Raw genomic sequence first — 113,102 nt, 5'->3', positions numbered from 1 at the left:
ATGAAACTCCTGGTAAACGGGTTCACGACCAAGATCGCCCGTGCTGCCAAAAGCTTCGTGTGCTTGTCTACCCGTCTGCCCTCGACCTGTCCACCCCGCATCTGCGGTTCCTGACCGCCCAGCTGGCTGCGCATCGGTCGGAGCGCAGGGCTCGGTGGCGCCGGTTTTCCGCCGACCGCCAGGCGCTGCTGGTGCTGGCGCACCTGCGTCTGGGGCACACCAACGCGCAGGTCGCGGCTGGATTCGAGGTGAGCGTGAGCACGGTGTAGCGATACATCACGGAAGCCGTCGGACTGCTCGCGGCGCGAGCGCCTGACCTCGCCACGGCGGTGACGGCTGCCTCGGCCAAGGCGTTCCTGATCTGGACGCGACGCTGCTGCCGATCGACCGGACCGCCGCCGACCGGCCGTACTACTCCGGCAAGCACAAGAAGCACGGGATGAACGTGCAGGTCATCGCCGATCCGCACGGGAAGCTGCTGTGAGCCTCGTCGGCCCTACCCGGTGCAGTGCACGACATCAAGGCCGCCTGCACCCACGGCGTCATCGACGCCCTCACCGAGGCGGGCCTGGCCTGCTGGGCGGACAAGGGCTACCAAGGGGCAGGCGGCGCCATTTGGGTGCCCTTCCGCGGCCGGTGGGATCGCCTCTCGACAGGTCAACGCGCGGTCAACACCGCGCACGCCGGCACCCGGGCCCTCGGCGAGCCAGCCATGGCGACCCTGAAGACCTGGCGCCTGCTGCGGGAACTCCGCGGCAGCACGACCCGGATCACCAGCCCCGTCCAAGCCGTCCTCACCCTCCAACTGACCTGCTCGCACTGAGGTTGGGAAAGGCTCACTGAGCTTCTTCAGTCTGGCCGATCGAGTGACGGCCGAGAGCGCGTAACAGACGAGGCCCCCGAGTTGTTGATGGAGATGTCTGACGTCTCAACCAAGCAGCTCAGGTGCCTCGTTGGTCATCTATCCTGCCGCACTCGACCTGCCGCACGCGCTCGTTGAGTGGGTCACCATGCTCATCGTCACCCGTGAGGGCGACCGGCGCTGCAAACCCGCCTGTCCCAGCGCGCGATGTTGGCACTGGTACCTGCGCGAACACGTCACTCTGGCGAAGATTGCTGCCGGGTTCGAGATCAGCGAGTCCACCGCCCACGCCTACACCAGCGCGGTCATCCACCTGCTGACCGAACGAGCGCCGGGTCTGCTGAAGGTCCTGCGCGAGGCCGATCCCGACTTCGTCCTGCTGGACGGCACCCTCGCCGAGTGCGACCGGGTCGGCGACTCACGCGCGGACTACTCCCACAAACATCGCCGGCACGGAGTGAACGTGCAGCTGGTCACCGATCCGAACGGCCGACTGCTATGGCTCTCACCCGCGCTACCGGGCCGTGCCCGCGACCTGACCGCCGCCCGCACCCACCGGATCATCCGCATCTGCGAGCGCCAGGGCGTCCCCATCCTGGCCGATCTCGCCTATCAGGGCGGCGGCCCTTGGCTGACCACGGGCATCAAACGACGGCCCCTGCAGGACCTCACCCCACTGAGAAGACCGTCAACCGGGCCCTGGCCTCCGCAGATCCCGCTGCAGCCCCAACCGCATGACGTCAATCGCCAAAGCTGTCCTCACCCTGGAGCGGCAACGCTGAAGAAGCTCACTGAGCCTTTTCAACCTAGCGTTGAGGGTGCGCGGTGGAGAAGACCGCGGTGCTTACGCGCGTATGTTCGCCCGACTGCGCTGTGGCGTCGGCCCGGCACCGGTGATCAGCTGCGGTCTTCGATGTTGCTGTCGGTGATTGCTCGGAACAGCACGCGAGACCGCTCGCAGCATTGCTCGACATCCGTGATGTCCGGCTGGTCCCCGTCCGCCAGCATCCGGGGCTGGAGCTGCTCGGAGCGCAGCCCGCCGTAGCGGGCCCGCACCTCCGCAGTCATCGGCTGGACCGCGATGTGAAGATGCCTGCGCACGTCGAGCGGCCATGCGACCACATGCAGACGTAGGTCTGCTCAGGCCGGCACAACGTCTCCATGACATGAGCGGTACCCCCCAGCAAAGCCCGAGCTCCGGAGAACCCACGGGATGTCGTACTGAGACGCTTGAGTCTCCACCGGGTGGAGGGTTCATGATCTCGTCCATGGACGACGAACACTCCGACGTACTCACCATCGGTCAGCTCGCGCACCGCACCGGACTTCCGGTGCGTACCCTTCGCTTCTGGTCGGACAAGGGCGCGGTGCCGCCCGTGGCCCGCTCCGCGAGCGGCTACCGGCTGTACAACGCCGAGTCCGTGGCCCGCGTTGAGCTGGTCCGCACCCTGCGGGAGTTGGGCCTCGGGCTCGACGACGTGTGCCGCGTCCTGTGCGGTCGCATCACGGTCGCCGAGGTCGCCGACGCGCACGTGGCCGCACTCGACGCGCAGATCCGCTCGCTCGAAGTGAGCCGGGCCGTCCTGTCCACCATGGCGAAACGGGGTTCGACTGCTGAGGAGACAGCACTGATGAACCGGTTGGCGCGACTTTCCGACGCCGAACGCAAGCAAATTGTCGACGAGTTCAAGGAGGAGGGCTTCGGCGGTCTCAGAGTCGACCGTCGCCTGCGTGACCACATGCGCGCCTTCAGCATCGAACTGCCCCACGATCCCACACCCGATCAGGTCGACGCCTGGATCGAACTGGCCGAGCTGATGCGAGACTCCGGGTTTTGCGCCCGGTTGCGCACATGGATGGAGCTCAACACGCCCGCACCGGGGCAGGCTCTTCCCCCGGGGCGTCCATCTGGTGCACCAGGCAGATAGTGCAGACCGTCGCGGAAGTCAGAAAACGCGGGATCGCCCATGAGGGGCCGGCAGCGGCCGAAGTGCTGTCCGAGCTGTTCGGCGACGCCGATCGCGCCGCCGTGCTGCGCAGCCTGGAGGCCGGGATCGAGGTAGGGGCGGAGCGCTACCTCAGGCTCGTCGCCCGCGTGAGCGGGCAGGCTTCGTCTCCCGACGCGACCGAGGAGCTGAAGTGGTTGGCGCGGGCCCTGAGTGCTGCAGACCAAACCTGACCAGGCGCATTGTGCTTGCGCGTCCCTCAACATCGAGGCAACACGCCGACGGGTTCATGCTGAAGAACCTTCAGCTACGCGAGCTCGCGGGACTCCAGGAGCGTGACCGAGCTGATACTGCAGCAGCGGTCCGCTATCTGGCTTGTTCAGAGGCATCGTCGGGAGTGTAGTGGCCTGATGACCTGTCAGGGGCGTTCTTGCCGGACGGCCGCTCCAACGAGTGGCATCGAGAACTGTCCGCGTTGTGATGGCAGCCTCGCCGGTGATCGATATGCCGACACAACCTGGGACCGTGAACTCGACGACCTCTTCCTGTCGGCCGACGGGCGCCGGGCTGCGCATATCCACGACCGATGGTTCCGCCGAGACCTGGCAGCTTCGGGTTACCGCAGCACCCGCCGATGGCGATCAGGTCTTGAGCATCGAGGGAACTCGGCTCTTCCTGGCCGACCAGGCCGCGACCTTGCTGAACGACAAGATCCTGGACACCGGAATGGACGCCGGCGGCGAAAGCGCCTTCGTTATCGCTGAACAGGAGCAGGGCATCTCCGGTATGTGATCGAGCGGACCTTTGCCTGGCCCCACGGCTTCCGACGCCTGCGTACTTGCTGGGAACGTCGGGCCGACATCCATGCAGCGTTCCTCAAACTCGCCTGCTGTCTCATCTCCCATCGGCAGCTCGGCTCATTGTGTTAGCCGTTGTCAGCGGGTAGGGCCACATGGGGGCATATTCCTCTATTTCGCTCGAAATAGCAAATGTTTCTCATACTGCTGGCCGTTCACTGCGATACACCCTGTACCCGAGGGCCCCAACGGAGTCATCTAGTAATGTCAGAGGCATGAGTCTGCGTCTAAGCACAGTAATTCTTCCGCATCGTCGCTGGCACGAGGGGGGTAAGATCCTCTGGGAACGGGCAGAAGAACTTGGGTTCAATGCTGGCTATACTTACGATCATTTGTCATGGCGCTCCTTCCGAAACCGATCATGGTTCGGCGCACTACCTACGCTTACAGCGGCTTCGACTGTCACCCAGAGAATGCGACTCGGGACACTCGTAACCACTCCAAACTTCAGGCATCCTGTAAGCCTTGCAAAGGAACTAATCTCCCTGGATGATGTCTCCCAAGGACGATTCACATTAGGTGTAGGATCTGGCGGAACAGGATTCGACGCTACCGCTCTCGGTCAAGAACCATGGTCGCCCCGCGAACGAGCCGACCGCTACGCTGAATTCGTCCTCCTTCTAGACCTTCTGCTGCGTCAAGATACCGCAACCGGTACATCTTATGATGGATCATTCTATTCAGCCAGCGAGGTGCGAAATATCCCCGGCTGCGTGCAGCGGCCGCGCCTTCCCTTTGCAGTGGCAGCCGCTGGCCCAAGGGGAATAGAACTTGCTGCACGATATGGTCAGGCATGGGTAACAACAGGAGATATGAAACTATACGAGAATGGGACACCAGAGCAGTCGATCCAGGCCCTGCGTAAGCAAATCGAAACCTTAAGTGCATCCTGCAAGAATCTTGGCCGCAATCCCGACGGAATAGAAAGGATTCTCCTAACCGGATTCACACCCGACCGTAGTATTCCCCTGCAATCTCTCGACGCTTTTGTCGACTTCGCCGGAAGGCACGCACAGCTCGGCTTCACTGAGATTGTCATACATTGGCCAATTCCTGACTCCTACTTTGCTGCGGATGAGAGGGTCTTCGAACGCATTGCCACGGAAAGCCTCGCTCAACTCGACTGCGACCTCCGAAGCGTGGTGCCGTAGGGCTGACGTCTCGTGATCCCTGCGGTATGCCGACTGCATGAGGTGTGCGCAAGGGGGCGGGCTAACCGACGAACGGCGGGCCTGCCGCGAGAAGTCGCGGTTACAGGCGGCCGAGCGGTACAGGCAGGGCGGCGAAGACGCGGTCATCGCTCACGACCCGCGGGTCAGCATCCGGTCGGTACAGCGTTGACCAAGGCTTGGTCGCTGGACCGGCCGGGAGCCCTGTCCTCGAAAGGCCCGGCATCACTGCCGCTGCTCAGCGACGAACTGTTCGCCGTGCTGGCCCGGGAGCTGGCCAAGGGCCCGGTGGCGCATGGGCCGGACCAGACCCTGTCGCGGATCACGACGCTGATCGGGCGCCCTCGGCGTCGGGTCCGGCAACCCCGCCGCACTGCCGGCGTGATTACCGTACTCGTCGAGGAGATCGGCCCGTTGCGGCAGGAGCGTTACCAAGCGAGGCTTGCCGCTCGACCGCGGAAGCGGGATGTGGGGGCCGGCGCGAAGCACCGGCTGGTGTTCGTCGACCGGCTCCCGCCACGCTCGTCCATCTTCGTCACGGGGCCACCCATGACGTGCTGGCCTGCTGGTTCGGAGTGGACCGCTCTACCATCACCCGGGCCGTCGGCGAGGTGCGGCCCCTGCTCGCCGAGCGAGGATGCACCGTCAGCCCCGACGTGCGGCTGCGGTCTCTGGCCGAGGTCGTCGACCATCTCGGGTCGAGCGGAATGACCGGCATCGTCGACGGCACCGAGATCCGGGTTCGCCGCCCGGCCGCCGGACGCAAGGACCGGGACACCTTCATCTCCGGCAAGAACAGCAGAACGCCGTCAAGTCCGTGGTCGTCACAGACGGCGAAGGTCGCGTGCTGTGGTGCAGCCCAGCACGGCCCGCAAGCTGCGCGGATATCACCCAAGCCCGCCAGTTAGGGCTGGCCAGGTTCCTGGCCGACGGGCCCGCAGTCGAGATCCTCGCCGATGCCCGCTACCAGGGCCTGGGCGCCCAGACCGGCGGCCGGGTGATGACACCACCGCACCGCAAGTTCAAGAAGAACGCCGCCGACTGGTACGAGGAGATGTACGAGCGCCAGCGCAAGGCACACTCCTCACGCCGTATCCGGGTCGAGCACGGCATCGCCCATCTGCAGAACTGGCGGGCCCTGACCCGCCACCCCGGCCGCCGCGAGCAACACCATCCAAGCAATCGCCGGCTTGCTGTCCCACCAGCAGACCGTGGACCTGAAGCCAACACGGCAGAAGTGAACCCGGGCCGCACCGAAGCTCGCGACGTCTCACCGCCTACCGTGCACGAGCTCGTTAGGGCTCGCAGAGAATCAACTTGTGGGTTCTGAGACTTGACTGCGCAGGCCGACGCACCGATCGCCTGCACGTTGTTCTTCTGCGACCCCTTAGGGAAAAGCGATTGACAGCGCCCATGTTGCTCACAACCTATCCCCTCTAGGGGCGCTCCTTCGTGCCGCCGTAGCGTCTTCTTCTCCGATGTCGGAGACGCTCACAATGAGCCGTTGCCTGGCTTATAAGATACTTGACGCAAGCGGGAAAGACATCTTAGACTTCAGGGTGTATACACTGGCGGTCGAGGTGACTGCAATCTACTTAATTCATTGGTCAGTACTGTCTCCTCGGCGCGGATTGCATTATGCTCTAAGCTTGCAACATTCTCACGATGACATATCCTGAGAGCTGAGAGGTTGGTGCGCAGTCTAGTGCCCTATTACATCGCCACTAGCAGGACCCAGGTCCTCGAGATCCACGGCCTATAGTAAGTTGGGCCGAGGCGGCAAAGTGCGTCCGCCCTTGATCCGTACCACCTGTTCCTGGCGGGGGAACTGGGCCGGATGCAGCTCGGCGAACCCCGATGAGCACGGTCGTTGAGCACAGAGCACCTGCGCGACCAGCTCGAGGCTGAACCAGCTCGCCAACTTTCGAGACATTGCTTAGAAAGCGTGTTGCAGTGCTGGAAGATCGCGTAGCGCCTTGCGGCGAGATCAATAGGCACTGCGGATCGCCAAAATCCAGGCACGCAGTGCTCGTCAAACGAGATTACGGCGTGAAGCAAGCGCTGCCCTCGCTCTGCAACAGGCTTTAGCGGACTGATGAACGGTCGCCATGTTCCCGTGGCGGAGCCGTGTGTCCTATTTCATTTCGACGCGACCCAACGAGAAGGAATGTGCTATGACTCGTTCGATACGGAAAGCTGTGCCCTGCGCGATTCTGGTCGGCATGCTCGCCCTGAGCGTCCCGCAGGCTTTTGCCGCCTCGGATGGCAATCCTGTCAGCGCCGCACACCAGCCTGCGGCTTCCTCCGCGAAGCCATGGACGCCTCCTGAGGGTTTCGTTCGCGAAGCCTCGTTCTATGGCATGGCTGCTTCCTGCGAGTCGGCGGGTAGCAACGGCATCGCGGAGGGCAAGTGGAGCGCATACCTTTGCGTCTCGGTCGGCCCCTTCTCACCCTTCTACTACCTCTACGTCAAGAGGTAATGCCCGTCTGTTCCTGTCTCGAATAACGCACGCCGGTGGCCGCTGAAGAGCGATGCTGCCGACGTACCTACTGATCAAGGGAAGGGGTCGGCTCTGCAACGCACGAGGCTCCTGCGCCGGTGGGTTGAGACTTCGAACGCCTCCCCCAACGGAACGGGAGTCTCGTGCGTTGCGCACACTACCGGCGTCACCCGATCAGTGGCCGTACTGAAAAGGCGTCCTTGCTCCGCGTGCTCAAGCGGAGAGCCGGAGTGCAACGGTGCCCACACCAGCCGCTGCACTCCGTCGTAACCCCTGCGCACAGAAGCCCCGCCGAGGGCGGGTTCTATTGATCCCCGCAACACCCTGGAGTTCAGGGAGTTGCGGGGATCGTGGATTTCGAGGTACTGAAGGCGAGGTTCTTCGAGGCGCTGGACAGGGAGAACGGCAGCATCACTGCTGCGGCTCGTGCAGTCGGAGTGAACCGCAACACGGCGTTCGGAGGGGCACGCCAGGCCGGAATCCGCGGTCGCGGCAAGCCTCGCAGGCCCGCCCACCCCGGTCGGGCGGAGTACGAGCGGCTGCGTGCTGCGGGAGTCCGGCGCCGCGAGGCCGCCGCGCAGGCCGGCGTCCATGAACGCACCGCTGAGGACTGGGACCGCGGTATCCGGCAGATCGGCCACTCGCGCCTGCATCCCGACGGGCGCCGCATCGACTACAAGACCGGTGTGACCACCATCGTCGCCACCGCTTCGGAGTCATCCGTCGCAACGGTCGAGGCCGAACTGCACCGACGACGAGAGCATGCACGTGAGTCCGGAAACGATCTACCAGGCGATCTACGTCCAGGCCCGTGGCGGACTGCGCCGCGAAGTCGCGGCCGCGCTGCGCAGCGGGCGCACCCGCCGCAAACCCCACCGCAGCCCCGAGCAGCGCACCCGCCGGTTCGTCGACGAGATGGTGATGATCTCGAGCGTCCTGCCGAGGTCGAGGACCGGGCGGTGCCCGGCCACTGGGAAGGCGATCTGATCGTCGGCCCCCGCAGCGAGAGCGCGATCGTGATCCTGGTCGAGCGCTCCACCCGCTACTCATGCTCGGGCATCTGCCCGGCGGACACACCGCCGAGGAGGTCCGCGACATGCTGGTTCCCCTGATCCAGACCTTGCCCGCGCACCTGCGCGGCTCGCTGACCTGGGACCAGGGCTGCGAGATGGCCGCACACAAACAGTTCACCGTCGCCACGGGAGTACCGGTCTACTTCTGCGACCCGCACTCACCCTGGCAGCGCGGCTCGAACGAGAACACCTATTGGTGCAGCCTTGGCGGGCCGGGCTTCTTCGACGGGAGAGGTTCGGCGGGATCGTCGGGTGACTCGGAGAACACGTGCCGTCAACGGCCTGCTGAGGCAGTACTTCCCCAAGAGCACCGACCCGTCCGTGCACAGCCCCGAAGACCTCGAACACGTCGCCCAGCAACTCAACGGCCGACCCCCGTTCCTCGCCCGTCAGGACCACCCCGACCGTCGGCCGACTGTGCTGCGGTACTCGTCGGGCTGAGCCAGCCGAGCCGTTCCTGGATCCGCCGGCTGATGTGGGAGCAGTCGATGTACTGGAAGAGCGCGAGGTTCGCCTCAGCCCTGGTCGCGAAGACGCGACCGCGCACGCACTCCGTCTTGATCAGCATCCACAGGTTCTCGGCGAGAGCATTGTTGTACGAGTCCCCGACGGAACCTATTGATGCCCGAACTCCCGCTCCCATGAGGCGAGTTGTCAGATTGATGGACGTGTACTGACGGCCGTGGTCGGCGGGATGGATGAGCCAGCCGGACTCGACCTCGCGGGACGCGAGGGCGTACTCCAGCGTGGCCGGCACCAGGTCGGCGTCGGGTCGTACTCCGATCCGCGATCGGAATGCGCGATGCAGCCGGGCTTGAGCCGACCGCGGCCGACAGCCATGCCCAGGGCGTCGACGACCAGGAACGCGCGGTGGCGGCCGGCCATCAGGCCGCCAGAGGTGCCTCACGTGTCACGCCCGTGTCACCAACCCCGTAGATGCTCCCGGACCTCAGGGAATCTGCCTACGCAAACGGTGTCGTTCCGGACCGTGTGGACGCCCAAAGACGGCTTCTACGACATGTGCCATGTGGTACCGAGGGACGGTCCCAAGATCAAGACAGGCTTCTGGCCCGTCAAAGCGGTATTGCAGCGTTTCGATCTTGGCTTCGCTCACGGGTTCACACCTTCATCTGTCACGATCTGTCACACGCCCCCTGCGAGACCTCCCCATGCCTCCGCTGCTGGAAGCAGGTCCGCCACGTCCGGCTTCACGTACCACTTCTTCGTCGTCTTCACGTTCGTGTGCCCGGCCCACATGGCAAGCAGGTGATCCGGCACCCCGTTATTGGCGAGGTACGTGAGGCAAGACGCCCGAGCATCGTACAGACGGACCCTGCGAAGGCCGTTTTCATCCATGATCTTGTAGGCCCGCACCCGCAACTGCCGAGCGTTCAACGCGGCGCCAAGTTCATCCACGAGTACGTAACCGGCGCCCTCATAGCCGTCACCCGCCGCCAGACGTTCCACTGCCTGCGTGGCACGGAACGCCTTCAGCGCCTCCCTTACCAAACTCGGAAGCGGCAAAACGCGCTCCCCCGCCATGCTCTTCGTGTCCTTCTCCACCACTGTGCGGTTCCCCATCATGGTCCGCGTGTCAGCGATGCTGAGCGTGCCCGCGTGCAGGTCGATGTCCGACCACCTCAAGCCGCAGACCTCCGCCGGACGGAGCCCCATCAAGGACAGCAGCAGCGGCGCGTACAGACGGTCCACCTTCATCACAGCGACAAGGCACCCACCTCCGAGGCGTTCCACGGCTGGACGACCGCCTTCGTCTTCCGCTCCGCCTTGCGGGCCTTCAGCGGGATGTGCACTTCGCTGGCTACGTTCACGGTCACCAGGCCGCGCGTGACAGCGCGGTTCAGGGCATCCTTCAGCCGGGCCAGGCTCATGTCCACCGACGTGACCCCGAGACCCATTCCGGTGTTCACGCCGCGGACATGGCCTCCTTGGAGTGCCCACCGCATCCACTCCACCACATGGTCCTCCGTTACTGAGTTCGGCACTTCAGGGTGACGATGGTGGGCCGGGGGAGACGCCCCTGGCGCTGCGTTCAGTCCGCCTCGGCCGGGCCGAGGTGCGCCTTGCGATGGTTGCTGGAGCAGCCTGGGCGCGTGCGGTGGGCAACCTTGCCGCCGCCGAGCTGCTCACCCCCTGCTGGAGGGCGCGGCAGGACGCAGGTGGACCACCGCGTCAGGTTTGACACCCTGGGACTTCAGGCAGCGGCCCTCAACTCGCGCGGTTCGGGTGATGGGGATGTCTCCGTCCCGCGTGCCGATGGTCAGCCTCTGCATTTCGGCAGTGATGCCGCCGTGCAGCGCCTCGGTTCTGACGATTCGTTCGCCGACCTCCAGGTGCCGGCTCACCCAAGCCAGCGTCAACGGTCGGACAGCCGCCGCTTCATCTTGGATGCTCACCGTGCCACCTCATCATTCGGACGGCGGTACGGCCAGAGTGCAGGTGGGGGCGAGCAGGTCTGTCCGCACCCATAGCGAGGGGTTTGGGCATTTCAAAGAGCCCTATCACAGGCACGCAGCCGGTCGATCTCAGCAAGCACGCGGTCCACATGGGGACGCACCTGCGCCTGCAATTCATCACTCCAGCTCTCTTCAGAGTAGGGGCAGTTGAGATAGAGCTGCCTGGCGTACCCGAGGGCGGCGCGGTGCTCGGGCGGGAGCTGGGCAAGGGCCCAGTCGGCGGCGGCGTCCTTCGACTTGATCTGGCCAGTGGCGAGCGTGGTCCAGATACGGGCGAAGGTCAGCAGGACGTTGCGGGTGTCGCTGTGAAGGTCGTCGAGCAGGCCGGGGATACCCGCCACACTCGCCCGGATCAGGTCGGCCTGCGGAACGGGGTCGAGGACCTGCGCCGGGCGCGGGCCGGTGAAGGGGTGGTCGCCGGTCAGCGTCATAGTGATCAGCAGGGCCAGATCGGGCATCGGCTCCGGCTGGGGGACATTCCCGGCCTCGTACTCCGCACGCAGCCACTCGCCGTAAAGGAAATCGCCGGTCGGCGGGTACCGCCACGGCTGGACCTCGGACTGGACGACCACGGTGAGCTCGACCGGGCGGACCTTGTTTCGGGAGCCGGAGATCCGGAGCAGTCCACCGCAGAGGGTCCGTCGATCCTGCTCATCCATTCGCCGCCGGGAGACGACCAACACGTCCACGTCGCTGGCCGGCCTAAGTCCACCGAGCACGGCGGAGCCGTGGAGGTAGGTGCCGATGACATCTTGGCCCAGCACACCGCCGACCAGCCCCACGATCTCCTGAACCTGATTCACTGCACCAGGGTCTCCTGTCATCCAGCCGACTGCACGGCAGTATTGACTTCGGCTCGTCAAGGGGACGTGGGTTCGTTGAAGGTCAGGCCGGTGCCGGCTATGAAGCCGTTGAGGGTGTCGGGCCGGTACTGAAGGCGCTTTTAGCCGGTTACGGACGAGGGCTTCGAGCCGGTCGAGCGCGACCACGGCGAGGTTGGCCAAGCTCCGCTTGACGTGTGCCCATACCCACTCGACGGGGTTGAGATCGGGCGAGTAGGCGGGCAGCAGGAACACCGTCAACCACTCCCGCTCGGCGGTCAGCTCGCGCATAGCGTGGGAGACGTGGGTGTTCAGACGGTCCCAGACCAGCACGATCGGTGCCTTGACGAGCTGGTGGACGCCGTCGATGAGCGCGATGAAGTCCCGCTCGCCCATGCTGCGGCGTGCGCTGCTGCCCGCTCGGGGGGTGCGCAGCCGGTGACACAGCCGGGTGCGCGAGCCCGGCCGTATCGCGATCAGCCCGGCCACCGACAGGCGCCCTGAGCGGCGCCCGCTGACGGTCACGACCGGGGTGCGCCCTCGCCGGCCCCAGGTTCGTCCCCGTGGCGGCTTCCGGGTGAACCCTGCTTCGTCCTCGAAGCAGATGTAACCCCCGCAGGCCGCCCGGGCCCTTTTACCTCCGCCCAGGTCGCCTCCTTCCACGCGGTCACGGCCCGCTCGTCGCGCTCGGCGACCCTGCGTGCGGGGACCTGCGGGCTGAAGCCGAGCCGGTGCATCAGCCGCGTGGCGCCGGAGACGCTGTAGGAGACGTAGGAGACGTGGAACTTCCTGCCGATCAGTGTGGCCACCCTCGATGCGGTCCACACCTGGTCCTCCACCCAGCCGTGGGCGGCCGGGCCCTCATCGAGGTACGCGGCCAGTTTCTCCAGACAGCGCGGGGACAGCCGGCAACGGGATCCACTCGGGCCGCGGGAAGCCAGAGCCTCACGACCGCCGTCCCGCCACAACTGGTGCCAGTGGCACGCCGACTTCACGCTCACCCGCAGGCGCCGTGCGACCTCCGACGGCTTGGTCTCCTGCTCGTACAACTCGGCCGCCTGTACCCGTACCGACTCCCGGCGGCGACGTCCCGCAGGGGTCAACCCGCCCCCATCCGCATATCTCACACCACACGGATACAGCCGCCCACCCACACCCATCAGGGTCTTCGCAAAGATTCACCCCGACGAGCTGAAGTCAGTAACGACCTGGTGCTGGACGGTGGGCAAGTGGGTGCTACCTCCGAGGGCATGAAGAAACCCCCGGCCGGTCAGCGCGGGGGTGAGTAATAGGTGTCTGGGCCCCATCGCAGGGGCAGTGTGGCCGTTGCGTCAGGGCTTGAAGACATCGGCTGCGGCTGACACGACGGTTCCCACCATGGCTAGCCCAGTCAGTACAGCAACGACAGTTGCAACCTTGTCCGCGAAGGAGAGGCGCTGCCAGGCGGGGCCGGAAGGAAGATCGGACGCCACGACCAAAGTCGGTCTGGTGGCGCGCACCCCGACGAAGTGTCTTACTGCGTTGCCGATACACCACAGGAGAAGTGTGCCCAACACCACCAGCGAACTAGTTGGAAGCTGGCCGCCCGCCCGCGTGAGCGCGTGCTTGCCGTTCGCGAGAACGACCTCCTCTTGAGAGGTCGGGTACACGGTGATGCTGTACCAAAGGACGAAGGCCCAGAGCCCGACCCCCGCCAGGGAACTGCGCAAGCGCTTGGCCGCTGGCGAGCGGGTCTGGTCATGGCGGCCCGCGGCTTGGTCTGTCAGGAGTTCGCCGATGCGGGCTTCGAGGCCGCGAGCCCAAGTGTTGTGGGTGTCAGTTTTGACCTCCACGGCCGTGCGATCTGGGTCGATTGTGATGCTGCATTCAGAGCCAGGAGCGGGCCCTTGTGCGGTGATCGTAAGGTTGTCCCAGGGCTTGTTGGTGCCGATGTCTGGGGACGCTTCCACCTCGGCAACGAGGGCAGCCAGGGTGTCCGCCTGAAAGTGGTAAGTGCCAAAGTTCGTACGGAAGGACACTGATCCCGGCGCCATGTCCTCGCCAACCATGGCCGCCAGGTTGCGCAGTTGAGCCTGTCCGAAGCGACAGCCGTAGTACCGCTTGGTGTTCTTGTAGAGCGATGGCATGTCGGCATGTTGCCAGTGCGCCTTGGATCATCGCCACGCCTTTGCCTCAACGGGCGCGAACCTCCGCCAAGGGCTGTCCCGTAATCGATCTTGAGGTGGAGAGCGGTCCGACCGCGAGGCGACCTGCCCCGAATGGCTGCTTCGATGTGCCCGGCCGGCCTGACCTGCTTAGCGTCGTACTGCCGTGCCGCACAGGCTGCGGCGCACCGAGGCGATGGAGAGGAACTCCCATGGCAGTCGTGATGACCTTTGTGTGGCCCGAGCTCACGCCAGAGGCGTACGACGCGGCGCGTGGCCGGGTGGGCTGGGAAGACGACGCTCCGGACGGGTTCGTGATGCACGTGGGCTGGTTCGCCGACGACGGCTTCCACGCGGCCGACGTCTGGGAGACGGAGGATCACTTCACACGGTTCATCGCCGACAGGGTCGCACCCGTGGTCAAGGGGGAACTGGGCATTACGACCGAGCCCCAGGTGACGTTCGCCCCCCTCTACCGGCGCTTCATCGCCCCGGACGCCAGCGGCGCCGCATGAACTGACCTCGAACTTGTCCGGGCGATCACGTTCGGAGCCAGATGACGAGGGTTGCGGCGGTTGCGGTGCCGAGGTAGACGTAACGACGCTTGTCGTAACGGGTGGCCACGGCCCGGTGCTGTTGCTCCACAACCTCACCCTCGCTGGATGAGGCACAGCGCCGATACTCGATCGACATGCCGTAGATCATTTACGGGACAGCCCTTACTGATCATTTCAGAATGAGGTTCGGAGTCGTCTCAAGCAGATGATGCTGCAAGCGAGTTGGAGCAGTCCGAGGTGGAGGTCGGCTCGTATCTCGTAGCGGGTCCGCAGGCGCTTGAACTGGTGGAGCCAGGCGAAGGTTCGCTCGACGACCCACCTGGTCCTGCCCAGGCCGGAGCCGTGGGCGGTGCCCTTGCGGGCGATCTTCGGCGTGATGCCACGAGCGCGGAGGACCCGTCGGTACTTGTCGTAGTCGTATCCGCGGTCGGCGAACAGCCGCCGTGGCCGGTGACAGGGCCGGCCCACCAGTCCGCGGATGCGGGGTATCGCGTCCAGCAGGGGCATGAGCTGGGTGACGTCGTGACGGTTTCCGCTGGTCAACGACACCGCAAGGGGTGTTCCGTGCCGGTCGGTGATCACATGGTGCTTGCTGCCCCGGCGGCCGCGGTCGACCGGCGAAGGTCCGGTGTGAGCCCCCCTTTCAGGGCCCGGGCATGCGAGCCGTCGACTGCGGCGTCCTCCATGTCCAACAGTCCGGCCTTTCGAAGTTCCGCGAGGAGGATCTCGTGCAGCCGGGGCCAGACACCGGCCTCGGTCCAGTCCCGCAGCCGCCGCCGGCATGTCACCCCGCTGCAGCCGATCGTCTCAGTCGGCACGTCCGCCCAGGCCACACCCGTGCGCAGCACGTGCACGATTACGCGCAGAGCCGCACGGTCATCCGCCGGCAGCCGGCCCGGATACCGCTGACGCCGCGGCGGGCGAGGCGGGAGGAGCGGGGCGACACGATCCCACACATCATAGAGATCGGCACCTACCAGCCGGAAGGGGTCAAGACTGTCGGCGCGGAACAGCAGGCTCACCGCGATGCCCGAGCCCGTTCGGCCTGCTCGTTCGCCCACATCCACAGCGCCTCCCCGGCCAGGGGGTGGGCGTCGGCGGGAAGATCCAGAAGAGGAGCCACGACGGACTGCCCGTAGGGCACCGCGTGGCCGGGCAGCGGACCCATGCAGACGAACTGCCCTGCACCGGTTTACAGACTGGTCCCGCAGTCCACGGGCGCGGCCTTCCCGTCCGGCGGTGTCCAGGCTGTCGCAGACGGCCAGCGTCATCGGAGGCCGATGGACAGGCAGGCGGCAACGCCGGTTCAACCACCAGGCCGCCGAGCCCTGTCCACATCGAGCCGTACGTCCCCTACGCCCCCCTACGCCGGCTTCTGACCTGCGCTCACCGCACGACCCGCCGTCCGGAGCGCGCTCAGGGTCGCGGCGAACCTCTCCAGTTCCCGCTCGGGGAGCACGGAGCCGATGCGTGCCTCGAGTTCTGCCTCGAAGACCTTCATGGCGTTGTCCACCACTCGTCGGCCGGCGGGTGTGAGCTCGACGAGCGAGGAGCGACGGTCGTTCGGATTGGCGCGCCGCGCGCAGTAACCGGCAGCCTCGATACGGTCGACCACCTTGCTCGTCCCGCCGACCGTGATCCCGAACTCCTCCGCAACGTCCTGGATCCGGCATCCCGAGCGCCCGGCGAGCAGCTGCATCACCTCGAACCACGTGAGCTGGAGGTCGTATTCGGCGCGCAGCCTCGCATCGACGGCATTCCAGAGCTCGATCTCGAACTGGACCAGGTCGTGGAACACCAGCTTCAGATCAACCACAATTCATCTTCCACAGAATCTTCTTCCATTGATTACTTCATGGTAGCTCTGACCGCCCGGAGCACGGAACGGCCGTGAGGATCCCCCGTGACCACCATCAGCGCCACGACATGTTCCGTCACCCGGACGCTCCGCCGCTGAAGGGGTCACCACCATTCCAAGCCGCTCTCTTCGCACAGGGCTCGGCTCACCTTCGAGGATGAGGGCCACTGGCTGGCGTAATGCTCGCCCGCCGAACCTGGCTCCTACGGCGCCGGAGGACGGCGACAAACGCTCCTGGCTTGAGCACGAAGCCGGTCGGGCCGACGCGGTGCTCACGCTGGTCGTGGACGGCAGTCCGCGGAGAAGATCGTCGCGGGGCGGTCGGTCGCCGATCCCTGCTCCCTGCGGCCGGACGGCCTCCTGCGGCAACGGCATCAGCGCGAAAGTCCTCACCGAAACGCTCCGGGACCTGGAACGCCACGGACTTGTCGCCCGGCACGTGTACGCCGAGGTCCCACCCAGGGTCGAATACGAACTGGCCCCGCGGGGACACACTCCGCATGCCTCACTCCAAGCGCTGGGCCATGGGGCCGAAAGGCATTTCACCGAGGTACTCGCAGCACGCGAGAGTTGCGACGCCCGCCAGCGAGGCCGAGCCCTGTGCCGGGTCATGCAGAGGTGATGGGTGCGTTGAGGTGCCTGGTTACCAGAGGTGAGAACAGGACTCCGCAGTCGGAACGCACGCCGCGCCGACCCCGAGGAGTCCTGACGACGAACCGCTTGCGAGTGACCGCCGCAGTCCCCCTCTCAAGGCGCTTCGTTCGCGCCTCGCCGAGCAGCCGGGGCGCGACTCTGCTCGGGTTACCTCTTCGGGTGCAGAAGATGGCGGTTGAGATAGCGGGCCGTGACACTGTGCGGATCAGATGAGAGGTCATCGGGTGTTCCGGTGGCGACGATGGTGCCGCCGGCGATGCCCCCTCCGGGGCCCATGTCGATGACGTAGTCGGCGTTGGCGATCATGTCCAGGTCGTGTTCGATGACGATGACGGTGGCGCCGTTGTCGCCCAGTCGCTGGAGGACGTCCAGGAGCGTGCGGATGTCGAGAGGATGGAGGCCGACGCTGGGTTCGTCCAGGACGAAGAGGGTGTCGGACTGGTTCCGGGTCAGCTCGGTGGCGAGCTTCAACCGCTGTGCCTCGCCGCCGGACAGGGCCGGGGTGTCTTCGCCGAGGGTGAGGTATCCGAGTCCGAGGTCGATGAGGGCTTGCAGCCGGGTTCTCACGCGGCGGATGTCGCCGACCTGCTCGATCGCATGCCTGACGGTGAGGGCAAGCAGCTCGGGCAAGGACATTCCGTCGTCCGGGTTTCCGGAGGCCGGACGGCGGATGTCGGCGGCTGCGGGGGGCGTACCGGGTGCCGTCACATGCGGGGCAGGCGATGTCGACATCCGGCAGGAACTGAACGTCGAGGGAGACCTGGCCGGTCCCTTCGCAACGGGGGCAGCGCAGGGAGCCGGTGTTGTAGGAGAAGTCCGCGGCGGTGAGCCCCCGCTGCTTGGCCGCATCGGTGGCGGCGTAGGCGCGGCGCAGGTCGTCGAGGATGCCGCTGTAGGTGGCGACGGTGGAGCGGACGTTGACGCCGATGGGGGTGGCGTCGACCGTGTTCACCCGGGTGATCGCCTGAACGTCCACCGCGGCCACATGGTCAGGCAGCGCTCTGCCCGCAGCTTTCGCCTGGAGCGCGGGGATCAGGCTTTCGAGGATCAGCGTGGTCTTGCCCGATCCGGACACGCCGGTCACAGCGGTCAGGCGGCCCCGGGGGATGTCGACGTCCAAGGCGTGCACGGTGTGCAGGGGTCGGGTGGAGAGGTGGATGCGGCCTTGGTCGAACATCTTGTCGCGGCCGGCCCGTTGGCGGACGAGGACGGGTACGCGGCCGGTGAGGAATCCACCGATCAGGGAGTCGGGGTCCTTGCCGAGGGTGGTGACGTCGCCGGTGGCCAGGACGGTGCCGCCTTCGGTGCCGGAGCCGGGGCCGATCTCGATGAGCCAGTCGGCTTCGCGCAGGACCTGGACGTCGTGGTCGACGAGGACCACGGAGTTGCCGTCGCGGAGCAGGTCGCGCATGACGCCGAGCAGACCGTCCACGTTCGAAGGGTGCAGGCCGATGGAGGGTTCGTCGAGGACGTAGAGCACGCCGGTCGTCTGGTTGCGTACGGCGCGGGCCAGTTGGACGCGTTGGCGCTCGCCGGTCGACAGGGTGGAGCTCGCCCGGTCCAGGGCGAGGTAGCCGAGGCCGAGTTCGACGAGGCGGCGGGCGGTCTCCAACAGGGTGGCGACGATGTTCCGTGCCATCGGGCGCATCTCGGGCGGCAGGGCGTCCGCGAGGGTGGGGGTCCAGGCGATGAGTTCGTCGAGCGTCTTCGCGGCGGCTTCGGCGAGGTTGATGCCGTCGACGAGGGTGGCGCGGGCCTGCTCGCTGAGCCGGGTGCCGTGGCAGGCCGGACACACCTGGGCGCTGATGAACCTGTTCACACGGTTCAGCCCGCGTTCGGTGGTGGCCTTGCGCAGGGCCTCCTCGACGGCCCGGCGCGCGTTGCGGTAAGTGAAGTCCAGCTCGAAGAACTTGCCGTTCTTGGACCGGACACTGATGTGCCGCTGCTCCGCGGGACCGTGCATGACGATTTCCCGCTCGCGTGCGGTCAGTTCCGTGTACGGCACGTCGGTGCGCACCCCGAACTCGGCGACGACCTGCGGCATCACCGTCAACCCGAACATGGACCACGGAGCTACTGCCCCCTCGGCGATGGTGCGTTGTGGATCGGGGACGAGAGCCGCTTCGTCGACCTCCCGCACCGTGCCGGTACCGGTGCACTGCGGGCATGCGCCGTCCGAGTTGAAGGCCAGCGACTCCGCGCCCGGCGGGTAGAACGTCACCTCGCATACAGGGCAGGTCAGGTCCAGTCCCGCCGCCACGTCGATGGTGGGGTCCAGCCGGTGGCCGTTGGGGCACAGGTGTGATCCCAGCCGGGAGAACAGCAGGCGCAGCACGTTGAGCAGCTCGGTCGACGTGCCGAAAGTGCTGCGCACGCCGGGCACCCCGGGCCGCTGCCGCAGGGCGAGGGCGGCGGGCACGTGCTCGACGCTGTCCACCGACGCACGCGGTGCCTGCGCCATACGCCGGCGGGTGTACGTGGACAGCGCCTCTATGTAGCGCCGTGAGCCCTCCGCGTACAGCACCCCCATCGCCAGCGACGACTTCCCGGAGCCGGACACCCCTGCCACTGCCACCAGTTGGCGCAGCGGCACCGTCACGTCGACGTTCTTCAGGTTGTGGACCTTCGCCCCGTGCACCTGGATGGACAGCGGCGAATCCGTCGCGTCCGTACTTTGTGCGCCCTGGGCCTCGACCCACCGACCGCCGCCTGTTACCTCGTCGTGCGCCATCGCTTCTCCTCCTGAGCGCGTCACCCGAGGGTCTTCGGCCTCCGGAACAGACGACTGCTCGCAGCGTCCGACGAATCAGCATACCCGGAACATGATTCCTCAGATATTTCTTCCATGGAAGTAGAAGATAGAGGGAGCTCCGAGAAGGTCGGGGAAGTGAGCAGGTCGGCGGCGTCGGCGGCGATGACCGCCAGGGCGTGCTCGACGATCGCGGTGGTGGGGTGGGGGAGACGCGGTAGGGCCCGGTCTTCTCGTCCCACAGCAGCAGGGATGCGGTCGGGACGCGGGTCATCGCGTCGTTGACCGCCGTGACGGCGGCGGGCAGGGCGGGCTGCCCGGCGGCACGGGAGGCCAGCAGCGACCTGACCTGCTCGCGCAGCGAGCGCAACCGTGTCGCGCACACCTCCGCCAAGCCGGCGCCGGCCAGGGCGAGGTCGCGCCGCGCCAGCCACTGTTCGGCCCGGGCGGGGGTGCCCAGGAGGTCGGCCATGTGCCCGCCGGGCAGCGCCATGGCGCTGTTGGCCAGGCCCAGGGCGGGATGCTCCGCCTCGCCCGGCGCCGACGGCAGGGCGGCTCCTTCGGTTGCGGACTCTTCCACGCGTTCCGCACGGCACCCCTGAGCAGGTCACCGCCCACCTCGAAAGCGTCCAGCACCGTATCCGCGTACGGCCGGAGGTCCTCGACGCTCCACTGGCCCCAGTCGGCCTCGGTCACCATGCCGGAGAGCTTGGAGCCGGTGTTGGGCAGCGAGGCCAGCAGGCGCACCGAGTCCGCCCATGGCCGCAGCTCGCCCGAGGCGATGGGGGGCTTGCCCGCGTGTTCGAGTACGAAGGTCAGGCCGGGAAGCAGCCGGGCGGCCGCATGCGCGGCCGCGAGCTGGTGAGGCTTGACAACCAGGTCGTACACGAGCCCTGCCTCGGCCACTGCGGCGAGCCCACGCAGCACGTCCGGCCGCACCAGCCAGTGAGGATCGGATTCGCCCTGCACCTGATGGCGGATGCCCACCAGGTGCTCGCCACCCGGCCCCTCCCGCAGCGCCGCGAGCGCGCGGGCGACTTCCGGGGAGGCCAGGTCGGTCCAGCCCACGACGCCGGCCACCAGGTCGCTGTCCTGGGCCAAGGCCAGGAACTCCCGCGTTTCCGCCGGTACATCGATCGTCTGGACCAGGACCGTCGCGGTGACCCCGGCGGCCCGGGCCTCCGGCTGCAGGTCGACGAGCGTGAAGTCGCGGCGCAGCGAGGCGAGTTCCCGTCCGGTGATCCAGTCCTGGTCACGGACGGAGAGGTCCCGCACGTGGTGGTGTGCGTCGATGACGCCCTCACCGGTGCTCGCCTCCATGGCGGTCACCCCCACGACTCCCCCTTCGGCCGATCGGCTTCTTCGACCGGTGTGGCAGGGACGGGGACGTGCGGGGGCCGCAGCCCCTCGGCGCGCAGTCCGTCCCAGACCGCGGCCGGCATGGTTCGCCGCAGCTGATCCACTGTGTCGCGGACCTCCTTGGCGGAACGCGCGCCGGACAGTACGCTCGCGACCGCCGGATGGCCGAACGGGAAGCGCAGAGCGGCTGCGCGCAGCGGTACGCCGTGGCGTTCGGTGACCGCCTTCATGCGCAACGCCCGGTCCAGCACGTGTCGTGGGGCCGGCGCGTAGTCGTACGTGGCCCCGGGTTTCGGGTCGGTGAGCAGACCCGAGTTGAACACCCCGCCGACGATGACACTCCTGCCGCGGGCGGCGGCCTCCGGCAGCACCTCAGCAAGTCCCTCCTGCTCCAGCAGGGTGTAGCGGCCGGCCAGCAGCACGACGTCGATGTCCGTTTCGCGCAGGAAGCGGGCGGGGAGCGCGCACTGGTTCACTCCGATGCCGATCGCCTTGACGACACCTTCACCGCGCAGCCGTTCCAACGCAGGGTATGCCTCGGTAAGAGCCTGCTCGGCGTGGCGGTCCGGGTCGTGCAGCAAGGCGATGTCCACACGGTCGAGGCCGAGGCGGTCCAGGCTCGCTTCCAGGGAGCGCAGGACTCCGTCGCAGCTGAAGTCCCAGACCCGCCGGTGGGTGTCGCGCACGGCGAAGCCGTGGGCGAGATCATCGCCGCGACCGCCTTCAGAGTTGGGTTCGAGCAGTCGTCCGACCTTGGTGGAGACGGTGTACGTGTCGCGGTCGCGTCCGCGCAGCGCGGCGCCCAGGCGTCGCTCGGACAGCCCGAGTCCGTAGTGCGGGGCGGTGTCGAAGGTGCGTACGCCCGCGTCCCAGGCGGCCTCCACCGTGGCGGACGCGGCTTCGTCGGTGACCGGGCGGAAGAGGTTGCCGATGCCGGCGGCCCCGAACGACAGCTCGGTGACCCTGACACCAGTGCCGCCCAGCGTCGTCTCTCTCATGCGCCGACCGCCGGGCGCAGTCGGAGCCCCTGCATGCCACCGTCGACGGCGAGGGCTGTGCCGGTGACGGACGCCGCAGCGGGGCTCGCCAGGTAGACCACGGCTGCCGCCACCTCGTCCGCGGCGACCAGGCGGCCCAGGGGCTGGCGTCCGTCGAGGGCGACTCGTTCCGCCTCCGGGTCGACTGCGGCGTCCAGGAGCCGGGTCACCCAGGGTGTGTCGGCGGTGCCGGGGTTGACGCAGTTGACGCGGATGCCCTCACGGACATGGTCCGCGGCCATCGCCAAGGTCAGTGAAAGCACCGCACCCTTGCTCGCGGAGTACAGGGCGCGCTGAGGGAGGCCCGCGGTGGCCGCGATGGAGCATGTGTTGACGACCGCCGCGTGCGACGAGCGCCGCAGATACGGCAGGGCTGCCCGGGTGGTGCGCACCGTCCCCAGGACGTTGACATCGAGGATGCGGTGCCACTCCTCGTCCGGGTTGTCCTCGACGGTACCGACGGCGCCGATGCCCGCGTTGTTGACCAGGATGTCCAGGCCACCGAGCCGCTCGGCAGCGGCGTCCACGGCGACTCGTACCGAGGCGTCGTCGCCGAGGTCGGCCTTGAGGGCGATCAGCGGCTCGGGGGCGCCGGAGGGGTCGAGGTCGAGAACGGCCACCGTGGCGCCGTGCTCGGCCAGCATCCGGGACGTGGCCAGCCCGATGCCGGAGCCGCCGCCGGTGACGACGGCCTTGAGCCCTGACAGGCCGCTCATACTGCTCAAAGGGGTGCCCTTCACGCTTGGCCGAAGGTCTGGCGCTGGCCGCCGAGGCCGTCGACGGAGAGCTCGACGGTGTCGCCGGAGCGGAGGTAGGGGGTGCCGGGGAGGCCGAGGGCCACGCCTGCGGGAGTACCGGTGTTGATCACGTCGCCCGGCTCCAGGACCATGTACTGGCTCACGTACGACACGAGGTGGTCGACCGGGAAGATCATGTCGCCGGTGTGGCCGTTCTGCCGCTTCACGCCGTTGACGCTCAGGTGCAGGCCGAGGTTCTGTGGGTCACCGACCTCGTCGGCGGTGACCAGCCAGGGGCCGAGTGGGTTGAAGGTCTCGCAGGACTTGCCCAGGTCCCACTGCGACGAGAACTCCAGCTGGAACTCGCGCTCGGAGACGTCATGGCTGACCGCAGTCCAGTTCGGGCAGACTGCCCGTCGCGACCGCCGCCCGAGCCCGGTCGACACCGTCCGAGGCGAGGAAGGCGCCGTCGATGTCGGAGGTCACGGAGGACAGGTCGAGCAGCCGGCCTTCCTCGGTGCGGACTGCGGGACTCTCCTCGCCGGGCGCGCCGACTCGTAGAAGTTTCACTGGGCGTTTCCTTGCCATGGGTGGTTGTCAGGTGGCTCGGGCGAGGGATGGGGGATCGCGGGTGAGCGTCACGGTGTGCCGGGATCGCTCAGATGCAGATCTCGGTCAGGTCCGACCAGTTGCCTCCGGTGCCGGTATCGGCCCAGGGCTCCTGGCAGGGGTCGGTGAGCTTCCACCAGGCCTGGGTGGTCGGGTCGGCGCCGATCGCGGCCATGTCGGCCTCGAAGTCGTCGCCGTGGTACTCGAAGTAGCCGAACAGCGTGTCCTCGCGCAGAAAGATGCTGTAGTTACGGATGTTCGCGGCCCGCAGCGCGGCCTCGACGCCCGGCCAGACCGCGGAGTGCAGGCGCAGATACGGCTCACGGTGCTCGGGCCGCAGGCGGATCGTCTGGGCAACCCGTTTCATCGGGGTCCTTCCGGCGAGTGTGGGAGGCGTCGCCCATACGGCGGCGTAGCCACTACGACGCGGCGCCAATGGTGCGGCTGCCGCCTCACTCTTTTGTCGCGCCGGCGAGCATGCCGGACACGAGAGCGCGTTGGGAGAAGAGGAACACGATCAGAACAGGGACGATGGTCACCAGGGTGGCCAGGGCCAGTTCGGGCCGCAGGATCTGGTTTCCCGCGCCGCCGGCGGTGTTGAACAGCGGCGAGGCGGCGAGCAGGTTGTTCAAGCCCACCTGCGCCGGGTATTGGGAGCTGTCGGGCAGCATCACGAACGGCAGGAAGAAGTTGTTCCAGTTGCCGACGAAGTTGAAGAAGCCGACCAGGGCGATCACGGGCTTGGCCAGTGGCATCGCGATGAGACGGAAGACCTGCCACTCCGAGCAGCCGTCGATGCGCGCTGCGGCCAGCAGGTCGGAGGGGACGTTGGAGGAGAAGTAGATGTAGGTGAGGTAGACGCCGAACGGGAAGAAGGAGAAGGGCAGGATCACCGACCAGATCGTGCCGTCCAGGTGCACGGCGTTCATCCCCAGGTACAGGGGCAGCACCATCGCGGCCGTCGGCATGAGCATCACGAGCATGGTGATGGTCAGCAGCAGCCGTCGCCCGATGAACTGGGTGAGAGCCAGCGCGTACCCGGCGGGGATCGACGTCACCAGGGTCACGGCCAGCGCGCCGAACGTGTAGAGCGCCGAGTTCAGCAGCCAGGTGAGGATGGCGCCGTCCTGGAACGCGTAGAGGTGGTGCCAGGCGTCGGCGACCGCGCCGAGCGAGCCGAAGGAGAACGGGTTGTCCCGCACGATCTGGCCGTCGGTCTTGGTCGGGGCCAGCAGGAGCCACACCACCGGCACGCAGAAGAACAGCGCGGACAGGCCCATGACGATGAGCCAGGCCAGCCGGGCGGCCAGTGACCTCGGGCGGCGCTTTCGGCGCATGGGCTTCCTCGGGCTGGTGCCGGCGCCGGCGGTACGGGGCGGCGGGGTTCGGCGGGCTGTGGTCGTGGGAGCTGTGCGCATCTTCAGTCCCTGTCGAACATGCCGGTACGGAAGACGACGAGCGCCGCGCAGGCGAGGCCCAGGATGAGGAGGTCGACGGAGAGCGCCGCCGCGCCGTTGAAGTCGCCTGCCTGGAAGGCGTACTGGTAGGAGAGCTGGTTCGGTGACCAGCTGTCGGGGATCATGCCCCAGCTGGCGAGGGAGACCAGTTGCGGCTCGACGAAGAGCTGGGTGCCGGCCGCGAAGGCCAGGATCAGCATGTACGCGATCCACTTGGTGATCATCGGGATCTGGATGCGCAGGGCGACCTGGAGCGTGCTGGCGCCGTCGATGCGAGCGGCCTCCAGGATTTCGTCGGGGATGCTGTTGAGCGCGCCGTACATGACCACGATCCAGCCGCCGGCCCCGGTCCAGAACGCGATGACGGTGAAGAGCACCGGCAGGTGTCCGGGGGCGTTGACCTGGGCGAGGGTGTTCCAGCCGAAGCCCTTCAGCAGCCAGCCGACGGGGCTGGCGGCCGGATCGAGGAGGATCAGGAAGAGCAGTACGCTCGCCACTCCGGCGAGGGCTCCCGGCAGGTAGAACAGGAACCGCAAGGTGGTGGAGGCCCTGCGCATGCGGCCGTGCAGCATCAGGGAGAGCAGCACCACCAGGATCATCAGGCTGGCCAGCCAGACCACCAGGTACAGGCCGATGTGGAGGAAGGCCGGTCCGAAGCGGTAGTCGGCGAACGTCCGGGTGAAGTTGCCGAGTCCGACGAGCTGGTTGCGGGAGTTGGACAGCGCCAGCCACACCGCGTAACAGGTGGGCAGGACGCCGAAGGCGAGCAGGAGGAGGACGTAGCCGGAGACGAAGACGTAGCCGGCGCGTCCGGCGGGGTTGCGGGCGGAGCGGCCGCGTCGGCGGCCGCTGCGCTCCGTCGCCAGATGGGTGGTCATGGGTCCGCTTCGCTAGTCGACGGTGTAGCCGAGGGACTTGGCCTTGTCGGTGATGGCCGTCTGCCAGGTGTCCAGGGTGTCGGTGAGGGTCTTGCCGGAGTTCAGGGCGGGGACCACGGTGGAGGAGTAGATGGCTTCCTGGCTGTACTGGGTGGCGGCCCAGCCGGGCCAGATCAGTTCCGCGGATTCCTTGAAGACGGGGCCGACGTCCTCGGCGAAGTAGCCGGTCTTCTTCTGGTTGGCGAGCCAGGTGACCGCGGCCTTCTTGGACGCGGGGTAGGTGCCCGCGGTGCCCTGGTAGGCGTCGGAGGTCGTCATCCAGGTGACCAGGTCGGCGGACGCCTTGAGGTTCTTGCTGTGGGAGGAGACGAACCACAGTCCGCCGCCGACGTTGCCGGTGTAGTTCTTGGCGTCGCCCTCGAACTTCGGCGGGGAGGCGGCGGCGATCTGCCCCTTGGGGGTCTTGAAGGTGGAGTTGAAGAGCACCTGGCCGAACCAGGAGGGGCCGGGGAGCATCAGGACCTTGCTCGCCTGGTTCTTGATGAAGCCGGCGCTGAAGACGGTGTCCTTGGAGACCGAGCCCTTGGCTATCAGGGTGTCGAGCAGCTTGGCCATCCGGGTGCACTTGGCATCTCGCAGGTCGACCTTGACTTTCTTGGCGCCGGTCGCCGTGCTGGCCGGGCACTGGCTCGCCCAGAAGTACACCTCGGGGCTCCAGGCGTCCCCGGCGGTGCCGACCAGGTAGCCGGGGTGCTCCTCGGCGACCTTCTCGCCGAGTGCCTGGTACTCCTCCCAGGTGGTCGGGACGGAGTAGCCGAACTTGTCCATGAGGGCCTTGTTGTACCAGAGGACGTTCTGGGCCAGGTCGTTCCGGAGGCAGTAGGTGTTGCCGTTGAAGGTGCAGGGGTTCAGCGCGCCGTCCGCGAAGCCCTTCAGCGTGGACGGGGAGATCACGCCCTGGTTGACGGGCGCGGCGTAGGGGGTCTTGCCCTGGGATGCCCAGCTGGCGTCGTTGACGTTGGCGCTGAAGGCGACGTCGGGCCACCCGCTGCCGGTCCGGTCGAACAGCTGGACCTTGGTCTGCAGGTCGTTGGCGCCGTTGGCGTCCCCGCTGTACGTGACGATCTTGATCTTCACGTTCGGGTGCGCCTTCTGGTATGCCTGCACACCGGGCACCCGGGCGGCGTCCGCCCAGACCGTGATCTCGCTGCCCTGCTGCTGAGCCACGGGCTTGAAGGCCGCCGGGGAGGACGTCGCCGTGGGTGTGGGATCCGCGCTGCCGCAGGCAGCGAGCACGAGCAGGGAGACGGCGCCCAGGACAGCGACGGCCGTGCGCCTGAGCCGGCGGCGGGAGGAAACCGGAACGTCGTCGTTCATGACTGACCTCAGATCTTGGGAAAGGACGCACAGCGGTGAGCGGCGCCGCGCTCGGGGTGTTCGAGACAGGCCGTCGGGCCTGGGGCTCCCGTCATCAGGCCCGAGGCGGGGTGACGGTCTCCTTGTCGACGAATGCCTGAAGGGCGGGAGGGTAGTCCAGGCCCGCCGGAAGGGCGACGCCCGGACCGGTGGGGGCATGAACGAGGCCGTGGGCGTCGATGCCGCTCTCACGGCTGATGGGATTGCCCATGACCAGCGACTCGTAGTAGGTGGTGTTGGAGATGGCCATGCACAGGTGCCGGTTGGGGATCTCCGGCCCGTGCACCTCGGCGCGCAGCCGGTAGGCGTCGGCGAGGTGGGCGGTGCGCATCGCGCCGGTGAAGCCGCCGCGCAGTTGGGTGGAGGCGCGGACTCCGAAGGTGGCGGCGCCGGCCTGGATGAAGTCGGCCGAGTTCATGTGCGCCCCGTCGGAGGTCTCGGCCACGAGGAGGGGAACGGCCACCGCGTCGGCGAGGCGCTTGTACGCGGTGACGCTGAACTCCCTCATCGGCTCCTCGTACCAGAGGTAGCCGGCGTCCGAGAGAGCGTGCCCGAGACGGATCGCGTCGGGGAGGTCGAAGCCCGCCGACCCGTCGAACATCAGCGGGACGTCATCCCCCACGTGCTCGCGCAGTGCCACCGACAGGCGGGCGTCGCGGCGGGCGTCACCCCAGGCGTGGAGCTTGATGGCGGGGTAGCCGAGCTCCAGGGCCTGGTCGGCGATGTCCAGGTACTCCTCGACCGAGGAGTAGGTGACGGTGGAGGCGTAGGCGGGTATCGAGGTGCGGTAACCGCCGAGCATCTGCCAGGTGGGCCGGTCGGCGAGTCGTCCGGCCAGGTCCCACAGCGCGGTGTCGACCAGCCCCAGCAGGTAGAGCGGTAGCTCCTCCGTGCGGTCCAGCTCCCACATGCGATGCCAGAGCCATTCCCGCTGCAGGGGATCCTGCCCCACCAACTCCTTGCGCAGTATGCGGTCCAGCAGGTCCGCCAGGATGACACCGCTGCCCCGCCGAGGGGACATCGCCACCCCCTCGACACCTTCGTCCGTGCGGATGCGCAGCACCGCGGCCTGGCCCTCGGACGGGCTGCCCAGGAGCCCGTCCCGCCAGACGAAGGGCGGACTGACTCCCGGCACCCGCACCGGATGGCACTCGACTTCGGCAATGCGCACGGCTTGCACCCCTTGCACGGGAAAGTACTGCTGCTCAATTTTCGTGTAACGTAAGTCGTCATACGAATGCTGTCAAGAAGTCGCGCGCAGTAGACTCGCCGCCATCCGCATCAGCAAAGGGGACCCGCATGGCCAAGGACAGCACCGGCAGGACAGGAGAGCCTCCCGTTCTCAAGCCCTGGCCCAAGCGTCCGGCCCGGCTGGCACAGGCCGTCATGGAGAGCCTCACCGACACGATCGTGTCGGGCGCCATCCCTCCAGGATCGACCCTGCCGGTCGAACCCGAGCTCTGCGAGACGTTCGGCGTCAGCCGCATCACCGTCCGCGAGGCGGTCAAGTCCCTGGAGGCCAAGGGGCTGGTCCTCGCCCGGCAGGGCTACGGCACCACCGTCACCCCGCCCGAGGAATGGAACCTCCTCGACCCCGTCGTGCTCGCCGCCACCGTCCAGCACGACGACGCGCTCGTCGTCCTCGACCAGTTGGTCGACATCCGGTCGACGCTGGAAGCACAGATGACAGCCCAGGCCGCGGAGCTGGCCACCGACGACGACCTGCGAGACATCGAGCGGCTGCTCGCCCGGCTCGACGAGGAGACCGCCTTCCCGGCACGCTTCATCGAGACCGATGTGGCCTACCACGACCGGATCATGCAGGCATCCCACAACAGGCTCGGGCGTTCCATCATCCGGATCCTCCACGCCCAGGCGCGCACGACGTTCCTGTACAACGGCACTCCGGACGCGACCGCGTGCGAGCGGGCCAACGCGGAGCACCGCGCGGTCGCCGAGCGGCTACTGGCCCGGGACTCCGAGGGGGCCGCGCAAGCCATGGCGGCACACATCACGACCGCTTGGAGCCGCCGCCGCGTGCCGAACGTCGGCTCGCCCGCCTCCTGAGAGCACCCCCACCGACTCGCCCCCGAGCCAAGCAGGCCGGGGGCGTTCGCATGTCCAGGTCCGGCCGAGTCGGCAGCGCGCGACCTATTGACGAAATTCATATGACGTCTAATGTTACATCGCTCTTACCCCTTCCCCCTCTTACCGCTGGGCTCTCCCCTGCCCGCCCACGCACACCACGGGCCCCCTGAACCTCCCGGAAGGTGTCACATGCGAACAATCCGCATACGTCCCACGGTTCCTGGCCGTCTCAGGTCATGGCTGGCCACGGCCGCCGTCCTCACTGCCTCGACCGCGGCAGTCCTCACCCAGGCCGGCCCCGCCTTCGCGGCCGGAACGACGCTCTACGCCGCGCCGAACGGCTCCGGCACCGCCTGCTCCATGAGCCGGCCGTGCTCCGTCGCCCAGGCCAAGACCAAGGTGCGGGCGGCCAACAACTCCATGACACGCGATATCACCGTCGAGCTCGCCGACGGCACCTACCGGCTCTCCGCACCGCTCGCCTTCACCTCGGCGGACTCCGGCACGGGCGGCCACACGGTGAACTGGAAGGCCGCGCCGGGCGCCCGCCCCGTCATCACCGGAGCGCGGAAGGCCACCGGCTGGACCGTGCAGGACTCGGCCAAGAACATCTGGAAGAGCAACGTCGGCACCGGCTTCGACACGCGCCACCTGTCCGTCGACGGCATCATGGCCACCAGGGCCCGCACCGAGGTCAACCGCTCGCACCTGACCGCGACGACCAGCGGCTACACGTTCACCAACAGCTCGCTGAGCTACCTCAACAGCCTCGCGCAGCCCGGCCGGACCGAGATTCACGGCATCGGATCCTTCACCGACCGCTATGCCCCGGTGGCCGGCATCAGCAGCGGCACCATCACCATGGCCCAGCCCTCGTGGAACAACAACACGTTCGGCTACGACACCCTGACGAGCCCCTTCCGGGCCGGCCCCCTCTACATCGAGAACGCCTACGAGTTCCTCGACACGGCCGGCGAGTGGTACCTCGACACCGCTACCGGCACCCTGTACTACAAGCCGCTCACCGGGCAGGACATGAGTGAGGCCGACGTCGAGGTGCCGAAGCTGGAGTCGCTGCTCAGCGTCGGGGGGACGTACTCCTCCCCCGCCACTCACATCGCCTTCTCAGGGCTGCAGTTCTCGGGCACCAGTTGGCTGGACCCCACCGACCACGGCTACGCCAGCCAGCAGACCGGCGCGTACCTCTCCGGTACCTGGGACCGCCCGTCGGACGCGCTGACCTCGTGTCAGAGCGGCTGCCGGCTCTTCGAGGCGGCACGCCCGCACTGGAAGCAGATGCCCTCCGCCGTCCAGGTCTCGGCCGCCGACCACATCACGTTCACCGGTAACCGGTTCACCCAGCTCGGACAGAACAGCCTCGGCATCGGCAACGACGCCAACGCCCACACCACCGGCGTCGGACTCGGCGCCCGCAGCATCACAGTGACCGGCAACGTCTTCACCCAGGACGCGGGCGGCGGCATCGCCGTCGGCGGCGTTCGGGCGGACGCGCACCACCCCAGTGACCGGCGGATGACCAACCGGGACTTCACGCTGACCAACAACCTCATCCATGACGTGGCGCTGGAATACCGAGACATGTCGGCCATCCTCGTCACTTACGTGAACGGCGCGACCATCTCGCACAACGAGGTGTACAACCTGCCCTACTCCGGCCTCACCATCGGGTACGGCTGGGGCGCCAACGACATCGGCGGCAGCCAGGATTACGTCAACCGGGGCCTGTACAACTACCAGCCCATCTACACGACCGCGACCACCGCCGCGAACAACCACGTCACCGACAACTACATCCACGACCTCATGCAGCAGATGACCGACGGCGGCTGCCTGTACACCCTGTCGGCGTCACCGGGCAGCACCTTCGAACGCAACTACTGCCACAGCAACAACGGTTGGTTCGGCTTCTACCACGACGAGGGCTCCCGGGACTTCACGGACACCAACAACGTCTTCCGGAACACCGGCGAATGGGGCCATGAGAACAGCAACGCGACCAACAACACCGGCGGCCTGACCCTGATCGACAACTGGACGAACAACAGTCACGCGAACATCACCAACACCAACGGCCGCGGTGACGTGGTCAGCGGCACCCTCGTCGTCAGCGACGGCAACTGGCCGTCAGCGGCCAAGAAGGTCATGGACGACGCCGGTATCCAACCCCGGTACCGTCCGCTGACCACCCACCCTGTCAGCTCCCCCTACAGTGCCTACTCATCCGTCCCCGCCAACACCGGCCAGCACGGCGGCCACTTCACGATCACCGACGCGGGCAAGGACATCTGGGGTGCCGGCGGACAGCACGACGACGAGTACGGCACCGTCTTCCGAAACGGGGCAGCTGTCGACGGCACGTCGGTGACCGCCCGGGTCGACAGCCTGGACAAGACCAGCGGCTGGGCCAAGGCCGGCGTCGTCCTGCGCAACGACCTCACGGACGACGGCTCCTCCGCCGGATACGCGGCTGTGGTGGTGACCCCGAACAACGGCGTCAGCTTCCAGCGGGACTCCAACGCCGACGGCTACCTCGACAAGCTCACGTCCACCGCTGCCACCGTCAAGGCACCGGTCTGGTTGCGGCTCACCCGCACCGCCACCCAGGTGTCCGCCCACTACTCCACCGACGGATCCACCTTCACCCAGGTCGGCTCGAAGGTGACCCTGCCGTCCATGGCGACCACCCAGGACGCCGGTGTCATCCACAGCGCCCACAGCACCACCGCCGGCAGCGCGACATTCAGCAACCTGCGCGTCGTCACCTCTCCCTACGAGGCTTACAGTTCGATTCCGGCCGCCGTCAGCCAGAGCGGCGGAGTGACCTCCCTGACCGGCGCGGGCATCGACGTATGGCGCTCCGGCACGGCATACGACGACGAGTATTCCGCCGCATACCGGACGGGGGCCGCTGGAACGTCCTCGACCGTCACCGTCCGCGTCGCCAGTCAGGACAAGACCAACAGCTGGGCCAAAGCCGGCCTGATGCTGCGAAACGACATCGCCTCCGCCGGCTCGTCCACCGGGTATCTCGTCCTCGCCACCACCCCCGGCAACGGAATCGCCCTGTCGTCGGACTCCAACGGTGACGGCTACCTCGACACCAACGCCCTCAAGACCGGAAGCGCCACCGTCGCCCCGGTCTGGCTCCGCCTGGTCAGGAGCGGCACGTCGGTCACCGGCTCCTACTCCGCCGACGGCACCACCTGGAACACCGTCGGCACCGCGACACTGACCGGGGCGAGCAGCACCCTGGACGCGGGCATGTTCTCCACGGCCCACGCCGGAAGTATCGGCACCGCGGCATTCAGCCAGTTCTCTGTCAGCTGACGAAGCGGTTCGGGTCACAATCTCCGAAATGAGCTGCGCGTGCCGGTGCGACCTCCGCACCGGCACGCGGAGCGCCGTCATGTCCGGGCCGACCTGACGCTGGCAGGTGTACCACCGCTGTGGAACCAGTTCCTCAACGGCACGATCATCATCGTCGCCCTGATCATCTCCCGCTTCGCCTCCGGCGAGAAGCAGGAATAGACACGACCCGCGAGCGGCCCCGCCGGCCGGGAGCCGGGCCCGGCGGAGTTCCTTGGGCCGGCGCATCCCCGAGTCAGAGAGGCACCCTCGTGGCACTGACGGACGAGGCGATCGACAAGATCAAAGCGATGATAGTCGCCGGCGAACTCGAGCCCGGCTCCCGGCTGCCCAAGGAGGAAGTCCTCGCCGGACAGCTCGGCCTGTCCCGGAACTCCCTGCGCGAGGCCGTCCGGGCGCTGACCGCCATGCGCATCCTGATCACCCGGCAGGGCGACGGCACGTACGTCTCCAGCCTTGAGCCCCATCTCCTGATGGAAAGCCTCTCCTTCGCCGCCGACGTCTCCCAGGGTCACACCGCTCTGCAGTTGCTCCAGGTACGACGACTGCTCGAACCGCAGGCGACCGGACTGGCCACCGCCCTGCTGAAGCAGGAGGACCTCCAGGAACTGCGCAACATCCTCGACCGGTCCCGGACCGTCACCACCGCGGAGGAGTTCGTCGCCCACGACATCGCCTTCCACCTCAGGATCGTCGAAGCCGTCGGCAACCCCGTGCTGTCGATGCTGCTGCGGGTGCTCTCCACCCGCACACAGCGAGTCCGCATCGTCCGCGGCAGCCAGACCAGTCACGCCCTGAACAACGCCCACCAGGACCACGAGCAGATCCTCAGCGCACTTCAGTCACGCGACGCCCTACTCGCCACCTCCGCGGCGACCGTCCACATCGCGGCCGTGGAGCAGTGGCTGGCCACCAGCCTGACCGATGACCCGATACGACGATCCACGACTGACAGCGAGGATTGGCCATGGCACCGCTCGGGAGTATGACTCTGCGACTGACTGACGCTTCGGCTGTCCTTTCCGAAATCGCCGGCCGGCGGAGCGGTGCCGCCGGAAGAGCCCGTGCGGCACCGCGCGAGCCACGCCGAGCCGTTGCGGTGGCGGGGCGATCGAGTCGCGCACCACGAGCCGGGATCTCGGCCCGCTCGTCGCCTGGAACGTCCTGGCCCTGCCCTGCTCATTCACCGCTCAGCGCGGAGCCGATTGCGCCTCCCACGACAGCCCGGCCACCAACCTTGGGCGGTCACCTTCCGCTTGGCACCCGCTTGGCCGGCAGGTTCCGGCGGAGCACCGTTTCACAGCCACTTTGACCATCCGTGCGTGCCCCCGGCGCCCAGGCCTTCGACTGCCATCTGGGACGTCGTCACTGCAATCAACGCCACCGATCCACAGGAGTGAGCCATGTCCTCATCAAGAATGTCTCGCCGTACGTTTCTCGGCGCGGCGGGTGCGGCGACCGCCGCGACCGCCCTGCCGGTCGTCCCCGGCTTCTCCGGCCTTCTGTCGCAGGCGGCCGCCGCTGACACGCAGACCAACCTGAGCAAGATGGTCGACATGCGGTTCGGCATGTTCAACCACTTCAGCCTGGGCACGTTCACGAACCAGGAGTGGGCCGAACCCAACCAGAGCCCCACCCTCTTCGCTCCCCCGAGCGTCAACTGCGCACAGTGGGCCGACGCGGCGGCCGCCGCGAAGATGAGTTACGGCATCCTGACCACCAAGCACCATGACGGCTTCGCCCTGTGGCCGAGCGCCTATGGCACCCAGAACGTCGCGAACAGCTCCTACAAGCAGGACGTGGTGCGGGCGTACTGCGACGCGTTCCGGGCGAAGGGGCTGAAGGTCGGGTTCTACTACTCGATCTGGGACCGTACCTTCGGCGTCGAGGCATGGGAGAGCCGGCACAAGGTGAGCGGGCTGGAAGTCACCGATGCCATCCAGCCCGGCGACATGACCTTCATGCTCGGTCAGATTCGCGAGCTGCTCACCAACTACGGCACCATCGACATGTTCATGACCGATGGTTACGCATGGCAGATGGGGCAGCAGGCCGTCTCCTACCAGCGGATCCGTTCACTGGTGAAGGAGCTGCAGCCGGACTGCGTCATGATCGACATCGGTGGGCTGGTGGAGCCCTTCCTCAGCGACGCGATCTTCTTCGAGGAGCCGCTGGGCATCACGGCGCCGACGGGCAACACCTACGCCGGAATGCAGGGACAGACCATCAGCAACGGCTGGTTCTGGCACCCCTCCACCCCGACCGAGGGCCTCATGAGCAGGTCCGCGATCCTGTCGCACCTGGCCGACCTGGAGCCGAAGTACACCTCCTTCATCCTCAACTGCCCGCCCAACCGCAACGGCCTGCTCGACACCAACGTCGTCAACCGGCTCGCCGAAGTGGGTGCCGCCTGGAGCCCGAACACCTCCCGGCCACCGCTGCCCACCCAGCCACTGCGCGCCGAGCACCCCGTCACACCGGTCAACGCGTATGCGACCGCCTTCCGCACCGGCGAGGGACCGCTCCACGCCATCGACGGACTCAGCGACGTCCGCTACGAAACCTGCTGGTCCACCTGGAGCCTGCCGCTTCCACAGTCCATCACCATCGACCTGGGCGGCGTGTGGAGCAACGTCTCCACCCTGGAGTACCTGCCCAAGCAGTGGAACCGCACCAACTCCACCGACGGCGACATCACCTCGTACACCATCCTGACCAGCACCGACGGCGTCACCTTCACCCAGATCGCCACCGGCACCTGGGCCGGCAACGGCAAGTACAAGCTGGTGGAGTGGCCCAACCGGAACGTGGGCTTCATGCGGATCCAGGTCAACGCGGCCACCGGCGACTACGCCAACATCAGCGGCCTCAGGATCGGCGGCCGCTCGGTCAAGCCCACGCTGCTGTCCACCACACTGCCCGGCGACGGCACCGTCTACCGACTGGTCGCCCGGCACAGCGGCAAGGTCGCCGACGTGGAGGGTGCGCGCACCGCCAACGGCTCCAACGTCGATCAGTGGCCATGGCTCAACCAGGCGAACCAGAAGTGGACCTTCACCAGCACCGGCGACGGCTACTACAAGATCAAGGGTGTGGGCAGCGGCAAGCTTCTGGAGGTCGCTGGACTCTCTCGCGCGGACGGCGGCAACGTAGGCATCTGGGCAGACGCCAACGCCCCCCAGCAGCACTGGGCCGTCACACCCACCGGTGACGGGAACTACTTCCTCATCAACCGCTACAGCGGGCTTGCCCTCGGCGTCGACGAGGGCAGCACCGCCGACGGCGCCAACATCGAGCAGCAGCCGTATGCGTCACAAGCGCGGCAGCAATGGCAGATCATTCCGTCCTGACCTGCCCTCCCCCCTCCCCTCCACTGCCTGTTGTTGAGGAGGAGGGGGCGGAGGGTCGTCTGTGGCTGAACGGAACCCTGCGGCTGGAGAAAGGCGCAGGACTTCGCCCACGCCCGAGCCGTCCGGGTGCCTGACCCGGCCCTCCTGCTCGTGGCCCCGGCACCCGTGGCCCCCGGGCCACGGCAGTGGGTGCCCGACCTCGGGGTCGGCCGCATCAGCGCCCTTCTAATGTCGCCCTGCCCACTCAAGCCGCCCTTGTACGACACGATCAGCGGCAGCTCCCCCGTGGAGCGGCCGGAGAGAGTGGCCACGTTTGGGACGGCGGCGGGCGGCGAGGGTTGCGGCGGACCGGCCGAAAACATAGCTTGACCCGGCGAAATGAAAGCCCTTGCCCTTCGTAAGGCATCGAAGCGGGACGCCGCAGCGCCGTGACAGCTCACGCACCGCATACCCCGACCCACGCCCCAGCACCTCAGGCACCGTGCATCACGTCGAGCTGTGGGTGCCGGACCTCCACCGCGCGCTCGCCTCGCTCGGCTGGCTGCTGGAGGCGCTGGGCTACACCCTCTTCCAATGCTGGGACGGCGGCCGCAGTTGGCGGCTCGGGCCGACCTACCTGGTCATCGAGCAGTCCCCGGACCTGAGCGCCGAACAGCACGACCGCCGCCCGGGACTGAACCACCTGGCCCCAGCAGGTCCGCAGGTCTCGACGATTTCTCTGACCCGCGGCTGCGACTGTCTCTTCCCCTCGTTCACACCAACGATGCGGCAGGCCGACAGTCACATGGTCAACAGCTGTCGTTAGGCCGGTTATTCCCGCATTGGGCACCGAATAGGCCAGTCAGCGCACTAAGTTACGCATCACGGGTCGTGCGCAGGCGAGGGGACGTAGGTGCCTGACAATCAAGATGGTTCCGATTCGGCTCCGTTCACCGAGGCGTTACTGACGTTGTACGGGCTGGCCGGTAAGCCCGCGGTGGTCAGGGTGGCGAGCAGGACAGAGGTTCCCGTCACCACGATCGACGGGTGGCTCAAGGAAGGACTGACTCCACGTAATCGCGACCAGGTCCTGACCGTGGTCGCGCACCTCCACGACGTGGCCAAGCGTCACAATGTGGCCGTACCGGGCGAGATGGGACATCCCCACTTCTGGACGAATGTACTGAAGGAACAGGCAGCCCATCGGACCTCCAAACCCGTAGTGGCTGTCCCCCGCGTAGAGGGGGCGGGGGCGGCGACGACTGCTGGTTCGGCTGATTCGAGGACGGGTCAGCCCGCGCCGCACCGCCCGAGGATCGCTGGGAAGTGGATCACCACGGGTCTCGCTGTTGTCCTGCTATCGGCGGGCGTGAGCGCCTACTGGCTCGTCCAGCGATGGGAAGGCGACAACAAGTCTGCTGATGCCGGTGCCGCTCCCAAGAAGGACCAGCCCGTGCCGCTGGTGTTTGTCAACGATGGAAAGAGCTGGCAGTGCGGGGACGCGGTGGTGGTTCCGCGTACCGTCGGCGCGGCCGGCATAGCACCCGGCTCGCGGCCCTCGGACGGGGTAGCAGCATCGAGTACTCGTCTGGGGTTCACCGTGCAGGGCATGGACGGCCAGACCGTAACTCTGCTGGATATAAAAGTGGACGTCCTCAAGAAGGAGGCTCCGCTGCGCGGTACTCGTGTCCCGGTGGTCTGCCAAGGGGATCCACCCAATCGGAACTTGACCGCCGACCTCGACCTGAAGTCCCCATACGCCCACAAGGCCCCGGCGCGCGAGGGCGATGGAGGAAGCTCCTCCGACACAGGATGGCCGTACACCGTCAGCGGCAGCGATCCGGAGCACTTTGTCGTCTCACCCACGACACGCCGACACGATGTGACCTTCACGCTGCTCCTTCAGTGGGCCTGGAACGGGCGGCGCGGGCAGATACGCATCGACGACCAGGGCAAGCCCTTCCGCGTCACTTCCGACCGCAACGCCATCCAGCTCTGCTTGGACCGGACGACGACACGCCTTCTGCCCCAGCCGAAAGGCAAGACATGCGCATCCTGAGCCGAAGGCCCGCCGCGACGAGGCGAGTGGGTCTCGTCCTGATCGCGGCGTGTGTGATGAGCGCCTGCTCCCCGTCGGGTCGTGAGGAGCAGCTTCCCCCGCTGTCGAAGGCCCCGGTATGGGAGAGAGTTCCGGCCGCCGACCTGCCGTCGGACTTCGTCGATTTCGAGCCCTCGTCGATGTCGTCGTCCACCCGCGGATTCTTCGCCGCCAGCAGTTACTCGCCCAGCGCGTCCTCCGATGTCACCCAGAAGGTGTTCGCCAGCCTCGACGGCCGCAACTGGCGGGACCGGACGCCGAGCAACATGAGTACCGCCGCCATGAGGCAGTCGCTGGCCTCCCACGGGTCCACTACCTGGCTGCTCGGTGGCCAAGGCTTCGAGATCCCGCGCGTCGCGGTATGGAAGACCACTGACAACGGGTCGTCGTGGAAGCCCGCTGCCCTGATGCCCGTCAGTCCTGACGTGGAGATCCCGGTAGCCATCGCGGTCGGCGCCTCCGGAGTCGTGGTGGTCACCAAGGTGACTCCCGGGATGGGGAAACCTGAGGAGGAGATGGCGCGACTGCGGGTGAGGTCCGCCGATACATCGGGCAAGTTCACAAGATCTTGGGAGACCCCTTGTCCCGGTCATGAGGGCAGTGAGGCAGGGGCCGAAGCCCTCGTCACCGACGACGGCTTCTACCTGTTGACCGACTGCACGACCACCGATTTCGAGCCCGCAGACAAGCTGTTCAAGTCCGCCGACGGACGGAAGTGGACACCAGATTCACTGCCCTCGAACGGCAACGAGTTCGACCACATGGCTCGCAACGGCAGCGTCACCGTATTGACGGGCGGCCTCGCCTCGGACAATGTCGAGCACACCACGCAGCCCCGCATCTGGTACCGGAAGGACAACGGCCGGTGGCGCACCACCGGGCCGCTGGACCCGGGACGTCTCCCCGACGCGGGCGTCGTCGCTCGACACGGCCAGAAGGTTGTCGCCCTCACCGCAGCCGGCACAGGCTTCGTCGCCGTAGGGTTCGCTCGCGCGCCCGACGACTCCTCCGTCGGCGCCATGTGGTTCTCGCCCGACGGAAAGAAGTGGGCCAAGCAACGCACTCGGGCCAATGGCTTCACCAGTCCGCGTTCACTCACCACTCTGACCGCACGCGGCAACACCATTGCGGTGCTGGCTTCCCACCGTTACTGGGAGACCGGCGACCCCGCGCATGCCCGGATCTGGATAGGAGACCTGGCTCCCAGGACCAGACGATCCCAAGCCCCCTCTCCGGCGCCCCTCGCGCCGTTTGTCGGTACGTGGATCTGGTCGGGGGCCAGCATTACCATCGCCCGCAACGGTGACTTCACCTACCGGTACACGACTCTCGTTCAGTGTTCCGACCACGCCCCTCCTTGCGATGAGGGCGAGAAGATGGGCGGCCGCGCCACCGGAACCCTGCGACCGGGCCACACTTCCAAGACAGCTGTAGGAACCTTCAACGAACCAGTCTCGGACGAGCCGGCAGGTTCCACGATCAAAATCACCCGGAAGTCCTACAAGACCATTGAAATCGCAGTGAACGGCAACTCGTACGGACTGTTCTGCGAGCCGCACTCCAGCCGCTGCGCCGGTCATGTCGGAGCCGGATAGAAAAGAACGTGTCAATTGCCGTTACTGTTCAGTTGATCAACCGCTGTGCGTGAAACCGTAGACGGCCAGGAAGGCGAAACCCAGGACTGAAAGGGAAACGAAGGCAGTGGATCCTCGCCAGATCGCTGCAGGAACTCCCGATCCGTCCATACGATCGAGGATGCCGAATACGGTCCCACCAAGGGCAGCAAGAAGGAGAACGACCACCACGGGCAGGCACTGAGGAGCGAACAGCACACTAAGCGCCAGAGCAGCTGTTCCGGTGAACGCGACACCTGCGCGCTTCACCGCTCCAGGAAGGCTCGCACCGTCTTTACGGTGCAAGACCCCCGCTCCGACAGCCGACAATGCGCCGACCAAGACAGCGATGACGATGCGCAAGTGGTCTGACGGTGCCGCATCCGCAGCTGCGGCGGCGATGACGTAGGCGGAATCCTTCATGACGGTCCCTCCATCTGGTCGCCCCCGGAACGACCTCGGGCGGCGTGTGAAGGAAGAGCAACAGCCTGCGGCAACCCGATCGGACCGAATTCGCCGGTATCTCGGCGAACGCGCTGGTCACGGGGCTAAAGCGAGTCGGCCCGAGTCGGACGACTCGGGCCGACTCGGGACTTCGCCAGCGCAGGGGGCAGGATGACCCACCCAGGTGACGACGAAAAAGACGCCTTCACAGAAGCGTTCTTGCAGCTGCACCGGCTCGCTGGCGCACCCCGCGCCCATGAGATCTTGGAGCGCGCAACGGCCCTCCGCGCAACGGACGAGAAGGTTCGCGAATACGGCAAACCGCCGGCAGACAGCACGATCGACGGCTGGCTGAAGAGCGGACGGGTTCCGCGCAGCGAGAACCAGCTGCTGCTCGTTGTAAGAGTCCTGACGCGAATGGCCCACCAACGGGACAAGCCGCGCCCCGTACCGGCACACCTCAAGGAACCAGATGCCTGGCGGCGCCGAATGCGGGCCTCCGGCCCTCCGCCGCTCTTTTCGAATATGTAAAATGGTTCACCACTAGAGATGCGGTACCTGCCGAGAGACGGAGATACCTCATCACCGTGGAGGGGAATTCCGCGCAACCCGTTGAAATTAACGGATTGCAGGTCGACAAAAAATGCAGTCCTCCACTGTCCGGTACCTTACTCACAAATCCGAATGCGGGTCAGGCCAACAACATCAGCCTCCTGCTCGACCTGGACGAAGAAATTCCCACACCCCGGGGAATCGAGGGTGACGGTTCGACCTCACCCAACTACTTTGCACGCCACACCGTTTCACTCAAACCGGGGGAACGAGTGAAAATCCTCGTCGACGCCTCCTCTACGAAGTACTTCTGCGAGTACACTCTCAACCTGAAAATAACTGCGGAAGACGCCCAGTTCACGCAGAAAGTCATGGACAACGGGACACCCTTCAAAGTGTCGGCGATGCTCGAAGGCAAGGGCGACAAAATACTGTCGGGTTACCAGAGCGCCTACGTAGGAGGCGTACTCAACACGTGCGGGGGGGCACCTTCCAAAAAGTTGACGCCCCTACCTGGACCTCTCTGGCGGGGGACTGCTAGAACATCTGCGGTGCTCCCGCGGGCTACTCGTCCCGCTCCGCGACGAAGATGCAGAACGGGTGGCCCGCGGGGTCCCGGTGGACACGGAAGCGCTCCTCGTCGTCGGGATCCGGCCGGTCCCGGTTGTCGAGCAGGCTGCCGCCGAGGGTGAGCACGCGCTCGTGCTGGTTCCGCAGTTCCCCCAACGAGGCGACGCTCAGATCGAGGTGCATCTGCTGGGGCACCGGGCCGTCGGGCCAATCCGGTGCTTCTCGCCGCTTCCCTTGCGCACCTCGCAGTCACCGACCCGGCCCCGCCCAGCAGCGCGATGAACTCGGCGGCCGTGCGGTGCCGCCCGGCCGTCTCGATGTGCGTCACCGGGTTCATGGCGGCGGTGGCCAGCGGACCGCTGCGGTCGTCGGTGAAGAGGCGGTCCATGATGAGACCCCGGCATCGGTAAGTCCTGTGCCCTGGAACTCGCCCGGGCGTTCCCTCAGAGGTCGCTCGGCAGGCCGAGGCCCGTGAGGGCACCGACCGGGTCCAGGTCGGGAGTGCCTCTGGGCCACCAGTCGTCGCGGCCCGGTTCGGACTCGTAGGCGTACCAGAGGCCGTCGCGGCCGAGACGGAGCTGGACGTGGCCCTGAGGGTGGGTGAGGTGGTTGCGCCAGGGGCGGAAGGCGGGCAGGTCGGCGGCGAGCAGGAGAGGGCGGGCCCGGTCGAACCGCCCGGCCGGCGGGTCCCACGGCTCCTCCAGTACGGCGAGGCCCTCCAGTCCGCCCTGACGCCAGGCGGCGACGGCGCGGGCCAGTTCGGGCGGGGTACGGCCCGCCGCGGAGGCGAGGGACGAGTAGAGCGCCCGGGTGCCGGCGGTAAGTCCCGCCCCGGGGCGGGCGGCGGCCAGGCGGACCGCGTCCTGCCAGAAGGTCAGCTGCCCGACCGGGTCACGACCGGTGCTGAGCAGGGCGTGGGCGCGGGCGGCGGCGTCCGTGGCCAACTGGTCGAGCGCGAAGGGGTCCGGGCCGCCGGGGGCCGCCGGGTAGGCCGGGGGCTGCTCGGGGTGCGCGGGCGGCGGGAGAGGTGCGGGGAGGGACGGGAGGGTGCGCGACGCGAGAACCTCCGATGCCCGCACGCCCGGCAGGGGTGCCGGGCCCCTGTCCTGCGCGGCGCGCGCCGCGCGGGTAGCGCTCAGCCGGGACAGCGCATCGAGCAGGTCCCGCTCGCCCCGGCCGCGCAGCAGGAGCAGGACGAAGGGGTCGGCGTCGAGCAGCCGGGCGGTCTGGTAGCAGAGGGCGGCCGCGTGCTTGCAGGGGTGACCTCGGTCGGGGCAGCTGCACCGGGGCTCCAGGTCACCGGGGCCGGGCAGCAGCGGCACACCGCACTCCGCGAGGGACCGCGGCATCTCCTTGTCGAGCAGCGCGGCGATATGCCCGGGGCGGTCGGCGGCCGCGTCGAGGAAACGGTCCCAGTCGGTGTCGTCGAGCGTGCGCAGGCTTACCTGGACGCGATACGGGCGGGGGCGGCTGCCCTGGACGTAGGCCAGCACGAGTCCGGGTGTGACGGTGATGGCGTCGACATGCCCCTGCCCCGCGTAGCCCCGCCCGCGCTCCAGCCGCTTCACGTCCAGCGCGCCCTGCTCCAGCGCGCCGACCCAGGCGTTTCCCCACCAGCTCTCGGCGAAGCGGTCGCCGTCCCGGGGTGGGAAGGGCGGGAAGGTGCGGCGCAGTTCGTGGTCACGGGTGGGGGCGGCCATGGAGCGGGGCGAGCGGGAGGACCGGAGGCGGTGCGACGCCGCGGTCTCGGCCGGCGTGTGGCCGACGGCCGCGGGGCTCGGCGGCGCGGTGTGGCGGGGCGCGGCGTAGTCCGAAGCCGGCGTCACAACCGAGGCCGGGACCACCGTCGCCGGGGCGTCCGCGTGCGCGAAAGAGTCCGGGTCACGGGGTGTCGGGGCGCCCGCCTGCGCGACAGGGTCCGGATCCCGACGAGCCGGGTCGTCCGCGTGCGCGACAGAGTCCGGATCCCGACGTCCCGGATTGCCCGCCTGCGCGACGAGGTCCGGGCCCCGACGTCCCGGGTCGCCCGCCCGCGCGACGAACTCCGGAGCCCCACCTGCCGGGGCGTTTGTCGCAGTCGTGGCGTCCGAGGGCTCGGACCGGGACCCCGGGGGGATTCCGGCTGCGTCCTGCGTTTCCGGGCCCGGCGCGGCTGGGCTGTGGCCGCTGTCCGGAGTCTCCTGGCCCGGCGCGGCCAGGCCGTGTCCGCTGTGTGGTCTGGCCGGGCTTCGGTCGGCGGCGCCGTGCAGCAGGTCGGTCATGCGAGAGGTTTCGCCACCCTGCCCGGTCGTCCGCACGCCGTCGGAGGTCTCGTCCGGCGGGCCCGGCATCCGGAAGGCGTCGGAGAGCAACCGCCGTACATCACGCGTGCCCCCGCCGGGGGCATCCGCGCCGGCCCGTCGCGCAGCCGCCGCTCTGGCGTCCACGGCGCTCTGCCGGGCCCGGCGCCTACGGCGGGCACCTTCCCGCTCGGTCTCCTCGCGGGCCCGCCGCGCCTCGTCCCGCGCCGCGCGCAGCGCCTCGCGCGCGACGTCCGCCGCACGCGGCCCGGTACCCGCCTGGGCGGCGGACCGCGCGGGGGCCGCGCCGGCAGGCGTGACCCCCGGCGGGCTCGTCTGCGGGTCGCCGGATGCCTGCGGCTCGCGTGTCGCAGCCACCGGGGTGTCCTCAGGCGCACTGACCGTCTCGGCCGCACCAGCGACCTCACCCGCACTGACCGTCTCGGCCGCACCAGCGACCTCACCCGCACTGACCGTCTCGGGCGCACCAGCGACCCTGGAGGCACCAGCCTCGGGAGCACCCGTGCCCGTTCTCCGCAGGGCCTCGCGCACCGCGTCTGCCGGTCCGCGTGTTTCCTGGTCGGCGGCTTCTGCGGCCGGGGGCGGTCCCGGTCGGGGAGCCGGTGCCGGGGCGGGGTCCTGGGCTGTCCGCTCACGGGCCTCCCGCAGGGCCCGGCGGGCCTCGTCGGCGGGGCGGGGGGTCATGACGCCCTCCGCAGGGACACAAGGTCGGACAGCTCCCGGTCCGTCAGTTCCGTGAGGGAGGACTCGCCGGAGCCGAGGATCGCGTCGGCCAGGGCGCGCTTGGACTGGAGCATCTCGGCGATGCGGTCCTCGATGGTGCCCTCGGTGATGAGGCGGTGGACCTGCACCGGCTGGGTCTGGCCGATGCGGTAGGCACGGTCGGTGGCCTGTTCCTCGACGGCCGGGTTCCACCAGCGGTCGAAGTGCACGACGTGGCCCGCGCGGGTGAGGTTCAGGCCGGTGCCGGCCGCCTTGAGCGACAGCACCAGGACCGGCGTCGAACCGGCCTGGAAGCGGTCCACCATCCGCTCCCGCTCGGGAACCGGCGTCCCGCCGTGGAGGAGGTCGACCGGGACGGCGCGGGTGGCCAGATGGGAGGTGATCAGGCGGGCCATCCCGACGTACTGGGTGAAGACGAGGGCGGACCCGTCCTCCGCCAGCAGTGTGTCCAGCAGCTCGTCCAGCAGGGCGAGTTTGCCGGAACGGGCGGCGAGCCGGTCGCCGGCGGCCGAGGTGTGTTCCTCCTTGAGGAACAGCGCCGGGTGGTTGCAGATCTGCTTCAGCGACGTGAGGAGCTTCAGCACCAGGCCCCGGCGGGGCATGCCCTCGGCCGTCTCGATGGCGAGCATCGACTCGCGGACCACCGCCTCGTACAGCGCGGCCTGTTCGCGGGTGAGCGGGACCGGGTGGTCGGTCTCCGTCTTGGGCGGCAGCTCGGGCACGATGCCCGGGTCGGACTTCTTGCGGCGCAGCAGGAAGGGCCGGACCAGGCGGGCCAGGCGCTCCACCGCCTCCTCGTCCTCGCCGTTCTCCACGGCTCGGGCGTGCCGTGCGCGGAAGGACTTGAGCGGGCCGAGGAGGCCCGGGGTGGTCCAGTCGAGCAGGGCCCACAGCTCCGAGAGGTTGTTCTCGACGGGCGTGCCGGTCAGGGCGACGCGCGCGGGGGCCGGGATGGTGCGCAGCGCCTTGGCGGTGGCCGAGTAGGGGTTCTTGACGTGCTGCGCCTCGTCGGCGACGACCATGCCCCAGGTGCGCTCGGCCAGGGCGGGAGCAGCCGAGCGCATGGTGCCGTAGGTGGTGAGGACGAATCCGCCGTCCAGGCCGTCGAGGCTGCGGTCGGGGCCGTGGAAGCGGCGGACGGGCGCGCCGGGGGCGAAGCGGGTGATCTCCCGCTGCCAGTTGCCAAGCAGGGAGGCCGGGCAGACGACCAGGGTGGGTTCGCGTCGGGCCCGCTTCAGGTGCAGGGCGATGAGGGTGACGGTTTTGCCGAGTCCCATGTCGTCGGCGAGGCAGCCGCCGAGGCCCAGGGTGGTCATCAGGTCGAGCCAGGCCAGGCCCCGGAGCTGGTAGTCCCGCAGGGTGGCACGCAGGTCCGGGGGCGGTTCGGCCGGGCGGATCCCCGCGGTCAGGCGGTCGCGCAGGGCGGCCAGCGCGCCGACGGGGACGGCCTCGACCGTCTCGCCGTCCACGTCGGCCGTGCCGGTGAGGGCGACGGACAGCGCGTCAACCGGGTCGAGCAGTCCCAGGTCCCGTTTGCGGGCCTTGCGGACGAGCGCCGGGTCGACCAGCACCCACTGGTCGCGCAGCCGGACGACCGGGCGGTGGGCCTCGGCGAGGGCGTCCATCTCGGTGTCGGTGAGCGGGTCGCCGCCGAGCGCCAGCTGCCAGCGGAACTGGAGGAGGTCCTCGCTCTCGAAGAAGCCGGTGCCGTCGGTCGCCGAGCCGGGGGCCGGGCGGACCACCGCCGCGGCGGACAGGTCCTGCGCGAGGTCCCGCGGCCAGTGCACGGCGACCCCGGCCGCGGCGAGCCGGGTCGCCGCGACCCCGAGCAGATCGCTCAGCTCGTCCTCGGTCAGGGCCAGCACGTCGGGCACGTCCTGGTCGGCGAGCCGGTCGAGCGGGGGCCAGACGCGGGCTGCGCGGCGGACGGCGAGGGCGGCGTCCACGCGCGCGCGGGGCCCGAAGGCGTCGTCGGCCTCGCCCGCCCACAGGGCCGCCGCGTCGGCCACGAGGGTGGGGTCGGCGAGGCTGTGCACCTGGACGATCGCGGCGCCGGCGCTGCGGGCACCGCCGTCAAAGGCGTCGTCGAACAGGTCGTACGCCGACAGGTCCAGGCGGAGCGAGATCCGCACGCCGGCGTCCATGCCGGCGGCGACCTCGGCGGCCCAGTCGTGGGCGGTGGGCAGGTGCTGGGCCTCGCGGGCGGCGAAGGGCCTGCCGGAGGTGTGGGGCGCGGCCGGGGTGCGGGGCAGGGTGTCGGCGACGGCGTCCAGGAAGGCGCGCACCAGCGCTTCCGGCTCGGGCAGCCGGACCGGGCCGGGGCCGGGCAGCGGCACGGCGTGGCCCTCGTGGGGCAGGGCGGCGGCCACCGCGCGCAGGTGCGCGATGTCGTCCGGGTCGAGGGGGCCGGCGCGCCAGGCGTCGTGGCCCGTGGAGGTGAGGCCGGGCAGCAGCCGGCCGCGGGCGGTGAGGCGCAGGGCGTGCAGCGCGGCGGCGCCCCAGCAGGCGGTGGCGGGGTGGGCCGCCGGGTCGTGCCGGGCGCGCACCAGGAGCGGCAGGGCGGTCTCCAGCGGGAGGGACAGCGCCGGGGTGGTCCGCCGCCGGACTCCCGCGCCGTGCCGTCGTACGACGGTCAGCTCGGTGTCCTGGGCGGGCAGTGGCTCGCCGTCGGGGTCCCAGAACACGACGCGCCCCTCGCGCGGGAGGGGCGCGGGCAGGAAGACGGCAGGGAGCCGGACCGGGACCGTGGCGTCCGCCGCCCGCTCGGCCGTCAGAGCCGTCTCTCCCATACGTCCTGCCACCTCCCGCCCCGTGTGTCGGATCAGTTGTCTCCGACTCTACGGGCGGGCTCTGACAATCGGTCCCGGCAGCGGGCTCAGGGCACGGTCCGGGACACGACGTACACCCAGGGGTACGCCGGGTTGGACAGGTCCAGGACGACGTCGTGGGTGGGTGCCGGGTTCTTCTGGCGGTGGACGAAGCCGTACCAGGAGTCGGTCGTGGCGAACTTCCAGCCGGTGACCTTGCGGTCGCGGGCGCCGATGGTGATGTGGCCCTTCTTCATGTCCGCGCGGGTCACGCCCAGGCCGGTCAGGTAGGCGTCCAGGCCGGCCGCGTTGGTCTCGAACTGGGTGTAGAGGCGGCTGGTCTTCCAGTTGTTGGTCTCGTAGTACGCCACGTGCCAGGCCGGGTGCGGGACGGGCACCTGGTAGATCCGGCGCTGGAGCTTGGAGGGCCAGCCCTCGGTCAGGCCGGTCGCCGAGTACTTCGCCTCCTTGTCCTTGCCGCTGTCGCGGCTCTGGTTCGCGGAGATCACCAGGTAGCCGGCCGGGATGCCGATGAGCAGCACGATGATCAGCAGGGTGAGGGCCCTGCGGCGGATCATGTGGCGGCGGTCCTCGACCGGGCGGTCCGGATCGTCGGGCCAGGGGCCCTGGTGGGGCAGGGAAGCGGTCACAGCGTCTCCTGGGTGCTGCGGAGCGACTGCGCGTACCGCTCGTAGCGCTCGTACCGCTCCACGCGGCGGCGCTTGGCGCGGCGGAAGCGGCGGGCGACCAGCCGGGCCAGGTCGGCGGCACCGACCATGCCGGCCTCGGGGCCGAGCTGGGCCCGGACGATGCGGGCCTCGGGGCGGTAGCCGCGGCCGGTGAGGTGCCGCTTGAAGGCGTCCCGGGCCGGGCCGATCAGCAGGTCGTCGGCGGCCGAGACACCGCCGCCGATCACGAAGCAGGAGGGGTCGAGGGCGGCGGCGAGGTTGGCGATGCCGACGCCGAGCCACTGGCCGATGTCCTGGAGCAGCTCGATGCACATGGCGTCGCCGTCACGGGCCAGCTCGGTGATCATCGGGCCGGTGATGTCGCCGATGCTGCCCTTGACGTGCTCGATGATGCCGTAGGCGACGGGCGAGTCGGCGGCGGCCAGCTCGCGGGCCTCGCGGACCAGGGCGTTTCCGGAGCTGTACTGCTCCCAGCAGCCGCGGTTGCCGCACGGGCAGCGGTGGCCGCCGGGCACGACCTGCATGTGGCCGAACTCGCCGGCGACGCCGTACTTGCCGCGCTTGACCTGGCCGTCCTCCAGGATCGCGCCGCCGATGCCGGTGCCGAGGGTGATCATCACCAGGTGGTCCTCGCCGCGGCCCGCGCCGAAGCGCCACTCGGCCCAGGCGGCGGTGTTGGCGTCGTTGTCGACGAGGACGGGGACGGAGAGCCGGCCCGAGAGGCGGTCGCGGAGCGGTTCGTTGCGCCAGGACAGGTGGGGGGCGAACAGCACCCGGTTGCGGTCGGCGTCCACCCAGCCGGCCGCACCGATGCCGACGGCGTGCACGTCGTGCCGGTCGGAGAGGTCCAGGACCAGCTCGGCGATGGTGTCCTCGACGACCTTGGGGCTCTTGGACTTGTCCGGGGTCTCCGTGCGGAGCATCTCCAGGATGTTGCCGTCGGCGTCGACGACGCCCGCCATCACCTTCGTACCGCCGATGTCGATGCCGACCGTGGGCACGCGGGGGGCCGTCAGGTGCGAGCGGCGCTCCCGGGTGCCGACGGTGCGGAGCGCGGTGGCACGGCGGGAGCCGATGGGGGCGGTGAAGTCGCGGTAGGTGCTCATCGCGCCCGATTCTGCCTCACGGTGGGGTGCTGTGCGGAGCGGGGCAGGGGCGGGGTGGTACGGATCATTGCCGGGTGCGGGTGAGTGGTGGGTTGCTCGCGCCCACGCGGCGGAGCCGCGCATCGACACAGCCCCGCGCCCCTGAAAAATCAGGTGCGTACCAGGAGCTGGAACTCGAACGAGTAGCGCGTCGGGCGGTAGGTGTGTGTGCCGTACTCGACCGCGCGGCCCGTGTCGTCGAACGTGACGCGTTGCATGGTGAGCAGGGGTGCCCCCGTTTCCTCCGCCAGCCGCTCCGCCTCCTCCGTCGTCGCCGCCCGGGCGCCGATCGACTGGCGGGCGCTGTGCAGGGTGATGCCCGCCGCTCGCATCAGGCGGTAGAGGCCCGTGGTCTCCAGTTGGTCGGTGTCGAGGTCGATGAGGGCGGGGGGCAGGAAGTTGCAGAGGTAGGCCATGGGCTCGCCGTGGGCGAGGCGCAGGCGCTCGACGCGGTGGACGTCGCTGTCCTCGGCGACGCCGAGTGCGGCGGCGATCTCGGCGGAGGCCGGGACGAGCTTGTTGACGAGGACCCTGGTGGCCGGGCGCTGGCCCGCCGCTTCCAGGTCGTCGTAGAGGCTGCTGAGCTCCAGCGGGCGCTTGACCTGGCTGTGCACGACCTGGGTGCCCACGCCGCGGCGGCGTACGAGGAGACCCTTGTCGACGAGCGACTGGATGGCCTGGCGGACGGTCGGCCGGGACAGGCCGAGCCGGGCGGCGAGTTCGATCTCATTGCCCAGCAGGCTGCCTGGGGTCAGCGTGCCGTGCTCGATCGCGGCCTCCAGCTGCTGGGACAGCTGGAAGTACAACGGCACGGGAGAGCTGCGGTCCACGCTCAGCTCGAGCTGCACGGTCGGGTCCACTTCTGGTTTCGGCACGGGCCGAGCGTAGCTCCGTGCGTTGTTGACGGGAAGTCGTGTAGTCAGATTGTCCGGACATAGCGATTGACAGCGGCGGGCTGTGCACGCAGTTTGTTTCCATGCGCATCGGCGTCATCGGTACGGGCCGCATCGGCACCATCCACGCGAACACGCTCAGTCGGCATCGCGACGTCGGCTCCCTGATCCTCACGGACGCGGACGCCGCCAGGGCCCAGGACCTGGCGCACCGGCTGGGCGAGACGGCGGCGCCCGGTGTGGAGGAGATCTTCCGCTGGGGGGTCGACGCCGTGGTGATCACGACGGCGACGTCGGCCCACGCCGAACTGATCGGTCGGGCAGCACGCTCGGGTCTTCCGGTGTTCTGCGAGAAGCCCATCGCGCTCGATCTGCCGGGGTCCCTGAGCGCGATCGCCGAGGTCGAGACGGCCGGGACGGTTCTCCAGATGGGCTTCCAGCGGCGCTTCGACGCGGGCTACACGGGCGCGCGCGAGGCCGTGCGGTCCGGCCGGCTGGGGCGGCTGCACACCGTGCGGGCCCTGACCAGCGACCAGGCGCCGCCGGACGCCGCGTGGCTGCCGCTGTCCGGCGGGCTGTACCGGGACACGCTGATCCACGACTTCGACGTCGTGCGCTGGGTGACCGGCCGGGAGGTGGCGGACGTCTACGCCGCCGGGTCCGACGCCGGTCCCCGGATGTTCCGCGAGGCGGGCGACGTCGACACCGCCGCCGCGCTCCTCACCCTGGACGACGGCACGCTCGCCACCCTCACGGCGACCCGGATGAACGGGGCCGGCTACGACGTGCGTATGGAGCTCGCCGGGGAGCGCGACCAGATCGTGGTCGGCCTGGACGACCGTACGCCGATCGCATCCACCGAGCCGACCGGGCCGCCGGCCGCGGACAAGCCGTGGACGGGCTTCCTGGAGCGGTTCGGTCCCGCCTACGAGGCGGAGCTGAACGCGTTCGTCGAAGTCGTACGGGGTGAGCGGGCCAACCCCTGCGACGGGCGCGAGGCGCTGCAGGCGCTGCGGGTCGCCGAGGCGTGCGAGCTCTCGCGGCGGGAGCGCAGGCCGGTGCACCTCGCGGAGATTGCCGGTGGCGCCTCCCCCGCGCTGGCCTGACGGCGAGCCCCTCGGTCAGTGCTCTTCCTGCTCCTCCTCCAGGAGCCCCGTGTCGTAGGCGAGCAGCGCGATCTGCACCCGGTTGTTGAGGTCGAGCTTGGCCAGGATGCGCGAGACGTGCGTCTTCACCGTGGCGACGCTCATGAACAGGCCGCTGGCGATGTCGGCGTTGGCCAGGCCGCGGCCGACCGCGACGGCGACCTCGCGCTCCCGGTCGTTGAGGACGGCCATGCGTTCCCGCGCGCGGGTGCGGCGCGTGTCGGCGGCGGTGCCGACGGCGTGCCGCATCAGCTGGCGGGTGACCGTGGGCGACAGGACCGGGTCGCCGGCCGCGACCCGGCGCACGGCCGCGACGATCTCGGCCGGCGGGGTGTCCTTGAGGACGAACCCGGCGGCACCCACGCGCAGCGCGCGCAGCACCTGCTCGTCGGCGTGGAACGTGGTGAGCACCACCACCTGCGGGGCGTCCTCGCGGGCGCGCAGCCGCTCCGTGGCCGTGAGACCGTCCACCGTCGGCATCCGGATGTCCATGAGCACGACGTCCGGGCGGGTGCGGTCGACGAGGGCCTCCACCTCGGTGCCGTCGGCGGCCTCGCCGACGATATCGATGTCGTCGGCGCCGCCCAGCATGAAGGACAGCCCGGCCCGCACCAGCGGATCATCGTCGACGAGGAGCAGTCTGATCGCAGTCATGGGCTTACGTAATCACGGCCGGGCCCGGCGGCGGGCCCGGAAAGCCGGTGCCAACGCCCCGCCCCGCGCGCGGGGTTGACGGCCGGGCGGCGGGGCGAGACGTGCTCACCCCCACGGCAGCCACGCCCGTACCTCGAAGCCGCCCTGCGGTGTGTGCCCGTGCTGCAGCCGGCCGCCCGCGAGGGTCGCCCGCTCCGTGAGGCCGATCAGGCCCTGGCCGGAGCCGGGGACGGGCGGCACCTCGCCCTCGGGCGGCGGATTGTGCACGCCGACGGTGAGGCCGGTGCCCGGTGCGCCGGTGACGGTCACCGTGACCTCCGTGCCGGGGGCGTGCTTGCGCGCGTTGGTCAGGCCCTCCTGAACGATCCGGTAGGCGGTGCGGCCGACGGAGGACGGGACGTCGGCGGAATCCTCGACGCGCTGGTCGAGGGAGACCTTCATGCCGGCCTCGCGGGACTCGGTGACCAGGGTGTCCAGCGCCGCGAGCGTCGGCTGCGGCCGGCCGGTGTCGTCGGACTCGCCCGCCCGCAGCACGCCGATGATCTCCCGCAGGTCCTGCAGTGCCTCGTGCGCGCTCTCCCGGATCACGCCCGCCGCCCGCGCCGTCTGCGCCGGGGGCGCGTCGGGCCGGAACTCCAGGGCGCCCGCGTGCACGCTCAGCAGGGTCAGCCGGTGGGCGAGCACGTCGTGCATCTCCCGGGCGATGTCCTCGCGGGCGAGCCGCTGCGCCTGCTCGGCCCGCAGCCGCGCCTCCGTCTCGGCGCGCCGGGCACGGTCCCTGAGGCTCACCATGAGCTGCCGCTTGGCCCGGACGAACATGCCCCAGCCGACGATCGCCACGGTGAGCAGCCCGGCGAAGAGCACGGCCACCGGGTAGGGGATGTCGGGCTCGGGGCGCAGCCAGTAGTAGAGCGGGACGAACGCCGTGTTGATGCCGCCCACCCAGGCCACGTACCGGAAGGGGCGGTGCACGGCGAGGGTGAACAGGGCGATCAGGCCCGCGCCGCCCGCGGTGTCCGAGACGAAGGTGACGGGCGTCATCGCCACGGCGAGCCCCAGCGGCCAGCGGCGCCGCAGCCAGACCGCCGCGCAGGCCAGCGCGCCGGCCACCTGATCGACGACGGCCAGTCCCTGCGGCACATGGGGGTTGTCGGCGAGCGCCTCCATGGCGGTCGCTCCCACGACCACGGCCAGCAGGAAGCAGGAGAAGTCGACGACCCAGTCGCGGGCGGTACGCCGGGGCCGCCGCCCGGACCGTGCGGCGTCGGGGTCGAGTTCGTGAAGGAGGGCCGACGGAAAGAACCATCTGCGCCCGGTGAACAGTGCGGGCGTCTCTCCCACCGGTACCGGGGAGGCGTGCCCCACGTCGTGACCACTCACGAGCGACAAATCTACGCAGCCGAAGCCCGTCCCACCCGCCCTCGGGCGGGATCGTCGACCAAAGTCGTCACGTCGCAGACTTTCGACGCGGCCGCGGCGCCGGAGCGGGGACTTCCGTCCCCGGGTGCCCGTCCCGCGGGCGATGTGCGTGGGGGCCCGCGGGACGAGGCTGGCCGCGTGAAGCAGGTAGAGATTCTCGGCTTCCTCGCCCTCGTCCAGGGCGTGGCGGGCCTGGTGCACGAGTTCACCGACTGGAACTGGGGCCTGGTGCAGCGCCTGGGGTTCCTCGACGGCTACGAGGTCTACGCGAGCGTCACGCTGCTCGTGCTGGGCGTCGCCCTGTTCGCGGCGGCCGGGAGCCGGAAGTCCGTCTGAGTGGCGCACGGACGTCCGGCCCGCGGCCCCGGGAGGGCTCAGCAGCCGTAGTCGACCAGGTCGAACGAGGCGTAGTGGTCGGCCGTGTAGTAGTCCTCCCGGTTCTCCTCACCGGTGACGATGCGCCGCGCGCCGCGGGTGGAGGAGCCCGGGGTGATGACCGTGTACTCGTGGTAGTAGCCGGACGACTGGCCGGGCAGGATGCCTTCCCTGTTCTGGAAGACGGTGCCGTCCTGGTCGAACGGGTAGGGGCCGCCTCGCTCGATCAGGTCGAGGGTGTCGTGGGCCTGGGACGGCAGGGCGCTGTAGCAGATGTCGCCGACGGCGGTGGGGGCCGCGTCGGCCGTGGTCGCGGAGACGGTTCCGCCGACGAGGAGGGCGGACAGAAGGGCGGCTGCTGCGCCGAGCCGCGAGGCGCGTGGGGGGAATTTCATGACGCTCATCATGACGCGCGTAGATGCTGGCATGTCAATGACAAGCCTGGAGAATTTCCTGTGAAGCCCCGTGAGTTCGCGGGGAGTTCACTCGCGCTGCGGCGCCCTTACGCGTCCTCCGGCAGTGCGAACTCGCCGTACTCCGGGCGGCCCTTCAGGTCATAGGTCTGGATCGAGACGCCCGCGCCGGTGACGCTCCCGCCGGCGTGCTCGAACGCGGTCGGTACGGCGCCCTCCGGGAACAGCCGGAACCCGGAGCCGAGCACGACCGGGAAGGTCAGCAGGTGCAGGGTGTCGACGAGGTCGAGCGCCAGCAGGGACCGGACGAGGGCGCCGCTGCCGTGCACCTGGACCTCGCCGTCGGTGCGTTCCTTCACGGCGGCGACCTCTGCGGCGAGGTCGCCGGAAAGTACGGTCGTGCCCGCCCACGGCGGGTCCGTCAGGGTCGAGGAAGGCACGTACTTCGGCAGGGAGTTGAGCGGGGAGGCCACCGGGTCGCCGGGGTCGGTCACCTTGGGCCAGTAGGTGGCGAAGATGTCGTACGTACGGCGGCCGAGCAGGAAGGCGCCCGGGCGGGTGAAGACCTCGCCGATGAACCGGCCGAAGTCCTCGTCGGCGTACGGGAAGCTCCAGCCGCCGTGGGTGAAGCCCCCGCGGGTGTCCTCCTGCGGCCCGCCGGGGGCCTGGTAGACGCCGTCGAGTGTGACGAAGAGGGTGGAGACGAGCTTGCCCATGGCGGGTGCCTTCCTTCCGGGTGGGACGGGATCCGCTGTCATCGGTTCAGACCCCGCCGGCACCCGCAACTCATCGCTGGGCCGAACGCCCGCTCATGGGGCGTTCGTGGAGAACAGCCCGCCCGTCGGGCCCTGCTTGTCGCCGCCCTGGGCCTTGCGCAGGGCGTTCGCGAGGCTCTCGATCGTGAGGGACTGCAGGATGACGCGGCCGTTGCCCTCCAGGGTGGCCAGGGACAGGCCCTCGCCGCCGAAGACGGCGTTCATCACGCCCTGGCGGTCGAGTCCGCCGACGCGCTGCACGCCGTACTGGACGCCCTCCTCGAAGGCGACGACGCAGCCCGTGTCGACTTCGACGCGGCCACCGAAGTCGGCCGGGTTCAGGTCGATGAAGTTGCCGGCACCGGCGATGATCACGGTGCCGCGCCCGGTGAACTTCTCCAGGACGAAGCCCTCGCCGCCGCTCCTGCCGGTACGGCCGCCCTGGAAGGCGATGCCGAAGTCGACGGTGGACTCGGCGGCCACGAAGGCGTCCTTCTCCGCGAACCACGCGCGCGTACCGTCCAGTTCCAGGGCGCGCATCTCCCCGGGGAGCACTCCCGCGAAGCCGACGGTGCCCTCGCCGCCCTGGGTGGTGAAGTACTGAAAGGCCAGTGACTCGCCCGCCAGGACGCGCTGGCCGGCCTGCATGGCCGTGCCCATGGCCTGGCGCAGCAGCCCGCCCATGCCGCCGGCGCCGCCCGGGCCCTGCGGTTGCTGACCGCCGCCGCCCGACGGGCCGCCCAGGCGGGTCTCCATGGTCACGTTCGTGGTCTTGAACAGGAACTTTCCGGCCTCGCAGTACACCGTCTGGCCGGGCTGCAGGCTGACGACCGCCATCTGCATGGCGTTGCCGACGATCTCTTGCTGAAGGGTCACGCCCGGAGAACGCAGGAAGCGGATCGAAAGGTTCCGCATCTGCTCCGGACCGGTGAACACGCTCCGGACCGGCAATCATGCTCCGGACCGGGAAACCTTGCTCCCGGACCGGGGGACCTCGACGTCCGTTCGCCGCCAGCGGCACAGCCGCGCGACCGCTGGGATGGACCCATGACTTCTCAAGGAACTCTGCACGGCAAGGTGGCTCTCGTGACCGGCGGGAGCCGTGGCATCGGCGCGGCGACAGCGGTGCGCCTGGCCCGGGAGGGCGCGGACGTGGCCGTCAGCTATGTGAACGGCAAGGAGGCGGCCGAGGACGTCGTACGGGCCGTGGAGGCGCTGGGGCGCCGGGCGGTGGCGCTGCGCGCGGACGCGGCGCAGGCCACGGAGGCGGCCGAAGTGGTGGACGCGGCGGCGCAGGCGCTGGGCAGGCTCGACATCCTGGTCAACAACGCCGGCGTGGGGGTGCTCGGCCCGCTGGACACGCTGTCGCTCGCGGACGTGGACCGGGTCCTCGACATCAACGTACGGGGTGTCTTCCTGGCCTCCCAGGCGGCCGCCGCGCGGATGCCCGAGGGCGGGCGGATCATCACGATCGGCAGTTGCATGGCCCAGCGGGTGCCGGGGCCGGGCGGGACGCTCTACGCGACGAGCAAGGCGGCCCTGGCCGGTCTGACGAAGGCGCTGGCCCGGGAACTGGGCGCGCGCGGGATCACGGCGAACCTCGTCCATCCCGGCCCGATCGACACCGACATGAACCCGGCGGACGGGCCGTACGCGGCCGGTCAGGCGGCGATGACGGCGCTGGGCCGGTTCGGGACGGCGGACGAGGTGGCGTCGATGGTCGCCCACCTGGCCGGGGCGGCGTACGTGACCGGGGCGGAGTTCTCGGTGGACGGAGGCCACGCGGCGTGAGCCTCGTGGGGCGCACCGGCGCTGACCGGCCGGAGCGCCCCACGGGCCAGGTTCAGCCGCCCAGTTCCTGGTGGCGTGCCAGCAGCCGGCTCGTGCCCTCCTGGGTCAGGGAGCCGAACAGGCGGAGCCGGGAGATGCCCCCGTCCGGGAAGATGTCCACGCGCGCGTGGGTGCCGACGGCCGGGGCCGGGAGGACGAAGCGGTGGTTGGTGTCGGGCTGGAGGCGGGTGCGGGGCAGGATCTCCTGCCAGTCGCCGTCCTCGCCGTCCTTGACCGAGACCGACGCCCAGCCGGCGCTGTTGCCCTTGAGGTAGGCGGTGTCGATCTCCAGGGCGCGGATCTGGGCCTGGGCGGCCAGCCGGTAGCGGATCCAGTCGTGGCCCTGGTCGCGGCGGCGGCGGGTCTCCCAGCCGTCGTCCATCTTGCGGGAGCGGCCCGGCTGGATGGTGTTGGAAGCGGGCGAGTAGAAGAGGTTGGAGGCGTCCTCGGCCCGGCCGCCGTTCTCCAGGGCGACGACGTCGAAGGTGCCGAGCGCCTCCAGCCACGCGGGGTCCGGGACGACCTCGCCGTGGACGCGCAGGCGCGCGATGCCGCCGTCGGGGTGCTGGTTGACCCGCAGGTGGGTGAAGCACTGCTCGACGTCGACGGCGAAACCGTTCGCCGCGTGGCCGCCGACCGGGGTGCGCGGGACGAGGGTCGTCCACTTCACGTCGTCCCCGAGGAGCTCCTCCGGCGAGGGGGAGCCCGGTACGCAGGTGCCCTCGACGGACACGGCCTGCGGGTAGTTGCCGCGGAAGTGGGCGGTGTCGACGACGATCCCGCGGATCACGCCCGGAGCCCCGAGGCGGACCAGCGCCCAGTCGTGGTCCTCCGCGGTCGGCCAGGGGTGGTCGGCATAGGCGCCCCGGCGGCGGCGCGTCTCCCAGCCGTCCATGATCTTGCCCTTGTGCCCGAAGTGCTCGGGGTCGAACGCGGCGGGCTCGGGCACCAGCAGGTTCTCGCGCTGGGCGAAGAACTCGTCGTTGGCGGCGATGACACCGGCCCCCAGACGCCGGTCGGCGAGGTCGGCGTACCGGGTGAAGGGGAAGTCGGCGGTGCGGTAGTCCGCGTACGGGTCGCCGCCTCCGTAGGGGTTCGCGTCGCCGGTGAAGCTGGGAATCGCCGTCACGGTGATCAGTTCTGCCTTTCGAGGTCCGGGATGGGCTTCAGCTGGTTCGGGTGAGGAGCCGCCCCTTCGGTTCGGTGAACTCGCCGTCCGCGACGATGCGCCGCCCGCGCAGCCAGGTGGACTTCACGACGCCGTGCAGGGTCCTGCCCGCGTAGGCCGTGACGTGGTTGCGGTGCTGGAGGGCCACCGGGTCGACGGTGAAGGTCTCGTCGGGGGCGAGGACGGCGAAGTCGGCGTCGCGGCCCACCGCGATGGCGCCCTTGCGGTCGTCGAGCCCGACCAGTTCGGATGTGCGTGTGGACATCCAGCGCACCACGTCCTCCAGGCCGTGCCCGCGCCTGCGGGCCTCGGTCCACACCGCCGCCAGGCTCAGCTGGAGTCCGGAGATGCCGCCCCAGGCCGTCGCGAAATCGTCGGTCTTGAGGTCGGCGGTGGACGGGGAGTGGTCGGTGACGACGCAGTCGATGGTGCCGTCGGCCAGTGCCTGCCAGAGCAGGTCCTGGTTGGCGGCCTCGCGGATCGGCGGGCAGCACTTGAACTCGCTGGCGCCGTCGGGGACTTCCTCGGCGGTGAGGGTCAGGTAGTGCGGGCAGGTCTCGACGGTGATGCGGACGCCCTCCGCCCGCGCCTGGGCGATCATCGGCAGGGCGTCGCTGGAGGAGAGGTGCAGCACGTGCACGCGCGCGTTGAGGGCCTTCGCCTCGCGGATGAGCTGGGCGATGGCGGTGTCCTCGGCGTCCCGGGGGCGGGAGGCGAGGAAGTCGGCGTACTTGGGGCCGCTCCGCTGCGGGGCCGACGAGAGCAGGTTCGGGTCCTCGGCGTGCACGATGAGCAGTCCGCCGAAGGCGGCGATCTCGGCCATGGTGCGGGCGAGCGGGTCCCGCTCCAGGTGCGGGAACTCGTCCACGCCGGACGGCGACAGGAACGCCTTGAAGCCGAAGACACCGGCCTCGTGCAGCGAGCGGAGCTCCTTGGTGTTGTCGGGCAGGGCGCCGCCCCAGAAGCCGACGTCGATGTGCGCCTTGTCGGCGGCGACCTGCTGCTTGATGCGCAGGTGCGGGACGGTCGTGGTCGGCGGGAGGGAGTTCAGAGGCATGTCGACGAGGGTCGTGATGCCTCCGGCCGCCGCGGCGCGGGTGGCGGTCCAGAAGCCCTCCCACTCGGTGCGGCCGGGGTCGTTGACGTGCACGTGCGTGTCGACGAGGCCGGGCAGCAGGACGTGGTCGCCCAGGTCCTCAAGGCGGGTGTTCTCCGGGACGGGCACGTCGTGCGGGAGGACAGCCGTGATCCTGCCGTCGGTCACCGCGACGGATGCGGCGCGCGTTCCCTCGGGAGTGATGACACGCGTCGAGCGCAGCACCAGTTCAGCGTCGGACACCCGAACCCCTTACTTCCGCGTAACGGAATTCAACTTTCTGTTGAAGGAGTCTTCCCTCCCTCTCCCGCGCCGTCAAGGGCACACTTGACTGCGGCGCCCTTCGGTGAAACTCCTGGACGTTTCCACAAAGCGGAATTAAACTTCCAGCACGCAGAACGTAGCTACGTACAAGCGGGGAGTCAACCGACTGCCGGGTAGGCTTCTGCCCTTCCCGCCCGCCCCGAAAGGAACGCGCCGTGCCGACGTCCAGCGCCAGCACCACCGACTCCGCCCGGTCCTCCGCCAACGGCGGCGTCCAGTCCCTGGAGCGCGCCTTCGACCTGCTCGAACGGATGGCGGACGCGGGTGGCGAGGTCGGCCTGAGCGAGCTGTCCGCGAGCAGCGGACTGCCCCTGCCGACCATCCACCGCCTGATGCGCACGCTGGTGGCCTGCGGGTACGTACGTCAGCAGACCAACCGGCGGTACGCGCTCGGCCCACGACTGATCCGCCTCGGCGAGTCGGCCTCCCGCCTGCTGGGCACCTGGGCGCGGCCCTATCTCGCGCGGCTGGTCGAGGAGACCGGCGAGACGGCGAACATGGCACTGCTGGACGGGGACGAGATCGTCTACGTGGCGCAGGTGCCGTCGAAGCACTCGATGCGCATGTTCACGGAGGTCGGCCGGCGGGTGCTGCCGCACTCCACGGGCGTGGGCAAGGCGCTGCTCGCCGGTTTCCCGCCGGAGGAGGTGCGGGCACTGCTCTCCCGCACGGGCATGCCCGCGGCGACGGAGAAGACGATCACGACGGCCGACGGGTTCCTCGCGGCCCTGGAGGACGTGCGCCGGCAGGGCTACGCCATCGACGACAACGAGCAGGAGATCGGGGTCCGTTGCCTCGCGGTCCCGGTGCCCGACTCCCCCACCGCGGCGGCCATCTCCATCTCCGGCCCGGCGGGCCGGGTCACGGAGGCGGCGACGGACAGGATCGTGCCGGTGCTCCAGCAGGTCGCCGGGGAACTGTCCGTGGCTCTCGCCAGCCAGACCCCCGCATAACGGGGCGGTGAGCCCGGGACGGCGGGCACCCTGAACCCAGCCCGCACAACGGCCGTGAGCCCGGGACGGCGGGCACCCTGACCCCAGCCCTGGGCCTAGCCCTGGCCCCGCATCGGCCCCCCGAAGAGATCCACCGCCCGCCGGACCTCGGTGAGCTCCGCGGACAGCGCGCTCACCGAGCCGATCGCGCCCGCGATCAGCAGGAGGGAGCGGCGCAGGCAGGGGATCTCGGGGATGCCGTCGGCGGCGATGGCGGCCAGGGCGGCCAGTTCCTCCTCGGCGATGGTCCGGTCGGCGAACTCGCCGGGATGGGCGGCCAGTCGGCGGCGCAACCGGGACACGGCGGAGCGCAGCTCCGTCACGCGCGGATCCTCGTCGCCGCCGGTCACAGGCCCCTGCCGCTTCTGCTCAACGCTCCGCAACACAGTCCTCCCCCTCGCACCCAGTCGTGCGCGTGCCCTTCCGACACGAAGTCCCCCACACCGGGCAGCGGTCGGGTGCCCGGCCGGTCGGTGCGGGCGACAGTAAACGACGCGGACCGCCGGGCGCCAGTCCATTGCGTCATCGACTTGTTTCGCTGAGTGACTTTCTGGCCCGAGGCGCACGCCTGTCCGACGCGCGCCCCGCGCCGTCGTACCCCCGTGCGGGGCGTGCGGTATGCAGGAGCCATGACGACACGGGAGACGACGGGCGGGGCACGAGCGGTTGCGGGGCTGCTGCTCGCGGCCGGTGGCGGGCGGCGGCTCGGCGGGCGGCCCAAGGCGCTGCTCCCGCATCGGGGGCGGCCCCTCGTGGAGCACGCGGTGCGGGTGCTGCGGGAGGGCGGTTGCGCGACCGTCCATGTGGTCCTGGGCGCACAAGCCGACGAGGTGCGCGCAAGGGCCTCTCTCCCGGGCTGTGTCCTGGTCGACAACCCCGACTGGAGGCAGGGCATGGGGAGTTCCCTGCGCGCCGGGCTCGGCTCACTCGCCGGCACGGGCGCCCGGGCCGCCCTGGTGTCACTCGTCGACCAGCCCGGCATCGGGCCCGAGGCGGTGGCCCGGGTCCTGGCGGCGTACGAGGGCGAGGAGTCGCTCGTTTCCGCCGCGTACGACGGCGTGCGCGGCCATCCGGTGCTGTTCGGTGCCGTCCACTGGGCGGGCATCGCCGCGACTGCGACCGGCGACCGGGGGCACGCGCCTATCTGAAGGAGCACCGGCCGGCGGTCACCCTCGTCGAGTGCGGGGACGTCGCCCGGCCCTTCGACATCGACACCGAAGCCGATCTGACCCACCTTGAGTGAACGGGGTGGCACGGAGCGCCACCTTGCCTCGACTCAGAGAATCTCGACATCAACAAACGATTGAACTTCCACCATGAGGAAACTAGTATCCACTGTCCAGAAGCGTCCGTCGGCTCCGCGGGCGCCGAACGCCGTATCCGGGAAGACTGGCACCCGGTGCCAAGCACGCCGGCTCGTCTTCACAGCTCGCTGAAGGAAGTGACCGTTCATGTCCGCACCAGCGCCGTCCCCGCTGGCCATCGTCGACGCCGAGCCCCTGCCCCGGCAGGAGGAGGTCCTCACCGAAGCGGCACTCGCCTTCGTGGCCGAGCTGCACCGGCGGTTCACGCCCCGGCGCGACGAGCTCCTCGCCCGCCGCGCCGAGCGCCGCGCCGAGATCGCCCGCACCTCCACGCTCGACTTCCTCCCGGAGACCGCCGCCATCCGCGCGGACGACTCCTGGAAGGTCGCCCCCTCCCCCGCGGCCCTCGACGACCGCCGGGTCGAGATCACCGGCCCCACGGACCGCAAGATGACCATCAACGCCCTCAACTCGGGCGCCAAGGTGTGGCTCGCGGACTTCGAGGACGCCTCCGCGCCCACCTGGGAGAACGTGGTCCTCGGCCAGGTCAACCTCACCGACGCCTACACCCGGAACATCGACTTCACGGACCCGAAGTCCGGCAAGTCCTACGCCCTGAAGGCGAACGAGGAACTCGCCACGGTCGTCATGCGCCCGCGCGGCTGGCACCTGGACGAGCGTCACCTCGTCGACGCCGACGGCACCCCGGTGCCCGGCGCGCTCGTCGACTTCGGCCTGTACTTCTTCCACAACGCCCAGCGCCTGCTGGACCTCGGCAAGGGGCCGTACTTCTACCTCCCCAAGACGGAGTCCCACCTGGAGGCCCGTCTCTGGAACGAGGTGTTCGTCTTCGCGCAGGAGTACTGCGGCATCCCGCAGGGCACGGTCCGCGCGACCGTCCTCATCGAGACGATCACCGCCGCGTACGAGATGGAGGAAATCCTCTACGAGCTGCGCGACCACGCTTCCGGGCTGAACGCGGGCCGCTGGGACTACCTGTTCTCCATCGTGAAGAACTTCCGTGACGGCGGCACCAAGTTCGTCCTGCCGGACCGCAACGCGGTGACGATGACCGCCCCGTTCATGCGCGCGTACACCGAACTCCTCGTCCGCACCTGCCACAAGCGCGGCGCCCACGCCATCGGCGGCATGGCGGCCTTCATCCCGTCCCGCCGGGACGCCGAGGTCAACAAGGTCGCCTTCGAGAAGGTCCGCGCCGACAAGGACCGCGAGGCCGGCGACGGCTTCGACGGCTCCTGGGTCGCCCACCCCGACCTGGTGCCGATCGCCATGGAGTCCTTCGACAAGGTCCTCGGCGACAAGCCCAACCAGAAGGACCGCCTGCGCGAGGACGTCGACGTCAAGGCGGCCGACCTGATCGCGATCGACTCGCTGGACGCCAAGCCGACGTACGCGGGCCTGGTCAACGCCGTGCAGGTCGGCATCCGTTACATCGAGGCCTGGCTGCGCGGCCTCGGCGCGGTCGCCATCTTCAACCTGATGGAGGACGCGGCCACCGCCGAGATCTCCCGCTCCCAGATCTGGCAGTGGATCAACGCGGAGGTCGTCCTCGACAACGGCGAGCAGGTCACCGCCGAGCTGGCCCGCAAGGTCGCCGCCGAGGAACTCGCGACCATCAGGGCCGAGATCGGCGACGAGGCCTTCGCGGCCGGCAACTGGCAGCAGGCGCACGACCTGCTGCTGACGGTCTCCCTCGACGAGGACTACGCCGACTTCCTGACCCTCCCGGCGTACGAGCAGCTCAAGGGCTGACCCCGCGGTCGAACGGCTGGCGTTCCGAGTGGCCCAGGGACTTGCCCGGGGCCACTCGGTCGCGTACGGCCTTCTTCACGGCCGTCGGCTCCGGGAAGCCCTGCTCGCGCCGGTCCCAGACGACCTCGTCGCCCACGCGGACGACGAACACGCCGCCGGTTCCGGGCTTGAGGGCCAGTTCCGTCAGTTCGGTCTCGAAGGTCGTGAGCAGTTCCTGCGCCAGCCAGGCCGCGCGGGGCAGCCAGCGGCACCGCGTGCAGTACTCGATCTCGACACGGCCACTCATCCGAGGTGCACCGTCCCATCCTGCCGGACCGCGGGCTTGCCATGCAGATCGGGCACCTGCTTGAGCCACGCGGGGCGTCCTTGCTGGTTCTTCGCCGCCCGGAGGGCCTCCTCGGCGGCGAGCTCCTCCCGGGTGGGGAAGCCGGTGGGCAGCCAGTCCCCGGAGGCCTCCACGCGCGCCTGGAGGTACGTCACGTACGCCTCGCGGACCTCCTCCGCGGTGGCGAAGCCCGGCTCGTCCGCGAGCCAGGCGTCCGGGACCTCGGCGAGGATCCGCCGCAGCAGCTCCTCGGTGACCCGGGGCGCCAGTTCGGCGTCGGCGGCCCGGACGTCGGGCCCGTAGTGGCCGAGGGCGTGGTGCCGGAAGTCGTAGGCCCTGCGGGGGTCGGTGACATCCCAGCGGTGGTGGAAGACGAGGGCGGCGCCGTGGTCGATCAGCCACAGGCGCGGGCGGGCGACGCCGAGGGTGGGCCACACCATCAGGTTGGAACTGTGGACCGTACGGTCCACGTTCACGGTCAGGGCGTCGAGCCAGACGATCCTCCCCGCCTCCAGCGGATCGACCGTAAAGACCCGGGCGATCTCCGGTGTGAAATCCCGGGCGCCCGGCAGGTGATCCATGCCGAGGTTGACGCCCGCGCTGGCCGCGTGCAGGTCCCGTACCTCCTGGTGCGGCTCTTGCTCCGCGATCGCCGGGTCGAAGTGCACCAGGACCAGCTCGGGGAAGCGCAGCCCGAGAGTGCGGGCCAGTTCCCCCACGATCACCTCGGCGACGAGCGCCTTGCGGCCCTGCGCGGAACCGGTGAACTTCACGACGTACGTGCCGAGGTCGTCCGCCTCGACGACTCCGGGGACGGAGCCGCCGGACCGCAGGGGTTCGACGTAGCGGGTGGCGGTGACCTCTCTCAGCATGATCCAGGGCTCCACGGAGGGCAGAATGCGAAGGGGCCATGGTAGCCGGGCGTGACAGCCGGCGCGGGGCCCTGGCCCACGATCTGAGCTGCGGGCCCGCGGGGCACCGTCGCCCGCCATGCCGTTTGGCGCCGGTGCCGGTGGGGACCCGGCCGAGCATGAGCGCAACCCCTCGTCGCCGCCTGATGCGGCAGAACCGGGTCCTGTGGCTGCTGGACCGCCTGGAGCGGGAGCCCAGGGCCGATGCGGTGATCGACACGCTCCGCAAGGGCGTGCGGGCCCTGCCCCTGGGGCGCGGCCGGGATCTGCTGCACGGCAGGTGGCTGGGGCACCCCGTGCATCCGTTGCTGGTGCAGGTGCCGATCGGGAGCTGGCTGTCGGCGGCGGTCCTGGACCTGCGCCCCGGCCGCTCCCGGGAATCGCGGCTGCTGGTCGGGGTCGGGCTGGGCGCCGCGGCCCCCGCGGCCGCGGCCGGCTGGGTGGACTGGGCGGAGCTGCACCACCGGCAGCAGCGCGTCGGGCTGGTGCACGCCCTGTCCAACACGGCGGCCGTCGGCCTGTACGCCGCCTCGCTCGTCTGCCGCGTCAAGGGACGTGAGGCGGCGGGCCGGGCGTACGGCTTCCTGGGGCTGACGGCGGTCGGGCTCGGCGGCATGCTGGGCGGCCACCTGGCCTACCGGCAGGCCTCCGGCGCCAACCACGCCGAAGAGGTCCCGAACGTCGTCTCCGAGGGCTGGCACCGGATCGGGACCGTCGGCGAGTTCCCGGCCGGGGAGCCGGTGCGGCGCAGTGTGGACGACGTGCCGGTGCTGGTGGTGCGCGAGACCGGCGGGGCGATCCACGCGCTGGCCGAGCGGTGCAGCCACCTCGCGGGGCCGCTGTCCGAGGGCACCGTCGCCGACGGCTGCGTGCGGTGCCCGTGGCACGGCAGCGTCTTCCGGCTGTCCGACGGCTGGAACGTACGCGGACCGGCCACCGCCCCCCAGCCCTCCTTCGAGACACGGATCATCGACGGCCATGTCGAGGTGCGCCTGCGTCACCAGGACGGCGACGAGCACTTCGGGAACGGCCGGGAGATGGCCGCGCAGGGGACCGGAACGCGATCGGGGGCTGCCCATGGGCACGGCGACAGCGACTGACAGCCGCCTCGCGCGGCGGCTGCGCGGAGCACTGCGGCGGACCCGCCGGGACTACGCCGCGGGGCACGACCGGCCCCTGGGCGGATATCTCGCGGCCATGGCGGGTTTCGCGGCGTACACGGCCGCCTGGACCACGGTGGTCCGGCGCAGCGGGCGCCCGGTACCCGAGCGGCCCGAGCCGTGGGACGTGGTCCTGACGTCGGTGGCCACGTTCCGGCTCAGCCGGCTGCTCAGCAAGGCGTCGGTGACCAGCCCGCTGCGGGCCCCCTTCACCCAGTACGTCGGGCCGCAGGGCCCGGCCGAGCTGCACGAGGAGGCGCAGCCCGAGCAGGGCAAGCACACCGTCGGCGAGCTCGCGACCTGCCCGTTCTGCATGAGCGTCTGGGTGGCCTCGGCCCTGACCGCCGGCCAGTTGCTGTGGCCGCGCGCGACCCGCACGGCCATGGGCACGCTCACCGCCCTGGCGGGTGCGGACACGCTGCAACTGGCGTACGGCGCGCTGGTGGACAAGACGACCGGCGACTGACCGCGGCCACCCCCGGGCCCACGCGTCGCACCCCCTTGTCAAGGCGATATTAGGTTAGGCTAACCTTCGCCGCGTGAGATCTGGTGAAGAAACGGCCGGCGGCCTGCGGCTGCGCGGGCATCAACTGTCGGCCACGGGCGTGACCGTGTCGTACGACGGCACGGACGTCGTGCACGACGCGGCGATCGCGCTGCGGCCCGGTGAGGTGACCGTCCTGGTCGGTCCCAACGGCAGCGGGAAGTCGACGCTGCTGCGGACGATCGCCCGGTTGCAGCGGGCCCGCCGGGCCGAGCTCAGGATCGACGCCGACACCGACGGCCTCGCCCTGACCGCCCGGGAGTTCGCGCGGCACGTGGCCCTGCTGACGCAGGGCCGCCCCACGCCCAGCGGACTGACCGTGCGGGATCTCGTCGAGTTCGGCCGCTACCCCTACCGGGGCCGCTTCGGCCGCCCGGATCCGGACGCGTCGGCCGCGGTGGAGCGGGCGCTCGCGCTGACCGGGGTGACGGACCTCGCCGAGCGCGGCGCCGACCACCTCTCCGGCGGGCAGTTGCAGCGCGTCTGGCTGGCGAGCTGTCTCGCCCAGGAGACCGGCGTGCTGTTGCTGGACGAGCCGACGACCTATCTCGACCTGCGCTACCAGATCGAACTCCTCGACCTCGTCCGCGACCTGGCGGACGACCACGGGATCGCCGTCGGGGTCGTCCTGCACGACCTCGACCAGGCGGCGGCCATCGCCGACCGGATCACGCTGCTCGAAGCGGGCCGGATCGTCGCCGACGGCCGGCCCGAGGACGTCCTGACCCCGCGGCGGCTGACCGCCGTCTACGGCATCCGGATCGACGTCGACACAGACCCCCACACCGGCCGGATACGGACCCGTCCGATCGGCCGGCACCACACCCGCACCACCCGAAGCGAAAGGCTCGGCACCACTTCATGAGACGCCTCCTGCTCACCGCGGCCACCACCACCGCCGCGGCGCTCACCCTCGCCGCCTGCGGCACCACCGAGCCGGCCGCCGACAGCTCGAAGAAGAAGACCTCCGAGGCCATCAGCCTCACCGACTCCACCGGCGCGAAGGTCGAACTCGACAGCCCGGCCAAGAAGGTCGTCGCCACCGAGTGGAACGAGGTCGAGAGCCTCATCACCCTCGGCGTCGACCCCGTGGGCGTCGCCGACGTCAAGGGCTACAAGACCTGGGACACCGCCGTCCCGCTGAAGAACGAACCGAAGGACATCGGCACGCGCGGCGAGCCGAGCATGGACACCATCGCCTCGCTCTCCCCCGACCTCATCGTGGCGAGCTCCGACCTGCCGGACGCGGCCGTGAAGCAGCTGCGGAAGATCGCCCCGGTGCTGGAGATCAAGTCCGCCGACGCCTCCGACCAGGTCGGCCAGATGTTCAAGAACCTCGATCTCATCGCCGAGGCCACCGGCACCACCGACAAGGCCGCTACCGCCAGGAAGAACTTCGAGGCCAAGGTGGCGGAGGGCGAGAAGGCCCTCGCCGACGCGAAGCTCGACGGCACCGACATCGCCTTCGCCGACGGCTACGTGACGTCCAACCAGGTCTCCCTGCGCCCGTACACCAGCGGCTCCCTCATCGGCGCCGTCAACGAGCGGCTCGGCCTGAAGAACGCCTGGAAGGTCAAGGGCGACCCCGCCTACGGCCTCGGCACCACCGACGTCGAGGGTCTCACCGCCCTGCCGAAGGACGTGCGGTTCGCCTACATAGGCAACGACGACGACAAGTCCAGCAACCCGTTCTCCGGCCAGCTGAAGAAGAACGCCGTGTGGACCTCCCTGCCGTTCGTGAAGGCGGACCGTGTGCACCGGCTGCCCGACGGCATCTGGATGTTCGGCGGTCCCGAGTCGATGGAGGCGTACATCGACGCCCTCGTCGACGCGCTGACGAAGTAGCGGGGCCATGGCCGTCACCGAAGCGCCCCCCGTCGCCCGTCCGCAGGCGGCCGCGTCCCGGACGGGTGCGGCCGCGGTGACGGCCGCTCTCGTCCTCCTGGTCGCCGCCCTCGCCGTCGTCGACATCACCCAGGGCACCGCGGCCGTCGGGCCCTCCCAGGTGTTCAAGGCCCTGACCGGGCAGGCCGATCCGGGCGACGCGTCCGTGGTCGTCGCCTCCCGGCTGCCGCGGATGACCGCCGGCGTCCTCGTCGGTGTCGTCCTCGGCATCGCGGGCGCGGTCCTGCAGGCCGTCAGCCGCAACGTCCTCGCCTCCCCCGACACCCTCGCGGTGAACGCCGGTTCGTATCTGGCCCTCGGGCTGGTGGGCGCGACCGGCGTCTCGCTGCCGCTGCTCGCCTCGTCCGGCGTGGCCTTCGCGGGCGGGCTGGCGGCCGCCGCCGTCGTGCTCGCCCTGTCCGGCCTCGGCACGGGCACCGTACGGCTGGTCCTCGCCGGCACCGCGCTCGCGCTGGGCCTGAACTCCGTCACGGAAGGGCTGCTCCTGCTGTTCCCGCAACAGACGGAGGGCCTCTACCAGTGGAACCAGGGCAGCATCAGCCAGAACGGCTTCGACGGCGTCCTGCAGATGCTGCCCGTCGCCCTGGTGGGGCTCGCCGGGCTGCTGCTGGTCGCCCGCCGGGTCGACGCGCTCGCCCTCGGGGACGACGCGGCGCGCGGGCTGGGCGTACCGGTACGGGCCACCCGTGTCACGGTGGTGGTCCTGGCGGCGCTGCTGTCCGCGGCGGCCGTCACGCTCGCCGGGCCCATCGGCTTCGTCGGCCTGTGCGCGCCCGCGCTGGTCCGTCCGCTCGCCCGCCGGTTCCGGGGCTTCGTCCGCGCCCGGGCGGTCCTGCCCGTGGCCGGTCTTGCCGGTGCCGGGCTGGTGCTCGGGTCGGACGTGCTGCTGCGGGCCATCGTCCCGGCGGACACGGCGGTCGCCGTCCCGACCGGCATCGTCACCAGTCTGGTCGGCGCCGTCTTCCTGGTGGTGACGGCCCTGCGGCTGCGGGACACCGGCGGGGCCGACGCGCCGGACCGGCTGCGCATTCCGAGCCGGACGGCGTTCCTCGTCACCGTGGCCGCTCTCGTCGCCGCGGTCGTCGGCGTCACACTGGCCGGCGTCCTGCTCGGCGACAGCAAGCTCCTGCTCGGCGATGTCGCCAACTGGGCACAGGGGCGGGCCGGGCAGACCGTCTCCTTCGTCCTGGACACCCGCGTGCCGCGGGTGCTCGCGGCCCTCTGCGCGGGCGGTGCGCTCGCCCTGGCCGGCACGCTGGTGCAGGCTGTGACCCGCAACCCCCTGGCGGAGCCCGGCGTGCTGGGCGTCTCCGGCGGTGCCGCGCTGGGCGCCGTCCTGCTCGTCACCACCGTGCCCGCGGCCGGGTCCTGGGGTGTCGCGGGCGCGGCGTTCGGGGGCGCGGCGCTGGCCTCGGCCGTCGTCTTCGGGCTCTCCGCCCGGGGCGGCTACCGGCAGAACCGGCTGGTCCTCGTCGGCATCGGCATGGCGGCCGGTTCCACGGCCCTGATCAGCCTGCTGATCGTGCTCACCGACCCGTTCAACGCCACCAAGGCGCTGACCTGGCTGTCCGGTTCCACCTACGGGCGGACCATGGCGGACGTTCTGCCCGTCGCGCTCGTCCTGGTGCTGGGCCTGGCCGTCGCGGTCGCCCGGCGCACCGAGCTGGACCTGGTCTCCCTGGACGAGGACACCCCGCGGCTGCTCGGCCTCGGACTGCCGCGGGCCAGGCTGGGCTTGCTGGTGGTGGGCGTGCTGCTCGCCGCGACCGCCGTCGCCTCGGCCGGCACGATCGGCTTCGTCGGCCTGGTGGCGCCGCACGCGGCCCGCGCCCTCGTCGGCCGGCGGCACGGCCGGGTGGTGCCGGTCGCCGTCCTGCTCGGCGCCGCGCTGGTCGGTACGGCCGACCTTCTCGGCCGCACCGTCATCGCCCCCGCCCAGCTGGGCGCCGGCCTGATGACGGCGGTGATCGGCACGCCGTACTTCCTGCACCTGCTGGTCCGCGGCCGTAAGGCGACATGATGCCTGAAATGGGGATCAATAGTTAAATTGCTCCGCAAGTGCCTGTTGTATGGACGCACACACAACGGGAGCGAGGGCGCATGGCCAAGGACGTCACGGACTCGGGCCCACCCCCGCAGGCGAGCCTGAAGCCCAATGCGATCGGATTCGTCGACGCGCTGGTCATCGGGCTCAACGCGACCTCCCCCGCGTACTCCGTGGCGGCGGTCATCGGCCCGATCGTGGCGCTGGTGGGCATCCACGCCCCCGGGGTGATGCTCGCGTCGTTCGTGCCCATGCTGCTGATCGCGTCGGCCTTCTACTACCTCAACAAGGTCGACCAGGACTGCGGCACGACGTTCTCCTGGGTCACCCGGGCCATGGGGCCCTGGGCGGGCTGGCTGGGCGGCTGGGCCATCGCGATGACGGGCGTCCTGGTCGTCGGGTCGCTCGCGGACGTCGCCGTGACGTTCTTCCTGCTGGCCGTCGGCCTGGACAGCTGGGCCGACGACGACGTGCTGCGCCAGGTCCTGACGGTGCTGCTCATCCTGGTGATGACGGCCGTCTGCGTGATCGGCACCGAGCTGTCGGCCAAGGTGCAGAACGTCCTCATCCTGGCGCAGGTCATCTGCCTGCTCGCCTTCGCCGTGGTGGCGCTCTACCGCGTCTACGCCGACACCGGCACCCTCGACGCCATCGATCCGAAGTTCGGCTGGCTCGAGCCGTTCGGGGCCGGCGGAGCGTCACTGACCGCGTCGCTGCTGCTGGGTGTGTTCATCTACTGGGGGTGGGAGTCGGCGGTCAACCTCACCGAGGAGGTCGAGGACTCGGCCACCGCCCCCGGCAAGGCGGCCGTCTGGTCGACGGTGCTGCTGCTGGTGACCTACCTCGCGGTCGCCTTCGCGGTCGTGGGCTACGCCGGAACGGACTACCTCGCCGAGAACGCGGCGGAGGAGGAGTTCATCTTCGCCCTGCTCGCCGAGGAGGCCATGGGCGGCTGGGACTGGGTCGTGCTGCTGGCGGTCTCGACGTCCGCGCTCGCCTCCACGCAGACGACGATCATCCCGGCGTCGCGCACGGGCCTGTCCATGGCACGCCGGCACGCGCTGCCCGCGCACTTCGGCCGCATCCACCCGCGGTTCCGCACCCCCGACGTGAGCACCTGGTGGGTCGCCGGCATCGCCATCGCCTGGTACCTCGTCCTCTACCACGTCAGTGAGAACGCCCTCTTCGACTCCCTCACCGCCCTGTCCCTGCTGATCGCCTTCTACTACGCGCTCACGGGCCTGGCCTGCGCGGTCTACTACCGCCGCCAGCTGACCCGCAGCGTCCGCAACTTCTTCCTGATCGGCCTCGGCCCGCTGATCGGTGCGGGGCTGCTGGCGTGGTTGCTGGTGGAATCCGTGGCGGACATGTCCGACCCCGACAACTCCTACAGCGGTGTCTCGTGGTTCGGCCTCGGCCCGCCGCTCGTCATCGGGATCGGGATCATCGTCGCGGGCGTCGTCCTCATGGTCGTGTGGCGGCTGATGGCGCCCGCCTTCTGGTCGGAACACCCGAGCGTGGTCGACCCGGACCTCGTCGACGGCAAGGAGTCCTGAAGATGTCGGTGGTCCTCGGCTACGACGAGTCCCCGGGCGCCCTGAGCGCACTGCGCGTCGCCATCGAGGTGGCGACCGCGTACGACGAACCCCTGGTGATCGTCTACGGCGTCGCCGCGCCCGGCGTCACGGGCGAGGAGTACGGCGCTCATCACGAGGCCGTCCGCGAGGCCGGCAACACCGCGCTCGGTCACGCGCTGCGGGTGGCCGACGAGGCCGGTGTGCGGACGTCGGTGGAACTCGTCGACGAGCGGCCCGCGCAGGCGCTGATCGACGCCGCGGCCCGCCACGAGGCCAGGGTCATCGTGGTGGGCACATGGGGCGAGAGCCCGGTGCGGGGCGCACTGCTGGGCTCGACACCGCACAAGCTGCTGCATCTGTCGACCGTGCCCGTGCTGTGCGTGCCGGCCGCGTCATGAGCCGTCGGCGCGGCGTCGCGCGAGCGGTGTGAAGACGTACAGGCCGAGGATGTCGGGCAGGGGGGCGATGCCGGGACCGCCCTCCCGCACCCAGGAGACGACGTCCTCGGTGGCGGCCGGGTCGTTGACCAGTCCGAGCCACACCGGCCGGCCTCCGGCGCCCCGGCCCTCCGCTGACGGCTGGACGACGATGACGTTGGCCTGGTCGCAGACGTCGAGGCAGTCGGAGACCCGTACCGGTGCCGCCGTGCGCAGACGCTGGGTCTGGGCGGCGTGATCGACGCCGGTCACCTTGGGGCTGCCGCAGCAGCAGTCCCGGCAGACGACGATGCGGCACGGAAGCCCTCCGGCCGGCGTTGCGGACATGCCGCACCTTCCCTCTCTCCGGGGAGATCCGCCCCGGTGGTCCGTCGAGGAGGCGACCGCGTGAGTCTCCTGGCTCTCGGGTCGATGCCGCTCCCGGCCTTCCCACCCGTGCGCGGGCAGTGGCCTGTCGGGACCGGCTCGCCGATCACAGTGGCGGGACCGCGCCGGATTCACACCGGCTTCCTCGTTCCGCCGTCGCCTTGTTCGCCGGCCATCATTCCATGCGGCCGGCCCTGAGCGGGTTGGGCAGCGGCAGGTAGTGGGCGGCGGCGCCGTCCGCGCCCGTCCAGCGCAGCAGCAGGTTCGTCTTGGCCGGCAGTGTGGGTGAGGCGAGCAGGGCGGGGATCTCCGGCAGGTCGTGGCGGGCGAGTTCGCGGCGGGCGGCGGGCCAGGGGTCGAACCCGGGGTGCCGTTCGGTGAGGGCGCCGGCGATCTCCATGAGGTGATTGACGACCAGGCAGTACACGAGCCGCTCCCAGCCGGCCCGCCGCGTCACCTCCGGCAGCAGCTTCACGCCCTCGGCGTCCCGGTACAGGGCCTGCACCGGCAGGCCGTCGGCGTCCACGGCGACCAGGGTGTTCTGCAGGTGAGCCTCGATGACGACGCCGTGTTCGGCGAACGCCGCCAGCACCGGGGGCACGACCCGGGCCAGGTACGCCGCCCACCAGGCCCCCGGGTCGACGGCGCGGTCGAGCGGATGGCCGTCGAAGCCCTCGACGAGCCCGGCGGCGAGCAGCGGGGTCGCGCCGGGCAGGAGGCGGTCGCCGAAGCCGTCGCGGACGAGGACGGCGAGGGCCTCGAAGGCGAAGTCGGCGGTGCGGTACCCGCGGTCGGCCAGCCACGCCGGGGGCCCGTCGAACGTCTCGAATGCGGAGCGGACGGCCGCGTCGGTCCGGGGCAGGGCGAGCAGGTCGTGGCGCCACAGCCGGCGGATGTCGTTGGTGATGCGCACGTCCAGGCTGAACTTCAGGAAGAGGTCGTGCTCGGGTGTGTAGAGCGTGCGGATCGCGGCCGTGGGCCAGGTGTCGAAGGCGGTCGCGCCGAGCCGGACCAGCCTGCCGTCGGCGAAGGCGGCGGCGAGCTCCGGGGCGGCCAGGTCCAGCTGCCAGGGGTGGGCGGGGAGCAGGCGGTAGCCGGGCGGGGCCGTGCCGAGGGCGTCGAGGGCGCGGGTGTCGCCCTCCTCGACGACGGTGTCCTCGCGCAGCCCGAGCAGGGCCATCGGGAAACGGGCGTACGCCTCGGGTGCGTACGGCAGCCAGCCGGCGGCGGGGCCGCCCCCGCGCGCCTTGGGGGCCGGGTGGTGGGTGTGGCCGGTGAGGAGAGACTGCTCGGAGCGCAGGTAGAGGTCCTCGGGTGGGGTGGCCCGGGCGCGGGCGGCGAGCAGGGCGGCCACGGCGTCCCGGCTGTCGAGCATCTCGGTGGGCAGTTCGTGGTTGGACAGCCCGGTGTGGCGGCGCAGTTCCTCGGCGACGAGCTTGACCAGCTCGGTGTGACCGACGCGGTGCCAGGCGCCGTCGACCTCGACCTCCGGTCCGGCGGGCCGGCGCGTTCCGCGCACCCGCAGCAGCCGGTTGCCGCCGGGCAGACGGTAGATCCGGTGTCCGCCCTCCTGGCGGACCGGCCGGGCCACTTCTCGCAGCAGGCAGTTCAGCAGGGGCACGGCGGCGTACGCGTCGGCGAGGCCGGTGGCCGTGTCGTCACCGTGGGCCGAGTCGTCGTCGGCGGGCGGGGGCATGAGGTCCACGCGTTCCACTCGTCCCTACGGTCCTTCCAGCGTTCCGGGCGGAGATGATCAGTATGTCGGTCGTCGCCATTCCGCTGTGACGCCCCTATTCGTACCCGAGGAGCCCGCCCGTGCACCGTCCCCCCTCCGCCGAGACCGAGGTCGCCGACGAGCTGTCCGTCGTACGGCCCGGCCTTCTGGCGCGGTACGAGGCCGAACTGCCCGGCGCCCGGGCGGCCGTGCTGTCCCGGCTGTGGCGTGGTCTGGCCCATGATCCGCTGCCCTGGGTCACCCGCCGGGAGCGGGGCCGGGACGGATTGACGCTGTCCCTGTCCGACGGCCGCCGCCTGCACGGCCCCCGGCCGGATCCGTACGCGACCGGCGCGTACGTCACCGTCGTGCGGCTCGGCGAGGCGGCGTACGCGGATCCGGCGCGGCTGATGACGGACCTCGCGGTAGCGCACTCCGCTTCCTTCGCCTCCGAACTCGGGCACAGCGTGGCCTCCTTGGCGCTGTCGCGAGCGGGGCAGGATGCCGGTCGGGGCGACTGGCCGGAGAGCGACTGGGCGTGGGAGCAGCGGATCGTCGACGGGCATCCGTTCCATCCGACGTGCCGGTCCCGCCCCGGCTTCTCGGTGGCCGAGCAGCTCGCCTACGGGCCCGAGCACCGGCCGGTCGTGGAGCTCGGGCTGGTGCCGGTCCCGGCGCAGGAGTGCCTGGTCACGGGGGTGTGGCCGGGCGAGCTGCGGGACGGGGGGCGGGTGATGCTGCCGGTGCATCCGTGGCAGGCGGCGCATGTGCTGAAGCGGGCGTGCGAGGAGCGGCGCCCCGCGCATCCGCTGATGTCCCTGCGGACGCTGGCCCTGCCCGGCGGGCCGCATGTGAAGACCTCGCTGAGCGCCCGGCTGACGTCCTCGGTGCGGGACATCTCCCTGCCCTCGGTGGCCGCGTCGGCGGTCCTGTCGGACTTCGCCGCGACACCGGCGGCGCGCACGGACGGCCTGTTGCACGTCACCCGCACCCTGGGCGCGGCGGCGGCCGGCTCCCCCGACTTCGCGGCGGTCCTGCGGGAGTCGCCGCAGACGTACGCGGGCAGCGGCGAACGGGTCCTGCCGGTGGCCGCGCTCGCCACCACCGGTCTCCCCCGCTCCCCGGCCTGGCTGTCCGGCTTCGCGCGTCTCACCCTCACCGTCGGGCTGCGGCTGCTGGAGCTGGGCGTGGCCCTGGAGGCGCACGGCCAGAACCTCCTGGTGGTTCTCTCGGCGGCGGGTGATCCGCTGCGGCTGGTCTACCGCGACCTGGCCGACATCCGCGTCAGCCCGGTTCGCCTGGCCCGGCACGGCATCAAGGTGCCCGACCTGCCCGCCCGTATGGTCACGGACGACGAACGCGCGCTGCGTCGCAAGCTGTTCGGCTCGCTCGTGGCGGGTGCGCTGGCCGGCACGGCGGGGTCGGGCCCGGCGCTCGGAGCGGCGCTGGAGACGGCCGTACGGGACCTGCCGCGCACCCCCGACCTCGCGGCCCTGCGTGCGGATCCCCTGCCCACGAAGGCGCTGACGCTGATGCGGCTCTCGCCGCGAACGCCCGGGGACCAGTGGGCGCAACTGCCCAATCCGCTTCTGTGAGCCCCGTTTTGGAGCCGGAGCCGGGTGATCAATAGGATCCGGCGATGATCACAAGAACACGGCTGGTGGCAGGGGTCTGTGCCCTGCTCGCCGCGCTGACGGCCGGGCTCGCCTTCCCGGCCGGAGCGGCCGCCGGTGAACCCACGGGCCAGGACGCCCCCAAGGTCGACCTCGTCCTCGATGTGAGCGGCTCGATGCGGGCCCGGGACATCGACGGCCAGTCGCGGATGGCCGCCGCGAAGCAGGCGTTCAACGAGGTGCTCGACGCGACGCCCGAGGAGGTCGAACTCGGCATCCGCACCCTCGGCGCGAACTACCCGGGGGACGACCGGAAGACGGGCTGCAAGGACACCGCGCAGCTCTACCCGGTCGGCCCGCTCGACCGCACCGAGGCCAAGACGGCCGTCGCCACCCTCACCCCGACGGGCTGGACGCCGATCGGCCCGGCCCTGCTGAAGGCGGCCGGCGACCTGGACGGCGGCGACGGCTCCAAGCGCATCGTGCTGATCAGCGACGGCGAGGACACCTGCGCCCCGCTCGACCCGTGCGAGGTGGCCCGTGAGATAGCGGCCAAGGGCATCGGTCTGACCATCGACACCCTGGGCCTGGTGCCCACCGCCAAGCTGAGCCGGCAGCTGAGCTGCATCGCCGAGGCCACCGGCGGCACCTACACCTCGGTCGAGCACCAGGACGAACTGACCGACCGGGTCAACCAGTTGGTGGACCGGGCGGCCGACCCGGTGGTGACGCCGGTACCGGCGGAGGGCGCCGACCGGTGTGCGGGGGCGCCGACGCTGAAGTCGGGCCTGTACACCGACCGGGAGGAGTTCGGGCAGCAGCGCTGGTACCGGGTGGACGTGCGGCCGGGCCAGGAGCTGCGCGCCTCGGTGAGCGTCGCGGCGGACCGGGCCGTGAACCCCGGCTACGGCGTGCTCGTGCGGGCCATCACCTCGAAGGGCCGCGAGATCGTGCGCGGCGAGGCGGCGGGCAACGGCCGTACCGACGTGATCTCGACGGGCCTGCGCTATCCGAAGGCCGACAGCGACGACGAGGACGCTCCCGCCGAGGCGGTCTGCCTCGCCGTCTCGCACTCCTTCTCGGCGGCCTCCGGCGTGAAGGCCACGCCCGGTCTGCCGCTGGAGCTGACGGTGGACGTCGTGGACGCCCCGAGCCAGGCGGGCGATGTGGCCGCCTTCGGCCTCGGCCGCGGCTGGTGGCTGCTCGGCGTGCTGATCCTCACCGGCTTCCTCGCCGGTCTCGTCTGGGGCTGGCTGTCGCGCTGGCGGGTCGCGGTCTGGAGGACCAACTGATGCGAGTGATAGAAGCGTTGAGCGCGGCATTGCTGACCCTGGGCCTCGCGGCCGCTCCGGCGGCGGCCGACGCCTCGCCGAGTCCGTCGCAGAACGACTCGTCGGCACCCACGCAGGCGGGTACGTCGTTCCGTACGGCGACGGAGATCGAGCAGGGGCAGTCGGCCACGGCGAGCGGCTCCACCGGCGACTACCTGTACTGGTCGTTCCCCTCGGACACCGGGCAGCGCCCCACGGTCAAGGCGACGGTGAAGCTCCCGCAGACCCACGCGCCCCAGACCTGGCAGATCGACGTCTACGACGGTCTGCGCCGCCGCCAGGCCTGCCAGTACGGGGCGCAGACGCGCACCGCGGCGGCGGACGTCTCCTCCGTGGAACTGGCCTGCGTGCTGCGCACGGTCCGCGCCTGGTCGGAGCCGTGGGCCGATGACCCGCTGCCGGGCACGTACTACATCCGGCTGACGGCCACCGGCGTCGCCACCGCCGACCTCGGTCTCCCGGTCGGCGGTGAAGTGCGGGTGGACTCCAGGGACATCGGCGGATCCGCGGCGGTGGACGGCTCGCTCGCCGAGCCGCTGGTGCCGGGGATCGCCTCGAAGCCCGAGGAGGAGCGGGAGAACGCGGCGGTGCTGGCCGGTCTCGAACCCGAGGACGGCTGGGCGTCCGGCTGGTGGTCGGACCGGTGGGTGTGGACCGCGTTCGGCGGGATCCTGACCGCGCTGGCGGGTGTCGGCGGGTACGCGCTGACGCGCGGGACGGGACGGCCGGCCCGGGTACCGCCGGACGCCTGACCGACCCTCACCTGATCGGCCCTCAGAAGGCCCGCTGACCGCGGGCCTTCTCTCATGTCTCGCGCAGCGCCTTGGCGAGCGTGCCCTCGCCGCTCACCTCGACCCGCCCCTCGCGCACGGCGTGGGCGAGGCCCAGCTCACCGCGGGAGATGGCCGTGCACGTGGCGGTGTCCAGGACCAGCCGGGCGTCCGGCTCCCCGGGGGCCGGCCCGTCGCCGTACACGGGCCCCTCTTCGGCACCGGCGTGCAGATGGAACAGGCCTTCCTCCAGGCGGACTTCGACGATCCCCTCGCCGTCCAGCCGACGCAGCAGGGGCAGGGCGAACCAGTGCGCCCGCACCGCGTCCGTCGGCCGGCGCTCCCCGAGTCCGGGTTGCCCCCACTCCCCCAGCGCCTGCAACACGGGCAGCAACTCCCGCCCACGCGAGGTGATTTCGTACACATAGGCCACACCGGGCGGCGGCAGCCGGCGCCGGGTCGCGAGACCGTCGCGCTCCATGTCCTTCAGCCGCGAGGCGAGTACGTCGGTGCTCACGCCGGGCAGGTCCGCGTGCAGATCGGTGTAACGGCGGGGACCGGCGAGGAGCTCCCGGACGATCAGCAGGGTCCAGCGGTCACCGACGACGTCGAGCGCACGGGCGGCGGAGCAGTACTGGTCGTAGCTTCGGCGAGGTGGCATGCGACGCAGTGTAGACAAGTTGTTGGACTTTCCAAGCGTCTACTTGGTAAAACCAAGCAACACCAGTCGCCAGAGGGGAAGCAGCGCATGGAGTTCCGGCAGTCGAGCAAGCTCAGCGAGGTCTGTTACGAGATCCGCGGCCCGGTCATAGAGCAGGCCAACGCGCTGGAGGAGGCGGGCCACAGCGTGCTGCGCCTGAACACCGGCAATCCCGCGCTCTTCGGCTTCGAGGCGCCGGAGGAGATCCTTCAGGACATGATCCGGATGCTGCCGCAGGCCCACGGCTACACCGACTCGCGCGGCGTCCTCTCCGCCCGCCGGGCCGTGGCCCAGCGCTATCAGACCCTCGGCCCGGAGGTCGACGTCGACGACGTCTTCCTCGGCAACGGTGTCTCGGAACTGGTGTCGATGGCCGTGCAGGCGCTCATCGAGGACGGCGACGAGATCCTGATCCCCGCCCCCGACTTCCCCCTCTGGACGGCGGTGACGACCCTCGCGGGCGGCAAGGCGGTCCACTACCTGTGCGACGAGCAGGCCGACTGGTACCCGGACCTCGACGACATGGCGTCGAAGATCACCGACCGCACGAAGGCGGTCGTGATCATCAACCCGAACAACCCCACCGGCGCGGTCTACCCCAAGGAGATCGTCGAGGGCATCCTCGACCTCGCCCGGCGGCACGGCCTCATGGTCTTCGCCGACGAGATCTACGACCAGATCCTGTACGACGACGCCGTGCACCACTCGGCCGCCGCGCTCGCCCCCGACCTGGTGGTCCTCACCTTCTGCGGCCTGTCCAAGACCTACCGCGTGGCGGGTTTCCGTTCCGGCTGGCTGGTGGTCACGGGGCCGCGGCAGCACGCCAAGGACTACCTGGAGGGCCTCACCATGCTGGCCTCCATGCGGCTGTGCGCCAACGCGCCCGCGCAGTACGCCATCCAGGCCGCGCTCGGCGGCCGGCAGTCCATCCGTGAGCTGACCACACCGGGTGGGCGGCTGCTGGAGCAGCGGGACGTGGCCTGGCGGATGCTCAACGAGATTCCGGGCGTGAGCTGCGTGAAGCCCAAGGGCGCGCTGTACGCCTTCCCGCGCCTCGACCCCAAGGTGCACAGGATCCACGACGACGAGCGGTTCGTCCTGGACCTGCTGTTGCGGGAGAAGATCCAGGTGGTCCAGGGCACGGGCTTCAACTGGCCGGCCCCGGACCACTTCCGCATCCTGACCCTGCCGCACGCGGACGACCTGGAGGCGGCGATCGGCCGGATCGGGCGGTTCCTCGGCGGGTACCGGCAGTAGCGGGCGGCTGTCAGTGGTGGGTCGTAGCCTTCGAGCAGGTGGGGCGTGTGCCCCGGGGACTGCCCGAAACCGGAGAGGAGCGCGCCGTGACCCGACCGCCGACGGCAGCACAGCGGCGTGTCATCGACGCCGCCGACCCGGTGACCGGGCGGCTCAGGGGCACGGAGTCGCAGCTCGCGGCTCTGGTGAAGCGGGGGCTGGCCTTCCGGCACCCGAGGCCGCCGCACGACCACTTCCTGACACCGGAGGGGCACCGGGTGCGGCAGGGCGTGCTGGAGACGCCCGAGCCCGCCGCCCAGGCCCCGGCATCGGCGGGCGTCTTCGCGGCGCGGGTCGGCGGCGAGGAGGCCCCTGTGGATGCCGGGCCCGCCCGGCGCCGTGAGGTGCACAGCGCCTGGCAGGGGCTGCTGGAGCTGCGCCGGATGACCAACCCGGGCGGGGCCACGGACCGGCCGTGCGGCTGGGAGCGTACGCATCTGGTGCGGGCCGCCGCGCTGGCACTGGAGGCGGCCGGGCACGCTCCGGCGGGGCAGGAGGGCGGGGGGTACCGCGTGCGGGAGACCCCGCAGCCGGAGGCCGCCGCCGTACACGAACCGGACGGCGAGGCGCTGCGGGCCTGCGCGGCCACCCTGGAAGGGGCAGGCTGGCAGGTGAGCGAGCACCGCGAGCCACGCGGCGGGACCCGGTATCTGCTGGCTTCGCCGCGCCGGGCGTGATGAGCATGACAAGATCGGGGGATCGTTGTGCAGTGCACGAGTCCTCGAAGGGGAAGCCGTGAGCGAGCCGTTTTCCGTCCCTGTCACCGTCCGTGGGTACGAGACCGACGTGCAGGGACACCTCAACCAGGCGGTCTACCTGAACTACGCGGAACACGCCCGCTGGTCGCTGCTGCAGGCCGCCGGGATCAGCCAGTCCGCCCTCATCGGCAGCGGCGTGGGCCCGGTCGCCCTGGAGACGACCATCCGCTACCGGCGGGAGCTCCTCGCGGGCGACGAGGTGGAGGTGACGTGCGCCTTCCAGTGGGGTGACGGCAAGACGTTCCGGATCGAGCAGACCGTGGTGAAGGCCGACGGGTCGGTGGCCGCCGAGATCTCGGCGGTCGGCGGGATCCTGGACCTCGAGAAGCGCAAACTGGTCGCCGATCCCGCGGCGGTCTTCCGGAAGCTGGCGTCGGACCCGGGCATGTTCGGGCTCCCGTAGTGCCGTGCGCCGGGTCCCGGGCGGGCGGTGGCGCGGCGCGCGGGTCAGCGCATGCCGCGCTCCTCCAGGGCCGTTCTGAGGCTGCGCAGGGCGTAGTAGACGCGGGACTTCACCGTGCCCTGGGGGACGCCCAGGGCGATGGCCGCCTGCTGGGTGGTGCGGTCGGCGAAGAAGGTGGCCTCCAGGGCCGCGCGGTGTGCGGGGGTCAGGGCCCGGAGGGCGTCGTGCAGGACGATGGACGACAGCATGCGTTCGATGTCGTCGGCGTCGCTGCCCAGTTCGGTCAGCCAGCTCGCGCCGCCTATCTCCTGCGGGCGGGCCGTCTTCGTACGGTGTGCGTCGATCACGATGTTGCGGGCGATGCGGAACATCCAGGGCCGCACAGCCATTCCCTCGCCGTCGGCCAGCGTCTGCTTGTTCCAGCAGCGCAGCAGCGTCTCCTGGAGAACGTCCTCCGCGCGGTGCGTGTCCCCGCCCAGCATGCGCAGCACGTACGCGTAGAGGGCCGGCCCGTGCTCCAGGTAGAGGTTCCTCAGCGCCCGTTCCTCGGGCGACACCGCGCTCGCCGACCCGATCACCGTCACGTTCATGGTGTGCTCCTGCTCCTTGGGGTGGCCCGTCCAGCCGTGCCGACTGGAACCGGGGCCTCCGGTGGAACGGAGTGTGGTCAGGGCAGTTCCACGTTCGTTTGACGCTCGATCGACGGCTCGTACATCGCCCGTTGGCCGGTACGGCGCCCGCCCCGGTCACACGCAGGACGACAGCGCCTCCACGTGGGCGCGCACCCGGTGGGCCAGGTGTTCGTCCGCCGGCGAGAGGCGGCCGGCACCGCGCAACCTGCCCCACATGTGCAGCAGTTCCCGGCCGTGGATCTCCGCCGCCCGGTCGTCCTCCAGCCGTTGCCACGCGGCCGCCGCCCGTGCCACCGCCGCGGGTGCCTGCGGGGCACCCGCGCCGCACAGGATGCGGGCCACCGACAGGGCCAGCACCGTGGCTTCCCGGTGATCCCCGCGCAGGTACGCCAGGTACGCCTCCATGGCCCGGGCCTCCAGGGCGTCCGGGTGCTCCGTACCCGCCGTGCGCGTCAGCGCCTCGCGCAGGGCGGTCACCTCGGCGGACGCCTCCTCCAGTCGGGCCCTCCTCACCAGCGCGTTGATGTGCGCCACCCGGTCGGCGAGTTCCCGCGGGAGGGGCCGGGAGGGCGGCGGGGGCGGGACGGGGGCCGGCGACGGGACGGGTACGGGGGGTGCGGTCGCGGCGGCCCGGGCCCGCGCGACCGCCGTGGCGACGGCCGACGCGGGAGTGGGGGCGGCCGGCACGGGAGTGACGACGGACGCGGCGGGACCGGGGGCGGCCGACGCGGGAATGGGGGCGGCCGACGCGGGAGTGGGGGCCGGGACCGGGGGCGGCGGTGGTTCGGGGGCGTGGTCGGCCGGCTCTGCCCGCTCCGTCGGGTCGAGGAGGCGGCTGGAGCCGTCGGGTGCCACCTGGAGGACGAAATGCGCCCCTCCGGGACCGTCGTTGACCGTGGCCTCGACCGCGGCGGCGCGCTCCTGCGCGTACTGCTGCAGGCGGTCCAGCACGGCCTCGTGCACGGACCGGCCCTGCCCGACGGCCAGGAGCTCTCCGTTGATCTCGGCGAGTCCCTCACCCGGGATGCGCACGACGAAGCGGGTCATGACTGCGGGTCCTCCTGATGCTCAAGCGCCGGAAGCGGCGGACGCGGACGGTGAAGCCGTGGGGCCGGGGCCCGTTCCGGGGGTGACACCCGGGGTGGCACCGGGGGGCGGCGCCGCCACGCCCGCGTACTTGGCGAACTGGGCGCGGATGGCGAGGACGTAGCCCTGCGCCTCGTTCGTCTGCGGCACCCCCTTGGCCGCGCGTACGGCGTCCATCCCCACGTGGTAGCCGGCCAGAGCGAGGTCCAGGACGCTGCCGGTGGCCTCGTTCGCATCGATCATCCGCCGGGCCTCCTCGGCGAGGTCGCACAGGTAGCGGCCCTGCGCCATGATCGAGTCCTCGGCGTCGAGCGCCGACGTCTCGTCGTTGTCGTCGTCGTCCTCGCCGTACTTCTCGAAGACGGCCGGCGCCAGCTGGGAGATGCCCTTCTCGCCGTTCTCGCCGACCAGTTCCGTGTTGAAGCCGGACTCCCGCTCGAGCTGCGAGGCGATGACGACCGGGCCGATCTCCTCGCACAGGTCACCGGCCTCCTCGATCGGGTCCGCCAAATCCTGCGGCACCGTCGAGGTGTCCAGCTCGCCCTTGCCGTCGCCGTTGAAGACGGCGATCACCTCGTCCGCGTCGTCCGCACCGGCGGAACCGTCTCCGCCTCCGCCCGAGAACAGCAGGATCAGGGCGATGAGCGGGGCCAGCAGGACCCCGAACCCTCCGATGATGATGATCACGACCAGGGCGCCGAGCAGCGCGACCGGCGACAGCAGGCAGCCGCAGCCGGTGCCGGCGGCGATGGTGTTCCGGACGGCGGTGGAGGTTGCGCCCTCCCCGCTCTGACCCGTGCCCGCGCTCATGCGTGCCCGCCTTCTTCCTCTTCCCTTGAACCGCGACGGCTGGACGGCCCGTTGTGCTGTCGACGGGCTCGGGAGATCGAAACGGGCCCCGGCGCAATTCAGTTCAAACCCGTGGACATCAGATGAGCCAGAGCAGCCGAATCGCGAGCGGAGAAGGAGGGCTGACCGCACATGGGCACTCCTGAGACGACGCCGTCGAACCCGCACTCATGGGTCCGAGGGCCGAAGACCGGACGGCCGGCGGCCCCCGGCGGGGGTACCCCGGTGGCGGTACCCCCGGTAGGGGCGCCCCGCCGAGCGCGGGGAAGGGCCCGGCCCCGGTGACGAGCCGTGCCTCCGCGACGACTCCGGGCCCCGCGCGCACGCCCGGCCCCCCGGGGACACCCCGCCCGGGTCCCGCGTCCGGCCCCGGCCCCGCTCCGGCGGCCCGCCGGGGCTCCGCCGTCCCCCGCAAGGCCTCCCCGCCCGCCGGCGGCGAGGCTCCCTGGGCCGAGCCGGGGCGGCCTAAGCCGGTGCGCGGGACGTCGCGGGACGGGATCGGGTGGGTCAAGGCCCACGGCGGGGCCGGCGCCACCTCGCTCGCCGAGGCGCTCGGCGGGGTCGACGTGGGGGCCCGCTGGCCGGAGCCCGCACGGGGCGAACCGCGCCGGATCGTGCTGGTCGGCCGGACGAGCGCCCGCGGACTGCGCGCCGTGTCCCGGGCGCTGGGCGCGCTGGAGGACGGCAAGGCTCCGCGGGGGCTCGAGCTGCTGGCCGTCGTCCTCGTCGCCGACGCCCCCGGGCGGCTCCCGCTCGGCCTGCTGCGCCGTATCCGGGTCGTCCGCTCGGTCGCCCCCGTGCGGCGGGTGCCGTGGATCCCGGCCTGGCGCGTGGGCGGGCAGCCCACGTACCTCCCCCGGCAACTCAGCGCGCTGGCCGACCTGGTGGGCGCCGACGGCGAAAGAACCGCATCATGACCTCCTACTTCCTGAGCCTCGCCCTCCCCCCGGGCGGGCTGCTCGCCGCCTACAACCCGACCCCCGACGCAGGCGCCATCCTCGGCGTTCTCGCCTGGTGCGCCTCGGCCGCGGGAGTCGCCGGCCTGCTCATCGTCGGCATGCAGATGGCGATCCAGCTGCAACGCGGCGAGCCGGGCGAGGGCGGCACGTACTTCCGCGGCTTCTTCTTCGTCACCCTGGCCTGCCTGCTCGCCACGACGGCCGGCCCGATCGTCGCGTTCCTCGGCGATCTGTCCCTCCACTGAGGACCACGCACCTCCACGGCACCACGCACCTCTCGCTCCCCGCGCCCGCCGGGCGCCGACCACCCGGAGATCCCATGTCCCTGCTCCACGAAGCCACCCACCTGCTCGCCGCGGGTGTGCCCCAGCCGCAGAGCAACGCCCCCGGCGAACTCACCAGCAAGGTCAACACCGTGCTCGGCATAGCCGCCTGGGCCGGCACCGCCGCCGGTGTCGCCGGGGTGCTGATCACCGGCACGATGATGGCCATCTCGCTCAAGCGCGGTGAGAGCTCCGAGCACATGAGCCGTCTGGGCATGGTGCTCGGCGGCTGTGTCCTGGTCGCCACCGCGGGTCCGCTGGTCGGCTTCGTCTTCAACTGAGCCGGCGACGGGACGATCGAGATGTTCACACGCAGGGAGTACCGGGAGCCACGCCGGCGCCGGTCTGAGCTGTCGGAGCCGTACTGGAGGCAGCGCGGCTGGCAGGTGTCGGCGGCGTTCCTCGGCGTCGTCGTCCTGCTGAGCGGGATCGTCGCCCTGACGGCCGGCCGGGGCACCGCCGACGACCGCGCGGGCGCCCCGCCCTCGAAGGGGCCGCTGTCCGGCTCCCCGGCCATGCGGGACGGCCGGCCCGACGGGTGCCGCACCGACGACGGAGGCGGCGACGTCATGCCCACGGCCCCGCCCGGCGACGTCGACTGGCGCACCCTCGGCGTCACGCGTGTGCCCGTCTCGGCGTCGGCCGGCCCGACCCTGACCCAGGGGCCCGTGTGGTGGTGCTTCGCGCACACGCCGGCCGGGGCCGTGCTGGCCGCCCACATCATTCCCTCGCACATGAGCGAGTCCGACTGGCGGACCGTCGCGCAGGAGCAGGTCGTTCCCGGCCGGGGCCGGGACCTGTTCGTCTTCAAGCGCTCCACGGTCCGGGACGACGCCCCGGGCGGCGGGCGGGACACCGGCTCCGGCTCCCGCCCGGACACCGGGTCCGGCAGCTCGTCCGTCGCTTCCTACGCCGGATTCTCGGTGCCCGCGTACTCCGGCCGGGCGGCGACCGTGGAGCTGCTGCTCAAGACCGCTCAGGGATACGCCACGACCTCGGTCTCCCTGCGCTGGAGCGGCGGCGACTGGAAGGTCCAGCCCTCCGACAACGGTGCCCTGCACACGCCGGTGAAGGCGGTCCAGGGGACCAACGGCCATCTCCTCTGGGGGGTTTGACATGGCGTGCCCGACCGGTAATCCCATCGTCGACATCGCGGTCGGATTCTTCAGCTTCCTCGGCGACCCCATCGGGACCATCGTCGAGGGGGTGGCCAACGCCGTACTCGCGGGCGCCATCGCGGTGTTCGGGGCGCTGACCACCGGCATTCCGACCCTCTCGGGGACCACCACCGCCCAGGACATCAACAGCCAGACCCAGTGGATCGTGGTCTACCTGGCGGTCGGCTCGCTGCTGTTCGCTGCCGCCCGGATGGCGATCGAGCGGCGCGGTGCGGCCGGTACGACCGCCCTGAAGGGCATCCTGCGGGTCGTGCTCGTCTCGGGTGCCGCCACCACCGTGGTCACGGCCGCCGCCGCCCTCTCGGACGACTACTCCACCTACCTGTTCAACGCGGGCGCGGAGAAGCAGCTGAGCGCCGTGGGCGCCTGCTCCGACGGCAACGGCATCGAGGCCTTCCTGCTGCTGGTCCTCGCGTTCCTGCTGCTGATCGCCGGGATCATCCACACGATCCTGCTCTACATCCGCCTCGGCGTCATGATCCTGCTGCTGGGCACCCTTCCGCTGGCCGCCGCCGCCTCCATGACGGACTGGGGCGGCGGCTGGTGGCGCAAGCACCTCGGCTGGATGATCGCCTGGCTGTTGTACAAACCGGCGGCCGGTCTGGTGCTGTACGCGGGCTCGGCCATGATCAGCTCGGGCCGGAACGGCGGCAGCGACATCAACGAACGCATCGCCGGTATCGGCGTGATGCTGTTGTCCGCAGTCGCCCTGCCCGCCCTGCTGAAGCTCGTCGTGCCCGCCACCGCCGCTCTCGGCGGGGCGTCCGCGATGTCCGGGGCGATGTCCACGGTCGGCGGGTCCCTGGCCTCCGGCGCCCGTTCGCTCGGCGCCAGCGGTGCCGGCGGCAGCGGCAGCGGGGGGCACAGCGGTCCGCGCGGCGCGTCGGGGGCGTCCGGTGCGGGCGGCTCGGGTGGCTCACAGGGCTCGTCCGGTAGCGCCGGCATGTCCGGCCCGTCCGGTACCGGCGGCGCGGGGCAGCCCGGTGTCTCGGGCGCCGGAGCGGGCGGTGGCGCCGGCGGGGGCGGGGCGTCCGCGGGCGCGGGCCGGGCCGCCGCGGCGGCCGGTGGTCCGGTCGGTGTCGCCGTCGGGGCGGCGGTGACCGCGGCGCAGGTCGTCGGCCGCACCGCCTCCGGCTCCCTGGAGGGCGCCGATCCCGACAAGGGGCACAACACCTGACCCCCGCGGCCCGGACGGGCCCGGCACTCTCGCCGGACGCCCGTCCCGCCGCACCCCGAACGGCCGCCGGGCTCCCGATCCCCCGCGGAGCCCGGCGGTCTCCGCCCTCCCCGCCCGTGCCCCCGCCCGTCACCCCACCACTCCACGAAGGGAAAACGGACCCCCATGTCCACGGAAGCCGTCACCCACCCGACCTACGGGAACTGGCGCCGCCCCCGGCGTCCCGGGCTCGGTCCGCTCGGGCTCGTCGGCACCTTCGGTGTCTTCGGCGGGCTCGTCCTCACGCTGCTCGCGTCACTGATCTCGCTGTACGCGGCCATCGTCGTGTTCACCCCCATCGCGGTGCTCCTGGTCCCGCTCGCCATCCGCACCCAGGACGGCCGCAACGTCTACCAGCTGATGGCCCTGCGCGTCGGCTGGCGGCGGCGTAAGGCCAAGGGGGCGCACCTGTACGTCTCCGGGCCGCTCTCCGCCCGGCCCGGCGGCCGGTTCCGTCCGCCGGGTCTGCTCAACAAGGTGACCGCGACCGAGGGCCGGGACGCCTACGACCGCCCCTTCGGCGTGCTGCACCACCCCAACCGCGACCTCTACACGATCGTGCTGGGCTGCGACCCCGACGGCGGTGCGCTCGTCGACCCCGACCAGGTGGACGTCTGGGTCGCGCTGTGGGGCGAGTGGCTGGCCCGGCTGGCCCACGAGCCCGGCCTGCGCGGCGCGTCGGTGATCGTGGAGACCGCCCCCGACCCCGGCACCCGGCTCGCCCACGAGGTGCTGCCCCGCATCCGGGACGACGCGCCGGCCGCGGCCCGGGCCGTGATGGAGGAGGTCGTCGAGCGGTACCCCACCGCGTCCTCCGAGATGCACACGTACGTCAGCCTCACCTACGGCGTCCCCGCGAACCAGCGGCGGAAGAAGGAAGACGTGATCACCGACCTCGCCATCCGCGTCCCCGGCCTGCTCAGCGGTCTGGTGGCAGCCGGCGGCGGAGCGGCCTACCCGCTGTCGGCGGAACGGATCGCGGAGGTCGTGCGGGTGGCCTACGACCCGGCGGTCGCCGCCGACGTCCTCGACGCCCGGGCCCGGCACGGCGGCACGGGCCTGGAGTGGGACGACGCCGGTCCCGCCGCCGCCGTCGAGACCGTGGGCAGCTACCAGCACGACTCGGGGGTGTCCCGGACCTGGCTGATGACGCTGGCGCCGCGCGGCACCGTCCGGTCCTCGGTGCTGCGGGGCATGCTGGAGGCGGCGCCCGGCACGCGGCGCAAGCGGGTCGCGCTGGTGTACCGGCCGATCGATCCGGCCACCTCCGCCAGGATCGTCGAGGCGGATCGGCGCAGCGCCCAGTTCATGGCGACGTCGGGCCGGGGCATGGTGCAGGCCCGGGCGGCCTCGGAGATGCGGGCGGCGGAGCAGACCGCCGCCGAGGAGGCGTCGGGCGCGGGGCTCGTGGAGTTCTCGCTGATGCTGACGGTCACCGTCGACACCATGGAGCAACTGGCCGACGCGAGTGTCACCGTGCGCAACCTGACCGCCGCCTCGCGGGTGCTGATGCGGCCGGCGGACCGGATGCAGGCGGCGGCGTTCAGCTGCACGCTGCCCGCCGGGGTCCTCCCGTGGGAGCAGACCCTGATCCCGCACGAACTGCAGGAGGCGCTGTGAGCCGCCGGGCGGAAAAACGGGCCGAACAGGCCGACCGGCTGGCCGAGTTGCGGGCGCGTGAGGAACTGGGCGTGCCGCGTGCCGGAGCGGGTGCCGCGCGGCCGGGAAAGTCCGGACGGAGCAAGGGTTCGGGCGAGGACGACGGCGGGCGGGGCGGTGGCCGGAAGGGCCGGGCGGGCCGGAAGGCGGCCGGTTCCCGACCGCGCGAGCTCTTCGTGCCACCCCGTGGCTGGTACGGGCCCGGGGGCGGGCGGGTCGGCTATCTGGACCCGCCGACCATGTGGCGGGCCACGACCGTGCAGGCGTGCGGCATGTGGCCGTTCGCGGCCGGTTCCGGCTCTCCCATGACGGGCGTGCCGCTGGGACAGCACCTGTTCACCGGGGCCACGGTCTGCGGCGACCCGCTGAACTGGTTCACCCGGGCCCGCTACATCTCCAATCCGTCGCTGTTCATGCTCGGCATGCCGGGTCTGGGCAAGTCCACGCTGGTCAACCGCATGTTGATCGGACTGTCCGCGACCGGGGTCGTCCCGCTGGTCCTCGGCGACCTCAAGCCCGACTACGCCGACACGGTCCGCGCCCTCGGCGGCCAGGTGATCTCCATCGGCCGGGGCCGTGGCGGAATCAACGTCCTCGACCCGGGCGCCATGGGCGCGGCGGCGGCGCGGATCGGCGGCGAGGCGGGCGAGGTGCTGAAGGCCGAGACGCACGGCCGGGTGCTGAACATGGTGGCCGCGCTGATCACCATCGTGCGCGGCCGGCCGATGGACGACCACGAGCAGTCGGTGCTCTCCGCCGTCCTGCACCACCTGCGCGAACGCACCCCACCGGGCCGTACCGTCCTGCTGCCGGACGTGCTCAGGGTGCTCGCCGAGGGCCCCGACCGGGTGCGCGCGGTCACCCTGGACCGCGGGGACGACGCCCGCTACCGGGACGCCGTCGACCCGCTGCACCGCTCCCTGCTGGGCATCCTCGACGGTCCGCTGGGCGACACCTTCGCCTCCGAGACCTCCACGCGCATCGACCCGGCCGCCCCCGCGGTGTGCATCGACATCTCCGGCATCGGTGAGGCCGACACCCAGCTGACCGCCGCCGCGATGCTCGCCGCCTGGTCCGACGGGCTCGGCACGGTGGCCGCCTCGCACGCGCTCGCGGACGCCGGACTGGAGCCGCGGCGCTGGTTCTTCACGGTGCTCGACGAGTTGTGGCGCCCGCTGCGCGCCGCCTCCGGCATCGTCGACCGCATCGACGCGCTGACGCGGCTGAACCGTTCCCTCGGCCTGGGCGACGCCAAGATCACGCACACGCTGAAGGACGCCGAGGCCCTCGGCACCGACGCCGACCGGGCCAAGGCCCGCGGGTTCGTCGAGCGGGCGGGGATGGTGGTGTGCGCGGGGCTGCCGAAGGCGGAGATGGAGGACCTCGGCAAGGTGGTGGGGCTGTCCCGGCGCGAGATCGAACTCGTGTCGTCGTGGTCCTCGCCGCCCGGCTGGGGGGTCACCGGGGAGCACGAGGAGCCGCCGGGCCGGGGCCGCTTCCTGATCAAGGTCGGCGGGCGCCCCGGCATCCCGATCAAGGTCGCCATCACCGACGCCGAACGCCGGCTGCACAACACCAACACCCGGTGGACGCCGAACGAGAACGCCGTCGAGCGGGCGGTCGGGCAGGAACTCGCCCACACCGCCGCGCAGGTGGCACGGGCCGCTCAGGAGGGGGCGTACGCGATGCCGGGCGTGCCCGACGGCCCGGTGGCCGGGGGCGACGCGGGGAGGTGGACCGCGTGAAGGCCCCGGGCACCGGTTCCGCGCACGAGCAGCTGCCGTGGGCGATCGTGGCGCTCGCCGGCACCGGTCTGGTCATGTTCACCGTCGTCTGGTCCGGCGGGAACCTCGGGTCCGGGCTGACCGGCAACGGCTGGGAGGGCCCCCCGTTCGCCCTGTCCACCGTGGAGCGGCTGGTCTCCGCCGGGCCCGGCGGCCTGTGGCCCGGGACCCCGGCCGTGGCGCTCTACGGGGGCATGCTCGGTCTGCTGGGGCTCGTCGCCCTGCCCGTCGCCCTCCTGGTGCGCTTCCTGCTGGGCCGGGCCGGCCGCACCGAGGGCCTGGCCGGGCGGCGCGAACTCGCCTCGATGTGCCCCAAGGGCATCGAGGCCCGCGCCCGCGACCTGCGCCCCACCCTGGAGGGCCGCGACCGGCTGCACCCGGACGAGACCGGCAACCTGCTGGGCGACCTCATGCCGAACGGGCCCGAGCTGCGCAGCAGTTACGAGGACGTGGAGCTGGACCTGATGGCACCGCGGGCCGGCAAGTCCACCGGCATCGCGGTCCCCCGGGTGCTGCGTGCTCAGGGCGCGGTCCTGCTCACCTCCAACAAGTCCGACGTGTACGCCGTCACCCGCGCCGAACGCGAGCGGGCGGGCACGGTCTGGACGTTCGACCCGCAGGGCATCGCCCACACCCCACGGGCCATGTGGTGGAACCTGCTCGGCGAGTGCCACACCATCGAGGGATCCCGCCGCATGGCCGGTCACTTCGTGGCGTCCGTCAACGACGACACGGCGAAGAAGGACTTCTGGATCTCGGCCGCCCAGAACACCTTGACGGCTCTCTTCCTGGCCGCGGCCCGCAGCGGCACCCCCCTGCCCGAACTGCTCGGCTGGCTCGCCGACCCCGCCGACCGCACCCCGGTCGACCTGCTGCGCGACGCCGGACTCGTGGCGATGGCCGAGCAGTTGCAAGGCACCGTCCGCGGTGCCGTCGAGACCCGGGACGGCATCTACGAGACCGCCCGCCAGACCGTGTCCTGCCTGCTGGACCCGGAGATCCTCGCCTGGGTCACGCCCGACCCCCGGCTCCCGGAGTTCCGCCCCGACCGGCACGTCCTCGGCCGGGACACGCTCTACCTGCTGTCCAAGGACGGCGGCGGTTCCGCGGCCGGTGTCATCGCGGGGCTCGCCGACGCGACGATGCGGGCCGGTGTGGTGGCCGCCGAACGCATGGGCGGCCGGCTCGATCCGCCGCTGACCGCGGTGCTCGACGAGGCCGCCAACGTCTGCCGCATCTCCGATCTGCCCGACCTGTACTCGCACTTCGGCTCCCGCGGCATCAACGTCGTCACACTGCTGCAGAGTTACCGCCAGGGCGCCCGGGTGTGGGGCGAGATGGGCATGGACGCGCTGTGGAGCGCGGCGACGGTCAAGCTCCTCGGCGCGGGTCTGGACGACGCCGACTTCGTGCAGAAGGTCTCCACGCTCGTCGGCCAGCACGACGTCCGCACCCCCACCGTCTCGCGCGGCAAGGAGGGCACGTCGCGGTCGTACTCCTACCGCCAGGAGGCCGTCCTGCCGCCGGACCGCATCCGTGCCCTGCCCAAGGGCACGGCGCTGCTGCTCGCCACCGGCGTCAAGCCCGCGCTGATCCGGCTGCGGCCCTGGTACAAGGAGCCCGGCGCAGCGGCGATCTCGGCGGCGGCGAAGGCGGAGACGGCCGCCATCACGGAGCGCGCCGCGCGCCGTTTTCCGGCGGGGCCGCGCACGGTTCCCGGTCTGCCCGGGCCGCGGGCGGTGCCGCTGTCCGAGCAGGTGTCGTGACCCTCCGCCGGAAGGCCCCGCGGCGTCGTCCGCGTGTGACGGCACGCAGGACGTACTCGGCCGGCCCGTAGCGCACCCGCGCCGACAGCCGGGCGCCGAGCGCCAGCTGGACGGCGTAGAGCAGGACGCACCCGGTCAGGACCGCGACCGTACCGGCCCGGTCGTGCAGGCCAAGACCGTATCCGGAGAACACCCAGGCGAGGACGAGTGACTGGGTGAGGTAGTGGCTGAGCGCCATGCGCCCGGCGGCGGCGAGCACACCGGCCGCCGCCGGGACGCGGTTCCCGGCCCACCGCAGCAGCAGGAGCAGACCGCAGGCATACGACGTGGCGAGCGCCGGGGCGGTCAGGACGGTCGCCGCCTGCCCGACCAGGAACCAGCGGCTGTCCAGCGGCCCGCACGCACAGCAGGCGGCGATCACGCCACCGGCGAGGCCGGCCGGCAGCCCGCGCAGAGCGGTCCGGCGCAGCCATGCGCGGTCCCGGCCGCGCCGCTCGGCCAGCCGGGACTTCGCCGCCGCCAGCCCGCCCAGGAACGCGGCCAGCATGGCGGGCGCGTACAGCAGATCGGTGCCGATCGCGGCCGGCAGGTCGCGCAGGTGGGTGCCGAGCACCGAGGCGGCGTCGCCCCGGTAGGCGACGACCCGCTCGGCGGCCCGGGGCGCGTCCGCGGTGGCGGTGACCGGCTCGGTGAGGACGACGGTCAGCAGCCCGTACCCGAGCAGCAGCGTCGCCAGGAGCAGCAGCAGGGCGGCCGCGAGCCTCAGTGCGGCCCGGACGGTGAGCCCGCTCAGCCCGTACATGACCAGGGCGAGGACGGCGTACGTCGTCAGGACGTCCCCCGGGTACAGCAGGACCGCGTGTGCCGCACCCAGGACGAACAGGCCTGCCGTGCGCCGCAGATGGCGGGGTGCGAAGGCGGCACCGGCCCGGCGCGCGGACCGGGCCTGGAGGACGAAGCTGTAGCCGAAGAGGAAGGAGAACAGGACGTAGAACTTGGCGGTGACCAGCGCGGTCACCAGCCACGCGGCGACCCGGTCCGGGGCCGGCGCCCCCGGTCCGCCGCCGAAGACCGTGTACGGGCCCGCCACGAGCAGGGCGTTGACCACGAGGATGCCGAACAGGGCGAACCCGCGCAGCACGTCGAGTTCGCCGACCCGCGGAGCACCGGCCGGGCTCACCCGGCCGTCACGACCCCGGTGCCGAACGCCAGGGTGGCGGACAGGAACCAGCCGAACGACGGCGCCAGCAGGTGCCGGGACGTCCACAGTCTGGCCTGGGTGGGACGCTCGCGCGCGTACACGACCGGCACGCTGCCGCCGACCGGGGGCACTCCGCAGAACAGCCCGATCGGGCCCGGATCGAGGACGAGGTCCCTTCCCAGGTGGTCGGAGAACACGACCAGCCCGCCGCGCCGCCCGTCGGTCGCCGCGCGTGCCGTCACCCGCCCCATCACCCGCCGGCCGCGCGCCCACAGGGAGGCGGCCGTCGCCAGTGCCCGGACCGCGGCCAGCAGGCATCCGAGGCCGAGCCCCGTACACAGCGCGAGCAGCACCACCTGTGCGTTCACTTCAACCCCTTCGCCCGACGCCCTGAGGGCACAACGGGCGGTGGGGCCGCACCGGTTCACACCGTCCTTGAACCTCCGCGCGGCACGGGTCCGTTGTGCGGGTGCCCAGATGACCACGAAGGAGCCATGAAGGAGCCACGAACCGCATGAGACAGATCCCGGGCGCGCACGGCCGCCGGACGGCGGCCGTCGTCACGCTGGCCCTGGCCCTGACGGCGACGCTCCACCAGCCCGCCGGTGCCGAACCGCAGTCCCTCCCCGAGGTGCGCGCCGAACTCGACCGCCTCTACCACCAGGCCGAGGTCGCCACGGAGAAGTACAACGCGCTGGACGGCAAGGTCACCCGGCAGGAAAAGCGCCTCGGCACGCTCCGGGCCCAGGTGACGTCTGCCGAGCGCAAGTTGAGCCGTCTGACCGGACTGGCCGGGGCTGCGGTCCGCTCCCAGTACCGCGGGGGCGCTGTCCCCGCCGAGGTGCAGTTCGCCCTCGCCGACGATCCCGAACGCGCCTTGGACAACGCGTCGTTGGCCCGTCAGGCGCAGCTGGCCACGAACCGGGGGATCAAGGCCCTGGCCCTGGCGGCGGAGGAGCTGCGCACCCGCGGCGACGAAGCGGCCGACGAGCTGAAGCGGCTGCGCCGTAACCGCGGTTCCCTGGACTCCCACCGCAGGACGATCCGGACCCGGATCGACGCGGCGCGGCGCGTGGAGTCGCGGCTGGAGGACACGCAGCGCCGTGCACTGGCCGCGCTCGAACGCAGGACGGCCGACGAGGCCCAGGCGGCGTGGGTGCGGTCGGGCGTCCTCGACAGCGCAGGCACCGAGGGCAGCACCGCGGGCCGCGAGGCCGTCGCCTTCGCGACCGGGGAGCTCGGCAAACCGTACGTCTGGGGCGCCGAGGGCCCCGACTCCTACGACTGCTCCGGACTCACCTCGCAGGCCTGGCTGGCGGCGGGCGTGGTCATCCCGCGCACCTCGCAGGAGCAGTGGCGCCTGCTGCACCGCGTCCCGGTGACGAAGATGCGCCCCGGTGACCTGATCATCCACAACGCCGACGCCAGTCACGTCTCCCTCTACATCGGCGACGGCCGGATGATCCACGCCCCTCGCCCGGGGCGTCGGGTGACGGAGGCGCCGGCCGGGTCGATGGAGATCCTCGGGGTGGTGCGACCCGACGCCTGACCTCCCGGACGCGGCTCCACCGGGCACGCGGCGCCACGCGACGCCACGCCCCGAGAGCACCGGTCCTCCAGCCGCCACCTCACGCCACGCACGAGCAGGAGAGCGCCATGTCCACCAGCCAGTCGACGCCCCCCACGGTCTCCGGGGCCGCGCCGCCCCAGGGCGCCCCGGCCGACGCGTCCGCCCCGGCACCCGGTGGGGAGCCACCCGCGCCGCGCTTCATCCTCTACCTGGACGGGCCGGCGTACGCGCAGACGCTGCGCCGGCTGACCCTGTGGACGCACCACGTGCTGCTGCCGGTCTACGGCAGGGAGGTCACCTCACAGTCCCCCTGGTGCCCCGTCTGGTGGGAACACCCCGAGGCGGTCGCCCGGTTGCACGGCCTGTGGCTCGCCTGGGGCGATCTCACCGGGCCCGGCTCCGACATGACCGGACCGGCCGTCTGGCACCGCGACCACCTGTCGTCGGTCATGGACACCCTGCGGGACCCGCAGGGCCCGTTCGCGGGCTGCAAGCCCGGCATGCACCGCCCCAAGGAGAAACCCACCGTCGAGACGATGGACCCCTTCGGACCGCCGCCCCCTCCCCCGCCGCCGTCCCCGTGGTCGTGAGCCGGCCGCCGGGCGGACGCCCCGGCGACCGGCACGTGCGGGCGGAAGGGGATGAACCGTCCACCCCCGCCGCCGCGTTGTGGTTCCCGATCGGTACAGCCATCCGGTCGGCGGTGCCGGACCCGGCACCGTCACATGCTCCGTGCGGAGCCCCGTACGGAGTGCTCACCTCCCGGAAGGAAGGGTGACATGGCAGGATCCCAACACTCGGACGACAGCGCCAACAGCAACGCCAGTTCCTACTCGTCCGTCAGGGTCTCCGACGACGGAAGGCGGGCGCAGGCCCGGGCCTCCAGCGCGCCGGTCCCGGACGACGCGCCCCCGCTGTTCGCCAACGCGGGGACCGGCGTGTACGACCAGACCGCCCGGCAGTTCTACGCGGTCAACACGGCCCAGCCGAAGGGCCGGCAGGTCGCGCGGTGGAGCAAGAGCGCCGCCGCCTGGGTCTCGGAGAACAAGTCCCGCATCGTGAAGGCACTGGTCGACGTCACGCCGACGATCATCCAGGGCGCCGCGGGGTTCACGACCGGCCGGGCCCAAACGATCGTGAGCGGCGTCGGCATAGCCACGCAGGCCGGGGTGGCCGGCTACGAGCTCTACGGCCAGGCCAAGCAGAGCCTCGCGGGCGGCCACGTGGATCCGGTCCAGGTCGGCGCGAGCATCGGCAGGCTCGCGTCCACGGCGCTGAACACGTACGCCGCCGTGGCCGACCAGGAAGCCTCGAGCACCAAGATGGTCGGCGGAGCGGGTTCCTGGGTGGCCGGAGCTGCCACGATGACCGACGTCGTGCACCACGCCCACACCGACCCGGGACGGGTGGCGGCCGACCCCGGCTACGAGATGTACGGGATGCACCGCAACCCGACGCTCGGCAGCCAGCCCGGGCAGTACCCGCCCGGGTTCACCCCCGCACCGGCGCCGCCGTCCTCCAACTCGTCCCTGTCGGCGCCGGCCAACAACACCCCGGCCGGGAACTTCAGCCCGGCCGGCACCTCCAGCGGACGCGTCAGCAGGCAGCAGCCGGCTGAGGCGCAGCTGTCCCAGAAGGCCCAGGGCAAGAAGCCGGTCGGCCGCCGCTGAGGGACACCGCACCGCCGTACCGGCGCGGGCGTGCCGGGGTTGAACCGTTGACCCCGGCACGCCCGTTGTCGCCTCGTGTCCGCACCTTCCCAGCTGAGAGGGCCACCGTGGCGGATGACAACCCCGCCTCCCCGGACCGGAACCGGAACCCGGAACCGGTCGGCCGAGGAGCGTCCCGAAGCCGCACCGGCGCGCGACCCGATCAGAACCGAGTACCGCCTGCGAGCCGGGCGAGAGAGGACGGCCATGACGTACGACGCCCCCGCGGGAGGCGCGGTCCATGCGTAGACCGCCCATCCGCAGCCGCATCTCGTTCCTGCTCGCGCTGCTCCTGGTCGTGGCCGGTGTCACCGGCACCGCGCTGCTGATCCAGAACCACCGCCCGGACGGCGTGAGCATCGCGGGCACACCGGCCGCCGGGGCCGGCTCCCCCGAACACACCGTCACCTTCCGCAACACGACGGACCACCGCATCTGGATCGGCAGCACGGTCAACGCCGACGGGTCGGCCGCGCTCACCGGGCTGCCCACGCTGGACCCGGGCCAGTCGGCCACCGTCACGATCCCCGAGCAGTCCGGAGCCGGGCACTGGCGCGGCAAGTTCTTCGCCCGCGAGGGCTGCACCGGCGAGGAGGGGAGCACGTTCCACTGCGCCGTCGGCGACTGCGGCCCCTATGCCGACCGGTGCTCGACCGGTGAACAGCCCACCGGACTGGCGGAGTTCAACTTCGACCCGAAGGACGGCCAGGCGCCCTGGTACAACGTCAGCTACGTCAACGCCGTGGCCGCGCCGATCACCATCACGCCGGACGGCGTGACGCCGCCCGAGTCGGGCGAGTGCGCGCCGGCCGGGTGTGCCACGGATCTGCTCGCCGCCTGCCCGGCGGACAACCTGGTCGAGGACGAGGCCACCGGCCGTCCGCTGGTGTGCGTCAACCCGAACCGGGACGCGAAGACGCCCTACAGTGACGCGCTGGCCGCGAAGTGCCCGACCGCGTACAGCTGGTCCAAGCACGACACCGAGCAGGGCAACCAGGTCGTGTACCAGTGCCGCGCGTGCACGGGCCTGACCGTCACCTTCCACGGCAGCGGCGACGGCGCCGCCGCGCCCGGCCCCGGCCCCGCTGCCACCGGGCAGCCCGGCAGCGGCGGCACCCCGGCGGCCTCCCGCAAGGGCGTCGCCCTGAACCCCGTGGCGGGCGCCTCACAGGCCCTGGCCGACTCGGGATCCTCCTGGTACTACAACTGGGCCTCATCGGCCGGCGGCGTCACGGGCACCGCGGGTGCCGAGTTCGTCCCGATGATCTGGGGTCCGGGCTCGGTCACCGACGCCGAACTGGGGCAGGCCGCCCGGGAGGGGAAAACGCTCCTGGGCTTCAACGAGCCGGACCATCCGGGTCAGGCCGACATGTCCCCCGAACAGGCCCTCGACCTGTGGCCCCGGCTGGAGTCCACCGGCCTGCGGCTGGGCGCACCCGCGGTCGCCTCCGGCGCGGACGTGGCGGGCGGCTGGCTCGACCGGTTCATGAGCGGGGCCGAACAGCGTGGCCTGCGGGTCGACTTCATCCCCCTGCACTGGTACGGCGCCGACTTCGGCCCAGGCGCCACCGACCAGCTGCGCGGCTATCTGCAGGCCGTCCACGACCGCTACAAGAAGCCGGTCTGGCTCACGGAGTACGCCCTGACCGACTTCTCCCGGAGCGCCCCGCGCTACCCGGGCGAGCAGGAGCAGACCGACTTCGTCCGGTCCTCCACCGAGATGCTGAACGGGCTGGACTTCGTCGAGCGGTACGCGTGGTTCGCGCTGTCGAAGGAGACCAGTGAGACGGGTCTCTACGACGGGGCGGTGCCCAATGCGAGCGGGCGGCTCTACCGCGAGGTGCGCTGAGGCGCCGCCTGCCGGTGAGGGCGGCTCGCGGGCGTTGAACCGCCCTCACCCCCGCACGCGTTGTGCGGGTGCCCGCCGGCGCGTCGCCGGCGGGCCTCATGAACGAAGGAGAGCCATGTCAGGCGGTCCGTCTCGGCGCGGCCTGTGGGGTACACGCGTCGGCCGGACCGTCGTCCGGAAGGCGGTCGAGCCGCTCACGGACCTGCTCGGCGTCCGGATGGCCGAACTCCGCGAAGATCGCGAGGGCGTGCCGCCAGCTCTCGCGGGCCGCCTCGGTCTCTCCGCCGTCGAGGTGGACGTCCCCGAGGTGGCCCAGGGTGTGGCCCTCGCCCCAGCGGTTGCCGATGTCCCGGTGCGTCGCGAGCGCCCGGCGGTAGTGGTCGACGGACTCGCCGTGGCGGCCGAGCCGGTGGTTGATCGTGCCGAGGATGTCGAGGGTGACGCCCTCGACCCAGCGGTTGCCGCCCGCGCGCAGGACGACCAGCGCCTGCTGCAGGCAGTCGAGTGCCTCGTCGTAGCGCCCCATCCGCTGGTAGGCGTCGCCCAGGTTGCACAGGGCGATGCCCTCGCCCCAGACGTTGCCCACGATGCGGTCGAGGGCCAGTCCGCGGCGGGCGTACTCGACGGCCTCGCGGAGCCGGCCCGCGTGCAGGTAGGCGTCGCCGAGATTCGCGATCACCGATGTCCAGGTCGCCCTGTCCCCGAGTTCCCGGCTCAGCACCAGCGCCTGCCGGAGGTGCTCGACGGCCTCTTCGAACCGGCCCCCGTTGCGCAGTGCGGCGGCCGTGTCGCACAAGCCCTGGGCCTCCCCCTCCCGGTCCCGGGCGTCGCGGGCGGCGGCCAGACCCGTCCGCGCGGTGTCCAGCCAGTCATGCAGGTGGCTGCGGAGGTAGAAGAACCCCCACAGGACGGCGGGCAGGCGCCACGCGATGCCCGTCTGCCCGGCCTGGGCGGCCTGGTGCACCGCGACGATCAGGTTGGACCGTTCGGTCTCACACCAGTCCAGGGCCCGTTCGTGCGTCGTGAACTCCAGCGGCCGGCAGTCCTGCGGCTGCGGCTCCAGCGGGATGCGGCGGCGGTTGGGGGTGATGTGCGGGTAGGCCGCGTCGGCGGTGTGCAGGTACCAGGTCAGCAACCGCCCAAGGGCGAGGTCCCGTTCCTGCCGGGTCTCCTCGACGCGGACGCGTTCGGCGGCGTACACGCGCAGCAGGTCGTGCAGGGTGTAGCGCCCCGGGAAGTGCTCGGTGAGCAGGTGGGCACGGGTCAGTTCGGCGAGGGGCCCGCGCGCCTCACGCGGGGGAAGACCGGCGAGAGCGGCCGCCGCGGGCGCGGAGATGTCCGGCCCCGCGTGCAGGCCCAACAGCCGGAACAGGCGCGCGGCCGGGGCGGACACCGCCTTGTAGGACCAGGAGAAGACGGCCCGTACGTCGGTGGTGATGTCGTCGCCACCGGCGAAGGCGTCCAGACTGCCGTGGCTGTCGTTGACCTCGTCGGCGATGGCGCTGAGCGGGAAGCCGGGGTGGGCGCGGGCGTGCGCGGCGACGATGGCGAGGGCCAGCGGCAGGCGGCCGCACCGGGTGATGATCTCGTCCGCGGCCTGCGGCTCCGCGGCCAGCCGGTCGGTGCCCAGGCGCAGGGCCAGCAGATCGTGCGCCTCGGCCCGCGTCAGCTGGTCCAGCGTCAGGGGGTGGGCCCCCTCGCCGGCGACCAGGCCGGTGAGCCGGTTGCGGCTGGTGACGATGACCAGGCAGCCCGGGGAGCCGGGCAGCAGCGGACGCACCTGCTCGGCGTCGCGGGCGTTGTCGAGCAGGATCAGCACCCTGCGGCGCGCGAGCAGGCTGCGGTACAGCGCGACCTGGGCGTCGAGACCGGCGGGTATGCGCATCGGCGGGACCCCGAGCGCGTCGAGGAAGCTGCGCACGGCTTCGTCGGGCGTCACCGCGGAGCCGGTCGGGTCGAAGCCGCGCAGATTGATGTAGAGCTGACCGCCGGGGAAGCGGTCGGCGATCCGGTGGGCCCAGTGCACGGCCAGGGTCGACTTGCCGATGCCGCCCATGCCGCCGATGGCGCTGATCACCACGGCCGACGGAGGGCTGCCGTCCGGGGGCAGCAGGTCCCCGACGCGGTCGAGTTCGCTGCTGCGTCCGGCGAAGGTGGACAGATCCGCGGGCAGTTGTGCGGGGCGGGCCGGCTGGAACCGGGGTTCCTGCGGGTCGGCCGGGCCGGGCCGGTCCGCGCTGTCCGGCGCCGCGGCGCCGGTGACTGCGGCCGGTACGGACGGCCGGGCCCCCTCGGGCGCCGCCGGGGCCGGGCTCCTCGCCCGGTGCGGCATGAGGGCCGGGTCGGCGGTCAGGATGCGGTCGTGCAGCTCCTGGAGCGACACCCCGGGCTCGACGCCCAGTTCCGCCACCAGGGCGTCGCGTGTTCCGCGGTACGCGGCCAGTGCCTCGGCCTGCCGTCCCGACCGGTAGAGGGCGAGCATGAGCAGTCGGCACAGCTCCTCTCGCAGGGGATGACCGGCGGTGAGCGGGAGCAGTTCGGCGATCACCTCGTGGTGGCGTCCGAGGGCGAGGTCGGCGTCCAGCCGCGCCTCCAGCGCGGTCAGCCACTCCTCGTCCAGCCAGGAGCACACCGTTTCGGCCAGCGGGCCCGGGAGTCCGGTCAGGGCGGCGCCGCGCCAACCGTCGAGCGCGGCGCGCAGCAGGTCCGCGGCGCTGGAGACGTCGCCCGCGGCGCGCGCCTTCTTGGCCTCCGCGACCCGGCGCTGGAACACGGCGAGGTCGAGGCCGTCGTCCCGCACGCGCAGCAGGTAACCGTCCCCGACGGAGACGAGCACCCGGGGCTGCCGCGCCGGGCCGCGGTCGGGCTCGAGCACCTTGCGCAGGCGCGAGACGTAGGTCCGCAGGACGGACACGGCAGCGGCGGGCGGCTCTTCCCCCCAGACGGCGTCGATGAGTTCGCCGAGCGGCAGGGGGCGCCCGTGGCGTAAGAGCAGGGCCGCCAGCACCACCCTCTGCTGCGGCGAGCCCAGGTCCAGTTCTCGTTCCCCGCGCCATGCCCGGACCGGCCCCAGCAGAGCGAAACGGAGGGTATTCACGTAGTCCACGTTCGGACTCTAGTGCGCACCCGCTCCGGCACGGCCACTTCAGTGGAACGTGCCGTTCCGTCACATGTCACCGCTGACGTGCCTGTCATCCCCTGGTCACCCGCGCGTTGAACCCTTCGCGGCCGGGGTCCGTTGCGGTACGCGGGCAACGCCGATACCGCCCCGGCCGCACGATCGGCCGGGCACGTCAGAGAGGAACGCCGATGAGCCCGGGACACGAGGAAGCGGACGAGCCGGTCACCGAAGGCGAACCCGTCGCGCACGAGGGGCCGTTCGAGCCGTCCCCGCACGTCACGGTGGTCATCTCCGGTGACGGATCCGCCGCCGTCGACGGTGAACCGGTGCCGGTGGCGCAGGGGGCGACGGTCGACGCCGCGATCCTCGACCTGCTGCACGCCCGGGCGAGCGAGCGGGGCACCGCCGTCACGGCGGCGATCTCCGACCCCGCCGCGGGGTACGTGGCGCACGTCGAGGTCTTCCCGGACGGCTCCAGCTCGCTGCGGGAACAGCGGAGCGAGACTGTGGAACCGTCCCTCGCCGAGGAGGGCGCCGAAGCGGAGGCCGACGGCACGGATCCCGCGCCCGCCGCGGGCACCGGGGGCGGCCCCGTCGACGTCGACGAGGCGGCGTACGCGCTGCCCGAGCCGGAGGGGACGCCGGCCGCACGCCCCGTGCCGCCGCCCGCGCCCGCCCGCAGGCCCGGCTCGCGCCAGTCGGACGACGAGTTCGAAGGCCCCGGACTGCTCGGCAGGCCCCTGGTGATCGGGCCGGTGGCACTCGGTGTGGCCGCCCTGGTCGTCGTACCGCTGGTGATCCTGGGCAGCGGCGGGTCCGGCGACGGCGGGGACCGGGAGGAGACCGCCGCGCGTGCGGGCGGCTCGCCCTCGGCCGGGACCTCACCGCCCCTGAGGCCGTCCTCGCTCCCGATCCCGCCCCCGTCCGCCTCGGCTTCCGCCTCTGCGTCGGCCTCGGACAAGGGCAAGGACGGGAGCAAGGACGGGAGCAAGAAGAAGCCGAAGGCGACGGGCACTTCGGGGTCGAAGGGCGCGGGCAGGGTCACCGTCACCGTCACGGCCAGACCTCCCGCGGCCACCACCACCGTCACCGCGAAGCCCCCGCAGGACACCGCGGCCAGTGCCGTGAAGCGGCTCGCCGCGAGCGACCCCTCCGGACGGCACATCTGCTACCGCGCGTACGTCTCCGGGCAGGGCTGGCAGAAGCCGGTGTGCGACGGCACGATCGCCGGCAGCTCGGGACAGAACCGGCCGATCAAGGCCCTCAACATCGCGGTGCACGGCGTCGGCGGGTCGGCCGCCAACGCCTTCCGGCACGTGGCGAAGCCGGTGGACGGCCACGGCAAGTGGCAGCCGAGCTGGACGGCCGTCACCGGCGACGGCGAGAACTTCACCATCGGCAGCGCGAAGCGCAACGCCCCGAACATGCTGGGCTTCGCCATGAACGTCGGCAGCGGCGAGATCTGCAACACCGTCCGCCTGCGTGGGCGCGACTGGGGCGGGCGGGTGTGCAGCAAGCCCCGCCCCGATTTCACCTTCGGCGGCACCCTGGACAACGACGTCTGGCTGGAGGCCGTGAAGCTCACGGTGTGACACAGCGCGATGGCCCCCGGTCAACGGTCCGTCGACCGGGGGCAGAGGCCTGCGCGGAGTCTCGAGGACTCAGGACGCGGCCGGCGCCTTGGGCGCGCCCGTGAGTTCCTCGCCCGCCTCCATCGGGTGGGTCACGTCGTGGGCGTCCCGGCCGCCCCGGCCCAGGTGGTTGAAGACCAGGTTGAGCAGCACGGCCGCCACACAGCCCGTGGAGATGCCCGAGTCCAGGACGATCCGGGCCGTCTCCGGGAAGGCGTGGTAGAACTGCGGCGCCGTGATGGGGATGATGCCGACGGCCAGGGAGACGGCCACGATCAGGACGTTGTTGTCCTTGTCCAGGGCCGCCCGGACCAGGGTCTGGATGCCGCTGGCGGCGACCGAGCCGAACAGGACCACGCCCGCGCCGCCGAGCACCGGTCGCGGTACGACGGCGATCAGCGAGGCCGCCATCGGGCACAGGCCCATCAGCACCAGGAAGCCGCCGCCCGCGGCGACGACGTACCGGCTGCGGATCTTCGTCATGGCGACCAGGCCGATGTTCTGCGCGAAGGCGCTGCACATGAAGCCGTTGAAGAGGGGGCTGATCGCCGAGCCGAGGGTGTCGGCGCGCAGGCCGGCCGCGATGGTCCTCTCGTCGGCCGGGCGGTCGACGATCTCGCCCAACGCCAGCATGTCGGCGGTCGATTCGGTCATCGACACCACCATCACCACGCACATCGAGATGATCGCGGCGAGCTGGAACTGCGGGGCGCCGAAGTGGAACGGGGTCGGGAAGCCGATGACGGCCGCGTCCGCGACGGGGCCGAAGTCCGTGGCGCCGAACGGGATCGCGATCAGCGTGCCGATCACCAGGCCGAGCAGCACGGCGATCTGCTTGACGAACCCCGTGGTGAAGCGGCGCAGGAGCAGCACGATGAGCAGGGTGACGGCGGCCAGTCCCAGGTTGGTCGCCGAACCGTAGTCGGACGCCTGGGGGTTGGGGCCCTGTGCCCAGCCGAAGGCGACCGGGAGCAGCGATATGCCGATCAGGGTGATGACCGTGCCCGTCACCACGGGCGGGAAGAAGCGGACCGCCTTGCAGAAGACGGGGGCGGCCAGGAAGCCCAGGAGTCCGGCGACGATGACCGCGCCGAAGATGACCGGCAGGGCGTCGGACTTGTCCTCGGTGGAGGCGACGATCGCGGTCATCGGGGCGACACCGGCGAAGGTGACGCCGTTGACGAACGGCAGCCGGGCGCCGATCTTCCAGATGCCGAGGGTCTGCAGGAAGGTCGCCAGGCCCGCGGTGAACAGGCAGGCGCCGGTGAGGAAGGTCAGATCGGTGGCGGTGAGGCCGATGGCCGCGCCGACGATCAGGGGCGGGGCGACGACGCCCGCGTACATGGCGGCCACGTGCTGCAGGCCGGTCGTCGCCATCTTGAGCGCGGGGAGTTTCTCGTCAACGGGGTGGTCGGCCACGGCGGCTTCCCTCCGGTCGGTTACACGGCGCGCCGAACGGCCGCCGTGGGTGTCAGGGAGGTGGTGCGGGTGGTCGTGCGGGACCGGACATGCGGGTGACGGGTTGGCCGTTCCGGGGCGCGCGCGTGCACGCCCGCCCCGGAGACGACCGCCGTGGACCCCGCTCGGGTCCACGACCACCGGCCGGGAGCCGTCCCTCCCGGCCGGAGTCATCGGGGTGTTCAGGCCTGCGCGGCGATCCTCGCCAGGCGCTGGGCCTCATCGCGCGTGGCGCGGGCGATGGCGTCCTCGTCGGCCGTGAGCAGCCGCCCGTCCTCGACGATCTGCCGGCCGTCCACGAAGGAGGCGGTGACCGGTGCCGCCGCGCCGAAGACCAGGGCGGTCACCGGGTCGGCGATGGAGGCGTGGGCGAGCGTGTCCAGCTTCCACAGCACGAGGTCGGCGAGCTTGCCGGGCTCCAGGGAGCCGGTCTCCGCGGCCCGGCCCAGGACCTGGGCGCCGCCGTACGTGCCGAGGCGCAGGGCCTGACGGGCGTTCAGGGCGGCCTCCCGGTGGGCGCCGAGGCGGTTGATGAGGAGGGCGTTGCGCAGCTCGGTGTGGAGTTCGCCGGACTCGTTGGAGGCGGTGCCGTCGACGCCGAGGCCGACCGGGACGCCGGCCGCGAGCATGTCGGGGACGCGGGCGATACCGGCCGCGAGGCGGGCGTTGGAGGACGGGCAGTGGGCGACGCCGGTCCTGGACCGGGCGAAGGCGGCGATGTCGGAGTCGTTCATGTGGACGCAGTGCGCCATCCACACGTCCTCGCCGAGCCAGCCGGTGGACTCGAAGTAGTCGGTGGGGCCCATGCCGAACAGTTCGTGGCAGAACTTCTCCTCCTCCACGGTCTCCGAGCCGTGGGTGTGCAGCCGGACGCCGAGGCGGCGGGCCAGCTGGGCGCCGTCGCGGAGCAGTTCGGTGGAGACGGAGAAGGGCGAGCAGGGCGCGACGGCGACCTGGGTCATGGCGTCGAAGGAGGCGTCGTGGTGCTGCCGCACGGTCTCCTCGGTGGCGGCCAGCGCGCCGTCGAGGGTCTCCACGGCGAAGTCCGGGGGCAGGCCGCCGTCCTTCTCGCTGCGGTCCATGGAGCCGCGGGCGAGGGTGAAGCGGACACCCATGTCGCGTGCGGCGCCGATGATCGCGCCGGACAGGTCGCCGGAGCCCTGAGGGAAGACGTAGTGGTGGTCCATGGCGGTGGTGACGCCGCCGCGGGCCATCATCGCGAGGGAGCCCTGGGCGGCCGCGCGCACCATCGGCTCGTCGATGCGCGCCCAGGTCGGGTACAGCGTGACGAGCCAGTTGAAGAGGTTGTGGTCGGTGGCCAGGCCCCGGGTGATCCACTGGTAGAAGTGGTGGTGGGTGTTGATCAGGCCGGGGGTCACGAGGTGGCCGGAGGCGTCGATGCGGCGTACGACGTTCTCCAGGCCCTCGGGGGCGCTGCCCGCGCCGAGCGACTCGATGCGGTTGCCGGCGAGGACGAGGTGCCCGCAGGCGTACTCGGTGTCGTGTCCGTCGACGGTCGCGATCGCGCAGTTCTCGATGACGATGCGTCGGTCTGCTGCCATGGTTCGTCCCTTTTCACGAAGTGTGCTGAATTGGAGAGGGCACGGCAGGACCCCGGGAGTTTTGAGTGCCGTGGCCGGGAGAAGGGTTCCCCGGCCACGGGTGCCGAAAGAGGGAACGTCAGAGGTTGGTGAGGTCCTCGGGGATCCGCGGCTCGCAGCCGTCCCGCAGGATCGTCGCCTCGATCAGGCCGTAGGGGCGGTCGGCGGCGTAGTACACCTCGTTGTCGTTCTTCAGTCCGAACGGCTCTAGGTCGACCAGGAAGTGGTGCTTGTTCGGGAGGGAGAAGCGGACCTCGTCGATCTCGCTGCGGTGGTTGATGATCCGCGAACCCATTTGGTACAGGGTCTGCTGGAGCGAGAGCGAGTAGGTCTCGGCGAAGGCCTGGAGCATGTGCTTCTTCACCTGCTCGTAGGACTTCTCCCAGTTCGGCATGCGCTGCTCGTCGTCGGTCCAGTTGAAGCGCCAGCGGCCGGAGACCTCGGTGGCCAGGATGCGGTCGTAGGCCTCCTTCAGCGTCGTGTACTTGTCCTTGACGTAGCCCCAGAACTCGGAGTTGGTCGAGTTCATCACGACGAGGTCCTTCAGGCCGGAGACGACCTCCCACCGCTCACCGTCGTAGGTGATCTGCGTGAGCCGCGTCTCCTGGCCCTTGCGGACGAAGGAGTGCTTGACCTCGTCGGCGCCGATGAACTGCGAGGTGGCGTCGGAGGCCTCGATCCGCTCCCAGGCGTACTCCTCGATGCGGATCCGGGCCCGGTGGATCGGCTCCTGGCTGGTGACGAAGTGCCGGGCGAGGTGGATGCCGAACTGCTCGGCGGACTCGATGCCGTGCTCCTTGGCGAACGCGTACACCGTGTTCTTGGTGGTGTCGGTCGGCAGGACGTGGGCGTTCGAGCCGGAGTAGTGGACCTCGTCCATGTCGCCGGAGAGGGCGACGGAGACGTTGAGGTCCTTGATGTGATGGGTGGCGCCGTCCCGCGTGATCTTGACGACTCGGTTCTCGGCCTTGCCGTACTGGTTCTGTCCCAGAATCGTGGGCATCTCTAGCTAGCTCCCTCGGTATACGGAGTAGCCGAACGGGTTGAGCAGCAGCGGTACGTGGTAGTGCTCGCCCGGCACGACGGCGAACGTGATCGCCACTTCCGGGAAGAACACACCGGCGCCGCTGTCCCGATTCGCGGGGGCGTCCTGCTGCGCATCGGCTTGCTTGTTCGCGGATTTCTCGAAGTACCGCTCGACCGCGAAGTCGAGCCGTACGTGGGTGGTGCCCTCCGGCAGCGCCGGCAGGTCCTTGCACCGCCCGTCCGCGTCGGTCGCGGAGCCGCCGAGCTTCTGCCAGTCCGCCTCGCGGCCCGAGCGGGCGGAGAGGTGGACGGCGACGCCCTCGGCGGGGCGGCCGACACTGGTGTCCAGGATGTGTGTGGACACGGATGCGGTGGCGGAGGTGCTCATGCTGCTGTCAGTCCTCTTCGACGAGTCGGGCCAGACGGATGCGGTTGATCTTCCCCAGTTCGGTGCGGACGATCTCCCGCTCCCGCTCCGGCGTGTTGCCGATCCGTTCCCTGACCGCGTCGCGCATCTGCTCCCCGGTCCGGCCGGTGGCGCAGATCAGGAAGACATGGCCGAACGTCTCCTGGTAGGCGAGGTTCAGCTCCAGCATCTCCGCCTTGAGCGCGTCGGAGGCACCGGCCATGCCGCGCTGCTCCCGGGCCGAGGTGGGGTCGCCGGGCTTGGGGCGGCCGATGGGCGGGTGGCCGGCCATCGCCTCGTCGAGGTCCGCCGCCGTCAGCTCCGCCATCGCGGCGTCGCTCGCGGCGTACAGGTCCTCGCAGGTGGCGTAGGGGCGGGCGGCCAGCAGGCGCTTCGCCCACGCCGTGGAGGCGCACGCCTCGTGGAGCGCGGTGAACGCCGCGTGCTCCTCGAGCGTGTTGAACCGGGCCAGGCCCGGCGGCGTGGAAGTGGACGTCACGGGAGCCTCCGTGGCCGGATACGGCCTTCGTGCTGAACGGGCGTGCCGATAGCTAACGCCCTCCCGCGACAGCACGTCAACAGTTTGTTGAAAATTCGGTGGCGTGAAACCGGGCCGGTGCTGCGCGGGTCCGGTCAGGCCCCCTTCTCGCGATTGAGGTAGTTGTAGACGGTGAAGCGGCTGACGCCGAGGGCGCTAGCCACGGTCTCCACGCCGTGCCGTACGGAGAAGGCGCCGCGCGCCTCGAGTATCCGTACGACCTCCTGCTTGGCCCTGCGGTCCAGATCGGCCAGCGGCATACCCTTGCGGCGCTCCATGGCGGCCAGGATGTGATCGAGGGAGTCGGCGAGCTGCGGCAGCCGTACGGCGACGGCGTCCTCGCCCTGCCAGGCCAGGACGACGTCGTCGGGGCCGGCCTCGTCGGGCGGGATCATCTCGCCGCCCATGGCGTCGACCAGGGGTTTCACAGCCGCGATGAACGGCTCGTCCCCCGCGCCGCTCACGCCTCGCCCTCCTCGACGACGTTGACCTGGAGCGTGACCCGGGTGGCGCCGGCCTCCAGGGTCTTGCGGAGCAGGGCGTCCACGGCGGTGAGCACCGCGTCGGCACCGCCCTGCGCGGTGTTGCCGAACGGGCCGACGTCCACGGCGTCCAGCTCGGCGGCCTCCACGACCTCGCGGGCCACCACCGCGTGCGCGGGCGCCTCGTCCAGGTCGAACGGCTCGGTCGTGAACTCCACTCTCAGTCGCACGCGCTCAACCTAACGCGCGGGGCGGACTTTCCGGCAGCCCCTCTTGACAGCCCTCGCACCTCGCAGGCAATCTTCCGTTAAGCAGAAGACAGATTCCACTATGCGGAATAAGTGCCATGGGCGACGCACCATGGACGACACGGAAGGGAGCGCCGCCCCGATGGGATTCGCAGACCAGCGCTTCAACGTCAACCTGTCGATCCTCTTCACGGAGCTCCCCCTCCTGGAGCGCCCCGCGGCCGCCGCCGCGGCGGGCTTCACCGCGGTCGAGCTGTGGTGGCCCTGGGTCGACTCACCCGTCCCCGAGCGATCCGAGCCCGACGCCCTGAAGCGCGCCATCGAGGACGCCGGCGTCCGGCTCACCGGCCTGAACTTCTACGCCGGGCAGCTCCCGGGCCCGGACCGCGGCGCCCTCTCGGTCCCCGGCGAGGAGTCGGAGCGGTTCCGCGCCAACATCGACGTGGCCGCCGACTTCGCCGCCTCCCTGGGCTGCACGGCCCTCAACGCGCTGTACGGCAACCGCGTCGAGGGCGTGGACCCCGCCGAGCAGGACGCGCTCGCCCTGGAGAACCTGACCCTCGCGGCCCGGGCCGCCGACCGGATCGGCGCGATCCTGCTGATCGAGGCGCTGAACCGGCCCGAGTCGCCGCTGTACCCGCTGGTGTCGGCCCCGGCGGCCGTGGAGGTCGTCGACCGGGTCAACGAGGCGACGGGACTGGGCAATGCCCGCTTCCTCATGGACCTCTACCACCTGTCCATGAACGGCGAGGACCTCCCGTCGGTGATCGAGCGGTTCGCCGCCAAGACCGGGCACGTGCAGATCGCCGACAACCCGGGCCGCGGCGCCCCCGGCACGGGCTCGCTGCCCCTCGAAGACCTCCTCGACCAGCTGAACAAGGCGGGCTACGACGGCTGGGTCGGCCTCGAGTACAAGCCGGGCGACCGCCCGAGCGCCGAGGCCTTCGACTGGCTGCCCCGCTGACCCCCGTACCGAAAGGCACCCCATCATGAGCACACTCGCAGCTTCCTCCCACCCGGCCCGCCCGGCGATCGCGTGGATCGGCCTCGGCATCATGGGCTCCCCCATGTCCGAGAACCTGATCAAGGCGGGCTACCAGGTCACCGGCTTCACCCTGGAGCGGGACAAGCTGGACCGCCTGGCCGCCGCCGGCGGCACCGCCGCCGGTTCGATCGCCGAGGCCGTGAAGGACGCCGACGTCGTCATCACGATGGTCCCGGCCTCCCCGCAGGTCGAGGCCATCGCCTACGGCCCCGACGGCATCCTGGAAAACGTGAAGCCCGGAGCGCTGCTGATCGACATGTCGTCGATCACCCCGCAGACCTCTGTCGACCTGGCGAAGGCCGCGAAGGACAAGGGCATCCGCGTACTGGACGCCCCGGTGTCCGGCGGTGAGGCCGGTGCCGTGGAGGCGGTGCTGTCCATCATGGTCGGCGGCGAGCAGTCCGACTTCGACCAGGCGAAGCCTGTCTTCGAGGCGCTCGGCAAGACGATCGTGCTGTGCGGTCCGCACGGCTCGGGCCAGACCGTGAAGGCGGCCAACCAGCTGATCGTCGCCGTGAACATCCAGGCGTGCGCCGAGGCCGTGGTCTTCCTGGAGAAGTCGGGCGTGGACCTGAAGGCGGCGCTGGACGTCCTGGGCGGCGGGCTCGCCGGCTCGACCGTGCTGACCCGCAAGAAGGACAACTTCCTCGGCCGCGACTTCAAGCCGGGCTTCCGGATCGACCTGCACCACAAGGACATGGGCATCGTCACGGACGCCGCCCGCAATGTCGGCGCGGCCCTGCCCGTCGGTGCCGTGGTCGCCCAGCTGGTCGCGAGCCTGCGTGCGCAGGGCGACGGCGGCCTGGACCACTCGGCGCTGCTGCGGGCCGTGGAGCGGCTCTCCGGCGCGCAGATCTGACCCTCTTTCGACCCTCGTAGCCCAGGGGGTCCCGCAGACCCCGGGCGGCGTCGCCCCTGACAACTGTCCTGTCGCGCCCAAAGGGGCGGCGCCGCCCGGTACCAGCCACGCCCTCCGCTTCAACAAACTGTTGACGCTCCGATCACCCCGACCCTAGGCTCCACAAAGCGGAAACATTTTTCCGCTGCCCTCTCGTACGGAAGGTCACGATGTCGCAGCGCGTGCTCACCACCGAGTCCGGCGCCCCCGTCGCCGACAACCAGAACTCCGCCACCGCCGGCGTCGGCGGCCCGCTCCTGCTCCAGGACCAGCACCTGCTGGAGAAGCTGGCGCGCTTCAACCGCGAGCGCATCCCGGAGCGCGTGGTGCACGCCCGCGGCTCGGGCGCGTACGGCCACTTCGAAGTGACCGACGACGTCACGGACTTCACCCACGCCGACTTCCTCGGCGGTGTCGGCAAGCGCACCGAGGTGTTCGTGCGCTTCTCGACCGTGGCCGACTCGCTCGGCGGCGCGGACGCGGTACGCGACCCGCGCGGTTTCGCGGTGAAGTTCTACACCGGGGAAGGCAATTACGACCTCGTCGGGAACAACACCCCGGTGTTCTTCATCAAGGACCCGATCAAGTTCCCCGACTTCATCCACTCGCAGAAGCGCGACCCGTTCACGGGCCGTCAGGAGCCGGACAACGTCTGGGACTTCTGGGCGCACTCCCCCGAGGCCACGCACCAGGTGACCTGGCTGATGGGCGACCGCGGCATCCCGGCCTCGTACCGGCACATGAACGGCTACGGCTCGCACACCTACCAGTGGACCAACAGCCGGGGCGAGGCGTTCTTCGTCAAGTACCACTTCAAGACCAACCAGGGCATCCGCTCCCTGAGCAGCGAGCAGGCCGCCGAGATCGCCGGCAAGGACCCCAACTCGCACCAGACGGACCTGCTCCAGGCCATCGAGCGGGGCGTGCACCCGTCCTGGACGCTCCACGTGCAGCTGATGCCGGCGGCCGAGGCGGCGGACTACCGCTTCAACCCGTTCGACCTGACCAAGGTCTGGCCGCACCAGGACTACCCGCTGCGGCGCGTGGGCCGGCTGGTGCTGGACCGCAACCCGGACAACGTCTTCGCCGAGGTCGAGCAGGCCGCGTTCTCCCCGAACAACTTCGTGCCGGGCATCGGCCCCTCCCCCGACAAGATGCTCCAGGGCCGGCTGTTCGCCTACGCGGACGCCCACCGCTACCGCCTGGGCGTCAACCACACGCTGCTCGCCGTCAACGCGCCCCGCGCCACGACCGCGCAGAACTACGGCCGCGACGGCCTCATGGCGTCCAACCCGCAGGGCCGGTACGCCAGGAACTACGAGCCGAACTCCTACGACGGCCCCGCCGAGACCGGCCGCCCACTGTCGGCGCCGCTGGCGGTGAACGGCCACACGGGCACCCACGCGGCGCCCCAGCACACCAAGGACGACGACTTCTTCCAGGCCGGCGAGCTGTTCCGGCTGATGTCCGCCGAGGAGAAGTCCCGCCTGGTCGCGAACATCGCCGGGGGCCTGTCCCAGGTCTCCCGCGACGACGTGATCGAGAAGAACCTCGCACACTTCCACGCCGCCGACCCCGCGTACGGGCGGCGCGTGGAGGAGGCGGTCCGCGCCCTGCGCGAGGACTGAACTCCCTGACCGTGTCCGACCGCCCGGGGCGACCCGGATGAGGGGTGGTCCCCCGGGCACGGCACGGTCAGGGCGCGGACCGCGGCGGCGTGTGAGCCAGTGCGGTGGTGAAGGACCGGGAACGGCTTCTCGACCTGAGGGAAGTCCGCTCCGGGCTCCGTCGCACCCGCCGCGGTCCCAGTACGGGCCACCCCTCCCCCAGACCCCGTCCGGCGGCGCGAACGTCCTGTCGCGCCCAGCCTCGCGCCGTCGGACGGCCAGCCCGCTTCAGGGTGCGGAACCGCCCCGTTCGCAGCAGCCTGAAGGCATGGCACCTCCCACCGAGCATCCGCATGTCGTGG

Annotated in this window: 102 protein-coding genes, 11 pseudogenes and 1 riboswitch (1 of these 114 only partly in view); of the genes and pseudogenes, 57 read left to right on the top strand and 56 right to left on the bottom strand. The window is 70.8% G+C overall.

What is annotated here, in order from left to right; translation table 11 throughout:
- Positions 1 to 59: 59 nt before the first annotated feature.
- Positions 60 to 823 (top strand): annotated as a pseudogene (locus CEB94_RS32890) (transposase family protein).
- Positions 824 to 953: 130 nt separating this feature from the next.
- Positions 954 to 1,644, top strand: a pseudogene (locus tag CEB94_RS32885) (transposase).
- A gap of 115 nt (positions 1,645 to 1,759) precedes the next feature.
- Here CEB94_RS32885 and CEB94_RS32880 read toward each other — a convergent pair.
- The gene (locus CEB94_RS32880) at positions 1,760 to 1,930 is read right to left on the bottom strand and encodes a hypothetical protein (RefSeq protein WP_175435627.1); all 171 of its coding nucleotides are present in this window, start codon (positions 1,928 to 1,930) and stop codon (positions 1,760 to 1,762) included.
- Positions 1,931 to 2,130: 200 nt separating this feature from the next.
- Between CEB94_RS32880 and CEB94_RS32875 the strand changes: the two genes are divergently transcribed.
- From CEB94_RS32875 to CEB94_RS32840, 9 genes and pseudogenes are all read left to right on the top strand, one after another.
- Positions 2,131 to 2,790, top strand: coding sequence for a helix-turn-helix domain-containing protein (locus tag CEB94_RS32875; protein ID WP_246111985.1), 660 nt, complete (start codon positions 2,131 to 2,133; stop codon positions 2,788 to 2,790).
- Positions 2,790 to 3,041, top strand: coding sequence for a hypothetical protein (locus CEB94_RS41245; protein WP_246111984.1), 252 nt, complete (start codon positions 2,790 to 2,792; stop codon positions 3,039 to 3,041). Before CEB94_RS32875 ends, CEB94_RS41245 begins: the two co-directional genes overlap by 1 nt.
- A 292-nt stretch (positions 3,042 to 3,333) precedes the next feature.
- Entirely contained in the window at positions 3,334 to 3,600 is a 267-nt protein-coding gene (locus CEB94_RS32870; protein ID WP_175435626.1) for a hypothetical protein, read from the top strand.
- Positions 3,573 to 3,737: pseudogene (locus tag CEB94_RS32865) on the top strand (transposase); the annotation flags it as partial. The gene CEB94_RS32870 and the pseudogene CEB94_RS32865, both read left to right, overlap by 28 nt.
- 143 nt (positions 3,738 to 3,880) lie before the next feature.
- A complete protein-coding gene (locus tag CEB94_RS32860) occupies positions 3,881 to 4,816 on the top strand; it encodes an LLM class flavin-dependent oxidoreductase (protein ID WP_175435625.1) in 936 nt (311 codons plus the stop codon).
- Positions 4,817 to 5,388: 572 nt separating this feature from the next.
- Complete coding sequence (locus CEB94_RS42315) at positions 5,389 to 5,742, top strand: helix-turn-helix domain-containing protein (RefSeq protein WP_175435624.1); 354 nt, start codon at positions 5,389 to 5,391, stop codon at positions 5,740 to 5,742.
- A complete protein-coding gene (locus tag CEB94_RS32850; RefSeq protein WP_246111983.1) occupies positions 5,652 to 6,164 on the top strand; it encodes a transposase family protein in 513 nt (170 codons plus the stop codon). Before CEB94_RS42315 ends, CEB94_RS32850 begins: the two co-directional genes overlap by 91 nt.
- Before the next feature lie 844 nt (positions 6,165 to 7,008).
- Positions 7,009 to 7,314 carry a hypothetical protein gene (locus CEB94_RS32845; RefSeq protein ID WP_175435623.1) on the top strand — a complete coding sequence of 102 codons (306 nt, stop codon included), beginning with the start codon at positions 7,009 to 7,011 and terminating at the stop codon, positions 7,312 to 7,314.
- Between the two features lie 560 nt (positions 7,315 to 7,874).
- A pseudogene (locus tag CEB94_RS32840) lies at positions 7,875 to 8,849 on the top strand (IS30 family transposase).
- Here CEB94_RS32840 and CEB94_RS42310 read toward each other — a convergent pair.
- The 7 genes and pseudogenes from CEB94_RS42310 to CEB94_RS32805 form a co-directional block, all read right to left on the bottom strand.
- Positions 8,770 to 9,165 (bottom strand): IS3 family transposase, encoded by a 396-nt coding sequence (locus tag CEB94_RS42310; RefSeq protein WP_175435622.1) that lies wholly within the window; start codon positions 9,163 to 9,165, stop codon positions 8,770 to 8,772. The pseudogene CEB94_RS32840 and the gene CEB94_RS42310 overlap by 80 nt on opposite strands.
- A gap of 386 nt (positions 9,166 to 9,551) precedes the next feature.
- Entirely contained in the window at positions 9,552 to 10,124 is a 573-nt protein-coding gene (locus CEB94_RS32830; protein ID WP_246112204.1) for a site-specific integrase, read from the bottom strand.
- Positions 10,124 to 10,336, bottom strand: a complete 213-nt coding sequence (locus tag CEB94_RS41230) for a hypothetical protein (protein WP_246111982.1) — start codon at positions 10,334 to 10,336, stop codon at positions 10,124 to 10,126. The genes CEB94_RS32830 and CEB94_RS41230 overlap by 1 nt, the downstream gene beginning before the upstream one ends.
- Before the next feature lie 330 nt (positions 10,337 to 10,666).
- Positions 10,667 to 10,822: pseudogene (locus CEB94_RS32825) on the bottom strand (aminoglycoside phosphotransferase family protein); the annotation flags it as partial.
- A gap of 92 nt (positions 10,823 to 10,914) precedes the next feature.
- Positions 10,915 to 11,706: an aminoglycoside adenylyltransferase family protein gene (locus CEB94_RS32820; RefSeq protein ID WP_425472509.1), complete on the bottom strand. Its 792-nt coding sequence runs from the start codon at positions 11,704 to 11,706 to the stop codon at positions 10,915 to 10,917.
- Between the two features lie 35 nt (positions 11,707 to 11,741).
- A pseudogene (locus CEB94_RS42305) lies at positions 11,742 to 12,830 on the bottom strand (IS630 family transposase).
- Positions 12,831 to 13,034: 204 nt separating this feature from the next.
- Positions 13,035 to 13,829, bottom strand: a complete 795-nt coding sequence (locus CEB94_RS32805) for a hypothetical protein (protein ID WP_175435620.1) — start codon at positions 13,827 to 13,829, stop codon at positions 13,035 to 13,037.
- A gap of 230 nt (positions 13,830 to 14,059) precedes the next feature.
- On the opposite strand from CEB94_RS32805, the gene CEB94_RS32800 reads away from it, so the two are divergent.
- Positions 14,060 to 14,362: a hypothetical protein gene (locus CEB94_RS32800; RefSeq protein ID WP_175435619.1), complete on the top strand. Its 303-nt coding sequence runs from the start codon at positions 14,060 to 14,062 to the stop codon at positions 14,360 to 14,362.
- A gap of 25 nt (positions 14,363 to 14,387) precedes the next feature.
- On the opposite strand, the gene CEB94_RS32795 is transcribed toward CEB94_RS32800, so the two are convergent.
- From CEB94_RS32795 to CEB94_RS32780, 4 genes are all read right to left on the bottom strand, one after another.
- Positions 14,388 to 14,540: a hypothetical protein gene (locus CEB94_RS32795; protein ID WP_175435618.1), complete on the bottom strand. Its 153-nt coding sequence runs from the start codon at positions 14,538 to 14,540 to the stop codon at positions 14,388 to 14,390.
- 38 nt (positions 14,541 to 14,578) lie between these two features.
- A protein-coding gene (locus tag CEB94_RS32790) for an IS5 family transposase (RefSeq protein WP_175437250.1) occupies positions 14,579 to 15,384 on the bottom strand; the annotation gives its coding sequence in 2 pieces (ribosomal slippage) (positions 14,579 to 15,048 and positions 15,048 to 15,384; 807 coding nt in all).
- Positions 15,385 to 15,422: 38 nt separating this feature from the next.
- Positions 15,423 to 15,572: a hypothetical protein gene (locus CEB94_RS32785; protein WP_175430202.1), complete on the bottom strand. Its 150-nt coding sequence runs from the start codon at positions 15,570 to 15,572 to the stop codon at positions 15,423 to 15,425.
- Positions 15,573 to 15,767: 195 nt separating this feature from the next.
- The gene (locus tag CEB94_RS32780) at positions 15,768 to 16,202 is read right to left on the bottom strand and encodes a MarR family winged helix-turn-helix transcriptional regulator (protein WP_246111980.1); all 435 of its coding nucleotides are present in this window, start codon (positions 16,200 to 16,202) and stop codon (positions 15,768 to 15,770) included.
- A 217-nt stretch (positions 16,203 to 16,419) separates the two neighbouring features.
- On the opposite strand from CEB94_RS32780, the gene CEB94_RS41965 reads away from it, so the two are divergent.
- A complete protein-coding gene (locus tag CEB94_RS41965) occupies positions 16,420 to 16,884 on the top strand; it encodes a winged helix-turn-helix transcriptional regulator (RefSeq protein WP_179956577.1) in 465 nt (154 codons plus the stop codon).
- Positions 16,885 to 17,133: 249 nt separating this feature from the next.
- On the opposite strand, the gene CEB94_RS32770 is transcribed toward CEB94_RS41965, so the two are convergent.
- The 11 genes and pseudogenes from CEB94_RS32770 to CEB94_RS32720 form a co-directional block, all read right to left on the bottom strand.
- Positions 17,134 to 19,647 (bottom strand): excinuclease ABC subunit UvrA, encoded by a 2,514-nt coding sequence (locus CEB94_RS32770; RefSeq protein WP_246111979.1) that lies wholly within the window; start codon positions 19,645 to 19,647, stop codon positions 17,134 to 17,136.
- Positions 19,648 to 19,921: 274 nt separating this feature from the next.
- A pseudogene (locus CEB94_RS42300) lies at positions 19,922 to 20,137 on the bottom strand (ABATE domain-containing protein); the annotation flags it as partial.
- Positions 20,138 to 20,286: 149 nt separating this feature from the next.
- Positions 20,287 to 20,985 (bottom strand): annotated as a pseudogene (locus CEB94_RS32760) (amidohydrolase family protein); the annotation flags it as partial.
- 5 nt (positions 20,986 to 20,990) lie between these two features.
- Positions 20,991 to 22,022, bottom strand: coding sequence for an aldo/keto reductase (locus CEB94_RS32755; protein WP_175435616.1), 1,032 nt, complete (start codon positions 22,020 to 22,022; stop codon positions 20,991 to 20,993).
- Positions 22,019 to 22,777, bottom strand: a complete 759-nt coding sequence (locus tag CEB94_RS32750; protein WP_175435615.1) for an SDR family NAD(P)-dependent oxidoreductase — start codon at positions 22,775 to 22,777, stop codon at positions 22,019 to 22,021. Before CEB94_RS32750 ends, CEB94_RS32755 begins: the two co-directional genes overlap by 4 nt.
- Before the next feature lie 20 nt (positions 22,778 to 22,797).
- A pseudogene (locus CEB94_RS32745) lies at positions 22,798 to 23,368 on the bottom strand (fumarylacetoacetate hydrolase family protein).
- A gap of 88 nt (positions 23,369 to 23,456) precedes the next feature.
- Entirely contained in the window at positions 23,457 to 23,774 is a 318-nt protein-coding gene (locus CEB94_RS32740) for an L-rhamnose mutarotase (protein ID WP_175435614.1), read from the bottom strand.
- Between the two features lie 85 nt (positions 23,775 to 23,859).
- Positions 23,860 to 24,744, bottom strand: coding sequence for a carbohydrate ABC transporter permease (locus CEB94_RS32735; protein WP_175435613.1), 885 nt, complete (start codon positions 24,742 to 24,744; stop codon positions 23,860 to 23,862).
- An 83-nt stretch (positions 24,745 to 24,827) separates the two neighbouring features.
- Positions 24,828 to 25,742: a carbohydrate ABC transporter permease gene (locus tag CEB94_RS32730; RefSeq protein WP_175435612.1), complete on the bottom strand. Its 915-nt coding sequence runs from the start codon at positions 25,740 to 25,742 to the stop codon at positions 24,828 to 24,830.
- 12 nt (positions 25,743 to 25,754) lie between these two features.
- Positions 25,755 to 27,119 carry an ABC transporter substrate-binding protein gene (locus CEB94_RS32725; protein WP_175435611.1) on the bottom strand — a complete coding sequence of 455 codons (1,365 nt, stop codon included), beginning with the start codon at positions 27,117 to 27,119 and terminating at the stop codon, positions 25,755 to 25,757.
- Positions 27,120 to 27,213: 94 nt separating this feature from the next.
- Positions 27,214 to 28,329, bottom strand: coding sequence for an enolase C-terminal domain-like protein (locus tag CEB94_RS32720; RefSeq protein WP_175435610.1), 1,116 nt, complete (start codon positions 28,327 to 28,329; stop codon positions 27,214 to 27,216).
- A gap of 128 nt (positions 28,330 to 28,457) precedes the next feature.
- On the opposite strand from CEB94_RS32720, the gene CEB94_RS32715 reads away from it, so the two are divergent.
- The 8 genes and pseudogenes from CEB94_RS32715 (at position 28,458) to CEB94_RS32680 (ending at position 39,655) form a co-directional block, all read left to right on the top strand.
- Positions 28,458 to 29,225: a FadR/GntR family transcriptional regulator gene (locus tag CEB94_RS32715; RefSeq protein ID WP_175435609.1), complete on the top strand. Its 768-nt coding sequence runs from the start codon at positions 28,458 to 28,460 to the stop codon at positions 29,223 to 29,225.
- A gap of 210 nt (positions 29,226 to 29,435) precedes the next feature.
- Positions 29,436 to 32,594, top strand: a complete 3,159-nt coding sequence (locus CEB94_RS32710) for a DUF1349 domain-containing protein (protein ID WP_175435608.1) — start codon at positions 29,436 to 29,438, stop codon at positions 32,592 to 32,594.
- A 93-nt stretch (positions 32,595 to 32,687) separates the two neighbouring features.
- Positions 32,688 to 32,795 (top strand): annotated as a pseudogene (locus CEB94_RS32705) (ABC transporter permease); the annotation flags it as partial.
- An 89-nt stretch (positions 32,796 to 32,884) separates the two neighbouring features.
- Positions 32,885 to 33,622: a FadR/GntR family transcriptional regulator gene (locus tag CEB94_RS32700; RefSeq protein ID WP_175435607.1), complete on the top strand. Its 738-nt coding sequence runs from the start codon at positions 32,885 to 32,887 to the stop codon at positions 33,620 to 33,622.
- Between the two features lie 414 nt (positions 33,623 to 34,036).
- Positions 34,037 to 35,983 carry an RICIN domain-containing protein gene (locus tag CEB94_RS32695; protein WP_175435606.1) on the top strand — a complete coding sequence of 649 codons (1,947 nt, stop codon included), beginning with the start codon at positions 34,037 to 34,039 and terminating at the stop codon, positions 35,981 to 35,983.
- Between the two features lie 481 nt (positions 35,984 to 36,464).
- Positions 36,465 to 36,788 carry a VOC family protein gene (locus CEB94_RS41220; protein ID WP_246111978.1) on the top strand — a complete coding sequence of 108 codons (324 nt, stop codon included), beginning with the start codon at positions 36,465 to 36,467 and terminating at the stop codon, positions 36,786 to 36,788.
- 87 nt (positions 36,789 to 36,875) lie between these two features.
- Complete coding sequence (locus CEB94_RS32685; protein ID WP_175435605.1) at positions 36,876 to 38,021, top strand: hypothetical protein; 1,146 nt, start codon at positions 36,876 to 36,878, stop codon at positions 38,019 to 38,021.
- Entirely contained in the window at positions 38,009 to 39,655 is a 1,647-nt protein-coding gene (locus CEB94_RS32680) for a hypothetical protein (protein ID WP_175435604.1), read from the top strand. The genes CEB94_RS32685 and CEB94_RS32680 overlap by 13 nt, the downstream gene beginning before the upstream one ends.
- Before the next feature lie 36 nt (positions 39,656 to 39,691).
- Here the strand turns inward: CEB94_RS32680 and CEB94_RS32675 are convergent, their stop codons facing one another.
- The 7 genes from CEB94_RS32675 to CEB94_RS32645 form a co-directional block, all read right to left on the bottom strand.
- Entirely contained in the window at positions 39,692 to 40,096 is a 405-nt protein-coding gene (locus tag CEB94_RS32675) for a hypothetical protein (protein ID WP_175435603.1), read from the bottom strand.
- A gap of 1,137 nt (positions 40,097 to 41,233) precedes the next feature.
- Positions 41,234 to 41,488, bottom strand: a complete 255-nt coding sequence (locus CEB94_RS32670; protein ID WP_342790436.1) for a VOC family protein — start codon at positions 41,486 to 41,488, stop codon at positions 41,234 to 41,236.
- Positions 41,489 to 41,682: 194 nt separating this feature from the next.
- Positions 41,683 to 43,896 carry an SWIM zinc finger family protein gene (locus tag CEB94_RS32665; protein ID WP_175435602.1) on the bottom strand — a complete coding sequence of 738 codons (2,214 nt, stop codon included), beginning with the start codon at positions 43,894 to 43,896 and terminating at the stop codon, positions 41,683 to 41,685.
- Positions 43,897 to 44,219: 323 nt separating this feature from the next.
- On the bottom strand, positions 44,220 to 47,051 hold the full coding sequence (locus CEB94_RS32660; RefSeq protein WP_175435601.1) for a DEAD/DEAH box helicase: 2,832 nt from the start codon (positions 47,049 to 47,051) through the stop codon (positions 44,220 to 44,222).
- 86 nt (positions 47,052 to 47,137) lie between these two features.
- Positions 47,138 to 47,719, bottom strand: a complete 582-nt coding sequence (locus tag CEB94_RS32655; protein ID WP_175435600.1) for a sugar kinase — start codon at positions 47,717 to 47,719, stop codon at positions 47,138 to 47,140.
- A complete protein-coding gene (locus tag CEB94_RS32650) occupies positions 47,716 to 48,864 on the bottom strand; it encodes an ROK family glucokinase (RefSeq protein ID WP_031134383.1) in 1,149 nt (382 codons plus the stop codon). Before CEB94_RS32650 ends, CEB94_RS32655 begins: the two co-directional genes overlap by 4 nt.
- Before the next feature lie 149 nt (positions 48,865 to 49,013).
- Complete coding sequence (locus CEB94_RS32645) at positions 49,014 to 49,751, bottom strand: GntR family transcriptional regulator (RefSeq protein WP_175437248.1); 738 nt, start codon at positions 49,749 to 49,751, stop codon at positions 49,014 to 49,016.
- 128 nt (positions 49,752 to 49,879) lie between these two features.
- Between CEB94_RS32645 and CEB94_RS32640 the strand changes: the two genes are divergently transcribed.
- On the top strand, positions 49,880 to 50,902 hold the full coding sequence (locus tag CEB94_RS32640; protein ID WP_175435599.1) for a Gfo/Idh/MocA family oxidoreductase: 1,023 nt from the start codon (positions 49,880 to 49,882) through the stop codon (positions 50,900 to 50,902).
- Between the two features lie 15 nt (positions 50,903 to 50,917).
- Here CEB94_RS32640 and CEB94_RS32635 read toward each other — a convergent pair whose 3' ends face one another.
- Both CEB94_RS32635 and CEB94_RS32630 read right to left on the bottom strand, forming a co-directional pair.
- Positions 50,918 to 51,595 carry a response regulator transcription factor gene (locus CEB94_RS32635; RefSeq protein WP_175435598.1) on the bottom strand — a complete coding sequence of 226 codons (678 nt, stop codon included), beginning with the start codon at positions 51,593 to 51,595 and terminating at the stop codon, positions 50,918 to 50,920.
- A gap of 105 nt (positions 51,596 to 51,700) precedes the next feature.
- A complete protein-coding gene (locus CEB94_RS32630) occupies positions 51,701 to 52,918 on the bottom strand; it encodes a sensor histidine kinase (protein WP_175437247.1) in 1,218 nt (405 codons plus the stop codon).
- A 234-nt stretch (positions 52,919 to 53,152) separates the two neighbouring features.
- Here CEB94_RS32630 and CEB94_RS32625 point away from each other — a divergent pair, with 234 nt between their 5' ends.
- The gene (locus CEB94_RS32625; RefSeq protein ID WP_175435597.1) at positions 53,153 to 53,350 is read left to right on the top strand and encodes a hypothetical protein; all 198 of its coding nucleotides are present in this window, start codon (positions 53,153 to 53,155) and stop codon (positions 53,348 to 53,350) included.
- 38 nt (positions 53,351 to 53,388) lie between these two features.
- On the opposite strand, the gene CEB94_RS32620 is transcribed toward CEB94_RS32625, so the two are convergent.
- The 3 genes from CEB94_RS32620 to CEB94_RS32610 form a co-directional block, all read right to left on the bottom strand.
- Positions 53,389 to 53,784 (bottom strand): ribonuclease domain-containing protein, encoded by a 396-nt coding sequence (locus tag CEB94_RS32620; protein ID WP_175435596.1) that lies wholly within the window; start codon positions 53,782 to 53,784, stop codon positions 53,389 to 53,391.
- 107 nt (positions 53,785 to 53,891) lie between these two features.
- Positions 53,892 to 54,518: a dihydrofolate reductase family protein gene (locus CEB94_RS32615; RefSeq protein ID WP_175435595.1), complete on the bottom strand. Its 627-nt coding sequence runs from the start codon at positions 54,516 to 54,518 to the stop codon at positions 53,892 to 53,894.
- Between the two features lie 93 nt (positions 54,519 to 54,611).
- A complete protein-coding gene (locus CEB94_RS32610) occupies positions 54,612 to 55,433 on the bottom strand; it encodes an AIM24 family protein (protein WP_175435594.1) in 822 nt (273 codons plus the stop codon).
- A 171-nt stretch (positions 55,434 to 55,604) separates the two neighbouring features.
- Between CEB94_RS32610 and CEB94_RS32605 the strand changes: the two genes are divergently transcribed.
- Positions 55,605 to 56,348, top strand: a complete 744-nt coding sequence (locus CEB94_RS32605) for an SDR family oxidoreductase (RefSeq protein ID WP_175435593.1) — start codon at positions 55,605 to 55,607, stop codon at positions 56,346 to 56,348.
- 52 nt (positions 56,349 to 56,400) lie between these two features.
- Here CEB94_RS32605 and alc read toward each other — a convergent pair whose 3' ends face one another.
- A complete protein-coding gene (gene alc, locus CEB94_RS32600) occupies positions 56,401 to 57,516 on the bottom strand; it encodes an allantoicase (RefSeq protein ID WP_175435592.1) in 1,116 nt (371 codons plus the stop codon).
- Between the two features lie 37 nt (positions 57,517 to 57,553).
- Positions 57,554 to 58,894 carry an allantoinase AllB gene (allB, locus tag CEB94_RS32595; protein ID WP_175435591.1) on the bottom strand — a complete coding sequence of 447 codons (1,341 nt, stop codon included), beginning with the start codon at positions 58,892 to 58,894 and terminating at the stop codon, positions 57,554 to 57,556.
- Between the two features lie 236 nt (positions 58,895 to 59,130).
- Here allB and allR point away from each other — a divergent pair, with 236 nt between their 5' ends.
- Positions 59,131 to 59,928 (top strand): allantoin degradation transcriptional regulator AllR, encoded by a 798-nt coding sequence (gene allR, locus CEB94_RS32590; protein WP_175435590.1) that lies wholly within the window; start codon positions 59,131 to 59,133, stop codon positions 59,926 to 59,928.
- Between the two features lie 95 nt (positions 59,929 to 60,023).
- Here allR and CEB94_RS32585 read toward each other — a convergent pair whose 3' ends face one another.
- Complete coding sequence (locus CEB94_RS32585; protein WP_175435589.1) at positions 60,024 to 60,353, bottom strand: DUF5955 family protein; 330 nt, start codon at positions 60,351 to 60,353, stop codon at positions 60,024 to 60,026.
- Between the two features lie 243 nt (positions 60,354 to 60,596).
- Here CEB94_RS32585 and CEB94_RS32580 point away from each other — a divergent pair.
- A pseudogene (locus CEB94_RS32580) lies at positions 60,597 to 61,210 on the top strand (nucleotidyltransferase family protein).
- Between the two features lie 208 nt (positions 61,211 to 61,418).
- Positions 61,419 to 63,044 carry a malate synthase A gene (gene aceB / locus CEB94_RS32575; protein WP_175435588.1) on the top strand — a complete coding sequence of 542 codons (1,626 nt, stop codon included), beginning with the start codon at positions 61,419 to 61,421 and terminating at the stop codon, positions 63,042 to 63,044.
- Here the strand turns inward: aceB and CEB94_RS32570 are convergent.
- Both CEB94_RS32570 and CEB94_RS32565 read right to left on the bottom strand, forming a co-directional pair.
- Positions 63,034 to 63,330, bottom strand: a complete 297-nt coding sequence (locus tag CEB94_RS32570) for an Rdx family protein (protein WP_175435587.1) — start codon at positions 63,328 to 63,330, stop codon at positions 63,034 to 63,036. The genes aceB and CEB94_RS32570 overlap by 11 nt on opposite strands.
- Positions 63,327 to 64,241 carry a HipA family kinase gene (locus tag CEB94_RS32565; protein WP_175437246.1) on the bottom strand — a complete coding sequence of 305 codons (915 nt, stop codon included), beginning with the start codon at positions 64,239 to 64,241 and terminating at the stop codon, positions 63,327 to 63,329. Before CEB94_RS32565 ends, CEB94_RS32570 begins: the two co-directional genes overlap by 4 nt.
- A gap of 185 nt (positions 64,242 to 64,426) precedes the next feature.
- Between CEB94_RS32565 and CEB94_RS32560 the strand changes: the two genes are divergently transcribed.
- From CEB94_RS32560 to CEB94_RS32530, 7 genes are all read left to right on the top strand, one after another.
- Entirely contained in the window at positions 64,427 to 65,380 is a 954-nt protein-coding gene (locus CEB94_RS32560) for a Rieske (2Fe-2S) protein (RefSeq protein WP_175437245.1), read from the top strand.
- The gene (locus CEB94_RS32555; protein ID WP_175435586.1) at positions 65,358 to 65,906 is read left to right on the top strand and encodes a DUF1360 domain-containing protein; all 549 of its coding nucleotides are present in this window, start codon (positions 65,358 to 65,360) and stop codon (positions 65,904 to 65,906) included. The genes CEB94_RS32560 and CEB94_RS32555 overlap by 23 nt, the downstream gene beginning before the upstream one ends.
- A gap of 73 nt (positions 65,907 to 65,979) precedes the next feature.
- Positions 65,980 to 66,849: an ABC transporter ATP-binding protein gene (locus CEB94_RS32550; RefSeq protein ID WP_175435585.1), complete on the top strand. Its 870-nt coding sequence runs from the start codon at positions 65,980 to 65,982 to the stop codon at positions 66,847 to 66,849.
- A complete protein-coding gene (locus CEB94_RS32545; RefSeq protein ID WP_175435584.1) occupies positions 66,846 to 67,829 on the top strand; it encodes an iron-siderophore ABC transporter substrate-binding protein in 984 nt (327 codons plus the stop codon). The genes CEB94_RS32550 and CEB94_RS32545 overlap by 4 nt, the downstream gene beginning before the upstream one ends.
- 7 nt (positions 67,830 to 67,836) lie before the next feature.
- A complete protein-coding gene (locus tag CEB94_RS32540; RefSeq protein ID WP_175435583.1) occupies positions 67,837 to 69,909 on the top strand; it encodes an iron ABC transporter permease in 2,073 nt (690 codons plus the stop codon).
- 80 nt (positions 69,910 to 69,989) lie between these two features.
- Positions 69,990 to 71,489, top strand: coding sequence for an APC family permease (locus CEB94_RS32535; RefSeq protein ID WP_175435582.1), 1,500 nt, complete (start codon positions 69,990 to 69,992; stop codon positions 71,487 to 71,489).
- A gap of 2 nt (positions 71,490 to 71,491) precedes the next feature.
- Positions 71,492 to 71,908, top strand: coding sequence for a universal stress protein (locus CEB94_RS32530; RefSeq protein ID WP_175435581.1), 417 nt, complete (start codon positions 71,492 to 71,494; stop codon positions 71,906 to 71,908).
- Here the strand turns inward: CEB94_RS32530 and CEB94_RS32525 are convergent.
- Together CEB94_RS32525 and CEB94_RS32520 are read right to left on the bottom strand one after the other, a co-directional pair.
- Positions 71,903 to 72,274 carry a (2Fe-2S) ferredoxin domain-containing protein gene (locus CEB94_RS32525; RefSeq protein WP_175435580.1) on the bottom strand — a complete coding sequence of 124 codons (372 nt, stop codon included), beginning with the start codon at positions 72,272 to 72,274 and terminating at the stop codon, positions 71,903 to 71,905. The two genes, CEB94_RS32530 and CEB94_RS32525, sit on opposite strands and share 6 nt — an antisense overlap.
- 46 nt (positions 72,275 to 72,320) lie before the next feature.
- Positions 72,321 to 72,499, bottom strand: a riboswitch (cobalamin riboswitch).
- Entirely contained in the window at positions 72,489 to 74,027 is a 1,539-nt protein-coding gene (locus tag CEB94_RS32520; protein ID WP_175435579.1) for an IucA/IucC family protein, read from the bottom strand. Its footprint overlaps the riboswitch before it by 11 nt.
- 101 nt (positions 74,028 to 74,128) lie before the next feature.
- Between CEB94_RS32520 and CEB94_RS32515 the strand changes: the two genes are divergently transcribed.
- From CEB94_RS32515 to CEB94_RS32505, 3 genes are read left to right on the top strand one after another with little or no spacing between them, the layout of a single operon-like run.
- A complete protein-coding gene (locus CEB94_RS32515) occupies positions 74,129 to 75,622 on the top strand; it encodes an IucA/IucC family protein (RefSeq protein WP_175435578.1) in 1,494 nt (497 codons plus the stop codon).
- Positions 75,623 to 75,666: 44 nt separating this feature from the next.
- Positions 75,667 to 76,932 (top strand): VWA domain-containing protein, encoded by a 1,266-nt coding sequence (locus CEB94_RS32510; RefSeq protein WP_175435577.1) that lies wholly within the window; start codon positions 75,667 to 75,669, stop codon positions 76,930 to 76,932.
- Positions 76,932 to 77,723 carry a hypothetical protein gene (locus tag CEB94_RS32505; protein WP_175435576.1) on the top strand — a complete coding sequence of 264 codons (792 nt, stop codon included), beginning with the start codon at positions 76,932 to 76,934 and terminating at the stop codon, positions 77,721 to 77,723. The genes CEB94_RS32510 and CEB94_RS32505 overlap by 1 nt, the downstream gene beginning before the upstream one ends.
- Before the next feature lie 52 nt (positions 77,724 to 77,775).
- Here the strand turns inward: CEB94_RS32505 and CEB94_RS32500 are convergent, their stop codons facing one another.
- Positions 77,776 to 78,402: a winged helix-turn-helix transcriptional regulator gene (locus CEB94_RS32500; RefSeq protein ID WP_175435575.1), complete on the bottom strand. Its 627-nt coding sequence runs from the start codon at positions 78,400 to 78,402 to the stop codon at positions 77,776 to 77,778.
- Between the two features lie 87 nt (positions 78,403 to 78,489).
- Between CEB94_RS32500 and CEB94_RS32495 the strand changes: the two genes are divergently transcribed.
- The 3 genes from CEB94_RS32495 to CEB94_RS32485 all read left to right on the top strand — a co-directional run bounded on the left by CEB94_RS32495 (position 78,490) and on the right by CEB94_RS32485 (position 80,898).
- Positions 78,490 to 79,698 (top strand): pyridoxal phosphate-dependent aminotransferase, encoded by a 1,209-nt coding sequence (locus tag CEB94_RS32495; protein WP_175435574.1) that lies wholly within the window; start codon positions 78,490 to 78,492, stop codon positions 79,696 to 79,698.
- Positions 79,699 to 79,784: 86 nt separating this feature from the next.
- Entirely contained in the window at positions 79,785 to 80,414 is a 630-nt protein-coding gene (locus CEB94_RS32490) for a hypothetical protein (RefSeq protein WP_175435573.1), read from the top strand.
- 58 nt (positions 80,415 to 80,472) lie between these two features.
- Complete coding sequence (locus CEB94_RS32485; RefSeq protein WP_175435572.1) at positions 80,473 to 80,898, top strand: acyl-CoA thioesterase; 426 nt, start codon at positions 80,473 to 80,475, stop codon at positions 80,896 to 80,898.
- Positions 80,899 to 80,942: 44 nt separating this feature from the next.
- Here the strand turns inward: CEB94_RS32485 and CEB94_RS32480 are convergent, their stop codons facing one another.
- The 3 genes from CEB94_RS32480 to CEB94_RS32470 form a co-directional block, all read right to left on the bottom strand.
- On the bottom strand, positions 80,943 to 81,488 hold the full coding sequence (locus CEB94_RS32480; protein WP_031134241.1) for a sigma-70 family RNA polymerase sigma factor: 546 nt from the start codon (positions 81,486 to 81,488) through the stop codon (positions 80,943 to 80,945).
- A gap of 156 nt (positions 81,489 to 81,644) precedes the next feature.
- Complete coding sequence (locus tag CEB94_RS32475) at positions 81,645 to 82,577, bottom strand: hypothetical protein (RefSeq protein WP_175435571.1); 933 nt, start codon at positions 82,575 to 82,577, stop codon at positions 81,645 to 81,647.
- Positions 82,578 to 82,598: 21 nt separating this feature from the next.
- Complete coding sequence (locus CEB94_RS32470) at positions 82,599 to 83,426, bottom strand: transglycosylase SLT domain-containing protein (RefSeq protein WP_175435570.1); 828 nt, start codon at positions 83,424 to 83,426, stop codon at positions 82,599 to 82,601.
- A gap of 512 nt (positions 83,427 to 83,938) precedes the next feature.
- Here CEB94_RS32470 and CEB94_RS32465 point away from each other — a divergent pair.
- The 8 genes from CEB94_RS32465 to CEB94_RS32430 all read left to right on the top strand — a co-directional run bounded on the left by CEB94_RS32465 (position 83,939) and on the right by CEB94_RS32430 (position 92,350).
- Positions 83,939 to 84,382 (top strand): DUF6668 family protein, encoded by a 444-nt coding sequence (locus CEB94_RS32465; RefSeq protein ID WP_175435569.1) that lies wholly within the window; start codon positions 83,939 to 83,941, stop codon positions 84,380 to 84,382.
- On the top strand, positions 84,379 to 84,669 hold the full coding sequence (locus tag CEB94_RS32460) for a hypothetical protein (RefSeq protein ID WP_175435568.1): 291 nt from the start codon (positions 84,379 to 84,381) through the stop codon (positions 84,667 to 84,669). Before CEB94_RS32465 ends, CEB94_RS32460 begins: the two co-directional genes overlap by 4 nt.
- Positions 84,670 to 84,743: 74 nt before the next feature.
- A complete protein-coding gene (locus CEB94_RS32455; RefSeq protein ID WP_031134229.1) occupies positions 84,744 to 85,028 on the top strand; it encodes a hypothetical protein in 285 nt (94 codons plus the stop codon).
- A 21-nt stretch (positions 85,029 to 85,049) separates the two neighbouring features.
- A complete protein-coding gene (locus CEB94_RS32450) occupies positions 85,050 to 85,862 on the top strand; it encodes a DUF8175 domain-containg protein (RefSeq protein WP_175435567.1) in 813 nt (270 codons plus the stop codon).
- A 1-nt stretch (position 85,863) separates the two neighbouring features.
- Positions 85,864 to 87,102: a hypothetical protein gene (locus CEB94_RS32445; protein WP_175435566.1), complete on the top strand. Its 1,239-nt coding sequence runs from the start codon at positions 85,864 to 85,866 to the stop codon at positions 87,100 to 87,102.
- 165 nt (positions 87,103 to 87,267) lie between these two features.
- Positions 87,268 to 88,761 (top strand): SCO6880 family protein, encoded by a 1,494-nt coding sequence (locus CEB94_RS32440; protein WP_175435565.1) that lies wholly within the window; start codon positions 87,268 to 87,270, stop codon positions 88,759 to 88,761.
- A gap of 215 nt (positions 88,762 to 88,976) precedes the next feature.
- Positions 88,977 to 90,545 carry an ATP/GTP-binding protein gene (locus tag CEB94_RS32435; RefSeq protein WP_381112579.1) on the top strand — a complete coding sequence of 523 codons (1,569 nt, stop codon included), beginning with the start codon at positions 88,977 to 88,979 and terminating at the stop codon, positions 90,543 to 90,545.
- A gap of 74 nt (positions 90,546 to 90,619) precedes the next feature.
- Positions 90,620 to 92,350 carry a type IV secretory system conjugative DNA transfer family protein gene (locus CEB94_RS32430; protein ID WP_175437244.1) on the top strand — a complete coding sequence of 577 codons (1,731 nt, stop codon included), beginning with the start codon at positions 90,620 to 90,622 and terminating at the stop codon, positions 92,348 to 92,350.
- Here CEB94_RS32430 and CEB94_RS32425 read toward each other — a convergent pair.
- A complete protein-coding gene (locus CEB94_RS32425; protein WP_175435563.1) occupies positions 92,253 to 93,530 on the bottom strand; it encodes a DUF418 domain-containing protein in 1,278 nt (425 codons plus the stop codon). The two genes, CEB94_RS32430 and CEB94_RS32425, sit on opposite strands and share 98 nt — an antisense overlap.
- Entirely contained in the window at positions 93,527 to 93,919 is a 393-nt protein-coding gene (locus CEB94_RS32420; protein ID WP_175435562.1) for a hypothetical protein, read from the bottom strand. Before CEB94_RS32420 ends, CEB94_RS32425 begins: the two co-directional genes overlap by 4 nt.
- A 146-nt stretch (positions 93,920 to 94,065) precedes the next feature.
- Here CEB94_RS32420 and CEB94_RS32415 point away from each other — a divergent pair, with 146 nt between their 5' ends.
- The 4 genes from CEB94_RS32415 (at position 94,066) to CEB94_RS32400 (ending at position 98,679) form a co-directional block, all read left to right on the top strand.
- A complete protein-coding gene (locus tag CEB94_RS32415) occupies positions 94,066 to 95,100 on the top strand; it encodes a C40 family peptidase (protein ID WP_175435561.1) in 1,035 nt (344 codons plus the stop codon).
- A 107-nt stretch (positions 95,101 to 95,207) separates the two neighbouring features.
- Complete coding sequence (locus CEB94_RS32410; RefSeq protein WP_175435560.1) at positions 95,208 to 95,711, top strand: DUF4913 domain-containing protein; 504 nt, start codon at positions 95,208 to 95,210, stop codon at positions 95,709 to 95,711.
- Positions 95,712 to 95,900: 189 nt separating this feature from the next.
- On the top strand, positions 95,901 to 96,791 hold the full coding sequence (locus tag CEB94_RS32405) for a hypothetical protein (RefSeq protein ID WP_175435559.1): 891 nt from the start codon (positions 95,901 to 95,903) through the stop codon (positions 96,789 to 96,791).
- 280 nt (positions 96,792 to 97,071) lie between these two features.
- Positions 97,072 to 98,679 (top strand): glycosyl hydrolase, encoded by a 1,608-nt coding sequence (locus CEB94_RS32400; protein WP_175435558.1) that lies wholly within the window; start codon positions 97,072 to 97,074, stop codon positions 98,677 to 98,679.
- 118 nt (positions 98,680 to 98,797) lie between these two features.
- Here the strand turns inward: CEB94_RS32400 and CEB94_RS32395 are convergent, their stop codons facing one another.
- Entirely contained in the window at positions 98,798 to 101,785 is a 2,988-nt protein-coding gene (locus tag CEB94_RS32395) for an AfsR/SARP family transcriptional regulator (protein WP_342790194.1), read from the bottom strand.
- A 203-nt stretch (positions 101,786 to 101,988) separates the two neighbouring features.
- Here CEB94_RS32395 and CEB94_RS32390 point away from each other — a divergent pair, with 203 nt between their 5' ends.
- Positions 101,989 to 103,392: a hypothetical protein gene (locus CEB94_RS32390; protein WP_175435557.1), complete on the top strand. Its 1,404-nt coding sequence runs from the start codon at positions 101,989 to 101,991 to the stop codon at positions 103,390 to 103,392.
- 69 nt (positions 103,393 to 103,461) lie between these two features.
- Here the strand turns inward: CEB94_RS32390 and CEB94_RS32385 are convergent, their stop codons facing one another.
- From CEB94_RS32385 to CEB94_RS32355, 7 genes are all read right to left on the bottom strand, one after another.
- A complete protein-coding gene (locus tag CEB94_RS32385; protein WP_175435556.1) occupies positions 103,462 to 104,850 on the bottom strand; it encodes a nucleobase:cation symporter-2 family protein in 1,389 nt (462 codons plus the stop codon).
- Positions 104,851 to 105,071: 221 nt separating this feature from the next.
- Positions 105,072 to 106,451 carry an 8-oxoguanine deaminase gene (locus tag CEB94_RS32380; RefSeq protein ID WP_175435555.1) on the bottom strand — a complete coding sequence of 460 codons (1,380 nt, stop codon included), beginning with the start codon at positions 106,449 to 106,451 and terminating at the stop codon, positions 105,072 to 105,074.
- 118 nt (positions 106,452 to 106,569) lie between these two features.
- Entirely contained in the window at positions 106,570 to 107,493 is a 924-nt protein-coding gene (gene pucL / locus CEB94_RS32375) for a factor-independent urate hydroxylase (RefSeq protein WP_175435554.1), read from the bottom strand.
- Positions 107,494 to 107,499: 6 nt separating this feature from the next.
- The gene (uraH, locus tag CEB94_RS32370) at positions 107,500 to 107,904 is read right to left on the bottom strand and encodes a hydroxyisourate hydrolase (RefSeq protein WP_175435553.1); all 405 of its coding nucleotides are present in this window, start codon (positions 107,902 to 107,904) and stop codon (positions 107,500 to 107,502) included.
- A 7-nt stretch (positions 107,905 to 107,911) separates the two neighbouring features.
- A complete protein-coding gene (gene uraD / locus CEB94_RS32365) occupies positions 107,912 to 108,421 on the bottom strand; it encodes a 2-oxo-4-hydroxy-4-carboxy-5-ureidoimidazoline decarboxylase (RefSeq protein WP_175435552.1) in 510 nt (169 codons plus the stop codon).
- Between the two features lie 134 nt (positions 108,422 to 108,555).
- Complete coding sequence (locus CEB94_RS32360) at positions 108,556 to 108,924, bottom strand: helix-turn-helix domain-containing protein (RefSeq protein ID WP_175435551.1); 369 nt, start codon at positions 108,922 to 108,924, stop codon at positions 108,556 to 108,558.
- Positions 108,921 to 109,172 carry a hypothetical protein gene (locus CEB94_RS32355; protein ID WP_175435550.1) on the bottom strand — a complete coding sequence of 84 codons (252 nt, stop codon included), beginning with the start codon at positions 109,170 to 109,172 and terminating at the stop codon, positions 108,921 to 108,923. Before CEB94_RS32355 ends, CEB94_RS32360 begins: the two co-directional genes overlap by 4 nt.
- A 160-nt stretch (positions 109,173 to 109,332) precedes the next feature.
- On the opposite strand from CEB94_RS32355, the gene CEB94_RS32350 reads away from it, so the two are divergent.
- The 4 genes from CEB94_RS32350 to CEB94_RS32335 form a co-directional block, all read left to right on the top strand.
- Positions 109,333 to 110,154, top strand: coding sequence for a TIM barrel protein (locus CEB94_RS32350; RefSeq protein ID WP_175435549.1), 822 nt, complete (start codon positions 109,333 to 109,335; stop codon positions 110,152 to 110,154).
- Between the two features lie 25 nt (positions 110,155 to 110,179).
- Positions 110,180 to 111,094: a 2-hydroxy-3-oxopropionate reductase gene (locus CEB94_RS32345; protein ID WP_175435548.1), complete on the top strand. Its 915-nt coding sequence runs from the start codon at positions 110,180 to 110,182 to the stop codon at positions 111,092 to 111,094.
- 209 nt (positions 111,095 to 111,303) lie between these two features.
- A complete protein-coding gene (locus CEB94_RS32340) occupies positions 111,304 to 112,761 on the top strand; it encodes a catalase (protein WP_175435547.1) in 1,458 nt (485 codons plus the stop codon).
- 307 nt (positions 112,762 to 113,068) lie between these two features.
- Positions 113,069 to 113,102 carry the start of a hypothetical protein gene (locus CEB94_RS32335; RefSeq protein WP_175435546.1) on the top strand. The gene runs 203 nt beyond the window's last position, so 34 of the gene's 237 nt are visible here — the first part of the coding sequence; its start codon is at positions 113,069 to 113,071; its stop codon lies beyond the right edge, outside the window.

Source organism: Streptomyces hawaiiensis (assembly GCF_004803895.1).
Taxonomy (GTDB): domain Bacteria; phylum Actinomycetota; class Actinomycetes; order Streptomycetales; family Streptomycetaceae; genus Streptomyces; species Streptomyces hawaiiensis.
Note: the sequence above shows the minus strand (reverse complement) of the source record. Positions and strands in the feature narration are given on the sequence as shown.

Coding starts and splice junctions, on each gene's coding strand:
- CEB94_RS32555 (WP_175435586.1), top strand. CDS start 65,358: ATGGGCACGGCGACAGCGACTGACAGCCGCCTCGCGCGGCGGCTGCGC.
- CEB94_RS32735 (WP_175435613.1), bottom strand. CDS start 24,744: ATGCGCCGAAAGCGCCGCCCGAGGTCACTGGCCGCCCGGCTGGCCTGG.
- CEB94_RS32820 (WP_425472509.1), bottom strand. CDS start 11,706: ATGACAGGAGACCCTGGTGCAGTGAATCAGGTTCAGGAGATCGTGGGG.
- CEB94_RS32470 (WP_175435570.1), bottom strand. CDS start 83,426: ATGAGCGCGGGCACGGGTCAGAGCGGGGAGGGCGCAACCTCCACCGCC.
- CEB94_RS32445 (WP_175435566.1), top strand. CDS start 85,864: ATGGCGTGCCCGACCGGTAATCCCATCGTCGACATCGCGGTCGGATTC.
- CEB94_RS32880 (WP_175435627.1), bottom strand. CDS start 1,930: ATGACTGCGGAGGTGCGGGCCCGCTACGGCGGGCTGCGCTCCGAGCAG.
- pucL (WP_175435554.1), bottom strand. CDS start 107,493: ATGCCCACGATTCTGGGACAGAACCAGTACGGCAAGGCCGAGAACCGA.
- CEB94_RS32345 (WP_175435548.1), top strand. CDS start 110,180: ATGAGCACACTCGCAGCTTCCTCCCACCCGGCCCGCCCGGCGATCGCG.
- CEB94_RS32505 (WP_175435576.1), top strand. CDS start 76,932: ATGCGAGTGATAGAAGCGTTGAGCGCGGCATTGCTGACCCTGGGCCTC.
- CEB94_RS32830 (WP_246112204.1), bottom strand. CDS start 10,124: ATGAAGGTGGACCGTCTGTACGCGCCGCTGCTGCTGTCCTTGATGGGG.
- CEB94_RS32415 (WP_175435561.1), top strand. CDS start 94,066: ATGAGACAGATCCCGGGCGCGCACGGCCGCCGGACGGCGGCCGTCGTC.
- CEB94_RS32500 (WP_175435575.1), bottom strand. CDS start 78,402: ATGCCACCTCGCCGAAGCTACGACCAGTACTGCTCCGCCGCCCGTGCG.
- CEB94_RS41965 (WP_179956577.1), top strand. CDS start 16,420: ATGAGGGCCACTGGCTGGCGTAATGCTCGCCCGCCGAACCTGGCTCCT.
- CEB94_RS32460 (WP_175435568.1), top strand. CDS start 84,379: ATGACCTCCTACTTCCTGAGCCTCGCCCTCCCCCCGGGCGGGCTGCTC.
- CEB94_RS32390 (WP_175435557.1), top strand. CDS start 101,989: ATGAGCCCGGGACACGAGGAAGCGGACGAGCCGGTCACCGAAGGCGAA.
- CEB94_RS32455 (WP_031134229.1), top strand. CDS start 84,744: ATGTCCCTGCTCCACGAAGCCACCCACCTGCTCGCCGCGGGTGTGCCC.
- CEB94_RS32725 (WP_175435611.1), bottom strand. CDS start 27,119: ATGAACGACGACGTTCCGGTTTCCTCCCGCCGCCGGCTCAGGCGCACG.
- CEB94_RS32605 (WP_175435593.1), top strand. CDS start 55,605: ATGACTTCTCAAGGAACTCTGCACGGCAAGGTGGCTCTCGTGACCGGC.
- CEB94_RS32755 (WP_175435616.1), bottom strand. CDS start 22,022: ATGAGAGAGACGACGCTGGGCGGCACTGGTGTCAGGGTCACCGAGCTG.
- CEB94_RS32525 (WP_175435580.1), bottom strand. CDS start 72,274: ATGTCCGCAACGCCGGCCGGAGGGCTTCCGTGCCGCATCGTCGTCTGC.
- uraH (WP_175435553.1), bottom strand. CDS start 107,904: ATGAGCACCTCCGCCACCGCATCCGTGTCCACACACATCCTGGACACC.
- CEB94_RS32695 (WP_175435606.1), top strand. CDS start 34,037: ATGTCCTCATCAAGAATGTCTCGCCGTACGTTTCTCGGCGCGGCGGGT.
- CEB94_RS32350 (WP_175435549.1), top strand. CDS start 109,333: ATGGGATTCGCAGACCAGCGCTTCAACGTCAACCTGTCGATCCTCTTC.
- CEB94_RS32380 (WP_175435555.1), bottom strand. CDS start 106,451: ATGGCAGCAGACCGACGCATCGTCATCGAGAACTGCGCGATCGCGACC.
- CEB94_RS32860 (WP_175435625.1), top strand. CDS start 3,881: ATGAGTCTGCGTCTAAGCACAGTAATTCTTCCGCATCGTCGCTGGCAC.
- CEB94_RS32680 (WP_175435604.1), top strand. CDS start 38,009: ATGCGCATCCTGAGCCGAAGGCCCGCCGCGACGAGGCGAGTGGGTCTC.
- CEB94_RS32565 (WP_175437246.1), bottom strand. CDS start 64,241: ATGCTGAGAGAGGTCACCGCCACCCGCTACGTCGAACCCCTGCGGTCC.
- CEB94_RS32475 (WP_175435571.1), bottom strand. CDS start 82,577: ATGACCCGCTTCGTCGTGCGCATCCCGGGTGAGGGACTCGCCGAGATC.
- CEB94_RS32450 (WP_175435567.1), top strand. CDS start 85,050: ATGTTCACACGCAGGGAGTACCGGGAGCCACGCCGGCGCCGGTCTGAG.
- CEB94_RS32770 (WP_246111979.1), bottom strand. CDS start 19,647: ATGGCGCACGACGAGGTAACAGGCGGCGGTCGGTGGGTCGAGGCCCAG.
- CEB94_RS32650 (WP_031134383.1), bottom strand. CDS start 48,864: ATGAGCACCTACCGCGACTTCACCGCCCCCATCGGCTCCCGCCGTGCC.
- CEB94_RS32400 (WP_175435558.1), top strand. CDS start 97,072: ATGCGTAGACCGCCCATCCGCAGCCGCATCTCGTTCCTGCTCGCGCTG.
- CEB94_RS32640 (WP_175435599.1), top strand. CDS start 49,880: ATGCGCATCGGCGTCATCGGTACGGGCCGCATCGGCACCATCCACGCG.
- CEB94_RS32800 (WP_175435619.1), top strand. CDS start 14,060: ATGGCAGTCGTGATGACCTTTGTGTGGCCCGAGCTCACGCCAGAGGCG.
- CEB94_RS32570 (WP_175435587.1), bottom strand. CDS start 63,330: ATGAGTGGCCGTGTCGAGATCGAGTACTGCACGCGGTGCCGCTGGCTG.
- CEB94_RS32545 (WP_175435584.1), top strand. CDS start 66,846: ATGAGACGCCTCCTGCTCACCGCGGCCACCACCACCGCCGCGGCGCTC.
- CEB94_RS32495 (WP_175435574.1), top strand. CDS start 78,490: ATGGAGTTCCGGCAGTCGAGCAAGCTCAGCGAGGTCTGTTACGAGATC.
- CEB94_RS32535 (WP_175435582.1), top strand. CDS start 69,990: ATGGCCAAGGACGTCACGGACTCGGGCCCACCCCCGCAGGCGAGCCTG.
- CEB94_RS32675 (WP_175435603.1), bottom strand. CDS start 40,096: ATGAAGGATTCCGCCTACGTCATCGCCGCCGCAGCTGCGGATGCGGCA.
- CEB94_RS32805 (WP_175435620.1), bottom strand. CDS start 13,829: ATGCCATCGCTCTACAAGAACACCAAGCGGTACTACGGCTGTCGCTTC.
- CEB94_RS32660 (WP_175435601.1), bottom strand. CDS start 47,051: ATGGGAGAGACGGCTCTGACGGCCGAGCGGGCGGCGGACGCCACGGTC.
- CEB94_RS32440 (WP_175435565.1), top strand. CDS start 87,268: ATGTCCACGGAAGCCGTCACCCACCCGACCTACGGGAACTGGCGCCGC.
- CEB94_RS32710 (WP_175435608.1), top strand. CDS start 29,436: ATGCGAACAATCCGCATACGTCCCACGGTTCCTGGCCGTCTCAGGTCA.
- CEB94_RS32510 (WP_175435577.1), top strand. CDS start 75,667: ATGATCACAAGAACACGGCTGGTGGCAGGGGTCTGTGCCCTGCTCGCC.
- CEB94_RS32540 (WP_175435583.1), top strand. CDS start 67,837: ATGGCCGTCACCGAAGCGCCCCCCGTCGCCCGTCCGCAGGCGGCCGCG.
- CEB94_RS32715 (WP_175435609.1), top strand. CDS start 28,458: ATGGCCAAGGACAGCACCGGCAGGACAGGAGAGCCTCCCGTTCTCAAG.
- CEB94_RS32560 (WP_175437245.1), top strand. CDS start 64,427: ATGCGGCAGAACCGGGTCCTGTGGCTGCTGGACCGCCTGGAGCGGGAG.
- CEB94_RS32480 (WP_031134241.1), bottom strand. CDS start 81,488: ATGAACGTGACGGTGATCGGGTCGGCGAGCGCGGTGTCGCCCGAGGAA.
- aceB (WP_175435588.1), top strand. CDS start 61,419: ATGTCCGCACCAGCGCCGTCCCCGCTGGCCATCGTCGACGCCGAGCCC.
- CEB94_RS32530 (WP_175435581.1), top strand. CDS start 71,492: ATGTCGGTGGTCCTCGGCTACGACGAGTCCCCGGGCGCCCTGAGCGCA.
- CEB94_RS32635 (WP_175435598.1), bottom strand. CDS start 51,595: ATGACTGCGATCAGACTGCTCCTCGTCGACGATGATCCGCTGGTGCGG.
- CEB94_RS32730 (WP_175435612.1), bottom strand. CDS start 25,742: ATGACCACCCATCTGGCGACGGAGCGCAGCGGCCGCCGACGCGGCCGC.
- CEB94_RS32430 (WP_175437244.1), top strand. CDS start 90,620: ATGTTCACCGTCGTCTGGTCCGGCGGGAACCTCGGGTCCGGGCTGACC.
- CEB94_RS32845 (WP_175435623.1), top strand. CDS start 7,009: ATGACTCGTTCGATACGGAAAGCTGTGCCCTGCGCGATTCTGGTCGGC.
- CEB94_RS32615 (WP_175435595.1), bottom strand. CDS start 54,518: ATGGGCAAGCTCGTCTCCACCCTCTTCGTCACACTCGACGGCGTCTAC.
- CEB94_RS32740 (WP_175435614.1), bottom strand. CDS start 23,774: ATGAAACGGGTTGCCCAGACGATCCGCCTGCGGCCCGAGCACCGTGAG.
- CEB94_RS32340 (WP_175435547.1), top strand. CDS start 111,304: ATGTCGCAGCGCGTGCTCACCACCGAGTCCGGCGCCCCCGTCGCCGAC.
- CEB94_RS32410 (WP_175435560.1), top strand. CDS start 95,208: ATGTCCACCAGCCAGTCGACGCCCCCCACGGTCTCCGGGGCCGCGCCG.
- CEB94_RS32405 (WP_175435559.1), top strand. CDS start 95,901: ATGGCAGGATCCCAACACTCGGACGACAGCGCCAACAGCAACGCCAGT.
- CEB94_RS32785 (WP_175430202.1), bottom strand. CDS start 15,572: ATGGGTCCGCTGCCCGGCCACGCGGTGCCCTACGGGCAGTCCGTCGTG.
- CEB94_RS32875 (WP_246111985.1), top strand. CDS start 2,131: ATGGACGACGAACACTCCGACGTACTCACCATCGGTCAGCTCGCGCAC.
- CEB94_RS32795 (WP_175435618.1), bottom strand. CDS start 14,540: ATGTCGATCGAGTATCGGCGCTGTGCCTCATCCAGCGAGGGTGAGGTT.
- CEB94_RS32750 (WP_175435615.1), bottom strand. CDS start 22,777: ATGAGCGGCCTGTCAGGGCTCAAGGCCGTCGTCACCGGCGGCGGCTCC.
- CEB94_RS32620 (WP_175435596.1), bottom strand. CDS start 53,784: ATGAAATTCCCCCCACGCGCCTCGCGGCTCGGCGCAGCAGCCGCCCTT.